Source organism: Bartonella florencae, from assembly GCF_000312525.1.
GTDB lineage: Bacteria > Pseudomonadota > Alphaproteobacteria > Rhizobiales > Rhizobiaceae > Bartonella > Bartonella florencae.
This window is the reverse complement of the sequence record NZ_HE997451.1, coordinates 468,999-584,341: the sequence shown is the minus strand read 5'-3', so window position 1 is coordinate 584,341 and position 115,343 is coordinate 468,999. Positions and strand designations below refer to the sequence as shown.

Below are 115,343 nucleotides of genomic sequence, written 5' to 3'. Positions count from 1 at the left end.
CACACTGTTAGAGCCAGAGGCAGCTGCACCAGCAGCTACACCGCTGCCATCATTCGTTGCTTTTAGAGTAACATTTGTGACCGTAATATGGCCACCTCTGTCTGCTTCTAAGGCCGTAGATTTTCCTGTCACGCTTCCTGTTGTCATTGTGATCTTGGATCCAGCACCTTCTGCATAGAGGCCTCCTTCATCATGGGATGTAATTTGAGCATTATCGGTTAAGATGATGCTACTGCCATTTTGAGCACATATTGTTGCATAGCTTGAATCAAATGATCCTCCAGAGACTGTTATCTTAGAATGATTATTTGCAATTATGCTGTTGCCTGTTTGAGTCACTTTTACATTTTTTAAAGTAATCCTACTTTCTTTTTCTAGAAATATCCCTTTGCCTGAATTTTTCTCTTTACCGGTCGATATTGTTACATTTTCCAGCTTATTTTCATCGCTTTTACTATTCACAAAGCCAACGCCAGTTGCGGAAGCCATAATGGTTCCTCCAACCATTTTAATTCTGCCACCATTAATTGCTATAAGCCCAACTTCAGTATTTTTAATCGTTGTGTTTCCATACAATTCAATCATACTATCAGAGATAACGGCTGCTGCACCGACCCCATGGCCATTTGTTGTTAGAGAAACATCCGTGACCTTAATGTATCCACCGTTTTCTGCAAGTAATGCTTCTTCTCCGGATACTTTTCCCCCCGTCATTGTGATGGTAGAATGTAAACCATTTGCATAGATTCCTTTGCCATTTGATGATGATGTAATTTGGGGAGCGCTTTCTTTACTGTTGATTAAAGTAATTTTGCTGCCGTTTTCAGCATATATCCCTACGTCTTTTCCCTCAAATGATCCTCCAGAGATCATTATTTGAGATTGATTATATGCAACTATGCCGTGTTTTGCTTGTGTAACGGTTACATTTTCTAAAGTGACGTTACTTTCTTTGTCAGTAGCTATTCCTGTAATAAGAGTTTTTTTATTTTTACTGCTTGATATTTTCACATTTCTTAGCTCGTTTTTATCACTCTTGCTGTTCGAGAAGTTAGCGCCTATGCGAGAAACTGTAACAGTCCCCCCGATCATTTTCAGTGTAGCACCCTCTTTTGCTTCAAGACCAAATAAAATGTCAGAAGCAGTTCCTTTAATTGTTGTGCCATCCAGCAATTCAATTGCAGTGTTAGAGCCTTCAGCTATTATAGCGTATGCATCGTTTGAGTGTGTTACTGTTAAATGCTTACCGATGATTTTACTGCCATTTTTTGCATGAAGTGCATCATAGGTATTTCCATGTATTGTTACGGTTTTTCCATCAAAAACTTTAAGAGACTTAGCATGTGCACTCAATTGAACATTAAACAGTATAATTGCTGCTGTTGCCATAGATGACAGAAGGGATTTTTTATACACGAATACTCTCCTTTTAATGCCCCTAATATTCACTTCCCCGCAGTCTTCAAAAGAAGAATAGAATATATATATATTGATTTTAATAATGCATAAATTTGATAGTTTATTTTGCTTTTTTTGTCAAAATTAAAGTTGAATTTATAGTTAAATACGCAATATTTAATTTAGCAAATAATGTATTTTTATTATAATTTAAAAATAAGTTTTTCATTTTTAGTGAAATATTATAAAGTGATGATATTTTTATTGATAGCAAGATATACTTTGATATCAATATTTGGTTTATGCTTAAAGAAATAGAAAAGAGCAGTATTTTAAAAGTTGTATATTTTCTAAAAAGGGAAGAGCTTCTATCGTTTTAAAGTCAATAAAGAATAATTTTTTGTGTGTAGTTTGACTTTATGTTTTATACTGGGTGAGAAAAGATGTGATTAAGGTGGAATCTGTGATGACTCATTGTTCTTATCTACATTTTTGATTGGGTAAACTATGTATCAAACGAGTCTTTGAAAGCAAAAATGAGAGAAGGCTTTGAGGTTTTTTAAAAAGAGCTTGGTGCATCCTTTGAAAGGAATTAATATAAAACTTAATGTTAAAATATATAAAACCTGCCGACAAGTTACAATTATCTTGAAAAATATGGCAGAACTTTGAGAAAGACGGTAGCGGAGGAGGGATTTGAACCCCCGACACAAGGATTATGATTCCTCTGCTCTAACCTACTGAGCTACTCCGCCGAATTTGATAAATAAGATTGCGATTTATCTCACCTTCTGCGGATATAAGAGGTAGAATAGTAAGATGTCAAGCATCGTTTTTAAGCTTTTTGCTTGTCATTCTATTTTATCCTCGATATGAAGTATAAGAAAATATAATTTTCATATGATGAGATGGGGTAAGGCATAAAAATGGTGCCACGTGTAGCGGTTTTAGGATGCGGTCATTGGGGTGAGAATCATATACGAACACTTCAAAGTCTCGGGGCTTTAGCAGCAGTTTCTGATATTGATAGTTCTCGTGCTGTAAGTTTTGCAAATATGTACAGCGTTGATGTTATTACGCTTGATGATCTTTTTACGCGTAATGATATTGATGCGCTAGTGGTGGCTTTGCCTCCACAATTTCATACAGAAAATGTTTTGCGTGCCGTCAAAAATGGTAAAGATGTATTGGTTGAAAAACCAATCGCTTTGAATGTTGCGGATGCTGAACAGCAAGTGCAAGTTGCTCGCCAATGTGAACGGATTTTAATGGTAGGGCATATTTTACGCTTTCATCCTGCTTTTGAAAAAATGTGCGAATTGGTGGAACAGGGAGAATTGGGGGAGGTGCGCTATATTTATTCTCATCGGTTAGGTTTTGGAAAATTTCATACACAAAGCGATGCTTTATGGGATCTCGCGCCTCATGATCTCTCAATGATTTTGGCTTTGACAGGATGTGAACCTTCTGAGATTCGGGGTGATGGGGCTGCTGTCATTGATCAGTGTTCTGATTTTGCCCATATTCATATGACTTTTCCCAATGGTATTCGTAGCCATCTTTTTACTTCGCGCTTATGTCCTTATCGTGAAAGGCGTTTAACGGTTGTTGGAACAAAAGCTATGCTGGTTTTTGATGATATGGAGCCATGGAACCGTAAATTGGCGGTGCACCGTTTTGCTGTTTGGAAGAAGAAACAACGGTGGGCTTTTAGTACTGATGCGCCAGATTACATTGATGTGTGTGAGGATTTGCCGCTTACTTGTGAATTACAGCATTTCTTTCATTGTATTAAAACACGTCAATTACCTCGTACAAGTGGTGATGATGCGGTTGCTGTTTTACGGATTTTAACTGCTGCTCATCTCGATTATCAAAAATAAAAGAGATAGGAAGCACTTTTACATTATTGTGATGACCAATGGAGTTAGTATGCAATTCATTGACCTTGGGGCGCAGCGTGCGCGTATTGAAGACAAAATTAATTCTGCAATTGCGCATGTGGTCGCGAGTGGTCAGTATATTTTGGGACCAAAAGTAACAGAATTTGAAGAGCGCTTAGCAGAATATCTTGGCGTTAAGCATGTGGTTGCTTGTGCTAATGGAACGGACGCTTTGAAGATGCCTCTCATGGCAAAAAATATTGGTCTAGGGGATGCTGTCTTTTGTCCTAGCTTCACGTTTTCTGCAACTGCTGAAGTTGTCGCTTTGGTGGGAGCGGAACCTGTTTTTGTAGATGTTTTGCCTGATACATTCAATATCGATGTTGAAAAACTTTGTGAAGCAATCGAAATGATTAAACAAGAGGGACGCCTTAAACCAAAGGCAATTATTGCTGTTGATTTGTTTGGACTTCCTGCTGATTACGCAAAAATTGCTCATGTGGCGGCAAAGGAAAATCTTTTTGTTATTGAAGATGCAGCTCAATCGATGGGGGGAAGAAGCGGTAATACTATGTGCGGCGCTTTTGGCGATGTGGCTGCGACAAGTTTTTATCCTGCAAAACCATTAGGTTGTTATGGTGATGGAGGCGCTATGATGACCAATGATGATCATTTGGCAGAACTTTTACGTTCAATCCTCTTTCATGGTAAAGGCGAAACGCAATATGATAATGTGCGTATTGGTATGAATTCACGTTTAGATACTATTCAAGCTGCAATTTTGTTAGAAAAGCTTGTTATCTTTGAAGAAGAGATGGAAAAACGGGTGAAGATTGCTCAATATTATTCCAACCATTTACGAGATGTTGTCGCAGTTCCAGAAGTGGGAGAGAATGTTCGTTGTGCTTATGCACAATATACGCTTAAAGTGAAAGATCGTGACAAATTAAAAGACTATTTACAGAAAAATTCTATTCCTACAATGATTTATTACAAAACTCCATTGCATCAACAGCCTGCTTATGAACATTTTCCTTATGTAAAAGGTTCTCTTTCTGTCTCGCGGTCTTTAGGTGATCATGTTTTAAGTTTGCCAATGCATCCTTATTTGACACAAAATGAGCAGGACATGATTATCGAGAAAATAAGAGATTTTTATCTTCAAAGCTATGAATGGGTTTAATTTTCTGATCTCTGGGAGAGATTTGGGGCTTGTAATAAAAAGATAAAGCCAAAGTTAGTAGCTATACTGTTAAGAAATCCTCTTATATCAATATAATAGCAACAAAATTTGTATTGTAGGAGATACAGTTGGCTTTTAACAATATGGATGTTCTTTTCAATCACTTTAAAAAACACTTAGGTAAGGGGTGCTTTTTTTGTAGAGGTGATTTTTTGGCAAATACGTGAAGCTAAATCGTTTTTGTTTTTGGAATTTTTGACCAATGCGTTGATAGGGGATGTGTCTCCTTCTTGTAGTGCTATTTGAGCAGCTAATGTTGCTGCTAATTCCTTTGTTTCTTCACGCAGTTCATCTAAGAGTTGTTGATTTTCCAAGGAGTTTAGATCATTGGTTGGAATTTTTTGTAAACGTTGCTGATAATGTGCAATTTTTTCACGCATAGTTTTAATTTCTCTGATGAAAGTGTTTGTTGCCACAAGACTCTGTTTGGTTGCAATAGCTTCTTTGGGCGAAGTGGCTGCGTTTTGCGGGGAGAGATATAAGCGATAAAGTTGTTCTGTTGCTTGACTCAGTTGTATTTTCTGTTGTGCGTATTTTTTTTGCAAAGATTCATATTTTTGTTCGTTCTGTGCAAGTTCTACAGCGTGTTGTGCACAAAGAAAATCATAGTTTGCTTGTATTTCAGTGAGTGATAAGGGAATTTGTGCAGAAACACCCTTATGCGCAAAATAAACAGCTCTACGCCAAATAAAAGGGGCAAAAAGCACCAGTAACCAAGAAACAAAAGCTACTCCAAGAATAAAAAAAAGCAATGATTGGATAAGCATAAATCCCCCTTTCAACTCCAATTAAAATGGATTCCATGTCGGTTTGGGTGTTAATTTTAAATATCCCACATTGATGCCAAGTCGTGCGCCAATACCGGTGCGTATCGGAATAAGCAGGACATTGTGGCGTCTTAGGACATGAAAACCAACACCTGCAATTAAATAGGCCGAACCTGAAAGACCAGCATAGCGTCCCCATAAATTATTTATATTATTAAGATCGTAAACTAAAATCATGAGACGAGAACCTTGGCCACCAAAGTCCCATCCTACAGAAGGACCTTGCCAAAAAACCTTATGTTGGCCGTAGACCTTTGTGAAAAGTGTTCCTTCGCCATAGGTTAATCCAGCAAAAAAGGCGCCAGAAGCTTCTTCCCCTAAAATATAGGCATTTGGATAACCATATCGTGAGAAGATATTTTGGATTGCTGATGCTACACCACTGGTCGTCTTTCCAAAAAAAATATGACCAGAATCGATAATTTCTTGCAGGGAATAATGGGGGCCGCTTTGTTCTACCGGCCGGAGTTTTGCATTTGCAGTGTTTATGGTGGCAAATAAAAGGAAGAGGAAAGCTATAATGTTTTTGTACCAACGTGTTAGATGAAAGAGAGCCATAAAAATTTTCCCTTTTATGAGTTACAAATGAAATTATAATATTAGCATTTTCATTCTATTCAGATAAAAAACAATATGTAAGATTTTTTAAATTCTCAAATCTTTTTTTGAAAATTTTTTAGCGTGATTATCAAAAACTTCTCTATCTATGCATGAGATGTTAAGAGTTTTGTTTTAAAAGGAAGTTTTTTCAATCTTAGGAGTTTTCAATAACTATGACATTAGCTCTCTCTTTGAAGCCTACAGATTTAGCTGCTTTGCTTTGTAGTCGTATTTGCCATGATTTGATTTCACCTGTTGGGGCTATTCAAAATGCTATGGAGCTCTATGATGAAGGAGGGGCTGAAGAAGATGCTTTGCAATTGGTTCGTTGGTCCGTGGCCAATGCTTCTGCGCGTTTACAATTTGCACGATTGGCATTTGGTTTTGCAGGAGCTAGCGGGGGACAAATAGATACACGTTTGGCTGAGCAAGTGGCCCAACAATATATGAAAGAAGAAAAAGCAATTTTAAAATGGCAAGTTCCCCCTCTGCTTTTACCAAAAAATGAAGTGAAGCTTTTGCTTAACTTGTTATTGATTGCAAACGCAACAGTCCCTCGTGGAGGAGAAATCGTTGTTATGATTGTGCAGGATGAAAATAAGCGTTCTTTTCAATTTGAAATCTGTGGTAAATCTCTCCGTATTCCTGCCCATTTTATTGCTTTATATAACGGAGATATTCAGGAAGAACTTATTGATGCGCACGTTATCCAATTTTATTATACTCTGTTACTTTCTCAGATGACAGAGATGAAAATAAATATCAAGGAAACTGATTGTTGTGTTATTTTGGAAAGTATCAAGGAATTTTGAATAAGATAAAAATGCTGAAGCTGCATTCGGAAAAGATGGCTGAGATCGTATCTGTAAGCGGTGAAAGTGTTATCCTTAACAGCGAGGGTTAAGTTTTTTAAGCTTTAAGCATTTTCTCTATATGAAGAGATTCTTAGTGTGCGAGCCTTTTTGCAACGGAAAAAATCTCGGCCCGCTATACTCCGAGATTTTACAATGTGGCATTTTCACTGCTTAAGCGGTCTTGCGTACGTCCTCTTCAATTGGATCACGTAATACATAACCACGTCCCCAAACTGTATCAATGTAGTTTACGCGAGAAGATACAGCTTCCAATTTCTTGCGTAGTTTGCAGATAAAGACATCAATAATTTTAAGTTCTGGCTCATCCATTCCACCATAGAGATGATTAAGGAACATTTCCTTGGTGAGTGTCGTGCCTTTGCGCAAAGAGAGAAGTTCTAGCATCTGATATTCTTTACCAGTTAAATGAACTGGACGCCCAGCAACTTCAACGGTTTTTGCGTCAAGATTAACGGTGAGATCACCGGTAACAATAACAGATTGTGCATGCCCTTTGGAGCGGCGAACAACTGCATGAATACGCGCAATGAGTTCATCCTTATGGAAGGGTTTTGTCATATAATCATCTGCACCAAAGCCAAAACCACGCACCTTATCTTCAACGGCATTCATACCCGAAAGGATAAGGACAGGAGTTTTTATTTTCGCCAATCTTAGGGTTCGCAGAACATCATAGCCTGACATATCGGGCAAATTTAAATCAAGCAAAATGATATCATAATCATAAAGCTTTCCTAAATCGACCCCTTCTTCACCTAGATCAGTGATATAAACGTTAAAATTTGCAGACTTAAGCATAAGCTCAATGCTTTGAGTCATCGCTTTATCATCTTCAATTAATAATACGCGCATTTTAGATCCCTCACTTTGCCCCTTGCGAATCAGAAGGGCACTCTACACTTTATAACAGCAGGTAAAACCACTGTTTATAAAATCCATTCATGAAATCAAACACTTCATAATGAAAGTGTTTATGAATATTTCAGTAGTACGCGTAACAATCACCACTGAATTCCCCACTATTCATGATAGTGGTTAACAAAATATTTTTATTTTTGAAAGAAGTTAAAAATTATTTTAGAAAAATAATATATTTTTTTAATTTCATAAAGAAATTAAAGTGCTTTTTCCACTAAATTTTAACTTTAAGAAGCTCTTATAACAGATTACTTTGATTGTTTTTTTAAAATTTCATTGTTTGTTTACTGAGCTTTAAATCTCTTTGCTTTATAGTAGAGGTAAAGAGTGAAGAAATGGTTATCTCTTTTTTTCAAGCATGTTTTGTTCGTAAGTGCTTTGAGGAAAGGCAGAAAATGGTGATGGCAAATTTAAAAATGGACTGTTTTCGTCAGAAAAAGTGTAGCTAACAGTATATGTATTAAGGTGTGAATGTAAATTTTGAGCCGGCGTAACCAAGGAGTAGAGAGTATGAAGCCACGAGAAAGTATGGTGCGATTGAGGATGTTTCAAGTACGTGGGAAACGTCGCGAAATTGCACAGCTTGAGATGATGATTGCAGAATTTGAGCGAATGGTGTTAGAGTTGGAAGCACAAATTATTCATGAAGAACGTAAATCTGGGAACAATGATGTTCACCATTTTGCTTATTCTGCTTTGGCTCGTGCAGCGCGGCAGAGACGCGATAATCTTGTAAATTCGATTCGTGATTTGCAGCTTCAAAAAACAAATGCTGAAATGATTCTCCATGAAATTAATGGAGAGTTGCAACGTGCACAGCTTCTGGTCGCACGGGAAAAGAAAGCGTTAACGGATGATGAGGATGTTTTTATTCAATCTAACTCAATGGTTGGATGATACTATTATGTAGAAATCAATATTTTGAAATGTTTATGGACTAAAATATAAAAAACAGCCAAACGCATGAAAGTTTGGCTGTTTTAAAAATGTTTTAAGCTGTTATCGAATCATTATCGCCGACAATTAGTGCCTGTAATTTTGGATTCTGGTGGTGCGTAATCCGGCTAAACCGTGTTCATCAATCAAACTTTGCCACGAAAGAAATTCTTCTACGGTCAAAGTGTAGCGTTGACACGCCTCATCAAGACTTAACAATCCACCTCTGACAGCTGCAACAACTTCAGCTTTGCGACGGATTACCCAACGCCTTGTTGTTTTTGGCGGTAGGTCAGCAATTGTAAGTGGACTTCCATCTGGCCCAATAACATATTTCATTTGTGCTTTTATTAGATTAGTCATTCTATCCTCTACCTTTAGTCAAGGATTTGATTCGTTTGTAAAACATGAGATTTAAAAAAGAGCTAAACGGGTTGAAAAAAAATTAATAAAATAAGCCTTCAGATAAAATATGCTTCAAAGTGATGCGTGTAGAATCGTTTTTTACAATATTTTTATCGGATTTTTTAAGAAAAAAGAATTTTGCTTATGCCTTATTTCTATCACTCTTTTTTTGTTTGCAGCCATTTTAAAGAAACTAATGCTATTGGTTGTGGAAAAGATAAAAAAACAATATAACAAAATAATGGATAGCATGCAGAAGGACAGCAACGAATAGTTGTCCACAAATAGAGAATGAATACATGTTTTTGAATAGTCTTGATTTGCCAGGACCACCTGAGGAATCCCGTATCGTTGTAGCAATGTCGGGAGGGGTCGATTCATCAGTTGTTGCAGGCCTTTTGAAAAAGGAAGGTTACAATGTCATTGGAATTACATTGCAGCTTTATGATCATGGGGCAGCAACACATCGGGTGGGAGCGTGTTGTGCTGGACAAGATATTGAAGATGCTCGCCGCGTTGCAGAGACATTGGAGATACCTCATTATGTTCTTGACTATGAAAAGCGATTTCGTGAAGCTGTGATTGATCCTTTTGCAGAAAGTTATGCACATGGTGAGACTCCTGTGCCATGTGTTGCCTGCAACCAGACTGTCAAGTTTGCTGATTTATTAGCAACTGCGCGTCAGTTAGGTGCGGACGCTTTGGCGACGGGGCATTATATTCGTTCGCGTTCTCATGGGAAGCACCGAGCACTTTTTCGTCCTTTGGATGCTGATCGTGATCAAAGTTATTTTCTTTTCGCAACGACACAAGAGCAGATTGATTATTTGCGTTTTCCCCTTGGAGATCTTCCAAAAGCGCGTGTGCGTGAAATAGCAGCAGAAATGGGCTTTGAGGTTGCCAATAAACATGACAGTCAGGATATTTGTTTTGTTCCACAAGGAAAATATTCGGATGTTATCACAAAACTGCGTCCAGAAGCAGCAAATCCTGGAGCTATTGTGCATATCGATGGACAGATTTTAGGAAAACATGCGGGAATTGTTAATTATACTGTTGGGCAACGTCGTGGTATTGGTGTTGCAACGGGAGAAGCGCTTTACGTGGTTTATCTCGATGTGGAGAATGCACGTGTTATTGTGGGACCACGTGAAATGTTAGAAACACATAAGCTCTTTTTGCGTGATGTAAATTGGCTGGGTGATCAGCCCTTGGACAGCTTTCCTTCCGATGGCGTTGAGGTGGCTGTAAAAGTTCGTTCAACACGTCCTCCTCATCTTGCTCGTTTGCATTATCAAGAAGGTGTTTTTTCCGTTGACTTGTTGGAACGTGAAAATGCTGTGGCTCCAGGGCAGGCTTGTGTTCTTTATGAGGGGAATCATGGTGCAGCACGGGTTCTTGGAGGAGGGTTTGTAACCCGTTCAGAACGTGCTGCTGATACTGAAGTGATGTTGAGGCGCTTGTTATGCAATCTGGAAATAAAAGCTGCACTTCCTTCCCAATTTACAACAACGGTTTCTTGTAAATAATAAACTGCATTCTGAAATTGTTTTACAATTTTGCAGGGTTATTTTCTTTAGAGAGTTTATCACAGTCGCTAAAATGGGCAAGTGCAATGCCTGAAGCTGTAGCAGCATTGAGGCTGTCAAAGCCATAAGCCATGAGAATGCGCAAGGTTTCTGGTTTTTGTAATACATGAGTTGGTAGTCCATCACCTTTTGTTCCTAAAATGAGCGCTATTCTTTTTGTTGGTTGTGCTTGCTTTATGTGTATGGGGCAGAAGGTGAAAGTGCATAGAGATGGAAATTTGCATCATTTAGAGTTGCTATAATGTCACCAATATCAGCACCTTGCGTGTAAGGTACCTTGAGAGTGGCACCAGTAGAAACTCTGATTGATTTGCGGTAGAGTGGATCACATGAAGTTTTGTCAACGATAATGCCATTACTCGCAAAGGCAGCTGCATTGCGAAAAATGCTCCATATATTGTCGTGATTTGAAATACCGCATAAAATCAAAATTAAAGCTTTTGTCGGAAAATCTTGTAAAAAATTTCGTAGTGGTGGAAGTTTGTTGCGTTTACCGATACCAAGCACACCACGATGAACATGAAAACTGGCGATATTGTCTATGATATTTTGCGAAACGCGATAAATAGGGCATGTAGGTTGTGTTTTTTCTAAAAGGGGCATAAGGTTGGCAAGGCGTTCTGCTGCTATAAGCAGTGAAAGGGCAGAAAATTCTTTTGAATTCAGCAATACTGATAATATAACCTTACCTTTAGCTATAAATTGATGCCGACGTCCAACAAGATCTTTTTCACAGATGTTGTGATAGTCTTTCAAACGTGGATCATCAGTTTCATAGATTGTTATGATATTTAAATCCATATGGGGGTTTTACTGCTCTTTTTTTAAAATTGCTAGATGTTCAATATTTGCTTTATTTTTTAAGAAAGATAAAAAATTTTATTATTTTAAAACTTAAAGTAGAATTGATGTTGACATTATGCAACCTATAGTATATGTTGAAGATACCGAGTGCGGTACAATGTAGTTGTTTTCGTGTCGGGTGCAGGGGCTTAGGTCCCCGCTATTTCCTAACCTCTGCATACCCTTAAGTTCTAAGGGAAAGGAATCTGGGTCCCCAATGCCCAGATTCTTTTTTTAGAAATAGTAGTCTTGCTTTTTCGTTTCTCAAAAATATTTTCAAGTTGTTTTAGCTATTGTATTTTTTAATACAGTTGAGGTGTGAGATTGCTGTAAAATACTCAAGCGTTCTTTATTGTATTGTGTACAGTGATACGGATATATTAAGTGGTTTAGTTTCCCAAAAGATGAATAACCGATATGTGCGTGTGGGTGTGCGTGCAATGTGTTTGGGAAAAATAGCTCTCAATTATAGGGTGCAAGCGGTATAAAGTTATTTAAAAATTGATGAGAGAGTATGTTTGATTTTTTAAAAAGTGCTTTTTTGTTATTGGGGCGATATTCACATTCTTTTATTTGTTGTGTTGTGTAACAGGGGAGTACTGAAATGACAAGGTGGGCTATAAGATTCGTTTATGATATTATAAAGCTTCTATGATGTTGTGGAATCATTGGTTGCATGTCAAAAATATCATAAGGACTATATTCCTTATTTCATAAAGAAGAATGGGCCTGGTTATGAATGCCAAAATCAATATACAAAGCTTAACTCTATACTCTATCTTCGTTGCATGTATTGTTTTTGCTTTGAAATATTGGGCATATGACATCACTGGTTCGGTTGCTCTTTATTCTGATGCATTGGAATCAATTGTTAATATCCTTGCTTCACTGGCAGCATGGTGGGCTGTTAAAGTCAGTATGAAACCGGCAGATCACAATCATCCTTTTGGGCATCATAAAGCGGAATATTTTTCTGCGATTCTTGAAGGAATTCTGATCATTATTGCAGCCATTATCATTTTAAGAGAAGCATGGATAGCTCTCTCAACCGTTAAACTCTTGCAAAAGCTAGGAATATGGCTCGTTATTCATCTTGTTGCCAGTGTCATAAATTGTGTATGGGGTTGGATTTTGATCCATCAGGGAAAAATGCATCATTCACCAGCTCTTAAAGCTGATGGAATGCATTTCATAACAGATGTTTTTACCTCACTTGCCATTTTAATTGGTTTGGTTGCTGGTTTCTTCAGTGGGTGGGAGATTTTAGATCCGATTTTAGCAATCATTGTTGCCGTTAATATTTTTTTGCAGGGTTGGAAAGTCATTAACAGTGCTATCCAAGGGCTAATGGATGTTGGAGTTGAATTGAATGAAACCATGCGGATTCGTGAGCTTATTTCTGCAAATGCACAGGGTGCACTTGAAGTTCATGATTTACTTACGCGTGTTGCTGGTAGAGTGACTTTTATAGAGTTTCATTTGGTTGTGCCAGCTGTAATGTCGGTCGGAGAAGCCCATAAGATTTGCGATAAAATTGAATCTGTCCTGCAAAAAGAATTTGATAATGTGCGTATTTCTATTCATGTCGAGCCTGAAGAAGAGGCAAAATTACCCCTAGGTACAACGGTGGTTCCTTTTATATGAAAGAATTTTCTTGAGTTACCTGTAGGTACATAAATATTAAACCTTGAGAGAGTAAGATATATTGATGTGTCTTTCAAATATAATGGTTTTCTCTCTTGGTTTTGCGTTTTCTTTTGTATAAATGAGGACGAAAGCGTAAAGTTAAAAAATATTCAGAGTAGAATTTACCAAGTAAGTTTGTAAAATCGCATAAGTGATGCGTGGGGAGAGTTTTCTTGAAGAAACTCAATCTGTCATCAGTTTTGTGGTTAAGGATCTTTGCTCTCATGGGTGAGGTGAAAGCAAGATATACCATTGTTTTGGTTAGCTTTACAATTTATGGGTTGTGTTGATGAAGTGTTTAAAGATCAAGTGTTTCAGTACAAGCTATCTCATTTTTTTGATTGATAAGGCTGTAGCGTTGCAGTTGGCAATGCCATTGAGAGCTTTCACCATCAATGGCAAATAAGTTAAAGCTTGCGGGTGGTTGTTTAGCACCAAAAGCTTGTGATGCCGATGAAACACCAATAATGGGAATATCTCTCGTGGTTCCTTGAATGGTGTTCAAGGTGGGGAGATGGGTATGGCCGTGAAGAACGAGTTCACAGCCGTGATTTCTAATAACGTTTAGAAAACGCTCAATACCCCATAGTTTCTTATGCCAAGAGGTTGCATGATGAAAGGGGGGATGATGGATCATGACGACACGAAAAAGATTGCGCGTTGCAGCTTCATTTAAAAGTTTCGATAAAGCTTGCGCTTGCCTTTTGCCAAAATAACCAGAAGCTTGAAAAGGTGGTGTCGCAATGGCTGAGGAAGCACCGATAATAGCGATATTGTCGCGAATACGCATATAGGGAAAGGGAAGGTCATGTTTTTGAGGGAAGTCACCTTCTATCCAAGGTTTAAAAAAACTACAGGCTTTTTTAAAGGCTCCACGTACATAGGCATCATGATTGCCAAATGTTAAAGAAATATTTTGTGGTTCTCCTTGGTTACGTAACCAATAACCTGCTTGCTCAAATTCTTTATCAAGAGCAAGATTAACAAGATCACCAGAGATAACTAAGTGATCTGGATTTGTTTTTTTCAAACCGTCTATTAAGATTTCTAGGACATTTGTTGCCATTTGGTTCTTACGTTTTTTTTGCCAATTAAGATAGCCGGTAAGGCGTTTGCCACAAAGCTCAAGGAAAGAAGGTTGTGGTAGTGGTGCAAGATGCACATCCGATATATGGGCAAGGTAAAACATAGTTGTTAGCATAGCGTTGAAAATAATTTAGGCAATCAAAAAGCGTATAGGATAAGTGGAAGTATTTTTAGGGCAAGAGAATTGTAAAATGCAAAAAATTGGTCAAAAACAGAAAGCTTTTGGGAAATTCATGCTTCATGGGTTTTTGCATGATAAAAAAATAGCATGGTATTCCACGTTATTCTTTATCTTATTGGTATATATTTTGTAGAATATACCGCACTTTAAAACTGTGAGAATAAATTCTCAAAATTATTTAACGGCTTTCACGATACCACATGCTGTTTAGCAGCAAAAGACAAGTAAGAAGTGCAAAGAAACCAGAAAAGATCGAAAAAGAGGAAGTATTGATTAAACGGGTTTCTGTTGCATCTTTCAGAACAATTGCATGAGGGGGGGAAGATATTGTGTTTGTTTGTGAGCGAATTAGCGTAAGTGGAGGAAGGTGAATGCCTTCTTTTCCTTTGGTGTGTAAACGTGTGATATATCCACCAGTATGTTTAATGATAGGGGTTAGTTTTTCTTTCGTTGAAATGAGGTCAAACAATTCGAGATTGTTATGCATCCCTACAGAAGAAAGCGTTGTTAAATCGCCGTTTTTGATGGTAAAAATTCCTGTCTCATCAGTGTTAATCGTTGCTGTAAAGACACCTTCTTGCTCTTTTGTAAGAGTAACATTTTCTTTTTTCTTTGAAGGAAAAGTTATTTCTGCTAGTTCTGGATGCTCTTTGAGTGTTTGGCGACGAATGGTTAAATGATGATGGTCGCTGGTGGCAGTTAATTTTTCTTCTTCAAGTTCTGGTTCTTTCATAAGCCAATGAGCAATGCGACGATAAAGAGCCGCATAAGGGCCTCCACCTTCAAAACCTCTTGCCCAAAGCCAACTTTCATCGGAAAGCAACATACCTACACGTCCTTTACCTGCGTGGGAAAGAAGTAAAAGTGGTTGTTCATCAGCACCTTTCATGAGAGCTGTACCTTTGTGTGCATCTTGAATGGCAATTTGTCGTAGCCATCGCCCCCACTGAGAGGCTGGATAAGATGTTGCAAGACCTTTTGTGACAGGATGACGTTCACCTTCTTTGGTTAACTGGGGGCGAAAAGGCTTTTGAATGATAGCACCACTGGGCAATGCAGGTAGGATGCTTATTAAAGGGGTTCTTGCCAGTGAGTTTTGCTGGGTAAATTCAGGTCCTGTTACCATCAGCAATGCACCACCCTTTTGTACATATTGAGCGATATAATCGTAATAGATTAATGGAAGAACTGCAGAATGTTGATAGCCATCAAGGATGATGAGATCAAAATTATCAATTTCTTCAACAAAGAGCTTTCTTGTAGGAAAAACCACAAGTGACAATTGGCTTAAGGGCGTATTATCTGCTTTGTTGGGAGGACGCAGAATCGTAAAGTGAACAAGATCAATATTGGAGTCCCCTTTTAAAAGGTCACGCCATGTTCGCTCCCCATTATAGGGTGCGCCTGAAATAAGGAGAACACGTAAATTTTCTCTAATACCTTCAATAAAAGCTATGGCGCGGTTATTTTTAGAGCTTAATTCTTCCTTATAAGAATCTGTGGCGACTTGGAGGATATTTTTTTCAGCATGGGGAAGCGTGATTTCAGTTTGAAAAATAATGCCAGGGGTAACAGAATAATGACCAACTTCTTGTCCATTAACGCTTACAGTAATATTTGCTTGCGGTGGTATGGCTTCTGGGCGTTGTCCTTTATCTTCTACCAAGATGGAGAGCATTTGTGGCTTGTTGACAAGGGCAAAGCGAGGAGGAGAAACAAATTTAATTCTGCGGTCAAATTCATCTGGTTTGCCTGTTATAAGCGCATTGAGTGGTGCTTTATGGTGCAGCGCTGAAATTTCAGGAATATCATGCACTTGTCCATCAGTGATAAAAATTGTGCCAGCATAGCGAGACGGTGGAATATCAGAGGTAGCTTGTGTTAAAGCGTGAAACAAATTTGTTGAAGGTGCATATTGATTATCAGTAAGTTTTCCAGCATCAATAAAACGTGGTTCAAATTGTGGGTAATCTGCCAATGTCTTTATAAGTTGTGCGCTTGCCTCATCACTGTCGTTAGTGCGTGTGCCAAATGTTTGGCTTTGGCTGCGATCAAGGACAATACCTAGCGTGCTTTTAAGTGGTTCACGTTGCTCTTTTATGAGCATTGGATTAAGCAATGTAAGGATAAGTGAGATCAATGCTATAAGGCGCCATAAAGATCCTTGACGCTGCATAACGAGGCCGATTATGATAAAAAGGAGAGATATCCCCCCTAAGAAGAGAAGCCAAGAAAGAGGCAAAAAAGGCTGAAAAGTCAAGGATGGTATCATTGCTTTCTTTCTCTTTTAAAGCGTTCTAAAAGTGCAGGAACATGCACCTGATCTGCTTTATAGTTTCCTGTAAGCACATACATAACTATATTTAATCCTGCACGAAATGCCCATAGGCGCTGCATAGGATCATTGGGAATAAGTGGATATTTCCACATGCCTTTTTCATCTAATGACCAAGCACCAGCAAAGTTGTTACCTGTGATCAGGAGAGAACTTACATTATCACCAGACTCAAGAGAATTTTTGTTGTTTTTATTGTTTGATGATGCTGCAACCCACAAAGGTGAACCACGATAAAGACCAGGAAAATCTGGCATAATATAAAAAGAACGAGCAACCACATGATCCGTTGATGCTGGTTCAATGGCTGGAATGTTTAATCCTTTTAAGATAGTTCGTAGCCTTTGCGTTTCAGGCGTTGCATCTCCTTCAAGATGAAGGTTGGTGTTTATCTGATCGCGTGTGTCAAATAAAATCGTGCCTCCATGTTTCATAAAGTTATTTATTTTTTCAAGACTTTTTTGTGATGGTACAGGACTGTTCGCATCAATAGGCCAATAAATGAGAGGATAGAAGGCAAGCTCATCTTTATCAGGATCAAGTGCTATCACAGAGCTTGGTGCAAGCATTGTACGTTCTGCGATAAATTGACTTAAGGCCTTGAGACCACTTTTACTCGTTGAATCAATTTCATGATTATTCGTTATAATGTAAGCAAGGTGTGTTGCCCCTGCTGCTTGTACCATGTTTTCATTAGAGATTTCTATGTTTTGTGCGTGAAGGGGGGGGGGCTGTGAAAAGAAGCTCATGAGAGCTATTGTAAGAGGGAGGAAAAGAAGCATATTGCTGCGTCGATTAAGAAAAAGAGCGCCCCTCATCCATAAAGTTAAAAAATTGTCGAAAGCGAAAAGTAACATGGCTAGCCCTAAAAGTGGACCAATAAGATGTTTTTCTTTTGTTTCATAAGATAAAGGATTTTTGCTTAAAGAGTGTGACAGCGATTGTTTTATTAAGTGTGATGAAGAGTTTAGCAAATTAAGTGCATACAAATTATTTTTTACACCATAAAGTCCAGGAGGTGTACGATAGGAAGGAAAAATTGCGTGCTTTGTATCAAGAACCAGTGGAACAACATAAGAGGGAGGTATTTGTAATTGTCCATCAGCGGTTATTGTTCGCCAAGGATTTTGTATGGTCGTTTCTTTTTTTATCTGTGTTGGGTTTGTGTTTTCATAGGCACTTACTGTGATTAATTTTTGCAACATTTGTGCAAAAAAGCCAGAAAGAGGAAGATTGGACCAGGTAGGATCGGGGGCAATGTGAATCAGAATGATTGTTCCTTTGCCTCGTCCTGATGCTGTAATAAGGGGTGTTCCATCAGAGAGACTAAGCCATGTTTTTTCAAAAAGATCTGGATTTGGTTCCGCTAAGATTTGGCGTGAAACAGTAATGTCTTCTGGAAAGAGGAGATCGAAAAAGAGACTATTTTTTGCAAATGGTGCAAGTTTTTGCGGTTTCGTCCAAGACATAATACTGCCAAGCGAGCGTTTCCCAGGACGCAAGTTCACTGGCAGTAGGCTATCATAATGTTCTGCACTACTCAGATTTTTTCCCGCAAAGCGGATTAGTGTTCCTCCTTTATTGACGAAGTCAGACAGCTTTTTTTCTGCTGCTTCTGATATATTCACAATATCACCCATAATAAAAACAGAAGGATTTTGTTTGAGTAAGTGATCAATATCCGTTGAAAGCTCTCTTCCACCAGCTGTGATAAGCTGTGTATGATCCTGTAAGGCTTTGATAATGTAGTAAAATGGAGAGAGTAAAGGTTGAGCCATTTCATTGGTATTTGGTGAAAGAAGGGCAACACGGTTTACTCTCTTATGATTGTCCACTAAGAAGGTCGCTGCAGCATGGGCTTGGTTGCTTATTTTTATCCAAGCGATATCATTGCGCAGTTCAAGTGGTACATTAAAAGGAACAAGTATTGCCCTCTCTCCTGCTTGGAAGTTTGTGGTAAATTGACCAAGAAGGTGGTTGTTTGCGTCGTAAAGTTCCAGTGTGGTTGGGGTTTCCCCCTGTGTTGTTGAACGGATAACGCGTGCTGCCATATTGCCATTGTTATTTTCTATGGACGTTATGCCGGTTAGAGTGGAAATATCAGCTGTGTACCATAGGAAGGTTTCGGGCTTTAATTGTTCAAGAAGAATGCGTGTTTGATCATCTTCACGCGTTTGTAATCCATCGCTTAAGTAAGCAATATCGAGAGGTTTTCCTTTTGTTTTTTCAAGGAGTTTTTTGAGTGTATGCACACGATTGACAGGCCAAGGGCGGGGTTGCAAATGCTCTAAATGTTGTTTTATAACTCTTGCAGAAAGAGGGCCTTGGGAGACATCATTTTCAGCTGTGGCAAGAAAATAAATGTCTTTCTGGTGTTCTTCTGCTTGTGCAAGAAGGGTTTTTGCAATGGAAATGCGCTTCTGCCATTCTTTTGCTGATGCCCATCCATTATCGATAATGAGAGCAAGTGGTTGAGAGCCGGAAAGTAGAATGGGCTGTTGATTCCAAGTGGGGCGTGCTAAAGCAATAATAATGAGCGCTGCTATGGTTAAGCGTAACAACAGTAACCACCAAGGTGTATGTTTTGCTGTTTCTTGTTGGTTGGTTGCTTTGGGAAGAAGGCGCAAAGGGGGAAAGAGCTCTTTACGTGGGGAAGGAGGCGTTATCCGCAACAACCACCAAATGACTGGCAGGGACAAAAGTCCTAATAACAAAAAGGGATCGGCAAAACTCAAAGCGGCCTCCTGATGTGTGATGAAGAGTCTCCTATTTTGTTTGCAAGATGCAAAATGGTTTCTGTGAAAGGTTGGTTGGTTGTACTCACATGATAGGTCCATCCTTGGCGCAAACAAAAATTTGCTAATTCTTGCCGCCTTGCTTGATAAAGCTTGCAATAGTGTTCACGAAGATTTTCTGCTTTTCCCAAAATGAGTTTTTCTTTTGTTTCGGGATCAAAAAATTCTGTACAACCTTTATAAGGAAAGTTTTCTTCTGCTGGATCAGCAATTTCAATTAAATGTGCAGTAACCTGTTTTGTCGACAAAATAGTTAAATGTTGGATAATCTTTTCAGGATGATCAAGAAAGTCGCTTATTATGATGGCATGTGAAAAACGCGTAATCGTTGAAAAATTTGGCAATGAATTTTCACTTTGAGGATGTGCTAAAGCGAGCGCCATGCGTTCTATGACGTTGGATGCTATGGTAGGGGGCATCAGGTTAGGAATAGCAATATGTTCGCCACTTTGTGCAAGAAGTAATCCCAATGCAAGGGTAAGAATAAGAGCATAATCACCCTTAGAGATTTTAGAAAAGCGTGAACAATACTGCATAGATGCACTTTGATCAGGCCAAAGCCAAATCGTTTGTGTCATTTGCCATTCATGTTCGCGTAGGTAAGTATGTTCATCACGTGCCGAGCGACGCCAGTCAATGCGCGTAACGGATTCTCCTTCAATATAAGGGCGGAATTGCCAAAAATTTTCTCCGCTTCCACGTTTGCGTTGCCCATGCCACCCAGTTATCAGTGTATTGGCAATCCGGTGCGCTTGTAGAAGAAAATATGGCATCTTTGCAGTATCTTCATGCAATTTTCTCGCAAGCGATATGGGGGGAGTTTTTGAAACTTTTTTGCCAATGGCCATTTCTAAAGAGCGTCTTTCACGAGATTATTGATAATATCTTTTACGGTTATATTTTCAGCACGGGCAGAAAAATTGAGTGCCATACGGTGTTGTAATACAGGGTGGGCCAATGCTTCAACATCATCAAGTGAGGGCGCTAAGCGCCCATAATAAAGGGCACGGGCACGAGCACAAAGAGAAAGTGCTTGTGATGCTCGTGGACCAGGACCCCAAGCAACATAAGTGTTGGCAAGGCTATTGTCTTTATGAGGGCGCGCTGAACGGACGATTTTTAAAATAGCTTCTACAACATTTTCCGAGATTGGCATTTTCCGAACGATATTTTGAATTTTTTGCAGTTTTTGTGCTGATAAAATTGGTTTTGCATTTTGTTGCTTTTCTCTCGTTGTTTCTAAAATGATACGGCGTTCTGTTGTGAGATCAGGATAGTCAATATCAATTTGCATTAAAAAGCGATCCAATTGTGCTTCAGGAAGTGGGTAGGTTCCTTCTTGCTCGAGAGGATTTTGGGTTGCAAGTACATGAAAAGGTTGTGGTAAATCATAACGGGTACCAGCAACGGTGACATGATATTCTTGCATGGCTTGTAAAAGAGCTGATTGCGTGCGTGGAGAGGCACGATTAATTTCATCCGCCATGAGAAGTTGAGTAAAAATAGGTCCTTGAAGGTAGCGGAAAGAACGTTTCCCACTTTTATCGGAATCCATAATTTCAGAACCGATAATATCTGATGGCATGAGATCTGGAGTAAATTGGATGCGTTTTTCATCTAATCCCAATACTGTTCCTAAAGTTTCCACAAGACGCGTTTTCGCTAATCCTGGAGCACCGACAAGAAGCGCATGCCCACCAGAAAAAATCGTTATTAAAGCATATTCAATCACATGATTTTGCCCAAAAATAACTTTGTCAATTTCTTGTTGCAAAATATCCAATTCTTTATACGCGCTATCAATATCATCAATGATCGCTTGAGCGTCATTGTTGCTATTGGACTTTTTCATAGAATTGGATGATATATCAGCTTGATTCATATTTTTTCCTTAAGACATTTATAGCAAAATCAACAATTTTCTCTGCATGATAGTGGATATTTTATGATTTGTAGCAGAAAATGAGCAGAAAAGAAGCGTCATATGTTGTTTTTTTATATTCGCATACTCGCAGAGTATTCTATTTGGAACAAACAGATGTATTGTGTAAAGAATGTATGGGACATACTATCCTCATGAAAATATCTATTAAAGGCGAAGAAGACGATTTTTGAAAGGTTAAAGGGGTGAGCATAAGACAAAATTTCAAACAGGTTGCGTGGTTGCAACATGATGATCTTCAAACACTGCTTCACATTTTGTCTTTGGATGGTGAAGAGGCGCGTGTTGTAGGGGGGGCGGTGCGCAATCAGCTGTTAGGGCAGCCTATTCGCGATATCGATATTGCGACAACTTGTTTGCCGCAGCAGATTATAGCACGTGTAGAAGAGGCAGGATTTAAAGCTATACCTACAGGTCTTGCATTTGGTACAGTCACGGTGGTTTCTGTGTCATGTTCTTATGAAGTAACAACGCTCCGCTCTGATGTAGAAACAGATGGTCGCCATGCAAAAGTGGCATTTGGTCGTGATTGGCAAAAAGATGCAGAACGGCGAGATTTTACCATTAATGCGCTTTATTGTGATGCTGCTGGACGTCTTTATGATGACGTGGGAGGTTTGAAGGATATTGCTAGCCGTACAGTTCGTTTTATTGGTATTGCAGAAAATCGTATTCAAGAGGATTATTTGCGTATTTTGCGTTTTTTTCGCTTTTTTGCTTGGTATGGTGCGGGGCGGCCTGATCCACAAGGATTGAAAGCGTGCGTTTGTTTAAAAGATGGTTTGCAAAAACTTTCTTCTGAGCGCATTTGGGCAGAGATGAAAAAACTTCTCGCAGCTGTGGATCCAATACGTGCTCTTTTGTGGATGCGACAAAGTGGAGTTTTGACACGCATCTTTCCTGAAACAGAGAAGTGGGGCATTGATGCAATTCACTCTTTGGTCAAAACAGAACAGGTTCTTGGTTGGGAAGCTGATCCGTTGTTACGGCTAGAAAGTCTTTTCCCTCCCGATCCTGTTCGTCTTCATGAAATGGCGCGGCGTTTGCGTTTATCTCATAAAGAAACAACACGGTTAAAGGAATGGGTAGAGTTGGAAATGATTCACCAAGATTGTTCAGATGGTTTTGTGCAGAAACTGATTTATTTTCATGGACGACAACCGGTTTTAGATCAATTATCCTTGTCTGTGGCGGTTGCACGTGGTGCTGTTTTGGAGGAAAGTGAGGCTTTACAAAAAGCAGCAAATTATATCAGGCTTTACCAGCTTGCTCAAAAATGGCAGATTCCGACGTTTCCTGTTAATGGCAAGGATTTGATCCAGAAAGGTTTTTCTAAAGGAGTACAGTTGGGAGAAAAGCTTAAAGAGCTAGAGACGATGTGGATTGAAAGCGGATTTCTTATAGATCGTCACACGTTATTAGAAAAAGTCAATTCGTTATAGAGTTTTTTTCCCCCAAGATGCTTTTGTTCTTTTTGAGTATGATTTTTTACCATTTGGTTATTGGTAGTAAAAACGATGCGGTGAGGTGTTATTGGTCTTAACACTCATTCAATTGTGCATCGTTTTTTTCTGATGATTTGTAAAATTGTTTTGTAGCTTATTTCAGAAGTATCATTGAGAAGTGTCTGAACCTTAGAGAGATGTGATGATTTTATTTGAAAATCGTTGGCTCTGTATAGAATATTGGCACTTTAATCAATATATTGAATCCCTTAAAGGGATTTTCTTATTTTATATATAAAGTTTTATTTATTTTCATAATAACCAATTTGGCGCAGTGCTTCTCCTGTTGTTATGGCTACACTCATGGCAAGATTTAGAGAGCGTGCGTGTGCTTGCATGGGAATTTTCAATGCGCAATCAACGGCTTCATGAACATAATCGGGAACCCCTGCCGATTCACGACCAAAAAGTAAGACATCACCTTTTTGATAGCATATCCGCGTATAGCATTTTTCTGCTTTAGTGCTTAAAAGCAAAAGACGACGGTTCAAATTTCTCATGGTGTTGATAAAATGTTGCCAATCTATATGTCTCTCTAGCGAAGCATGTTCAAGATAATCCAACCCTGCTCGCTTAAGATTGCGATCTGACAGATTAAAGCCGGCTGGTTCAATAATATGAACATGTAAACCAAAACAGGCGCTAAGACGTAAAATCGTTCCAGTATTACCAGCAATATCAGGTTGAAAAAGTGCAATGTGAAGTGTCATATTTTATGTAGTATGATTTTTTCTTTGTCTTTGTAAAGAAGCTCTGTTGTTTATTCAAAAAATATCATTGAAAAGCATGTATTTTTTACATTTTGCTCTTATTTGTTTTCGACTTTCAAAGAGAAGTTATATCTTTATATAAGATGAGTAAAATATGAACCATGAAAGATGATCATAGTTCATGCATTTAGAGATAGCTGTTTATCATTACGAGAACAGATTTTATAAAAAGATTATTTGGGATTATTTTGTTTGTGAAGTTTTGTTGTCTCAATATTTTGTTGGGGATGGGATAAAGCAAATTAAATGCAAAATTGAATTTTTTTGTAAAGCTTAGCTACGGAAGGGCTTTGTGTCGATCATTTCTTAAATGACTTTGATGGTGCGTGTATTGGTGAGACAGTGAAATATTTGAATATTGTTTGAGTTCAATAAATTAGCTGTCTTTGCGATAAGCGGGAAGCAAGGGAAAAGAATAATTTTGGTGATGTATTCGTATTTTGAAGCTATTGAAGTTGTACTTGAAGGCTTGAACAGAAAATTTCAATTTTAGAATGCAAAAAGTAAAAAGAAGTAAAAAGAAAGAGTATCGAAAAGAACAGAGAGTGGGGGGAATTCTATTGGTTGTTGTCATAAAGTTTAGTGAAGAAAGAGAAGAAGAGAGAAAATTCCACAGATAATAAGATGTTTTTTATGGTTTAAGGATTTGAATGACTGTGGGTTGTATCATAGAAGATGGTATGGTAAAAATTATTTTAATGAATGGGCTCTCTAGTTAAGATAATGAGTGAGAAGACGAGGCGGGATTTTCTGTTTTTGCTGACAGGTCTGACAGGTCTGACAGGGGCTGCTGGGATGGGGATTGTTGCATGGCCTTTTATTCGTCAGTTGCGTCCAGATGAGGCTGTTTTGGCAGCTTCTTCTGTTGAAGTGGATCTTTCTGGTATTGAAGAGGGGATGTCGGTAACGGTTAAGTGGCGGGGACAGCCTGTTGTTATTCGTAATCGCACTGCAAAAGAAATTGCTGAGGCGCGTGCTACAAATTTGAGTGTTTTGAGAGATCGTCAGGCACGCAATCCTAATCTTGAAAGTGAAGAAGAAGCGACAGATCTTGCCCGTTCAGCTGGGAACGGGCGTGAAAATTGGCTTATTCTCATTAATCTTTGTACGCATCTGGGTTGTGTGACACTTGGCCAATCAGGGAAATTTGGTGGGTGGTTGTGTCCATGCCATGGGTCTGTTTATGATACAGCTGGAAGAGTGCGCTCGGGACCTGCTAACTATAATCTCGCTATTCCACCTTATCAATTTCTTTCTGATACTTTGCTGAAAATAGGATAAAGTCATGGCAAAATTTCCTCCCTATTTTCCAAAAAGTGCTCTTGCTCGTTGGTTCGATAAGCGTTTACCTTTGCCCCGCTTTCTTTACAATGCATTTGTTATTTTTCCTGTTCCACGTAATTTGAATTATTTTTATACATTTGGCGGCATTTTGACCGTTATGCTTTTATCGCAGCTTTTGACCGGAATTGTCTTATCACTGCATTATGTGCCAGATGTTCATTTGGCTTTTGAAACAGGTGAACGATTTAGACGCGAAGGGCAGTTTGGTTGGCTCTTTCGTCCATGGCATTGTGTTGGATCGTCGTTCTTTTTTATCGCTGTTTATATTCATTTCGCGCGCGGACTTTATTATGGCTCTTATAAAAATATGCGAGAAATGGTTTGGGTTACCGGTATTTTCATCTATATACTCATGATGGCAATAGCATTTTTTGGTTATGTGCTGGTTTGGGGGATGATGTCTGTTTCTGCTGCTTCAGTGGTTGCTGGTCTTTTGAAAGCAGTTCCTTTGGTAGGGACATGGTTGCATGAAACACTTCTTGGTGGTTATAGTGTTGGGCAACCAACCTTGAATCGTTTTTATGTTTTCCATTATTTGTTGTCCTTTGTTTTGCTTTTTTTTGTAGGGATTCATATCTTCGCAATCCACCAAGTTGGGCAGGGCAATCCAACTGGTCTTACAATACAATCGAATGAGGAAACAGTTCCTTTTACTCCCTATGCACTTATCAAAGATATTTTTGCCATTACTGTTTTTCTCATCTTTTTTGCTTGGTTTTTGTTTTATATGCCTGATTATATGGGGCAGGCTGAAAATTATACCGTTGCAGATCCTCTAAAGGCCCCCCTTCGTGTGGTGCCAGAATGGTATTTTTTGCCTTTTTATGCCATGCTGCGTGCCATAACTTTTAATATTGGTGTTTTGTCATCTACTTTTTTAGGAGTTGTTATCTTAGCAGGTTCTCTTTTCATTTTATTTTTTGTTCCATGGTTAGATCGCTCTAAAATATGTTCTGCAAGATATCGGCCTATTTATAAAATTTTCTTTTGGGTATTTATTGCAGATGTTGTTTTTCTTGGCTATCTTGGTTCAAGAGAAATCAGTGAGGGTATTCTTTTATGGACTCAATTGGCTACGGCTTATTATTTTATATTTTTTCTCATTATTTTGCCTGTTCTCCCTACTTTTGAAAAGAGTCGCCCTTTGCCTTCTTCAATTACTGAAGATATGAAACAGAAAAAAAAGAGACTATGGTAAATACTTTTATCAGATTGATGGTTATGGCTTTGATAGGCTTTCCTTTTCATAGTAGGGCCGCTAGTGTCTCTGATAAAGAGGAGGCGTTTGTTTCTTTCCCCTTATATGTTCCTAAAAAACAAGAATGGAGCTTTTCAGGGCCGTTTGGAGTTTATGATAAAGCGCAATTGCGGCGCGGATTAAAGGTTTATAAACAGGTTTGTTCTAGTTGCCACGGGTTAAAATATGTCGCTTTTCGCGATTTGAAAGCTCTTGGCTATGATCAAGAACAGATTAAGGCTTTGGCAGGGCAATATGAAGTGCGTGATGGTCCTAATCGAGAAGGGCAGTTTTTTAAGCGTGCTGGGGTTGCAACAGATTATTTTCCTTCTCCTTTTGCTCATGAAGAAGAAACAAGACTCATTTTTAATGGTGCTTATCCTCCAGATTTATCTTTAATGGCACGCGCGCGCGCTGTATCTTTGCCGTTTCCTGCTGTTATTTCTGATGTGTTGACTCATTATAATACTGCTGGTCCAGATTATATTACAGCTCTTTTGACAGGATATCAGAAGGCTCCAGAGAATATAAAGATTGCCGATGGTTCTTGGTATAATCCTTATTTTATTGCCGGTAATTCTTTAACTATGGCACCTCCTTTGAGTGATGGTATTGTGTCTTATGAAGATGAAACTCCTGAGACAGTTGAGCATTATGCGCGTGATGTTTCTGCTTTTTTGATGTGGGCTGCTGATCCTCATATGGAAATTCGTAAAAAAACCGGTTTTCGTGTTATTTTATTTTTAATCATTTTTGGAGGGTTTGTTTATATTTTAAAAGCCCATATCTGGCGTGGTTTAGAAGAAAAATTGGAGGAGAAGGCAAAAGACTAAAAGAAAAAAAGTTATGGCCACTTGTCTTGAGAGAATATAAAGAGTTTAGGGAACAATTCTGATTATGATGCATTGACACTTTATAAAGTAAAAGCAAAGTAAAAACGGAGATGTTAAAATGAAGAAAATTGCCTATACTATTCTTATATCATTTTTTATGATTTCTAGTATTTATGCTCAGTCTTTCAAAGTGCCTTCTAACTCTGAAATGATTTCTTCGACCGGTGTTGTTCAGGTGGGATCAGATATGTCTGTGCGTTACGTTACACCTTTAGCAACGGATTTTGTTGCTTCAAGTCTTATTGGGGCAAATGTCTACAATATAGAAAATGAAAATATTGGTGAAGTAAAAGATATTATCCTGCGTGAAAATAACATTGCTGGATTTGTTGTTGCTGTCGGTGGTTTCCTTGGTATAGGGGAGAGTTATGTAGTTGTTTCTCCAGAAGCAATACAGATGACAAATGATTATGGTAAGTGGAAACTTATTACAAATGCAACAAAGGATTCTTTAAAAGAAGCTCCAACATTTAAATATGAAGGACATTGGGCACGCTAATTTCCTATTGTCATTTTTGAATAAAGAGAACAGTCGCTGTCATAATATAGGATGGCGCTGTTTTTTTATATAAGGCATTTTACGAAAACTTTAGGCAAGCAGCTCCTTTCTTTTTACAATTCAAAGGAAAATGGAGCTTCAATCGTAATAATTTCAATTTGTTTGAAAGAAAAATACCCTACATATTTTGTGCTGCTAAAAAGACTTCAAATAGAATATTTAATTCTTAAAACTCTATAGAGGGATCTTTGCAAATCTTATCCCTGCTATTTATTTGCTTAAAAGATGTAAAATATTAAGAGAGAGCTGATATTTAAGTATTATGTTTAAACAACATGATATCGCCGTCTTGCACAATATATTCTTTACCTTCATCACGGGCTTTGCCTGCTTCTTTAGCGCCGTTTTCTCCCCCTAAGGCAATATAATCCTCGTAGCTTATGGTTTGGGCACGAATGAAACCACGTTCAAAGTCTGAATGGATAACACCAGCTGCTTGGGGAGCTTTTGTGCCACGTATGACTGTCCATGCGCGTGTTTCTTTAGGACCACAGGTAAAATAAGTAATGAGATCCAGCAAAGAGTAGCCAGCACGAATGAGGCGGTTTAGACTTGGTTCAAAGAGCTCTAAGGCATTAAGATACTCTAAAGCTTCTGCATCACTAAGTTGTGTGATTTCAGCTTCGATAGAAGCAGAAATGATAATGCTTTGAGCATTTTGCTCTGTTGCCATTTTTTCGACCGTTTGGGTAAAGCTATTTCCATGAGCAGCATCATTTTCGCTCACATTACACACATAAAGAACAGGCTTGGAAGTGAGAAGATTTAAACTCTCAAGAGTACGACGTTCATCGGAAGAGAGATCTTTAAGCAACAATCGAACAGGATTTCCTTTCTGTAATAAATTTAATGCTGCTTCCATAATGGGCAGAATTGTAAGAGCTTCTTTGTCTTTTCCAGTGGCACGTTTACGGATTTGTACGATACGCCGCTCCAAACTTTCAAGATCAGCAAGCATAAGTTCTGTTTCAACAGTTGCTGCGTCAGAAAGAGGATCAATGCGTCCTTCTACATGGGTAATATCATCATCTTGGAAACAGCGTAAAACGTGAATAATGGCATCAACCTCACGGATATTGGCTAAAAATTTATTGCCTAAACCTTCGCCTTTTGAAGCTCCACGCACAAGCCCAGCAATATCAACAAAACTGATGCGCGTAGGAATGATTTCTTTTGAACCCGCGATGGAGGCAATTTTCTCCATCCGTAAATCTGGGACAGCAACTTCACCGGTATTGGGCTCGATTGTGCAAAAAGGATAATTAGCAGCTTGAGCTGTAGCCGTTTTTGTTAATGCATTAAAAAGGGTGGATTTACCAACATTAGGTAATCCCACAATACCGCATTTAAAACCCATGAACCTCTTCTTTTCTATTAACTTTATAATTAAAATAACGCGTTTTCGGCGTTTTTATAGCATATTTTGAGAAGAGTGATAGTCTTCTATTGCTGTAGAGAAGAAAAAAACTATTTGGAGAAAATGATTGTCTCTTTTTTGTCAAATTTTAAAATTTTTTGCTTTCATGGCAAAGGAATTTCAAATTAACGTTAATAATGTGCTAAGTTTTTCATAGTATGCAAATCTGCATGAAAATTAATCGGAGAAAATAGAAGCGTGTTATCTCGTCGTGCCTTTTTAATTGCAGCACCTTTGGCTTTGGTTGGATGTGCTACGCGCCATTCAGATATGTTGTCTGTTGCGTCTCAACAAGTTCTACATATTCCAGCAGAAATGCAGGCCTTATATGGCCCTGTAACAAATGAGCCTTATTTATTGCCTGCTATTGATCTTGCAACAATTGACCCCAAATTTTGGCGTCAAAGAGTCATTTATTATACGTCTTATCCACCTGGAACACTGGTTGTCGATACGCAGGAATGTTTTCTTTATCTTATTGGCGAAAATGGAAGCGCTTTGCGTTATGGTATTGGAGTTGGTAAGGAGGGGCTAGCATTTGAAGGTGAGGGAATTATACAGCGCAAGCGCCGATGGCCAAGTTGGGTTCCTACGGCGGCAATGATGGCTAGAGAACCAGAACGTTATGGGCACCTAGGCAAAGGAATGCCACCAGGAGCTGATAATCCATTGGGAGCTCGCGCACTTTATCTTTTCAAAAATGGGCAGGATACGCTCTTCCGCATTCATGGCTCTCATGAATCGTGGTCGATTGGTCGTGCTATTTCAAGTGGGTGCATTCGTTTGCTGAATCAAGATATTATTGACCTTTATGATCGTGTTCCTGTTGGTTCGCGTGTGGTGGTGTTGCAGAACAATGCAAGTGCACCTCGTGTATTAAGTCAGCAATCCAATGTTTATGATCCCCTAGAATCCACCATTCATCCCAGTGATTTGTTTTAATTCTCAGAAGGCTATTTTAATTAAGAGGTGATTTAATCATTTATGATTGTGTTTCTATTGGCTTGCATGTCGTGGTGTTGCAAAGCTATGGGAGAACTTTTAAAGTTTTGAGTTAATTTAAGTATTGTGTAACAAAGTTAACTTTTAAGCCAATGGATCTTTTTAAATGCTAAAGAGAATGGTGTTGGCTTTTCTATTCGCTCATTTACCTCTTTCTTTTTGAAGTGAGGGAATTCACAAGAATTGTACAGAACAATGTTGATTTATTCTGTCTTAAGGATAAAGAGCTGTTATGATAGGCTTTTGTTGCTCATTATTTGTGCGATTTCATTTATAAAGACGCTTTTGTCACCTTTTATAAGGAGAGCAATGTTTTTTGCAATTGCCTGTAAAAGAACAGGTAACCATTCTTGATCAGATTTTGTAAAATTTCCTAAGACATATTGGTGAACAAGCTCTTTGGAATGAGGGCGTCCAATTCCTAAACGCACACGGCAGTAGTCAATACCACAATGGGCATCAATAGATTTTACGCCATTATGCCCATTATTGCCTCCCCCAGTTTTTACACGAACTTCTCCTGGTAGTAAGTCTAATTCATCATAAATGATAATCAAATTTTTCACATCTAATTTATAAAACCGTAAGGCTTCGCTAATGGATTGGCCGGAAAGATTCATGAAAGTTTGAGGTTTTATCAAAAAAGCTTTTTTACCATTTATGAGACCATTGGATATTTCAGCTTGAAATTTTTTTGACCACGGGGAAAAAGGCAAGGACTGATAAATGGCATCAATAGCCATGAAACCGATATTATGACGGTTGTTTTGGTATTGTGAACCAGGATTACCAAGACCAGCAATAAGCCACATGTGCACCTTCAGTAAAGTGTGAGAGGTTTATTAAATATCCCCCCATAGATTAAGGCGGGAAAAACTCCCGCCTGCTGAAATTTATCAACTTTTTGTGTTGTCTTCACTGCTTTCTTGTTCGGAAGTTTCATCACTGATATCCATGCCAGCAGGAGCTGCAATGGTTGCAATGGTAAAGTCTCGATCTTGAATGACTGGCGTCACATCCTTTGGTAGTTGTACTGCTGAAATATGGATAGAATCACCAATAGAATAGTTAGAAAGGTCAATTTCAATTGCTTCAGGGATAGCATTTGCTGGAGCGGTACATTCAATTTCGTGGCGAACAATATTGAGAACCCCACCTTTTTTAAGTCCGAGAGCTGTATCTTCATTGAGAAAGTGTACGGGGATATTTACTTCCACAACCGATTTTGCTGAAATACGTAAAAAATCTACATGTAAGGGGAAATCACGCACAGGGTCTAATTGGTAATCTTTGGGGAGAACCATGATTTTTTCTTTACCAATTGCAATTGTTGCAACAGTGGTACGAAAACCACCAGCGTGAATTTTATAGAAAATTTCTTTATAGGGAACTGTGATTGCCAAAGGTGGTTGCTTTTCACCATAAATGACAGCAGGTATAAGACCGTTGCGGCGAAGTCCACGGGAGGACCCCTTACCAACCCGCTCGCGTTTTTCGGCCTTAATAGTGTAGCTTTTACTCATAATTTAAGTCCTTTTACATGATTGGAGATCCATCAAAAACCAAAAACAGTTTTTGTATGAATATGAAGATATGCGCTACGCAGCAGCGATTGCTCCATTCTGCGTTGCCTCCAAGGGTGTCTACGCAGAAGCTTATTCTATAATTCAAACTCTTCACAGATGCAAGAGTTGTGGGAAAAATCGATGATTTCTACCGTTGAGAGAGAGGAAATGTTACAAGCATGCTTTATTGGGAGAAGAATAAAATGAAGAGCCAATATATTCAAAATGAAATACTGGAGATGTTATGAAAGTTGAGATCGCCTTGGGTGAGATGGCAGAATGTAATGCTTTGCGTAAATCCATACCAGCATGCATTGATTTGGAAGAATTATTGGCGACACGTCTTCTTGTGCAGGGCAATTCTGGTTCAGGAAAATCACATCTTCTTCGACGCCTTCTTGAACAAAGTGCTTCATGGGTGCAACATTGTGTGATTGATCCAGAAGGTGATTTTGTTACTTTGGCAGATAAATTTGGTCATGTCATTGTTGAGGCTCAACACAGCGAACTAGAACTGACGCGTATTGCTCAGCGTATTCGCCAACATAGGGTTTCGGTGGTGTTCAATCTTGAGGGGTTGGATACAGAACAACAGATGCGTGCTGTGGGCGCCTTTCTTGGCGCGTTGTTTGATGTGGAACGTGATTATTGGTATCCCATGCTTGTGGTGGTTGATGAAGCACAATTGTTTGCTCCAGCTGCGGCGGGAGAAGTTTCTGATGAAGCGCGTAAAATTTCTCTTAGTGCTATGACAAATCTTATGTGTCGAGGGCGTAAACGTGGTCTTGCGGGTGTTATTGCGACACAGCGTTTGGCTAAGCTTGCCAAAAATGTTGCTGCTGAAGCATCAAATTTTTTAATGGGGCGGACTTTTTTAGATATTGATATGATGCGTGCTGCTGATTTGTTGGGAATGGAACGTCGCCAAGCAGAAATGTTTAGAGATCTTGAACGGGGGCATTTTATAGCTTTAGGCCCCGCTTTATCAAGGCGTTCTTTACGGATTGTTATTGGTCCCGTTGAAACATTGGCACGTTCTTCTAGTCCAAAATTAATGCCTTTGCCAACAGAGCGAATGGATGCAAAAGAACTTGTTTTTACTGCTTCACCGGAGGAAATTTTGATTCCATTTAAACAATCACGAGAGCCGGTGCGAGAAAAATCAATTCATGAGATGTTAGAAGAGGTTGTGCATAAAAAACAAGAATTATTGCAAGAAAATCCGAGTTTATTTCCTGAACTTTCTGTTGTTGAACGTGATAGCCAAGTAGAACCCGTTATTCGGGAAATTCTTGATGATCCTGAAGCTTGTTATCGCTCTACAGCGGTACTTTATCAAGATTTCTTGGTGCGTTGCCGTATTCATGGTTTTTCGGGAGATCCTTTGAATCTTTCGCAATTTCGACGTAAATTAGCTATTGCGCAAGCTTGTGTTGATGAAAAAACTGCTGTGAGTGAAAACTGGAAACGCCTTTTGCAAATATCAGAAAGTTTAGAAGATGAGGTTCAAGGTGTTTTTTTAAATGTGGCACAGGCTGCTTTGAGCGGAAAACCTTGCCCATCGGATGCATTTTTGGCACGTCTTTATGGAAGCCATTCCCTAAGTCGTGCACGCAGACTTTTAAGCTATTTTGAAGAGCGCGGCTTTCTTGTTATCCATACACATTTTAATGGTCAACGCATTATAGCTTTCCCTGATCTTGGTGTGGAAACAGCACCAGGAGATCCCAAGCAACCCGTTTAACCAAATAAGCTTGAGACAGATTGTTCTGCTGCTGTTCTAGCGATTGCTTCGCCAATCAGGTCAGCGATTGGTAAAACACGAATATTATGAGCCTTTTCAATAGCCCTTGTTGGCATAATTGAATCGGTAATAACCAATTCTTTCATCTCTGAGTTGGTAATACGTTCAATAGCATTTCCAGAAAGAACACCATGTGTAATGTAAGCTGTGACACTATTGGCACCGTGTTTCAGGAGAGCACTTGCTGCATTGCATAGTGTTCCACCGGAATCGACAATATCATCAAGCAAAAGACAGTCTTTTCCAGAGACATCTCCAATGATATTCATAACCTCTGATTCACCAGGGCGTTCGCGACGTTTATCAACAATAGCCAGTAAACTATTCAAGCGCTTGGCCAACGAACGGGCACGTACCACACCACCTACATCAGGTGAAACAACAATAACATTTTCAAGAGAATAATGCATTTTGACGTCGCGAGAAATGACCGGAACAGCATAAAGATTATCCGTGGGAATATCAAAAAATCCTTGAATCTGTCCAGCATGAAGATCTAATGTTAAAACGCGATGGGCGCCTGCTTCAGTAACCAGGTTGGCAACAAGTTTTGCAGAAATGGGAGTCCGTGGTCCAGGTTTACGATCTTGGCGAGCGTAACCAAAATAGGGGATGACAGCTGTTATACGACGCGCAGAAGAGCGGCGAAGAGCATCAATCATGATGAGCAATTCCATCAAATGATCGTTTGCAGGATAGGATGTAGATTGCAAAACAAACACATCTTGTCCCCGTACATTTTCATGTAATTCTACGAAAATCTCTTGATCGGCAAAACGTTTTACGGTTGCTTTCCCTAAAGGAATATTTAAATAATTTGTAACATCTTCAGCAAGGCGTGGATTAGAATTGCCGCAGAAAAGCTTCATAGTGGAACCTCTGAGTCGTCACGGTAGAATATAATAAGTTTTTAACTTCTTATTATCAGATTGCAAGGAAACAATCACAGAAGTATTGTAATTTTCTCTCTCATTGTTAAAGAACTATGTGTTTTGTTTTTCTTTTTCCAAAATTTTATTGTTTGGAAAGCTCAGTTTTTTATCCATGTGGTAAAGAAATATAGTCATTAAACTTTTTTCTCTTCCTCTATAAAATAGTGTTGGTATGGTTTTCTGTATAAAGGAATAAAGCAAAGTCCATGTTAAAAAATTGTTTTAAATTTAACTATTATAGGAAAAGCTTTGAGACAATAATAGTTAGCCTCTTCGTATTTTACCTGTTAAGAAAACATTTTTTATAAAAAGCACAATATTTAAGAGCTATTGTTGTTTTATTGAGAGCAAAAATTTTATTTTGCAGTTTTGCTATTCTCTTTAGGTAAAAAAGTCTCTTTTTATTTTGTCAGAATAATAGCAGAGAATTGTCGCCCATCATCCGGTTCGTTGCGGTGTATCGCACGCCGATGGGAAAAAAAGCGCTGTTCATCTTGGTAGGTGCAAAGCTCCAAACAAGAAGCATTAACTCCTGCTTCTTTTAGTTGATTGAGAATGAATGCCCACAGGTTAAAGTGAAAATGATTTATTTTATCTGTTTTTAAAAAATATTTTCGAAATTTGCTATGGCAATCGATAAATTGATTATAAAACTCGCCTGTCACTTCATAGTGGCAAGGACCAATACAAGGGCCAAGAACTGCTGTTATTGATTGCCTTTTGGCTCCTTGCTCTTCCATAACAGTAATTGTTTTCTCGATAATTCCCTTTAAGCTTCCTCGCCAGCCAGCATGGGCAGCGGCAATGACACCTGCTTGTGGATCAGCAAACAAAACTGGTCCGCAATCTGCTGTAAGAATGCCGATTACAAGTCCTGGTGTGGTGGTAACAAGAGCATCTGCTTTGGGAGGTTCGCCAATAAAAGCTTGATTTACTACGACAACGTCAGAAGAATGTATTTGCTTGATGGTGATGAAATTTTGCACCTCAACAGCAAAATAATCGGCGATCAAAATGCGATTTTGTGCGATATGTTCAGCTGAGTTCTTTGAGTTTTGACCAATATAAAGGTTTTGAGAGAGGTTTTTTACAACACTCTCTTGGCGTGTGAAAAAACCATGTTTTATCCCGTGTAAGGCAGAAAGCTCTTTTGCAAGGATGGGGAACGAGACACAATTCATAAAGGTTCCTTATAGAGATGGTTGTTTTCAAAGGCAGAATGGTGGGTGACAGGCACGGATTTGTCAATATTTATGGTTATCAAAATTGAGGAGGTACAGATATATTTTTATTACTCATGTGCAAGACTTTAAACAATTTGCCCATTTGATCTGGACCAGCTAATCGCTCGATATCTTGGTGGATTTTGTTTTGCAGTGTAGCATTTTGATTTGATCCAAGCTGTTTTGCGCGTTCTAGCAGCCCCATTTTTAAAAGAAAGTCTCCTTGTTCTAAGGTTTCAGCAAAACAGCCTTGTTCAAGGGCTATATTTTTTAAAAAGGAAAAACCAACATGCGATGTTAAATCATGTTGACCTGGAGCATCAAAAATATCACAGAATTTATGTTTTGAGATTGCTTGCAGTGTATCGCCAAAGGCAAGATCACAAGCACCATAATCAATAAGCAAAGCAGAACCTGTTACTTGTACTAAGTGGTTGCTGAGTTGTTGTATGAATTGATGCCGTGAAGGCGCATGTTCAAAAATTGTTCCATCAGGCATTTGAGAACAATAGGATTGTAAACAAGAAGAGGGAAGTTTACGCGAGTCAGCAATAAAGATAAAATCTCCATCTTGATTGATTGTAATACGGCGTTCTTTCCATTCACCACCGATTTTAATATATTGGTTGATGGGGAGGGTATCTAAAAACTCATTGGCAATGAAAAAGAGAGGTTTTGCAGGGATTTGATCAAAGTTTTTAATAGTGTGGATTTGTTTCTGATAAGGAGCAAGAGTTTTTTTTTGTTCTCTTGCCAGCTTTTCACTTATTTCAATAAGAAAAATTTCAGAAGTATTAAATGCTGTTGTGGATAATTTTTGTATGGTGCGCAAAATATCATCCATCAAAGTTCCACGTCCTGGTCCTATTTCGACGAGAATAAAAGGCTGAGGGCAACCATGGGCTTTCCAATTTGCAAGAAGCCAAATGCCAATCATTTCTCCAAATAATTGGCTTACCTCGGGGGCTGTTATGAAATCACCAGTGCGCCCAAAAGGCGTTTGTGTTTGATAATAGCCAAATTGAGGGTCTGTGAGCGCCATTGTCATATATTCACTGACCGTAATGGGGCCATGAGATGCGATGATTTCTTTAATTTTTTCTTTGAGAGCTGCCATTTTTGGTAGATTTGTCTTTAAATGCTTGAAGAAGGAGATAAAATCCTAAAAGAAGCATGGGAAGAGATAAAGCCATGCCATAGGTAAAGCCTGTAGAATGGAAAAGAGTAGAGAACCATTCTGGATCTTCTTGAGGAGCACGGTAAACTTCTGAGGTACTGCGTGCTATTGCGTAACCTATAATAAATATTCCTGCCACGAAACCTTGGCGTTTTAATGCTTTGAAAGCAAAAATGAAAATGAGTAAGATGATAAAGAGAAGGAATCCTTCCATAAATGCTTCGTAGAGTTGGCTTGGATGGCGTGGTAAATAGTAAGGATCTAGGGGAAAGCAAACTGCCCAAGGTTGTGTGGTAACGTTGCCCCATAATTCTTGATTGATGAAATTGCAGATTCGTACAATGCCGATACCGATAGGTGCACCCGCAGCAATGATATCAAACATGGCTCGTGTGTTGATATTATTTTTACGAGCGAACAAAATCATTGCAATGATAACGCCAATGAGACCACCGTGAAAAGACATCCCTCCATCCCACACTGCGATGATAGCACTGGGATGGCTAAAATAATAAATTGGATCCCATACAAGGACTTGCCCTAAACGACCACCAACAACAACACTTATGGCAGACCAAACAACAAAATCCCCTATTTTTTCCTTATCCATGGGAGGGTGGTTTTTATGCCATAGAGATGATTTTTTTAATAGTTTTTGTGCATACCACCAAGCAAAAAGAATGCCTATTACGTAACCAAGTCCGTACCAATGGAGGGATAGGGGACCTAAACGGACGATTACCGGATCGAGAAAAGATGGAAAAGCAATGGCTGGACAGACAAGATTGTTCATGAGTTAAGCATTTTACATTTTAGGTTACATGATGATCAGGAATGACAGATGAATGTACAATGGTCAAGCGGGGAGAGTGGTAGCTTTCCACTGGATTCTTATACTAAAATTTTATGATGGTAAAAAGAGTGTAAAGGACTTAAAATAAAATCTATATAGTAGAATTTATAGAGGCAGGTAAAATCTATAAGACAGAGGAACAAATACAGTATCTAAATGTTATGAAAAGACGCTATAATGCGTGCGTCAATAATTAAAATTAAGGAAAAACATTATGCGTAATGGATCAAACCGTATTTTTGATGAATTGGCAAAATTAGCAACAGATGCTGCTGATTTTGCCCAAGGTATACGACGTGAAGCTGGAACAGCTTTTCGTTTGCAGGCTGAAAAGATAGCAAATAAACTTGATCTTGTTTCACGCGAAGAATTTGAAACCTTTAAGGAAATGGTAGTGAAAGCGCATGCTGACAATACTGATTTTAAAAGGCGCCTTGATGATTTGGAAAAAAATACAGACACGAAAGAAAAGAAATAATCTCTATAAAAAAATATCCCCAATTTTTCAATGGCGTGCATACAGCTAAAAAATGCTTAATCTTGAGTCTGTTAGAGAAAAAAGTTCTTTTATTTTTTATTTATTTTTTGTAAAAGAAACATTTTTTTAAAGCGAGGGGCTGGTGCTGTGAAATTGTATCAATACACTGAAAAAACTTGATGATTCGTTTTATGATATCAGGTTGCTCTTGGGAGCATAATTGTGTCCTGGGTACTGTGTGTACTGTTGATGTTTTATGTGTATTTGTTTGGTGTAAAGGCTTTGATTGTAGCAAAATGTTGTTACAGTTGAGGTGGTTTATATGCTGTTGACAACATTTTTAAGATGATTGAGGATTATAATGAGGCTTGCATTTTGCGCCACAGAAAGAGAAGAGCATCCTGTTGATTTTATCGAACAGATTGCGTGTAAGTATGATTGGTCGTTTGAGCGGGATGCACAAGATGAAATTCGTGTTTGTGTAGAAGGAAAACGAGCAAATTATAGCCTTGCTTTTTCATGGATGGAAGAGCAGGAGGCGCTTCATTTAGCTTGCGCCTTTGATCTTTCTATTGAAAATGCTCGAACCGCAGAAGTGCATCGCTTGTTGCTGGCAATTAATGAAAAATTGTTGCTAGGACATTTTGATTATTGGCAAGGAAATAATTCTGTTATTTATAGACAAGGGCTTCTTTTGGCGGGTGGAGCACATCCCTCTCATATACAAGTTGAAACATTGTTGATACACGCACTAAAAGTTTGTGAAAGTCATTATGTTGCATTTCAAATGGTCGCTTGGCGTGGGGAAAGTGCTTATAAGGCACTCCAATATACTTTGTTTGAAACTGTAGGGAATGCTTGAATTTACAAAGTTTTTTGTGTTTTTTTAAAAGGCGGGTTGAGAGATCTAGCTCATAGAGGGATGTCAATAATAGCGCGCAAGCCTCCTAGAGGGCTGTCATCTAATTGAATGTTGCCTCCATGGCTACGCGCTATGTCTTGTGCAATAGAAAGGCCTAGTCCTGTTCCACTTGCATCTTGATTGCGTGCTTTATCGAGTCTAAAGAATGGTTTAAAGACTTCTGTACGCATATTTTTATGAATTCCAGGTCCGTCATCATCAATCGTCAAGATAAAGGATTCTTGTTGGGATATGGCTGTGAGTTTGATAGTTTTAGCATAATAAAATGCGTTTAATACAAGATTACTGACTAGGCGCGTAAAGGCGCGTGGCCGCACTTGTATTTGTGTACGACCTTTGATGATGTAGGAAAACTGACGTTTGTGAAGGTTGGCATCGGTAGAGAATTTTTGCATAAGAGCATTGAGGTCAAAGGCCCTAACACTTTCACTTCCTTCACCACGGGCAAAAGCAAGATAGTCTTCTAACATATTTTGCATATCGCTGACATCTTGTTCAAGCGGTTTAATATCAAAGTTAGTAGTTGCTAATGCTAGCTGAAGTTTAAAACGGGTAAGAATCGTTCTTAAATCATGGCTTACACCTGAAAGCATCATGGTACGTTGTTCGATTTGCCGTTCAATCCGTTCACGCATGCGTAAAAAAGCAATGCCAGCACGGCGGACTTCATCAGCTCCTTGTGGTTGAAATCCTTTTGGTAAAGGGCGTCCGCATCCAAAACTTTCTGCTGCTTCAGCCAATTGTTGAATTGGTTTAATTTGATTGCGCAAGAAATAAATTGCTATTAGCAATAAAACAAGAGCTGTTCCCACCATCCAGCTTAAAAAAATTGCGGTATTGGAAGCGTAGGCTTGGCTACGTGGTGCAAAGACGCGTAAGATAGCGTGACCCAAGTGGATACGGATTTCCACAAGATCTGAATCTCCTACTGTATCAATCCAAAAGGGGCGATTAATTTGGCGGGTGATTTCTTCACTGAGAAAATAATCAAGAATTGCAAAAAATGGTTTAGGTCCTAGAGGAGGAAGATGAGCGGGTGGTAGAATGGCGATGTTTAATCCCATACGTTGTTGTGCAATACGCTTGATATCTTCATAGTTATCTTGTTGTGGGTATGTTTCAATGATGTCAATAATCGCTGAAATATCATGGACAATAGCGGTGGAAAGACGTTCAGTTACCATTTGCCAGTGGCGTTCCATAAAGGTGTACGCAATCACTGTTTGCAGGAGAACCATAGGCGCTATAATGATGATTAAAGAACGCGCATAAAGCCGTTTAGGCATCTGCTTTGTTAACCATTGAACAAATTTTTTTGAGGATTTGATCATATTATTGCTTGTTCAATTGAAAGTTTATAACCTATTCCTCGCACGGTTTGGAGCCATATAGGGAGTGCTGGATTTTTTTCGATTTTGCGACGAAGGCGATTGATTTGTACATCAATGGCACGTTCATTGATAATTTTATCATCCATTGCAAATTTATGGCGGGGAATAATATCACCGGCATTTTCGGCAAAAATAACCATCATTTTTTGTTCACGATCTGTTAATTTAATCATTTCTCCTTCTTTTTTGAGTTCACGCCGTGCAATGGAAAAAATATATGGTCCAAAAACAACCTGCTCAATTTTAGGTTGATTTAGAGGGAAACCACGTCGTAAAATGGCGTGAATGCGAAGGAGAAGTTCACGAGGGTCAAATGGTTTGGCCAGATAGTCATCAGCACCTGCTTCTAAGCCATGAATGCGATTGTCTATTTCTGACAAAGCTGTCAGCATGAGGATGGGAACATCCCGTGTTTGGCGAAGTGAGGTGGTGAAATGAATGCCGTTTTGTCCAGGCATCATGACGTCAACTATAAGAAGATCAAATTCTAAACTTGCAAGCTGTCGTTTTGCTTCATCAGCATTTGCTGAAACGGAAACACGAAATCCGTTTTTAATGAGAAATTGAAATAAGAGATTGCGGATACGGGTGTCGTCATCAATCACAAGAAGATGAGGGGCATCGTCACACAAAACTTGAACATGATCGGTCATTCTTTAAAACCTTGAAAAAAATTTCATTTTTACAAAATTCAAGTTTACATAAGTTGCATAAAACTGTCGAGCAGGCTATTTTATTCCATAAAGCAGAAAATTCTTCTTTATAGACGTGGGAAATTTTCCTTTGAAAAGGATATCATGAGTCATTTTAGTGCACATATTATTCCTGTTACAGCTTTTCAACAAAATTGCACTTTGCTTTTTGATAATGAACAAAAAGTCGGGGTTCTCGTTGATCCTGGAGGTGATTGGTCTCAAATTCAAGCAGAGATCCAAAAGATGGGTGTTATTGTTGAAGCTATTTGGATAACACATGGTCATTTTGATCATGTGGGAGCGGCAATGCAAGTAAAAGAAGCCCTTGATGTTAAAATTATTGGTTCACATCGTCATGATAAACCAGTGATGGATACAGTGGTTGAGAGTGCAAAAAGCTATGGCATCACTGATGTGCGCAATTGTGTTCCTGATCAATGGTTAGAAGATGGCGATAGTGTTCATTTTGCTGGGCATGTCTTCAATGTTTTTCATACACCAGGACATTCTCCTGGTCATGTGATTTATTTTAATGAAAAACAACGTTTTGCCTTATTGGGTGATGTACTGTTTCGTGGTTCTATTGGACGTACGGACTTTCCTTTTTGTTCTCATAAAGAATTAATGAAATCGCTTCGAGAAAAGGTTTTGCCCTTAGGCGATGATGTTCGTTTTATTTGTGGGCATGGTTCTGGAAGTTCTTTAGGCTATGAGCGCCAGTGGAACCCTTTTCTTCAAGAGCTTGATATGTAACCGAAAAAACACTTTAAAAGCATTTTTTCGGTTACTTAAAACTTCTTTAGTAGAATATAATAGAAGTTAGTTCAATGGAGCATAGCAAAAGTGATCCAGTCCATCATTACCTCGAAAAGTACCGGTTTTTGGATTGAATGAACGGTATTTTTTCTTGCAATATTGGAGCCAATTATGGTGTGACGTTTGCTGAAGCGGTTGATATGTTTCTATCGACGGAACTTCATAAACAACTTGCTTTTGTGGTGCTTGTTGATACACGACTTGGTGCTGTGGTGCTTGTTGATAGATAATTTGCGGTTGTTCTGCTTTTTGGAAAGCCTTACCAAGAATTGCACCGGCAGCAAGGCCAAGAATACCCGCTGCTAAAGCATCTCCTGAGTTATCGCGCGTTCCAAGGTTTGTGTGTATATGATGGTGTGTTGTTTTTTTGCGTTCGACATAATTATATGTTTTGTGTTCAATATGTTGCTTGCTTTGTTCTTTCCTTCTGTGATCAACTTGATAACCAGAATGATTATAAGAAAGATGAGAAGAGTGATGCTTTTCAATATGTTGCTTGCTTTGTTCTGGCTTTGTATGGTTAATAAGATGATGGTGATGATGATGTTGTTGTTGGGGGTGATGATAGTAGTGATGATGATGGTGATGATGATGTTGTTGGGGATGTTTAGGAGTTGGGGGACTCTTTTTAGGAGCAGAAGGTTTTGTAAAATCAAAAGAAGCGAAATGCTCATCCATTTTTTTTCTTATATCATTCATGTGCTTATCAATATAATTTTTACCATCCATCCATCCCATATCCGCAAGTGCTGTGCTTAATGGTGCAAAAACAGTTACATTTGATATTCCCAATAATACCGCCAATTTGATCGTTTTTTTCATAGTGATGCTCCTTCGTATAATTCGCATTTTTTCACATTCTACACGTATCAAACTGAACACAGTCTGAACGGTTTTTGATTTCATTAACAAATGCATAAAAAACCATTTGGTTGAGTATCAGTACAAATTATATATAAAATCGTGACAAAATTTTGTTTTGCAAAAATATAATATTTTTCGTCTGATTTATAATGTTGTATTGAGAATTTTTATTTTTGATTATGGTAATATAACTTGATGTAAAATAATGTTTTATCTTTATTTTATTTTATAATAATTTAAAATAAACGATAGAAATATGAAATACAAATATTGCTCTTATTATTATAGATTTATATGAGCACGATAAATTCTGTCTTTACTTGCATAACTTATAAAGAATATTGTCTTATTTAATGGCTTTGTAAGAGGCTGATAATAAAAATTAGGCTCTATGTTTTTTTGCGCTATATAGGGCAGTTTTGAGATATGAAAATATATCCTTTTATTTGGTTGCTGTCGCTTTAGAGTTGAGAGACGTTTTAAAGTCGTTTTCACGTTTGATAGATATTTAAAGCAAGCTGAATTAGTTTGCGAAGACAGTGAAAAAAAGCGTTTTCTGAGATTGCTTATTTACTCAATTATAGCGGTATTGACGTTTAGGGTATTTATTTGCGGGGTAGTGCTTTTTCCTGTGATCTTATTAAGATTTTAGAGGGATAAGATTTACTGTAAATGCTTTGAAGAGTTTTAGATTATTGATTGGGTGGATTTTTTTTGTTTTTTTGTTGTTATCTTAAGAGCGTTTTGGTGAGATCTGCTTTTACTCTTTCGATTTTTTAAAATACCAGTATCCATTGTTGGCCCCATATGATCAAGATCCGGCTTTGTGAAAAGATTTGGTTGTATCATGGGGGCATGGGTAGATTGTTCATTATGATCTGGTAAGGGATCATCCGCAATTTCTAGTTCTATTTTTTGGAGCTGTTTGATTTCATCACGAAGTCTTGCAGCTTCTTCAAAGTTGAGATCAGCAGCTGCTGCATGCATTGATTTTTCTAGAGATTGAATATGAGTTGTCAAATTATTGCCAACCATATTGTTTTGCCTGATAAAATCGGGAATATTTTTGGAAGTATGATGATTTTCACCTCCTGCATTGAGAATATCGTCGATATTTTTTTTGATACTGGTTGGTGTAATATTATGTTCTTCATTGTAGGCTATTTGTTTTTGTCGACGCCTTTGTGTTTCTTGCAGAGCTCGTTCTATAGAGCCAGTAATGGAATCTGCATAAAGAATCACGTGACCATCTACGTTGCGTGCAGCACGTCCAATTGTTTGCACGAGTGAGGTTTCGGAGCGCAAAAAACCCTCTTTATCGGCATCTAGAATGGCAACAAAACCACATTCTGGAATATCCAAGCCTTCTCGCAGTAGATTGATCCCAATGAGGACATCAAAAGTACCAAGCCGCAAATCACGAAGAATTTCAATACGCTCTAATGTATCAATGTCAGAATGCATATAGCGTACCCGAATGCCTTGTTCGTGGAGATATTCTGTCAAATCTTCGGCCATACGCTTGGTCAGCACGGTTACTAAGGTACGGTAGCCTTTTTGAATTGTTTTACGAATTTCACTCACAACATCATCAACTTGGGTTGAGGCTGGACGTACTTGTGTTGGTGGATCAACAAGCCCTGTTGGGCGAATAATTTGTTCAGCAAAAATGCCGTGAGACTGTTCTATTTCCCAGCGTCCAGGTGTCGCTGATACAGCAATAGTTTGTGGACGCATGGCATCCCATTCTTCAAAGCGTAAAGGACGATTATCCATACAAGAAGGCAGACGAAATCCATATTCCGCTAGGGTTGCTTTTCTTCTAAAGTCACCCCGATACATGCCACCAATTTGAGGAATCGTGACATGGCTTTCATCGATAAAAACGAGAGCATTATTTGGAATATATTCAAATAAAGTTGGTGGTGGTTCACCGGGCTTTCGTCCTGTTAAATAGCGTGAGTAATTTTCGACTCCAGCACATGTACCAGTTGTTTCTAACATTTCTAAATCAAACATTGTGCGCTGTTCTAAACGCTGTGCCTCTAAAAGGCGTCCGGCTGCATTCAATTCATCGAGACGTTGAATCAGTTCTATTTTAATAGCTTTCATAGCTTGATTTAACGTTGGCCTTGGTATTACATAGTGCGAGTTGGCATAAATTTTAATGGATTGAAGGTCACCTGTTTTTTGTCCGGTGAGAGGATCAAATTCAGTAATTGTCTCTACTTCATCGCCAAAGAGCGAAATACGCCAAGCACGATCTTCAAGATGGGCAGGAAAAATTTCAATTGTGTCTCCTCGAACACGAAAAGAACCGCGAATAAAGTTTATATCTTGTCGATAATAATGTTGAGAAACTAAATCAGCTAAGAATTGTCGTTGATTGAGTTTGTCTCCTTCTTTTATTTGCAAGGTCATGGCAGTATAGGTTTCTACCGAACCAATCCCATAGATACAGGATACGGATGCCACGATAATAACGTCATCACGCTCTAGGATAGCGCGTGTGGCAGCATGGCGCATACGGTCTATTTGTTCATTAATAGAAGATTCTTTTTCGATATAAGTGTCAGAGCGTGCAACATAGGCTTCTGGTTGATAATAGTCGTAATAAGAAACAAAATATTCAACGGCATTATGAGGAAAAAAATTTTTAAATTCTCCGTAAAGTTGTGCAGCAAGCGTTTTATTTGGTGCTAAAATGAGAGCTGGGCGTTGGGTTTTTTCAATGATTTTCGCCATCGTATAGGTTTTTCCTGATCCAGTAACACCCAAAAGCACTTGTGTATGTTCATTCTTTTCAATCCCCTCAACCAGAGTTTTTATTGCGTGAGGTTGATCTCCTGCTGCTTCAAAGGAGGTTTCGAGTTGAAAGGGAATCCCACCTTCCGATTTTTCAGGACAAATAGGGCGATGAGGTGTCCATAATGCGCCATTCTTAAAAAGAGGATTACCTGAAGCAATGAGGGCAGAAAGAGCTTCTACCGTTGCTGTGACACCATTTTTCATTGCGATATCCTTTTACAGAAGTGTTTGTAGTTTTACAAGGAAATGCTAAATTCTACAACTATATCGCAATAACGGCAAAACATTATTGAAAAACTTTGTTTTAGAGTACTGAATATTTTATCTAATCATCTAAGTTTTGAATAGAGAATGCTCTTTTTGAGTATGCTGACCTCTGTAGCTTTTGCTGTACAGTCTTTCTTTTTCATTATGATGATGTTTCATAGAAAATTGGTTATAGTGTTCAACATGATTTTTATGGAGGATAACTGTATATCTTGTGATTTGTTCCTGAAGATACAGTGCCTGAAAATACAGTGTATGTGTGATAAAGAGCATTGCCATCTTTAAATGCGAGATAACGAGATGATACCCAACCTGTTTGGGTTTTATATTTGATATGGCACCATGTTCCTTTACAGCTCTGAACAAATATCGTTTCTCCTGCGGGGATTAAACCACAGAGTGCGTGTTTGGTGCTTGGTCCTGTTCTCATATTAAGGTTTCTTGTGACAAAGGCATCCGCAGCTCCGGATACTGTTGTGGCTAAAAAGAGAGGGACAAACACAAAAAAAATTATTAAATTTTTCATTTTTCTCCAGAGGGTTCCTTTAGAGATTTTTCTTTTTTCTCTCTTCATATAAATCCTCCTTTTCTAAGTTATGATAAAATAGAAAGAAATACAATTCTTTCTTCTTTGGTTGCTTAATGACAGGAGAGAAGTTTGACATGAGTGAGCGCTAAAATATCAGATAGTTTAAAATATAATCGGTGAATGCTTTGTTTTCTTTTTTATTTTTATATGGAAAACAGCGCTGCTGTACTATATAATAGAAAACATTGTGGTTTTCGGATTCCAAAAGTTATTTTGGAAGCCGTTTTTTATATTTTATTGAACCTTCCGTGTAACAGAAAGGGACGGATTATGGAAAAAGTTCCGATGACTACAGCTGGTTTTGAGAGTCTTAAAGAAGAGTTACGTTGGCGTCAACAACACGAACGTCCACGGATTATTGAAGCAATTTCTGAGGCGCGTGCTCATGGTGATTTGTCAGAAAATGCTGAGTATCACGCTGCGAAAGAGGCACAAAGTCATAATGAGGGGCGTATAAATGAGCTTGAGGATTATATTGCGCGAGCAGAAGTAATTAATGTCTCCCGTCTTTCAGGTGACAAAATTAAATTTGGAGCTACTATCAAACTTTTGGATGAAGATACTGAAGAAAAAAAGGTTTATCAGATTGTTGGTGATCAAGAAGCTGATGTAAAGACTGGTAAAATCTCTATTTCCTCACCTATTGCGCGTGCCCTCATTGGCAAGCAAGAAGGGGATGTCATTGAAGTAAATGCACCAGGGGGTGCGCATAATTACGAAATTATTGAAATTCAATATATCTAAATTATTATGCGTGTATCTTTGCAAGAAACGGAAATTATTGCTCCGCACTTTAAAAAGCGTTTGTCCGGAGTAACATCTACAGTTGTCCAGCTTGTTCCATTACAGCAAGAACGAGGGATGCGTATATCTACTTTTGGATTTGGACTTCCAAAGAACTTGCCTGCTCTTGCCTTTAGAGATCTTTTTGGGCTTTGGAAAAGCCCAAAGGGTAAGCCATTTCGTATTTGGCATGCGCGGCGCAATATTGAGATGTTTTGTGGTATCCTTTTGCGTGATGTCTTGCGTATGAAGCTTAAACTTATCTTTACGTCTGCTTCTCAACGTCATCATAAGTCTTTTACCAAATGGTTGCTTCGGCGTATGGATAGGGTAATTGCTACCAGTTTACAGACGGGATCTTATCTAGAAGTACCTCATAAAGTTATTATGCATGGCATCGATGTTAAGCGTTTTTCACCACCTAAAACTCTCGATGATGGCTTTTCTTCGTCAGGACTTCTAGGAAAATATGCGGTTGGGTGTTTTGGACGTGTGCGCCCTTCCAAGGGCACTGATTTGTTTGTGGAGGCAATGATAGTATTGTTGCCACGTTATCCTGACTGGACAGCACTTATTGCTGGTCGGACGACAGAACAATATTATAAATTCGAAAAAAAATTACGCCCCAAAATTGTAGAAGCGGGTTTAGAAAAGCGTATTATTTTTCTTGGTGAGTTGCACAACACACCTTTATGGTACCGTCGCCTGACGCTTTATGTCGCACCTTCACGTACAGAAGGTTTTGGTTTGACGCCCTTGGAGGCAATGGCATCACAGACAGCTGTCGTTGCAAGTGATGCGGGAGCTTATAAAGAATTGGTGGTGGAGGGAACAGGTACGGTTGTTAAAGCAGGAGATGGAGGGGCTTTAACGGCAGCGATTGAACCTTATTTTGCTAATTTAGAAAAAACAATAGCAGCAGGAAAAAAAGCTTTAGAGCACGTTCGTACCAACTTTCCTTTGGAAAAAGAAGTGGTAGAAATTGAGAGCGTTTATGAAGAAGTGTTTGCTGAGAAAGCACTCTAACTGTATCGGAAATTTTTTGATAAGTAAAATGAATGCATTTCCTTTAAAAGTTTTTTCTAATACTCAAGATAACAGCAATAATACAATAATAAATGTTATTTCATAAAAGGTATTGATTGTATCCTTGATACATCACAATCATAAACTTTTAAAGTTTTTGATAAAAGATTTGGAAATTTATATCTTTTAGAGGAATATAAAGCTGATAATAAAAATACAGGAACGGTTTTTTCTTTTTGATTCTATGAATGTTTGTGAATCAAAAAAACAATACTTTAATCCTTAATCAATTTTAAAAATTGTAGATGTATCTTGCTGCGATAGGTATTAGAATTTGTAGTATGCTTTTATGATAATAAGTATACGATAAAAGATTCTTTTTTTGAAAAGATTATGAGCTATTCTGTTTAGGGTAGAAGATGCTTGAAGCTATTTTCATTCGCTCAGAGATAAGGCTACTTATGCGTTAAGAAAAGTTTCTCAAGGATTCTTATTTTGTATTAGTTTTATACTGCTTGTGTGGTTGCGTATTTAAAGCTCTTTAAAGTTTTTTCAATAAATTGAATTGCAAGTAGATTTTATAACCTATGTCACTTACATCCTAAATTTTTGATCGTTGGCAAATGAATGCTATTCATTAAAATTGTTCACGCCAAAAAGCAGGGATAAAAAGTACAAATATCGTTATAATTTCAAGACGTCCAGCCAGCATAAGAAAACTCAAAATCCATAAAGCATTATCATTGATTGTAGAAAAATTGCCAGCAGGACCGATAATGTTTCCAAAACCTGGGCCGATGTTAGAAAGGGCGGTTAGGACGCCGGTAAAGGCAGAAGTAAAGTCAAGTCCAGTTGTGAGCAAAAGTGCAGTGCCAATAAGTAGACAAAACATGTAAAGACAGACAAAAAATAAAACTGCTTTTGCAACATCATTTGAGATATTGGCCTGATCATAGTGTGCTTTTACAATGACATTAGGAAAAAGAAGTTTTTCTATATTTGTTTGTGTAATGCGCCAAAGGATAATAAGGCGATTGATTTTTATTCCACCAGAAGTAGAACCAGCACATCCACCTGTAAATGAAACAATGAAAAAGACGCCAAGTGCAAAGGGTCCCCAAAGTTGGTAATCTTCGGCGCTATAACCGGTGGTGCTAATAATAGAGGTGAGGTGAAAAATGACATCAAGAAAAATGAGGTGGAAAGGGCGATGGTCATGAAATTTGAGCCATGCTGCTAAAGCAAAGCTGAAAAGAAAAACAATATAGAGAAAAACAATAACTTGTGAATCAATAAAGCGTTTGGAGCGTCCAGGAAGTACTAATTTAACATAAAGCACGAAGGGTAATGCAGAAAGCAACATGAAGAATGTTGAAATGATGAAGATGGCTGGTTTATCAGAAAAATAGCCAAAAGAGGCGTCGTGGGTCGAGAAACCAGCTGTTGCGATGGTGCTCATTGCATGATTAATCGCATCAAATAAACTCATACCTGAAGCAAAATAAGAGAGCATGCAAGCTAGTGTTAGTCCAATATAAGCTATGATAATGCCGTTGGCAATCTGGTTGATGCGAGGCAATATTTTTTCAGATTTATCTGACGATTCCATATGAAAAAGTTGTACGCCACCAACACGTAAAGAAGGCAAAAGTAATAAGGCTAAACCAATAAAGCCAATCCCTCCAATCCAGCATATGAGAGAGCGCCATAACAAAATGCTTCGTGATAAATTATCAAGACCGTTAAGTACTGTGGAACCTGTGGTGGTAATTCCAGAGACTGATTCAAAGATTGCTCCGGCTAGGGAAATTGGAAGAGGAGAAAGATAAAGGGGAAGGGCACCAACAATGCTTCCTGTTAGCCAAAGACAAACAGTAAGCATAAAACCAAGCCGTGCTGAAAAACGACAGGTTGCTCCCTTTGTTGCTAAAAGTATTAGTGTTGCTAATACAGTTGTTATGGCGCAGGAGTAGAGAAAGGTTATCCAATGGTGGTTGTGGTCATGCAAATCAACCAAAATTGGCAAAAGCATTGCTCCTCCCATGATTAAAGCAAAACGTGCACAGACATTGATAATAAATTGAAAAATGATCGTTCCCTACCTTTTGATCTTTTTTTGTTACAATTTTACGCTTATTAAGAGTTTACGTTTTTTTTAAATACGATAAAAATCAAACTCTGTATTAAGCGTATTTTGGTAAATTTTTCATCAAACCGTTTCATTCAACTTGAAAAAAGATACGTATACACCATAATTTAGGCCGTTGAAAAATATTTTTTTAAAGGCTGCATTTTATTATAATTTATAGAATAGTTAAGTAAGAAAAAGAAGGGGACTCTATGCTAGAATCGCGTATTCGCCTGCTTATTATTGGCTCCGGTCCAGCTGGTTATACAGCGGCGATCTATGCGGCAAGAGCAATGCTAAAGCCAGTTATGATTACTGGTTTGCAACAGGGGGGACAGTTGACAATTACGACTGATGTTGAAAACTATCCAGGTTTTGCTGATCCAATTCAAGGGCCATGGTTAATGGAACAAATGGCAAAACAAGCTAAAAATATGGGGACAAGAATTGTCTATGATACTATTATAAAAGCTGATTTATTAAAGTATCCTTTTGTCTTACATGGAGATTCTGGAACACAATATTGTTGTGATGCCCTTATTATTGCAACGGGAGCGCAGGCACGTTGGCTTGGTTTGGAAAGTGAACAGACCTTTATGGGAGGGGGCGTCTCTGCTTGTGCTACATGTGATGGCTTTTTTTATCGTGGGAAGGATGTCATTGTGGTGGGAGGAGGAAATACAGCCGTTGAAGAAGCTCTTTATCTCTCGAATTTGGCCAAGAGTGTTAGCGTGGTTCATCGACGAGATTATTTTCGAGCGGAGAAAATTTTGCAAGAGAGATTGCTTGCCCGTGATAATGTGCGTGTTCTTTGGGATCATGTGGTAGAGGAAATTGTTGGTTTGCCAGCGCAGGATTCAAGGGGAGCTGTTGTAACGGGTGCGCGTCTTAAAAATATTATAACGGGTCAGGAAATGAAGATAAATGTGGAGGGAGTCTTTATTGCCATTGGGCATGATCCCGCTGTTTCTCTGTTTGCAGGGCAATTGAAACAAAAACTAGGTGGTTATTTGTGGACAGAGCCAGATTCAACGGCAACAAGCATTGCTGGTGTTTTTGCTGCAGGTGATGTAACCGATGATACATTTCGCCAAGCTATAACCGCGGCGGGAAGAGGATGTATGGCCGCATTGGAAGCAGAGCATTTTTTAGAATTGCAAGCGTAAAGTTAATCGGAAAAGTAAAAAAATTAGAGGTAAAATTGTGACATCGCCGTTAGATTGGGATAAATTGAGAGTTTTTCATGCTGCGGCAGAGGCAGGATCTTTTACGCATGCAGCACAAAAGCTTCATTTATCCCAATCAGCCATTTCACGACAGGTTTCAGCTTTAGAACAAGAAGTTGGTGTCTCTCTCTTTCAGCGGCATGCGCGTGGTTTGGTTCTAACAGAGCAGGGTGAAACTCTTTATCATACAACGCATGATGTTTTAATGAAGCTCGAAAATGTACGCTTACAATTAAGTGAAGGCTGTAAAAAACCAACAGGGCATTTGCGTATTACATCAACTTTCGGAATGGGGGCTGGGTGGATTGCAGAACGTATGCCAGAATTTTTAAGTCTTTATCCTGATATGCAGATTCAGCTTTTGCTTTCTGATGAAGAACTTGATTTGACAATGTGTCGTGCAGATTGTGCTGTGCGTCTCCATCAACCTCAACAGCCTGACCTTATACAAAGAAAACTCTTTACAATTCATATGCATGTTTATGCTTCAGAAAACTATATTGCAAATTATGGAAAACCAGAAAAACTGTCTGAACTTGATGCTCACCGTATTATTTCATTTGGTGAACCTGTTCCGCATTATTTGTCTGGTTTAAATTGGTTGGAAAAAGCTGGTAGAAGTGATGGTTCCTTACGCACTTCAGTATTGCGAATCAATAATATTATTTCAATTAAGAATGCACTTATGCGTGATCTTGGTATCGCTGTGCTACCTGATTATATCGTGAATAATGATGAGCGTCTTGTGCGTCTTTTTCCTGATATGGTTGATATTCCTTCTTTTGATACCTTCTTTTGTTATCCTTATGCTTTAAAGAATTTGGTAAAGCTGAATGCTTTTCGAGATTATATTTTTTTAAAAGCCCGCCAATGGTCTTTTTAGCCAATGGTCTTTATTAATTGAAGAGCTATGTGTTTACTGCATAGCAGATACGCGTAAGTCTTTATTGTGCTTTTTCTCATAAAATGAGATAGAAAATTATCTCTTGATTATGTTGCCTCCCATTGCATTTTCTTGAGTGTTCCCTTACGAAGATCTGTCAGATTGATTTTATCTCTGGGGATTTTCTAGACTCGCCGGACATTTGTCCGGCTTTTTTTTCGAGTTTTTTGTATTGTCTCTTAAAATGCAAATTTCTTAGAAGATGGTAAAAAAAATTGATGTTTTATGGATGTCTAACAATTTTTAGCTCCTTCAAGCTATGATGAGAAGCTTTTTTAAAATTACTGGTATTTTATTGCTGGAATAAGACAGTTGATGTTTTGATTCTGTTTCCCGTATATGTTGCTATGCAATTTTATCTTTCAACGTTTTCTGTAGAATCTCTATTTGTGCGATAATCCAACAATCAAAAGTCTCTCAAATAGATGGAGGCGGAAAATTGTAAACATAAGTAGATATAGCACTTTAACATAAATTATTACAAAAACGTTGAATACGTGCACAAGCTTCTTCAAGTAGTTTTTCTGATGCTGCGTAGGAAATGCGAAAAGCTGGCCCCAGTCCAAAAGCAGATCCATGAACGACAGCAATTGATTCTGCTTCCAAAAGCGCCATTACAAAGTCTTCATCGTTCGCAATAACTTTGCCTTCCGGTGTCTTTTTTCCAATCAGTTCTGCACAGGAAGGATAAACATAGAAAGCCCCTTCTGGCGTGGGACAGTTAATGCCAAGCGCTTGGTTTAATTTGGAAACAACAAGATCACGGCGTGTTTGGAAAATAGTTTTATTTCGAGCAATAAAATCTTGTGGGCCATTGAGTGCTTCGACAGCAGCCCATTGAGAGATAGAGCTTGTACCAGATGTTTGTTGTCCTTGAATGGTATCCATAGCTTTAATCAATTCTTTTGGTCCGCCGGCATAACCAATTCTCCACCCTGTCATGGCATAGGCTTTGGAAACACCGTTCATTGTAAGTGTACGGCCATAAAGCTGTGGCTCTACCTCTGCTGGGGTGACAAAAGCAAAGTTTTCATATGTTAAATGTTCATAGATATCATCGGTAAGGATATAAACATGAGGATACTTTACTAAAACATCTGTTAGCTTTTTTAATTCGTCACGCGTATAAGCGGCGCCTGATGGATTTGAAGGAGAGTTAAAGAGGAACCATTTGGTTTTTGGGGTAATAGCAGCTTCTAGTTCTTCGGGTTGAAGTTTATAAGCAACTTCAATTTTTGTTTCTACGAAAACAGGTGTGCCACCGTTGAGGGTAACCATTTCTGGATAACTGACCCAATAAGGAGATGGAATGATAACTTCATCTCCTTTATTTAAAGTTGCCATAAATGCATTAAAAAGGATTTGTTTGCCACCAGTCCCAACAATAATTTGCTCTTGTTGATAGGTGAGATTGTTTTCTCTTTTAAACTTTGCTGCAATTGCTTGACGCAATTCTGGAATACCAGATATGGGAGTGTATTTTGTTTCTCCGCGGCGAAGAGCTTCAATGGCCGCATTTTTAATATTGTCGGGTGTGTCAAAATCTGGCTCTCCAGCACTCAACGCAATAACATCACGACCTAGTGCTTTTAAATTACGTGCTTTTTGGGAAGCTGCAATTGTTGCAGAAGGTTTTATATGAGAAAGCCGCTCGGCAATAAAAGCCATAATTTGAATCCTTATATGATATAAGCAAATGATTGTTCATCTCAAAGTATTCTATAAGAGATTACGTTCTATGCAATAAAAAATTGTTAGGTTCTGTATAGTTAAGTAAAATTTAAGCTTAGGATGGGGAGGTTGAAGTGTCACATTTGTTATTAATACAGAGAGAGTTTACATTAAGAAGCATTTTTACTACTTTCTTAAACAGTTTTGTATATACGCTAACCCATTTGTGCTGTGTAAGGAAATGGTTTTAATTGTTGCAATATAAGAGGTTTTGAACTGAAAGAAGTTACGATATTTGGCTTTATAATATAAATATATTCATCGAGTGCTTTTTCAATATAATCAATAGCCTAGATATATTTTAATCGCGCTTCAAAAAATTCTCTCTTATAGAATTTCTAAAATATATTGCAATTCTCTTTTGGCTTAAGGTGCTAGGCGTACAGAGCTTAAAAGATTTCGTTATAAATCTGTAAACTTTTTGTCTTTTGAGGTTTTACAGAAAAAGATAGTGCGCAGTCATTGTGAAAGGTTTTAGCAGATTTTTTGGATTATTGTACAAAGTAGCAAGTTAGTGCTTTTTTGTAAAAATTTGTTATATCTGCTTCAATAAAAAAACTCGCCTGTAGAGGCGAGTTTTTTATAGAAATGTAGTAGAGTTTAAAACATTAAAGCGCGGCAAGATTTCCAGCAGCAAATTTTCCAGAACGACGATCTTGAAGAACGTCATAAGAGATTTTTTGTCCTTCATTAAGATTGCTTAAACCAGAACGTTCAACGGCGGAAATATGTACAAAAACATCCGCACTTCCATCACTAGGCTGAATGAAGCCAAAACCTTTTGTTGTATTAAACCACTTAACTATTCCTGTAGACATAGGAAACTCCTTAGAAGACATATTATATTATGTACCGAAGTCATAAAAACCCTCAGTACGGTTTTAGATCGAAATTAGGTGGGAGAAGTTTCGTCAAAAGTGCAGGCCGCACAGGAAAGAAAGTCACATAACCGAAAGTTCGATAGAGCACAATATAAAAGTCTTTAGAAAAAAAAGCAAGCCTCAATCGGTATTTTATACAGATAAAAGACTTGAGAGTGCATACGAGGGGATATATTTTGTACCATATTGAAAAATTCAAGTGAAATAACTTTGCAGTGAGCGTACTTCAAGGCAGTTATTTTTGAGTGCTTTAATAGCTTCCACTGCAGCTTGTGCCCCAGCGATTGTTGTATAATAGGGAACTTTCTGCATGAGTGCTGCATGGCGTAATGATTTGGAGTCTGAAATAGCGCTGGGGGTGCTGGTTGTATTGAAAATTAATTGAATTTGTCGATTACGAATGGCATCTTCAATGTGAGGATGTCCTTCTAGAACTTTGTTAATTTTTTTTGCTTCAATATCATGTTCGGCAAGAAATTTTTGTGTTCCACTTGTAGCAAGAACAGAAAAGCCAAGTTGCATTAAAAGTTTTACAGGATTTAAGATACGGTTTTTATCTTCATCTCTCACAGAAACGAACAAAGTTCCTTCCTTTGGAAGCTCCACACCAGCTCCAAGTTGAGCTTTAGCAAAAGCAAGAGCAAATTCATAATCAAGTCCCATAACTTCACCTGTTGAGCGCATTTCTGGACCAAGAAGCGTGTCTACACCTGAAAAACGGGCAAAAGGAAAAACAGCTTCTTTGACAGCAATATGTTGTTTTTTCTGCTGCGAAGGTAAGCCACCATACGCTTGAAGTGATTTTGGGAGTGTTTCTCCTGCCATAATACGTGCGGCTATTTTAGCAACAGGAAGACCAATTGTTTTGGCGACAAAGGGGACAGTACGTGAAGCGCGAGGATTGACTTCTAGAACATAAATCGTGTTGTCTTTAATGGCATATTGTACATTCATTAAACCACGAACATGAAGTGCTTGGGCTAATGCTTTGGTTTGGCGCTCTAATTCAACAACTATTTTATTTGAGAGCGTATGTACTGGTAGGGAACACGCTGAATCCCCCGAATGGATACCGGCTTCTTCAATATGTTCCATAATGCCAACAACAAGTGTTTCTTCTCCATCGCATAGACAATCAACATCAACTTCAATAGCTTCGGTGAGATAAGTATCAAATAACAATGGATTCTTATCAAGCAATATATCGACCTGTTCCATTTTATCGTGGGAAAAACGGGCTTTGATATCTTCTGGAATCAATTCTGTCACATTTTCAAGCAAATAATTTTGCAAACTGCGTTCATCACGAATAATTTGCATAGCACGGCCTCCCAAAACATAAGAAGGGCGTACAACCAATGGAAAACCTAATTCATGCGCGATGCGCCGTGCTTGTTCGATTGAATGGGCGATACCATTTTTAGGCTGTGTTAAGTTGAGTTTGAATAATAATTTTTGAAAGCGGTCTCTATCTTCTGCTAAATCGATGGCATCAGGTGAGGTACCTAAGATGGGGATGTTATGTTTTTCTAATGCACTTGCCAATTTTAGAGGTGTTTGTCCACCAAATTGGACAATAACTCCAACCAATTCGCCTTTTTTCTGTTCTGTTTCTAGAATACCAATAACATCTTCTGTTGTTAAAGCTTCAAAATAAAGACGATCAGAGGTATCGTAGTCTGTTGAGACAGTTTCGGGATTGCAATTAATCATAATAGCTTCAAACCCTGCATCACGAAGTGCAAAAGCAGCGTGGCAACAACAATAGTCAAATTCAATGCCTTGTCCAATACGATTGGGGCCCCCGCCTAAAATAGCAATCTTTTTGCGTTCAGAAACTTGTGCTTCTGAGTGTTCTACGCCTGCAAAGGGAATTTCATATGTTGAATACATATAGGCTGTAGGTGAAGAAAATTCAGCTGCACAAGTGTCAATCCGTTTGAAAACATGCTGAACATTAAGCAATTTGCGCAAAGCAGCAACGTCATCGGGTTCTTTTCCTGTCAGGGTGGCTAAACGCGCATCCGAAAAGCCCATCGCTTTTAGCATGCGTAGATTGTCTGAATCTTGGGGCAATCCATAGGTGCGGATGCGCTGTTCCATTTCAATAATGGAGGCTATTTGCTCTAAAAACCATGGATCAATTTTGCTAATTTGATGAATTTCATTTAAAGGTAAGCCCCAACGTATTGCTTGGGCAATGTAGCGCAGACGATCAGGACTTGGTATTGCAATCGCAGAACGTATAGAACTTTTTTCATCACCTTCCGCATGTTCAGGGATGGCAATTTCATCAAGACCAGTAAGCCCCGTTTCAAGTCCACGGAGCGCTTTTTGCAGAGATTCCTGAAAAGTGCGTCCGATTGCCATAACTTCTCCTACAGATTTCATTGCAGTCGTTAAGACAGGTGATGAACTAGGAAATTTTTCAAAGGCAAAACGAGGAATCTTGGTAACAATATAGTCAATAGAAGGTTCAAATGATGCTGGTGTTGCACCGCCTGTGATATCATTTTTTAATTCGTCAAGCGTGTAACCAACGGCTAGTTTCGCCGCTACCTTGGCAATTGGAAATCCTGTTGCTTTTGAGGCAAGCGCTGAAGAGCGGGAAACACGCGGATTCATTTCAATAACAATAAGGCGTCCATTTTCAGGATTAACAGCAAATTGTACATTGGATCCACCTGTTTCAACACCAATTTCACGCAGAACAGCAATGGAGGCATTGCGCATAGATTGGTATTCTTTATCTGTTAAAGTAAGAGCAGGAGCTACGGTGATTGAATCACCTGTATGAATCCCCATAGGGTCAATATTTTCAATGGAACAAACAATGATACAGTTGTCGTTTTTATCGCGGACAACTTCCATCTCATATTCTTTCCATCCCAAAACACTTTCTTCAATCAAAACTTCTGTTGTAGGTGAAGCCTCAAGCCCGCGTTCAATAATTTCATAAAATTCAGAGCGGTTGTAAGCGATACCACCGCCAGTACCACCAAGGGTGAAGGAAGGACGAATAATTGCTGGAAGACCAATGGTATCCAGAGCTTGAACTGCTTTTGCTGTTGCATGTGCGATATAATGTTGTTTACGATCGGTTTCTGTTTGTCGCCAATCACGCTCAAGCTCTTCTAGGGCTTGGTCAAGCGCATCACCGGAAAGTCTTGCTTTAAGTTCATCGCGTGTTTTTGTATGCAGTTGGCGATTTTCTTCTTTGAGTTCTGTTGCGTTCGCTAACATAGAACGCGGTGTTTCCAAACCGATGTTTGCCATCGCTTTGCGAAATAAAGCACGATCTTCAGCCTTATCAATCGCATCGGCGTTTGCACCTATCATTTCAACATGATAGCGGTCTAAGACACCCATGCGCTTTAATGATAAAGCAGTATTAAGGGCTGTTTGTCCTCCCATAGTTGGCAAAAGGGCATCGGGACGCTCATGAGCGATAATTTGTGCGACTATTTCAGGGGTAATAGGCTCAATATAAGTTGCATCAGCTAAATCTGGATCTGTCATAATGGTGGCAGGATTAGAGTTGACCAAAATAATGCGATAACCTTCTTCTTTTAAGGCTTTACAAGCTTGTGTGCCTGAATAGTCAAATTCGCATGCTTGACCAATAACAATAGGTCCTGCTCCAATGATAAGAATAGATTTTATATCTGTGCGTTTAGGCATGATTTTTTCCTATAACAAACATTCGTACACGATTGCGGTAGACAGAATTAAATTTTGAAGTCAAAATGATTTTATAGGTTAAGTGACAAAGAAAGTAAGCACTAAAATGCCTTTTCCATGCTTTTTTTCATAGAATGGAAGTAAATATCTTCTTTGCTATGTGAAAATATGGCTTTTGATAAAAAACAGTAATGCATGGCAAAGCCAAAATATTTAAGGCAACCGTGGGAAATAAAACATAAGCTATTATTTATAGGGCAAGAAAAATTTGCAAAACGAAATGATCAAGTTATATAAAATGATAAATATAACTTGTTTATCTCATTGCTATGTCTGGCATTATAAATTTTAAAAACTGTAATTCTTTGTAATTTAGTTCACAATAATATTTAAGTTCAATGAAGCTTTGACCGTAAATTGATATAAAAGTTACGAACAGAGTTTTAAAATTTTGATTTAAAATTAATAATTATTCATATTGAATACATTACCGTATCAAGATACGAAGTTAGATTAAAAATATTTTGTTCTGTTATTAAAATTATAAACAAAGATATTGTATCTGTATAGATTACACAAATTTGAATGTTGAGCTTAATAACTTCAGTACATATATTGATAATATGGGGGGTATCTTCATAGACTATGGGAGAGGTCTTAAAACAATAATTCCTGGTGTTTTTGCTACATAATCCATAAAAGAAGAGTCTATGACTTTCTTATTCTCTTTTCGTGAAGAAGCATTCCGTAACATGGGACCATGATTTGTCATGATAAAGAAACCAACGTGAGTTACATCCAGTCCAGCAAGTTTAGTATAAATACCAATTAAATCACCTGTTTTTAAATGACTTATAACCTTTTCATTAATAAATTCACTTGGAATATACGTTATATGACGTTTAACAACTGGTAGTCCCGGAAGGTAGTTTTCACCATTGGCTTTTTTATTAAGATATTTTTCAATGTTTACTGCGTTAGGACTTATTTGGGCGGTAATATCAGTGGCAAGTTTATATTTTCTATAAGCCCAGTCAGTAAAAAAGTGTTTTCGATTTAAAAAACTAATGTTACCACCAACATAACGCGTTCGTATGACGTTATTTATAAATTCTGTTTGTGATGTTGATTTTGATAACGCCTCAACATAATCTAGATAAGTGAAGCAATCTAAACCTCTAAAATCAATGATCAGTTTTTCTGGTTTATTTTCTGAGCCATGTAACATATTTGCTTGGTAAGGTGTCTCTAAAAAAGCTTCAGAAAGTAAACCAATCATTTCTCCTCTATCATAGTGATTAGCTTTTGAGCGCTTTTTTAGAAGATCATTCAGTTTATGTAAAGTATACGGATCTACGTTTACTTTATTTGTTCGTTGTATTGCTTTTTTGTTTTCTGAAATATCTTTGTTTGTATCAGAATTCTGAAGTCCACATCCTGTGGCTAACGTTGAGATTAAAATTAATTGAAATATTTTTCGCATTTCATACCTATTTTGAATTAATAGTTCATAGGCTCATCACTCTTGAAAGTAGTGCTTTTTCCGTACTTATTAGATTTGTTTTGAGTTAATGATAGCATAGAATGAATCATTCTCTAAATAAATATATCATAGTTTTTAACATTGTATAAATTCATATTTTGTATTATATTAAGAACGTTATGAGTTTTTGAGCAAGGGTTTTTAATGGTATTCTTTTTACTTTATAGTATATAAATATGAAGACGCAGAAAAATTGCTAAGGTTTTTTAAAAAAATATTTTTTTATTGTACATGATCGCTCATCTTTTAGCTGTGCTTTTTGAAAGTAGTGACATTAGAAGTAATAATAATAACCCATCATAATATTTATAAATACTGTAATTTATTTAATTTTTAAAGAAGTATAGTGTATTATTTTTTATCTATTATTATATTTTTACTTTACGATAATTTTATATAGAAATAATTTATGGTAAATAACTTTGCACTTAGGAGAAATCTAGAAGATAACGGAGAAGAAATGTGTGCTATACAAGATGACAAACTTAATTCAAAGTTTGTTCGGCGTGGGCTTGTTTTGGTTTTCATTATTTTGTTGTTTGATATTATTGCTATTGCAGTTGTTAGTCCTGTTTTGCCTGAATATTTTGCTCAGTTGACTGGAAAAAATATAAGTGCTTCGTTTATAGAAAGAGGAAGATTGCTTGTGGCTTATTCAGCCATGCAATTTTTGTTTGCTCCTATCATTGGTAATCTTTCTGATCATTATGGTCGCCGTCCTATTTTGCTTATCTCTATTATGAGTCTAGCTTTTGATAATATCATATGTGCTATCGCGTGGAACTATCCTATGTTGTTCATCGGACGCCTTTTTTCAGGAATGAGTGGTGTTAGCTTTGTAACCTGTACGGCTTATCTTGCTGATATATCTAATGATAAGACGCGTACACGCAATTTTGGTTTGTTGGGAATCGCATCCGGATTGGGATTTGTTTTAGGTTCATTTTTGGGTGGTTTTTTAAGTCAATTTGGTCTACGTGTTCCATTTTATTTTGCTGTTGGTTTTTCAGTCGTTAATTTTATTTTTGCGTGGATCATGCTCCCAGAAACGCTTCCTATGCGGAAACGACGCTCTTTTGATATGAAGCGCGCTAATCCTTTAGGAACATTTTTGCAACTGAAGCAATATCCAACAGTTCTCTGGATATTATTGGTCTTTTTTCTTTATTGGTTTGCAGAATCTGTATGGCTCAGCACTTGGGCTTTTATTGCTAAAGAACGCTATAATTGGAATTCTTTTTCTATTGGGATTTCTTATAGTGTCTTTGGTATAGGTCAGATTATAGTGGTTGCTCTTATTTTTCCGTATTTTTCTAAGCGATGGAGCAATTGGCATATTGTCATGCTGGGGTTTTTTTTGCATCGGTTGCTATGCTTGGCTACACATTTGCAACGCAAGGGTGGATGGTTTATGTGGTTTTTGCATGTACAATGTTTGAATATCTTATTCATGCACCTATGCGTGCTATCGCTTCAGAACAGGTGCCGGAAAATGTACAAGGAGAACTGCAGGGTGCAATGATTTCTGTCACTTCATTAAGTTTGATATTTGGCTCAATTTTTTATGTATTTCTCTTCGAGTGCTTTATACATCCGGATGCAGTGTTTTATTTTTCTGGTGCTCCTTTTTTGGGCGGCTTTTGTGTACTTGTCATCGCGATGATCATCTTTTCCTTACGAGTACGTTAAGCTTTTGAGATTCTCGTTGGTAGAAGTATTTTTCCAAAATCATACACTTATAAACCTTCAGAAGCTTTCACTTTTTTTGTCTTTCAACAAAGCGGTTTTATAGAGGGAGGATTACCATTTTTTATAGTGGAAATCCGTTTTGTTTGTAGGCAACAAGGGGATAAAATTGAAGGAAAGCCCCCACTTTCATTAAGCTATTTTTTTATAGTCCATAATAAGATCGCAGAAATGGCGAAAGAGATAGTGGCTATCTTGAGGACCTGGGGAAGCTTCGGGGTGATATTGAACAGAAAAAATTGGTTTTCCAATGATTCGAATGCCACAATTTGAACCATCAAAAAGAGAAATATGTGTTTCTTGCACATGTTGTGGTAGAGATTTCGCATCTACCGCAAAACCATGGTTCATCGATACAATTTCGACTTTTCCAGTATTAAGATCTTTAACTGGATGATTGGCACCATGATGCCCTTGATGCATTTTGATGGTTTTTGCACCAACTGTGAGAGCAAGAAGCTGATGACCAAGACATATGCCGAAAAGCGGTAAATTATGGTCAATCAATGTCTTAATCGTTGGAAGAGCGTATTGCGCTGTAGCAGCTGGATCGCCTGGTCCATTGGAAAGAAAAATGCCATCAGGTTTCATTGCTAGAATTTCTTCTGCATTGGTGTGGGCTGGCACAACAGTAATGCGTGCATTTTGTATTGCTATAAGACGAAGAATATTGCGCTTAATACCATAATCAATTGCAATGATATGAAGATCGTGAACAGTATTTGTACTATATCCTTTATTCCATATCCATGGCTTTTCATCCCATTGCCTTGATGATGTAGAGGTAACTTCTTTTGTCAGGTCGAGATTAACAAGACCTGACCATTTTTGTGCACGTTTCTTCAAAGAAGGGATATCGAAATCGCCCTGCGGGTTGTGGGTAATAACAGCATTTTGCGCACCTTTTTCACGAATAAGAATGGTAAGGGCACGTGTATCAATACCACAAAGTGCAATAATTTTACGTGCTTTGAGCCATTTATTAAAATTTTCATTGGCACGGTAGTTAGAAGGTTGGCTAATATCTGCCTTAAAAATGGCACCCACTGCACCATGACAGTTGATGGGAGTGAGATCTTCAATATCTTCGCTATTGGTACCCACATTTCCTATATGAGGAAATGTAAAATTAATGATTTGTTGGGTATATGATGGATCTGTGAGGATTTCCTCATAACCTGTTATAGCGGTATTGAAGCATATTTCCGCTTCAGCAATACCCGTTGCACCTGCTCCTTTACCTTCAATAACTGTTCCATCGGCTAATACTAAGAGAGCTGTAGCTTTGCTTACACTCCAAGGATCAAGAGATGGGATAGTCTGTGTCATAGTGTGCATCCACAATTTATTTTCTAAACAGTATAAAGCAAAATCTTAACAGATATTGCGCATTTTGTTTCTACAATGTTTTGCTTAAAGAAGGGAGTATAGGTATATTGTATGAAGAGGTAAAGTGCTGTTTTGAGATTTTCCAAGATATATGTGTTGCTTATTTTTTATCGTGCATTCTAAGGCATATAAAGATTGGTGAGACGCCACTTTTCTATTCGAACAAAATTGGCAAAATTTATGTTGCTTAGCCATATTAAGATAGCATCTACAATGCTTTGAAGGGGTAGGTAGTGTGGGTCTTTTTTTCGTTGTTTCCTCTATGTTATGGTGAGAAATTGCGATGTTTTCCATCTTGATAAAGACTTTTTAGGCGTTGATGGAAATTCGATAAAGTTTGCTTTTATGAAAATGCTTCAATACGATGAGCTAGTAAGGCGCGCTAATCAAGAAGCTTATCGCATAAGAATTGGCAGAGAAAAACGATAGAAATTATATGCGCATTCTTTTTTATTTGCTTGATATAAAGAGGAATTATATGGGTGCTTTGTAAAGTTTTGTGATAAAAATAGCTGGAAGACTGCGTGATATCGGTAGAGTTATAGCATGATTTAAGGAATGTTTTGCAGTAAACAAGTTCATGTTTTTTGTTGAGGAGGACGCAACGTTGTTCCTTTTGTATATATTCTGCTTTCCTTCATGGCGTTTACGTTATTAAAAGGATGACAGGTGCTTTAATTTTTCTACAAAAGTTGTATGTCCTTCAATACAGAAAAGTTTTTATATCTCATAAGGTTTTTGAGAAAAAAGTTGGCACATACATATTTGTTTTTTTCTGGAGGAATGTATTGTAGCCTTTGGGGATGTATGCGAGCAGTTTTTTATTAAGAGCTGTTCTATTTTAAAAGGGAATGATTATTTTTTAGGTCATTTAAATAGAAGGTAATTTTTATATGCTGCACATCTTCAAAGTTGAACAAGGATAAGTTTTAATAATGCTTTTATCGTTATTATGAAGTGAGAGGAATATTTAAACTGTTTTTCTAAAAGTGAAAATATTTCGAGTTAGAATGATTCAAAAAGTATTTCGATAAGAGGTCTTCATTCGTAAGATGTTCTTGAAAAAGATGAAAGACACATTTTTCTTGCTTGTTAATTTGAAAAAGCTCTTTAAACTTCATAAGTTGAGCATGATAAAAGGGTGTAATATCTTCCATTTATGTGCGATTTGTTGTATAAAGTGGTGAAGCTGTTAAAAACAGTTCGGTTAATAATAATGGTTTGTCTGTTAATCGTAAACGAGAGCGACGTGCCCAGAGGGCACCTTTTTGGCCGATGTGGATGTAATCGCGGGTTAATTTGCCACTGTTAAAGAGATAATGTCCCAATGGGGTTGTCCCCAAATGCATCAATGTTTGATTTTGTTCGAGAAGGGTTTCTTGTGGGATTACAGTGCGTCCAAGAAGCCAAGGCTGCTTATCTCCCATTAGGATAACTTCGCGCAACCAGTAACGTGAACTCTCAGGCAAATGCTCTGCTTCATCTTGCAATTTATCTCGCGTAATAAAACATTCACGCTGTGGTTCAACATGTATATGCGCACAATGTTTTTTTAATCGGAGTGTCATTGAACCCGACTCCATGAGCCAATCACGGATGTTTTCTGGTACAAAAGGAACTTTATCAGAGAACCATTTTAGAGGCGGTATGATAGAATTTCTGAGACCAGATGTCATTTTACTTCACATCTAAAACGGCATTTCATATACTATGTTAGGTTATGCAAAAAGATATCTCTCATTATAATACGGAAATATCAAGGTAGCAAGATTTTAAACAGGAAGATATTAGCTGGAAAATGGAATGGAGGATTATTTTAAAAGCTATTAGGAAAGTATGTTATGGATGGAAATTTAATATCTCCCATTTATAAAATTGAAAAGATTAAGAAATGTAAAGTAAAAAAATATCATTTTTGTGAGAATCTTTTTACTTTCATGAATATTAGATTAGAGAAAACTCTCATTGTTATCGACGAGATTCAGGGTGGTTATTTAAGTTTTTTAGAAAAATGATTTTGTTGGAAAAGTATGTGAGAATTTTAGCCCTACGCGCTAGAGTTTTGCAACATCATTATTATTTATATTATAACATGCAGATGAGTAAGATTTAAGATTGGTGTTTTTACTAAACAGAATTGTGAGTATTGCTAAAATGCTAAAGCAATAAAGTATTAAAAACAGTGATATTGAGATATGAACTGTAAATAAGCTATGGCAATATGATATGAGAATAATGCAGTTGTTTCTGATGCTATAAATAGGTTACAGTATAGTGGTTAGCTATGGTCCGTTGAGCCTTTGCTGTTTCTTCTTATGATATCATGATGGTGATGCAAAAATATTACAATTTAAGCATCTAACCATCATCATCCCCCCCTCGCTGTAACTTTTAAAGTTATTGCGGAAATATTTCAATTGTTCATTTAGCGCCAAGAGGTGCTACATGCTTTATGAGCGGATTTTTCGTCCTATCCATATAAGAATGCAAGCACCTATAAAACCTGAAATAAGATAGCCAAACCAACCAGCAAAGCTTACGCCGAGAAGGCTAAAAAGAAAACTGGCTAATACAGCCCCAATAATTCCCAAAATAATGTTTAGAAAAAGTCCCGTTTGGCTTTTCATAAGATAGTGCGCAGCCCACCCTGCAAGCCCGCCAATAATAATGGCTGCAATCCAACCGATATTTGCGTCTTCCATTCTATTCTCCTTTGCCACTGTTAGTTTTAACTAGGGTAAGCTTTATAAAGGTCAAGGTTCATTTTTAGCCCGAAGAGAGGATATTATTGGTAGAAATTTTGCTACAGTTTTCTTTTGCTATTTTTCAATTCATGCAAATATCTCATGTGTGCAATGTTGTATCTTTATAAGGAACAAAGACATATAATACCAAAAAATAATGTAGTTATCAATTTTTATGTAAAAATAATATTTATAAAAGTATTTTTTGCATAACTAAAATGTTTATTTATTAATCTATTTCTTATAAAATGATTTTAATATATTTACAAAAATTAAATTTATCTAGTTTAGTGAACAAAAAACAGAAATAAAGAGAATATAAATTGAAAATAAGTTTGCCAATATGGGCACAATGATGCTTCAAATTATTAGAAATATTTATTTTTTATTATTTTACAAAATAGTGTGTAGGATAAATTTTCCAAAACATTCATATCATCGTGATAATTCTATAGATATGTGTGTTTTTTATGATAATCGTGCTGCCTTTTTTACAAGAGTATTTGATTTAACTAAGATATTTGAATGTCCGCAATTTAATAGTCAATGAGGCTTGCTTATTGTTTAGATATTTTCAAAGCTTAAGGGTTTATTGTTCAGCAGGATTGCGTAGGCGCGAACTTTGGAGGAGGCCTTGTGCTTCTAAAATTGGGTAGATCATTGAGGTTAAAAGCGAATTGATTTGTTTTAGGTCGCGTACTGTATCAAGATGAAGGCTGGATGACTCTATATTTTTAAGGTCACCTTCACGAAGACGTTTAAAATGTTTTAAACTCATCTCTTTTTCTAAATTTCTCAGTTGATCTTTTTTCTGCACCAGTAAATGCGCAGTGTGTGTGTCACGTGAGACAAGAACATTAAATGCAATATGCGCATTTGCTAAAACAATGGCGTGAAAACGAAGAAGATCGTTCCATCCATCGCTGCTAAATTGTAAACCTTTTTGTTGTTTCTTTTTAACCAGCATAAGCATATTATGAATAATAATATCTCCTGCTTGATCTAATTTTATACAAGCTCCTAGAAGTTCTTGTGTTTGAAGGGCTTCTTCATCCGACAATTTCTGTCCAGCTAAACGTGCGAGATAAAGTTTGATTGCGATATGCTTTTTGTCCAATATGGTGTTTAATTGGTTGAGCTCATGGATGATGTCGGGATCGGGTTTTTCATAAAGTCCCATAATTTTTTCTAGCATGATATCGACAAGATCACAAATATGGATGACTTCACGCATGACATTAGAAAGAGCTAAAGTTGGACGTTCAAGGACACTATCATCAAGAGCTGTTTGATTAGATAAATTAAGCATTTTATCAGCGCCCGTTTTTTTTGTACTTAGATGAACAATTTTTGTGGTCAGTTTTAAAGTCCATTTCGAGAGAGGTATCCCAGCAAGAAGGATAAAAATATTGAAAATAATATGGGCATTGATCACTTGAGTAGAGGCATTATTCCCAAGCCATGTGATGGGTGGTTGAAAGAAGAGAAAGAAGATAAGGACAAGAATTGAACCAGCTCCACGCATGAGTAAATTTCCCAAGGGAACAAGACGGGTATTAGGGGAGGCACCGCGTGTTAAAAGTGGTGCTATAAGAGAAGAGCCAAAATTAACACCAAGGACCATAATAACACAGAGTTGTGCATGGATAAGATTATAATTAGCAAAATTGATTAGCAAAATGATACCTGCAATGGATGAATGCAAAAGATAAGTCAATGTAGCTGCTAATAAAAATGTGGAAACAGGATCTGTTGAAAGATAACCGATAATGCTGGGCAGAATTGCACTTTCACGTAAAGGTTCTGTGGCTGTGCTTATCATTTGTAAAGACAAAATCAAAAGGCCTATGCCGATAACAATACGTCCTATTTGACGCCAATCACGTTTTTGTGTTGTCATAAAGATAAAAGTGCCGATTAAAAGACACAAAGGTACAATGATTGTGAGATCATAGGAGAGAATCTTGACAACTAATGCTGATCCTAATTCTCCACCACGTACAGCCATAAGTCCTGCTAATCCAGAAACAAAACCAGATTCAACAAAAGAACCAACAAGCAGCGTTATTGCTGTAGAGCTTTGTAAAATCATTGCTGCAAAAAGTCCAAAACTTACAGCAAATAAGGGTTTGGAAATGACATGGCGCATTTTGTATTTAAGTTTGTCGCCATAGGCCCGTTCAACCCCTGTGCGCACCATGCGTGTTGCCCAGAGAAGTAAAGAAACAGCGCCTGCAAGATGAAGGAGTACCAATGAACCATTCATGATACTTTTTTCTTTCTTTGTTGTTATAAATATGGTTAATCTAAAAAATTAATGAATTGTGTTTTATCGTCTTACTTTTCTCTCGCTTCTAATACATGACGAAAATCATAGCCACTTGGGTTTTGATAAATCTTTAGACCAAAACTAGGAAGAATGGAGTAAAGGTGATCAAAAATATCAGCTTGGATTTGTTCATATTCTAGCCAAACGGTTGTATTGGTAAAGCAATAGATTTCTAAGGGTAAACCATTTGGTGTAGGAGGTAATTGCCGTGCCATGAGCGTCATGTTTTGTTCGATATTAAGATGTTTTCTTAAATAAGCAAAAACATAAGCACGAAAGGTTCCAATATTGGTTAAACGGCGGGTATTGGCTAACACGTCGTGGTTTTTATCTAATTGTGAGTTCCATTCATTGATTTCTGGTATTTTTTTGGTGAAATAGCTTTCTAACAAATTAAATCGTGAAAGATGTTTTTGTTCTTCTTCGGTATGAAAACGGATACTTGATTGGTCAATGAAGAGAGAGCGTTTAATGCGTCGCCCACCGGCTTCTTCCATGCCACGCCAATTTTTAAAAGGATCCGTCACCAATTTACGGATAGGCACAGTCGTAATTGTTTTATCGAAGTTTTGTACTTTAACGGTATGAAGTGCGATTTCAAGAACATCACCATCTACATTAAGAGTGGGGATTTCAATCCAATCACCAACACGAACCATATCGGTAGATGAAATTTGGATACCTGCAATGAGAGAAAGCAATGTATCTTGAAAAATCAACATGAGGACGGCGGCCATTGCACCAAGACCAGATAAAAGAATAAGAGGCGAGCGGTCAATTAATGTGGCAACCATTAGAATTGCAGCTACAGCAAAAAGCGCAATTTTAGCGATTTGAATATAACCTTTTATTGGTTTTAACCGTGCTGTGGGCCGTTGTTCATAAAGGATATTAATAACATTCAGAAAGGAAGAAATGACTAAAACAACCATAAAAATAATGAAGGCATTTGCAACATTACTGATAATAGTGCTTAGTGTATCTGGGAGTGTTGGGATAAAGTTAATACCGATGGAGAGCGTAAAGGCTGCAACAATATTCGCGATATAATGATTGGTGTTTTCAATATCAATGGTTGTTTCGTTAGGCAAAAAAGAAGAAAGCCGTTTTGCTCCGTGAAAGAAAAGACTTCGGGCTAACAAATTGCATAGAAAAGCAATGATAATAAGGATAATGAGCCAAGCAATAGATTCTAGCAGTGGATATTGAACAAGAAATTTGATCACTTTTTCATTCTCCATTTCTGAAAAATATGTGGTTGAGGCTTTAATTTTTTTAACCGCTTTAAGAGGAAGTATTGGAATTATGCTCTAAAGTCGTTAAATATGCAAAAAAGAATTTTAAACCTCTGTGAGAGATAATGCGCTTTCCTCCTGATTTCCTTGATGAGCTTCGTACAAGGTTGCCAATTTCAACAGTTATTGGACAAAGGGTGGTGTTTGATCCTCAAAAAAGCAAGCCTTCACGAGGAGATTTTTGGTGCTGTTGTCCATTTCATGGGGAAAAAACGCCAAGTTTTCATTGTGATGATCGTAAAGGTCGCTATTACTGTTTTGGTTGTGGGGTGAGTGGTGATATTTTTACCTTTCTTTGTGAGCTTGATGGATTGCACTTTTCAGAAAGTGTAGAGCGTTTGGCTGATTTTGCAGGGGTAAAACTTCCCCTTTTTGATCCGCAAAGTCATAAACGTCAAATGGAAAAGGCTGATCTTTATGAAATTATGAGAATCGCTACAGATTTTTTTCAATATAGTTTACGCGATAAAGAAGGTGTGCAGGCGCGTCGTTATCTTGATGCGCGTGGTGTAACGCCAAAACTCGCAAAGCGTTTTCAGATTGGTTTTGCTCCCATGAGGCGTACCGCTTTAAAAGAAGCTTTAAGCGCGCGGGGTATTTCTGTCAAACAAATGGAGGATTGTGGGCTTCTTAAGTGGAGTGAAGATAATACGACTTCCTATGATCGATTTAGAAATCGTATTATGTTTCCTATTGAAGATTTACGTGGACGTGTGGTGGCTTTTGGGGGGCGTGCATTAGAGAAAGATACGCCGGCAAAATATCTCAATAGTCCAGAAACAGTGCTATTTCATAAAGGAAATATGCTTTACAATGCAGCTGCTGCTCGTAAAAATAGCCGCTCTGCTGGTGATGAAAAAGTTCGCTCTCTCCTTGTCGTTGAAGGGTATATGGATGTGATTGCGCTGGCCAAGGCTGGTTTTGAGAGAGCGGTAGCACCTTTGGGCACAGCATTAACGGAAGCGCAAATTGGACTTTTATGGCAGATGGGCTCTGATCCCATTTTGTGTTTTGATGGAGATGAGGCTGGTTTAAAAGCTGCTTTTCGTGCTGCTGATCGCGTGTTACCTCTTTTAAAGTCGGGGGTATCTGTACGCTTTGTTTTGTTGCCACAAGGCCAAGATCCCGATGAAATTATTGCTGCTGGTGGGGCAGAACTTTTTTCTACTTTTTTGCAAAAGGCCATTCCGTTGATTGAGCTTTTGTGGTGGCGTTCTACTTATGGGAAGAATTTTGAAACCCCAGAGGCACGAGCAGCATTAGAAAAACAACTGAAACAGCAAATTTTTACCATTAAAGATGAAGATATACGTCGTTATTATTTACAGGATATAAAAAAGCGGCTTTTTGATTTTTTTGGTTCTTTTTTTTCGAAAAAAAAATCCACAGGGCGTTATCATCAGTCCTCCCAAAATAAAATATTTAGAGATCAGTCTTTTTTTGCTTTGGCAAATTCCGATATCGTGCGCAATTCTTCGCAATCTATTCCTTTGCGTGAGGCTGTTATTTTATTAATTTTGGCTTATTATCCTGAGTTATGGTATGAAAATTTTGAAGTTTTAGCTGAGTTGGAATTACAAAACACACAATTGATATGTTTTCATCAATCCATGTTGGAAATTCTTGGCAATCAGCAGCTGCATGATAAGGAAACAATGGTTGCTCTCTTAGAAGAAAGAGGACAAAAAGCTTTGTTAGAGCGAATGAAACATCTTGTACAAAATATTGGTATGCGTACTGTTTTTGTGAGAGCTTCCATTGAAGATGCTCGTACTATATTAAAACAGGCTGTCTACTTGCATCTTCAAGAATACCACCTACATAAGAGACTACAAGATATTGAAGAGCAACTCGTAGAAAATCCTAAGAGTGAGGTTTTTGATCTGCTGCGTGAGATAAAAAATGAGATAGAGCAAATGCAAGCAACAGACGCATTAATTGAAGGATTTGGAAGTTGGTTGGATGAAAAAATAGACGGGAATAAGCAAGATACGATAAAATGATTCGCTTTTTTGATGCGAATCAGTCACCTAAGGCTCAGTATGAAGAAGTTATGTAGAATGGCATTTTTATAAAGAATGACGACTAAATTTTAGGAAAAGCGGGAAGTTGGTTCTTAACTATAGGGTACAGAGATTATCTCAGAACGGCTGAGAGGTGTCGGGGAAACTTCTGGAGTTTTCCCGCGTTTTCGTGTGAATGAAGGGTGTATACAATGTAGTCTCTCAAATAGTAATCTCCTCTAAGAGGAAGTATATTATGGGGAATTGTTAATAGGGTTTTAAGTGAGAACACAAAAAACTGGTCACATGAGAGCTGTGGAGTGATCAAGTGGAGTTATGGTATGGCAACAAAGGTTAAACAGAAAGATAATATAGAAGTAACAAGCCAAGCGAGTTTGGATAGTCCTCTTCTTGATTTTTCTGATGATGCCATCAAGAAAATGGTTAAACTTGCCAAAAAAAATGGCTATGTGACAATGGATGAATTGAATGCAGTTCTTCCTTCTGATGAAGTTACATCCGAACAAATTGAAGATATCTTAGCTATGTTCTCCGAGATGGGCATTAATGTTGTGGATGATGAAGATGAAGTCGATTCTGAACGGTATGACGAAGAAGTGGCCGTGGAGGGGGGAGATTTAGTAGAGGCTTCTAGTCATGCAGTTGCAACAACAACAAATAAACGTGAGCTAACAGATCGTACTGATGATCCTGTACGTATGTATTTGCGTGAGATGGGAGCTGTTGAACTGCTTTCGCGGGAAGGCGAAATTGCCATTGCTAAACGTATTGAGGCAGGACGTGAAACAATGATTGCAGGGCTTTGTGAGAGTCCTTTAACTTTTCAAGCTCTCATTATTTGGCGCGAGGAATTGAAAGAACAGCGTATTCTTCTTCGTGAAATTATTGATCTTGAAATGACTTACGCTGGTCCAGAAGCGAAGCAAGCGCCACTTGTTGAACAAAGTGAAATTGATAAGATAAAAGAGGATAAAATAGCTGCTGCTACGCGTAATATCCATGGAATCGCTGGTGAAAGAGGCATTGAAGATGATGAAGAAGACGAAGATGATGTTAACTTGTCTCTTGCTGCAATGGAGAATGAACTTTGTCCTCAAGTCATGGAAACATTGGATTTTATTGCACAAACCTATGTAAAATTGCGAAAACTACAAGATCAGCATGTGGAGAGTAGTTTAGCAGAACGGAAAGAGGGAGCTCTTTCATCTTCTCAGAAGAAAAAATACATCCAATTAAAGAGTGAGTTGATTCAAGCAGTGAAATCTCTCTCTTTGAATCAAAATCGTATCGAGTCTTTGGTTGAGCAGCTTTATGATATCAATAAAAGACTGATTCATAATGAAGGTAAGCTAAAACGAATTGCTAACAGTTATGGTATCGGTCATGAGGACTTTTTAAAGGAATACCAAGGGCGTGAATTGGATGCTGATTGGGTGAATTATATTGCCACTTTGCCAAGACCTGGTTGGCAAGAGTTCTCAATGCGTGAAGCGAAGGAAATTCAAAATTTGCGTAGCGAAATACAGAATCTTGCCCAAGAAACAGCTATTTCTATTAGTGAGTTTCGTCGGATTGTTACGCAGGTGCAAAAAGGTGAACGCGAATCAACCATCGCTAAAAAAGAAATGGTGGAAGCAAATTTGCGTCTCGTAATTTCAATTGCAAAAAAATATACGAATCGTGGTTTGCAGTTCCTTGATCTTATTCAAGAAGGCAATATTGGCTTGATGAAGGCGGTGGATAAATTTGAATATCGGCGTGGCTATAAGTTCTCAACCTATGCAACGTGGTGGATTCGTCAGGCAATTACTCGTTCAATTGCTGATCAGGCACGTACTATTCGTATCCCTGTTCATATGATTGAAACAATTAACAAAATTGTACGTACATCACGCCAGATTCTCCATGAAATTGGACGTGAGCCCACACCAGAAGAATTGTCTAGTAAGCTTTCTATGCCGTTAGAAAAGGTACGGAAAGTGCTTAAAATTGCAAAAGAGCCCATTTCACTTGAAACACCTGTTGGTGATGAGGATGATTCTCATTTGGGTGATTTTATTGAGGATAGAAATGCGTTATTGCCAATTGATGCAGCTATTCAGGCTAATTTACGGGATACGACAACGCGTGTCCTTGCTTCCCTCACGCCACGTGAAGAACGTGTTCTACGGATGCGTTTTGGTATTGGAATGAATACCGATCATACGTTGGAAGAAGTTGGTCAACAATTTTCAGTAACCCGAGAGCGTATCCGTCAGATTGAGGCAAAGGCACTTCGTAAATTGAAACATCCTAGCCGTTCACGCAAATTACGTAGTTTCCTTGATTCTTAAATAGAGAAGTTTTTGCGTTTTCAACATTGTTTTCTTTTTTGATAAATGTGGATGAAAAAGGCAGCCTGCTTTTTTGTAAGGTTTTTCTTTTGAAAAAGGAGCAGGGTGGAGCAATTCATGCAAAATTTGCGGTAGGTCTAACATTTTTTGTGGATTTGCTCTTTGCGTAACTGTTATAAAAATAACGAGGATTCCATAGAGCTATAGGCTGAGTTCTCAAAAGAATGTATGATGTCTAAAGTATTATTTTGCCTGTAGCAGTCAATCTATTCAGAGATATGATTTAAGCATAGCTGGTGTTGTGCGAAGATATAAACTCTTTTATGATGAAGGTGCTTTTCTTTCGTACTACAAAAAACATTCACATAAGTAATTTATTTAAATATGGGGCATTTAAAGATTTATTTAGGTCATATGATTCTAGATTATGAAATATTTTAAATTTGTATGTTTTGAGGTATTATTTTTCTGCATATCAGATGTTTGCTAACTAAATAGAGTCCATCTTTTATTAAATTTCTAAAAAAGCTTAACTTCAAGATAATGTAGAAAATTTTATTTACTTTGCTTTTTAGTAAGTTTTTTATCAAAAAGATATGGCTGAGTTTATGAGTAAAAAAACTCCCTTTTGGAAAGTAAAAAAACTAGAAGAAATTTCACTTCTTGAGTGGGAAAGTCTTTGTGACGGGTGTGGGCGTTGTTGTTTGCACAAAGTAGAAGATGAGGATACAGGTGATATTTATGCAACCAATGTTGCCTGTCGTCTTTTAGATCGAGAAACTTGTCAGTGCAAAAACTATGTTCATCGTCAATCAATTGTTTCCAATTGTATAGCGCTGGATGTTGCGACAGTTAAAACAGCCCGTTGGTTACCAGAAACTTGTGCTTATAGATTAATGAACGAGGGAAAAGACCTTCAATGGTGGCATCCTTTGGTATCAGGAGATTGTCAGACCGTGCATCAAACACAATTTTCTGCGCGTGGGCAGATAGAAATTTACGAAGATGAATTATCGTCTGAAGAAGCCTATCTCCACCATATCACTGGTCTTCTTTGTGAAGGCCAGTGATGAATTTTTCATGTAATAAGCGATGACAGTATATGGCTTAATCTATAGAAAATACCATAGTCACACTGACACTATAGCTTAATTCACCCGCTGAAAAATTTGTATCTTCATAGCTCGTATCTGCTGCTCGTCTCATAAGACGTGGCATTGGATAATGGTGATCATTATTTTCATTAATCTCAATGATTCTTCCTAATTTTACATCTGCTGCTTGTGCTATCGTTTTCGCTTTTTCAATGGCTTCAGCAATAGCTTTTTTACGTGCTTCTTGATAAAATGACTTTGTTTCAGCATTGGTAAAGGTAATATCATTTACTGAATTAACACCCAGCATCATTGCTTGATCAAATATTTTACCAGCATTGGCAATATCACGAATACGTACTGTTAAAGAATTTGAAACATGGTATAGTTTTTCATTATTCTTTTTCTCGTGATGTTTCTCAGGATGAGATTGGTAAATAGATAAGCCCGATGTTTGTAAATCATTTGCGTGGATACCATTGCTTTTAAAGGCATTTATAATATCATTCATAGATTTATTATTGGCTGCTAATGCCTTTTGAGCAGTTTTATCATCAGTAACAACGGCGAGATTGATAATTGCCATATCCGGTATGGCTTGGCTTTCGCCAGTTGCAGTAACTGTGATCGTCGCATTTCTCATTTTGCTTGCTTCAGCGTGCAGGGGGAGTGAACTGACGAGGAGTGCGAGTGTCATCATCGCTATTTTGATTCTATAGCGATTCAATGCATGGAAAACTGTTTTTGTCATATCTATTCCTTTAATAATTATCAGTTTATTACTTTCTCATTTCTAGGAGTTCTTGTAAAGAAATTAGAGCATTAGAAAAAAAACCAATAGAAAAGAGAAAAAGATGGGTTATAATTTAGCTAGGCTCTTGTATCATGGGGCGTTTTAGTTTAGAGAGAAGCAACCTATGTGGGGCCTGTAGCTCAATTGGTTAGAGCCAGCGGCTCATAACCGCTTGGTTGGGGGTTCGAGTCCCTCCGGGCCCACCACTCGTAAAATAAATGATTATATAGAAGTTTTTAGGGTTAAGTATTCTCTAATTCTTCAGGTATTTTGCTGTTAATTGCGAAATCTTTTTGTTTTTGATAATTCTCTTGCAAGTGTTCTTCTATTTATAATTTTTATATGAAGGGTAGTGACACTCTCTTTTGTTTAGCCAAAAAGGCTTTTATTGACAACAGCGATTCACCCCTATGAATCGATATAAATTATTGTGCATTTTATATTCTTCATGAGACAGGGGAAAAGTATCTTTGATAAGTTTATTGCGGCTTTTCTTGCAAATGTAATATTTTTTCAATAAGCTGAATTTAAAGGTTTTTAGGTAAAATCGGAACAGAGCTTTTATTTTAGATTGGTTTCAATAAATGATATAATCTACAATCTCTTTCCGGTTGTTCAAAATTATGTCATTATCGTTCAAGCTTGTATAAAAGAACGTAGTTGATAGAGATTTCTAGGCACTGCGCGAACAGAAATGATGACATCTGTCGCTGTTTTTTTCTTATGCTAGAGAATCTGTTGTTCTTTTGGTAAATGTTTGTGCAATGTATGTGAAGGTATCATTAGGGCTTGACCCGTTGTCCCTTTTTAAGTATTGCCATTTTTGTTTATGATAGATCGCTGTGTCAATATTTCAAAAGGGTTTTCAGAGAGAAAGTGCCTTTTTGAAGTGCATGTTGTGAAGTTGTAGGTAGCATTGCTGTTTATAAGAGCTGTACGTATTGTTATGTTCTTGCTTTGCAATATCGTTTAAAAAACATAGATAGTGCTGTGTAAAATAAAATTGTGATATATTTTTCTTTCAAAACAGGCTTTTTGTATCCTTTCATGTGGAGATCAGCAGCGACTTTAGAGATATTTTGGCATCAATTCGTTGTTGGTTCGAATCGCAAGATTTGCGTAACATTATCAACGTTGTTGATAAAAGTGATGATATCAATTTTTTCATAAAAAAGTCTGGACCTTGCAATGTTTTCTGTTTCATCATGGTACATAAGCAACAGAATTCCATCTGATTTTATCTTTTTGTACACAACTGCTTCCGTACTGCCAATTGCAAATATTTTTTTCTAAAGTATGGGATATGTATAAACGCTTTCGCGTTATCTAGTTTGACTACATGGAGTATAGCTATGAAGAATGATGAAAAATTTGATTCAGCTTTATCTGATATCATTGTGAAATGGGAGGCTTTGTCTACGGCTCAAAAGCAAGAGATATTGAAAATAGTGGAAAATTCTACAACTTCTGCTCAGTCAACAGAACATTTAAAGCTTCAATCTTCTTTTTATCTCCAGAAGAAATCAAAGCGATAAGTTTTAAATCTTCATCGGAGATGTTAAAACCAGTTATCACATATATGGCGCTAGCATTTCCGAGTGTGTTAAGAATAGCCATAAGCTTATCTACAGAGGGTCTTTTTCCTCCCTTTATCATTTGTTGTACGTAGTTTTGCCCACAGCCTGCTGCTTTACTTATTTGAATCATTGTGCGTCCGTCACTTTCTATTAATTCAATTAAGCGTTGGAACCAATCTTTTTCAGTCTTTTTCATTTTTAGACCTTTACACATTTACGCTATAGCGTTAATATCACACTACGAATCTAGAATACATGAAACAAGGAACGTGAAAATATCCATGCGTAGCTTTTCGTTTATGAAGGATACAGAGTTGTTTTTAATTAACAAAATGTCCCCATATACTTTTAGATTCGAAACAATAAAAAATGCTTGCTTAGTTTCACGATTGTGACAGAGCGGGCGCGTATAACCAGAAATGGAAATACACTTGGTGTGTTTATGAAATATTACTGATAGTATACGCAGCATCATTATAAATCAAGATATACTCCAACATTGGCTTTTATAAGAAATTTCTGCATTTGGTATGTGGATATAATGAAGCTGTATGGTTCTAAGAAAAAACATCATTGCTGTAGAAAAATAGAAGTTCATGGCTATGGGGCACTCGTTTTCCTTTTGTTTTTAAGAGATTAGATTGCTGTCAAATGGTATATCGCATGGGTGGGTTAAGAGAGTTTAGAAACATCAAAAAAAGTAATTTTGGTGATTTTTTAAAACACGAAGGTATTTTCAATCATGAAGGTGGTTATTGGGGAAAATATCATATAAGTGGTAGATGCTTTATCGAAAATGAACGCATTTTTATTGACTCTATATTTTTTCATGATGTTTTTGTTTCCACAAAAAGCTGTGTTTATGAAGGTAGACAGACATATTCTATATTATCTTTTTTCAGCATTATCCCTGTTTATAGTAGTGCACAAGTATATGATAGTAGAGAGACTTGCATTAGATTGTATGTTTGTAACAGGGTAAAGATTTATTGTAATTTTAAGCTCCCTAGCAATTTATATATCGACTCTTTAATTTGTGTTTATGCAAAGATTTGTGAGAAAGCAAAGCTTTATTGTCATACTGAAGATTATGACTATAAAGATTTTCGCAATGAAAAAGGAGTCTTCATAGAGAGCAGCATTCCGCATGCTACAAGAAATCTAGATAAAAATGATACAGAAGAGATATCTGTTGAACAAAGCGCATCATTAGCATTGTTTGAGAATATTTGTGTTCTTGTGTTTTGTGTAAATAAGTATGCTGTAAATAGTTGGTATGAGAGGAAGGATTTAGGCAGTTTTTGGCTGTTTTTGGTTGGTTTTTGCGTGTTTTGATGAAGAAAATAAGGATACCTAAACGCAATTTTTGCATCGGGTATATGGCAATTTTGCATTCTTTTTTGATAAAGACTGCAACGAAATAAACTGATTAAGATGATAAGTTTAATGACGATAAAAGGAGATCAAAGTGAGTTTACATGACATTTTATTAGGAATGGTGATTGTTGTTTTGCTTTTTAGTGGCGTTATGTTTCAGTTTGCCCTTTATTATCGTGATCAGGTTAAATCTTTTAAAGAACAGGCAAGAAAGATCAAGCATGAGTTTTTAAGAGATTCTATGAAGATGACTGAAGAACGAGAGAGGGCGATTAGAGAGCAGAATATGATGATTAAAAGACGCAATCAAGCAATTGAAAAACTGAAAAAACAAATTAAGCAGTACGAGGAAATTATAAAGCAATATCAGGAAAAGCAATGAAATCTAAAAATGATGCGAAAAAGTGATTGTATGTATTTTTTGCATTGAATCTGTGTATGCAAAATTTTGAGAGCGTTAAGAAAGTAAAGCAAGAAGTTAGCGATAGACGAGAGAGATAAATCTTGTCGAACTGTATGCTAGGATTATTAAGAATTGTATATGGTTCCACAACTTTTTATGAAAATGTCACTATTCTTCATGTTATCTATTGCTGAAAATAATATTAGAGGTGATGTGTTTGGTTAGGAAACAAACTATATCATAAAAAAATAGCTTCAATAAAAAGGTGCAAAAGAGATAATAGAAGATGCCAAAAAGAAAGTTAGTTTTTTGTAGAAAATAATAATTGCTGTTTTAAACATAGTCTATGGTATTTGTTAATTTTATAAAAAGACACAATCTTTTAAAGAGTTTTTGCTTATGGCTTCAATAGTCGTTTGATTATTTTTAAAAGGCACAGCATTTGCCAAAAGCTCTATATTATTTTCTGTATGTTAGAGACTCTATAAAAAACTATCCTTTTGAGGGAAGATTAGTCGCTTTTCTGTCCCTCATAAAAATGTGATATAGAGTTTTAAATAATCAATTAAAATCTTTGTTTTAAATAATTAAGGAGCGTTAGGATTGTAGTTCTCTAATAAGAGCCTTATGCGTAATTTCTTTTATCTGTTCAATATTTATCAGAATATCTTGTTTCGTTGGATAACCCTTGCTAGAAAAAGCGATTTTTTGTTCATCTCCTGAGATTAAACGCCAATACCATTGATTATGAACACCTTGAAACACCTCAAAATACATGCTTCTCACCTTATAAAATAGTCAATAATTTGCAGGATGAATATTCAAACACTCTGACTATGAGTATTAAGGTATGTCTCTATAATAAGTAGTCAATGTATTTCCCTTCATTTTTTTGTCTTAAACAATAATTTCTATGAGGGTCATATATGTGTAACAGGAAAATATTTATTGTCAATAATTTATAAATAGCTATTTTATACTATAGAAATCATTTTTTAAATTCTAATGACTTTATAGACCTTCTTAGAATAGAAAAAAATTCTTTTTATTATCATTAAAGTTAATATATGAAATTCTTTTACTATAAAAGCAACACACTAAACTTTATAAGCATGGAAAATTAAGAATAATTCTCTCCGTGCTGATAAAGTTTATCTGTATTTTATTGTTTTTTTATGACAAAAATATTTATTGATTAGCTATCATTTCTTTTTGTGATGTACTTCGAATAAGTAGATCAATAAACAAGCTAAGGGTATAAGAATTAGCCATTTTTGCTTTTACATCAATAAGAGAGCTTGCGGATTTTGGATTAAGAGCATTCGATAAGCCTTGTTTTGACAAGTATTGCTGCAATTTTTCGTAAGAGTTATCAATTTTTTCTTGATTTAGGTTTTCAATACGATCATTGTTGGCAAGAATTTCTTCAAGCCCTTCAATTTTTTTTATAAAATAGTTCCAATCGAAGTCACCTTTCGTATACTCATTGTCAAACATTTTTCCTTGTCCGGTTAAAAGCCAATTAATATTGACACCGTATAATGTGCGGTATGTTTGTAAAACACTAAGGTTGGGTTCTCTTTCTCCACGTTCATAAAAAGCGATAGAGTTTTTTGTCATACTAAAACTTTTAGCTAAAGTTTCACGTGATGGATCCCCTAAAGCAAGACGTACATAACGTAAACGTTTGCCAAATATAGTTTTTGATTCAGTTTCAGGACGTGCCACGAATTATCTCCCTCAGTAAATCATCATGGTATAGTTTGACCAATAAAGGCACACTATGTATTAATATCTCATGATGTAATGTCAATATTTATAGTTTTATTTTTTTTGATTTTAGTGGCTAGAAAGTGGTTTTTCAATTATTATGTTGCATATTAATCTAAAATATTTTCCTGTTTTTTAAAAAGATAGCACAATTACTGATTATTTTCTTGTTTTTTCTAAAGAGAATTCCATATAAGGCTGCCGTGTAGATTTTATCTGTTTTTCATTAACAGATGTCATCTTTTGGTTTGTGCTACAGATAAATTAAAGAATAAATTTTGAGGAATGATCATGGCCTTATTAGGCTATTTTAAGTGGGCTTTTTTTTTCACAGTTGTTGGTGTCTTTATGGGAGGCACTCTTGGTTGGTTTGAAACGGGGAGTGTTAGTGGTTTTCTTAAATATTTTTTTATTTGCTGTGTTCTTGGTATTTTAGAAATTTCCTTATCTTTTGATAACTCTATTATAAATGCTCGTGTTCTTAGAACAATGAATCCCTTATGGCGTCGCCGTTTTTTGGTATGGGGTATTTTAGTGGCTGTGTTTGGGATGCGGATTATTTTTCCACTACTAGTAGTGGCTATTGCTGCTTGGATTAATCCAATTGCGGCAGTGAAATTAGCAATATGGGAGCCACATCGCTATGCTGCAATCTTAACAGATGCGCATGTAGGGATTGCGGCTTTTGGGGGAACTTTCCTCATGATGGTCGGTTTGAAATATTTTTTCGACTCTGAAAAAAAGCTGCATTGGCTTGCGTTTATAGAAAAACCTGCTCAAAAGTTTGGAACGCTTGTTGGCATTGATATTGCAATCGTTTTGACTTTGATATTATTTTTTTCAACACAGATTATCACAGAAGATAAAATGACTTTTTGTCTTTTCTGCTCTTTATGGACTTTTGATATTTATAGGGATTGAAGCTGTCAGCTCGCTTTTAGATGCTCCAAAAACAACTCTTACATCCGTTGCCAGAGGAGGGGCAGGGGCTTTTCTTTATCTAGAGATTTTAGATGCGAGTTTTTCTTTTGATGGAGTTGTTGGTGCTTTTGCTTTTTCTCACAATCTTTTTATTATTGCCATTGGTCTTGGTATCGGAGCGTTTTATGTTCGTTCTATGACGATTATGTTGGTCGAATCAGGGGTATTGTTGCATTATCGTTATTTGGAACACGGCGCTTTTTATGCGATTTTGCTACTCGCAGTAATTATGTATTTGCAAACTGTTATAGAGGTTCCTGAAGTCTTAACAGGGATGGTTGGGGTTTGTATTATTGGAATGGCATTTTATTCTTCTCTTCGTTTTAAGAGTCATCAACTCAATAAAGAGATTGATTCAAGGTAAATTGAGAGTTTTTTGTGTGTTTTAATAACAAAAAAGAACAAGAGATTTTAAGAGACCATTAAGAGTTCTATACCTGATTTGTTCATAAGTTTAAGCATCGTGTTGAGAGAACCGTTAAGATCAATCCCAGCGCAGGCATTTAATGAAACGCTGACTTTAAAGCCACACTGTATGGCGTCAAGAGCAGAAAACCCTACACAAAAATCCGTTGCCAAGCCACATATGGCAAGTTTTGTAAAACCATGCTCTTTGAGGTAAACTTGTAAGCCTGTTGGTGTTTTTTTGTCATTTTCCAAAAAGGCAGAATAGCTATCCATGTTCGGATTATAGCCTTTTCGAAGGATAAGTTGTGCTTTCTCAACTTTGAGAGATGCATGCAAGTCCGCCCCTTTTGTTCCTTGTATGCAATGATCTGGCCAAAGTATCTGAGGTCCATAGTCAAGATCAACGGTATCATAGGGCTTTTTATCAGGATAGGACGAAGCAAAACTGCAATGGTTTCTTGGGTGCCAGTCTTGGGTTAAAATAACATGCTCAAAGTTGTCTATGAGATTATTGACAGCTGGTAAAATGATATCGCCTTGTGGTACTGCAAGTGCTCCACTTGGTAAAAAGTCATTTTGAATATCAATGACGATTAAGGCTTTTTTTTCCATGGATATACTCCTGTCGGAGGCTTAACTTTTATGCTCTCTTTAAAAGATCATATTTTATTTTGAAGTTTTAAAACAATTTCGTGGATGTCGGTGTTATTTTTATAATTATCAAGCCAAAAAAGAGGAATAGAGAGGCTTTTACAATTCATTTTATAGGCTTTTACGAATTGTAGCCATTGTCCAATGGGGAGTGCACTATAGTGACTCATCGCCACATGTTGGTGCAAAGCTTTCATGATCATCAGACTTGGAACGTCAGATCCCATAAGGCGGCGATCGTTTTGTAAACGCAGTTTAAGCCATGTCAAGGCAAGGGAGGACATGCATTCTTTTCCATAACATAAAATTGATGAAAAAAGGGAAGGATTTTGTACTGCGTAATGTAAAGCCCATAGGGCAAAAAAAGAGGGGGCATAGAGAATTGGTTTTTGGGGTGGTACCAGATTGCATTTATATGTTGGTTTAATACGGTAAAAACACAATGTTGTGTCTGGCATAGAAAAGATAGGTGATGTTTGATGACACGTTTCCGGTACAGCTAAAAAAATTTGCTCTTTGTTTTTCAAAGGGGTGTTTTTTTGCATTTAAAATCGTTGTAGGGCTTGTGAGATTAAAAAAAATATATCAATATAAAGTGAAGAGCTTTTGGTACAATGCACGCACTCTTCGACTGTGTAGCTTAAGAAAAGCGAAAGCAATTTTTCAAAGTCCTAACCTTTAATACCGCGCAATATAAAGGGAAATTTATGGCACGTCAATTTATCTATCACATGGCTGGGCTTAGCAAGGCTTACGGCAATAAAAAAATTTTAGAAAATATTCATCTGTCTTTTTATCCAGATGCAAAGATTGGTATTTTAGGACCAAATGGTGCGGGTAAATCAACCATTTTACGTATTATGGCTGGGCTTGATAAGGAATATACAGGAGAAGCATGGCTTTCGGAAGGTGCACGTTGTGGTTATCTGCCGCAAGAACCTCTTCTTGATACAAGCAAAGATGTGCGCGGCAATGTGATGGAAGGGGTTGCAGATAAGCAGGCAATTGTCGAGCGTTATAACGAATTGATGATGAATTATAGCGAAAAAACGGCCGATGAAAGTGCACGGCTTCAAGATATTATTGATAGCCAAAATCTTTGGGATTTAGAAAGTCAAGTGGAAATGGCTATGGCTGCTCTTGGTTGTCCCCCCGCCAATGAGAGTGTTGTAAAGCTTTCAGGAGGTGAAAAGCGACGCGTTGCTCTTTGTAAATTGCTGTTGTCAAAACCTGATTTATTGCTTTTGGATGAACCGACAAACCATTTGGATGCAGAAACGACAGCTTGGCTTGAAAGGCATCTGCGTGAATATCCTGGTGCGGTGCTTTTGGTGACTCATGATCGTTATTTTCTTGATAATGTAACGGGTTGGATTTTAGAAGTAGATCGCGGTAAAGGCATTCCTTATGAGGGGAATTATTCTGCTTATTTGGCGGCGAAAGCCAAGCGTCTGGCGCAGGAAGGGCGTGAAGAGGCTGCACGTCAGCGGGCATTATCCCGTGAGCAAGAGTGGATAGCTTCTAGCCCAAAAGGGCGTCAAGCAAAATCAAAAGCTCGGATTAAAGCCTATGATGAATTAGTTCAAGCTGCACGTGAGCGCCGTCTTGGAGAGGCACAAATCATTATTCCTATTGGGGAAAGATTGGGGCAGGTGGTGATTGAAGTTAATAATCTCTCTAAAGCATATGGTGAGCGTGTCTTAATTGATGATCTCTCTTTTAAACTTCCTGCTGGTGGTATTGTGGGAGTTATTGGTGCCAATGGTATGGGAAAATCTACTTTGTTTAAAATGTTGACGGGGCAGGAACAGCAAGATTCAGGTCAAATACGTATTGGAGAAACGGTTCATATGAGTTACGTTGATCAGAGTCGTGATGCGTTGGCGGGCGATAAAACCGTTTGGGAAGAGGTTTCTGGTGGAAATGACATTATTAAATTAGGCAAATATGAGATGAATAGTCGCGCTTATTGCGGTGCCTTTAATTTCAAGGGGACAGATCAGCAGCAAAAGGTGGCAAATTTATCCGGAGGGCAGCGTAATCGAGTCCATTTAGCTAAACTTTTAAAGGAAGGAGGCAATGTTCTTCTTCTTGATGAACCAACGAATGACCTTGATACTGAAACATTAGCAGCATTGGAAGATGCATTGGAAAATTTTGCTGGTTGTGCTGTTATTATATCACATGATCGGATGTTTCTTGATCGATTGGCCACGCATATTTTAGCCTTTGAAGGTGATGGCCATGTGGAATGGTTTGAAGGCAATTTTGCCGAATATGAGGCTGATAAGATACGCCGTTTTGGTGCAGAATCTCTCAATTTTAAGCGTGTTAATTACAAGCTACTTACACGCTAGAATTGTGTGTTTTTATTAAGCTTAGTCTTTAAAAATGGTAATTGGTGTTGCTGTGCCTCTGCCAATATTGCGATAGTTCTTCATTAGGACGATTCTAAAAGGCGTTTTTGCGCCTTTTAAAACAGACTTTATCAAATGCTCATCTTGATTGTAATATGGCGAGTGAATGTTTTTTTGATGCTTCATAAGAGGGATGTAATAAGGTAATCTTGTCATATTTGCGGACTCATTCTCATTAAAAATGGTAAATGATCATTTTAATTAATGTATTGTTTTATTTTTAACAGTGTATGCCATGGTGTGCGGTTTTTGTTCATCGCATCTAACATCGAAATAACGTAGAATTTTGATTATATTCTTTACGGAGTAAGTCTATCATATTTGATTGCTGGTAACGTGTATCAATATCGCATACGTATCAAGTTATAGTAGAGCGTTATAAGTTTTTGTATATGGTTTTGCGATTGGGGAAATAGTGGGGCAGAAAGCTCTTCGTTTTTTAGAAATCTCTCATTTTTATATTATCAGAAAACAATATGAACAACAGTTATGCAACTCTATGCCTTCTGTTTGATTTTCTATTATTCGGAATAAACATTTACCTAGGTTAAGGAATATTGATGAAAAAAGTAGAAAATTTGGATGCAATGGTTCGTTTTCTGAAAACGATGACAAAAACGAATCATTTACGTATTTTGGCACTATTGTATCACGAAGATTTAACCACCTCCGATCTTAGTTTTATCCTCGGTCAGTCGCAATCGCATGTTTTGCAGTATTTACATTTATTGTGTGAGGCATGCTTGATTACTTCCTATCAGAAGGGGGCAGAGAATTATTTTAAGTTTTGTCATAATTGTTGGAGAAAAGACATTATGATGGCTGTTATTGGGGCTTTGCCAGAGCATGAGGTCATATTAGCACATGATTTAGAACGTTTGTTGGATGTAAAAAAACAGTGCAAAAGAATGAGGAGGGAGTTTTTTTTACGAAATGCAGTGCAGTGGGAGGCATTTCGATTATCCTCTATTGCAGATCATGTTGTGGATAGTGCTTTACTTAAAATTATTGGCGATAACCCATTTGAAACTATGCTAAGTATTGGTATAAATACAGCTTCTGTTTTGGAATTATTTTCAGGTCTTTATAGGCGTTCCATTGAAATTACGCTTGAGAGTGATGTTTTGCAGCTTTCTGTTGGAGAAGAAACTTTTGATTTGATTCTTCTTCATTGGGCTCTTCATTTTCTTAAGAATCCTGAGAGAGTTCTTCATGAGGTGGCGCGTGTTTTACGTCCTCAGGGACGTTTGCTGATTGTGGATTTTATTGCACATGATGTTGATTCTTTACATGTCTGTTATGCTGATATGCAGCGTGGGTTCTTAGGCCTACAAATGGAATTATGGCTTAAAAATGCAGGACTTGTTCTGGAACAAAAGCGTTGTTTTACCTCTATGCAAAATGAAAATAATGAGGGATTCATGGTTGCAGTTTGGCTTGCACGTGATCCGCGTGTCTTGGTAGATGATATCAAGGATAAAAAGGTGGATTTTGCGTAGTCCTATTTGTGAACCTGCTTTATTCTCTGTCTTTTTTATTACAAGAAGTAGAAATGTCATTTGAGTCAGTCTTTAAAAAGTTATTTTTTACATGCGCATTGTGTTTTCTTGTAAGATTTACTTGTGCTTTAATAGGATGGGCTTATGAGCTGTATCATTAAAATTTCTATAGAGATGAAAAACTCTTAGGGTCATTATCAATGTGTGTTGATACAGTATTAAGGAGCAATATATTCATTATTTTCCAACATGCATGAGAATTCCCAATATAGGATATTTTCATTCTAAGCCTTTGATTTCAAAAACTATTTGTTTGTGTGTTATTAAGAAAAAATCATCTATGGAAAAAAACTTTTTGAGAAAGAAGTTAATACGCTTCTTAATGAAATATTGGAATGCAAACACATCTGCAATATTGAAAACAGGTCAATATGTGATACTGGCTTGTTGCTCTCTTAAGTATAAAAATGGTTTTTTCAATGGATCTTGTGTTCTATGATTTACGCATAGAGATGAGGAAGAAAGCAAGCAAGCAAGATGAAATATCTCTTTAAGAAAATGAATGAAAGTGCCATTTTTTACGAGAGATATGATTTCATAAAAAGGGAATCAGTAAAAAAGACGTTATTGGTAAATTTTTTCTAGATAACAGAATACAGCAATTTTTTGTGTACAGTAAACTCTATTGTATCATTTTGTAAGAGAAATTAAGCCCAGTATAAGAAGGCAAATGATCACTATTCATTATTATCTTTTACAGTAATATATTGAAATTTGCTGGTTGAAAAAGAAATTGTAGCAATCTTGCGTTGAGGTGGTAAACGATTCGATATGATTGGCTAAAGAGCTCATGTTTTGCTTGTTATATTGGAAAGCTATCGAAAACGTATTTGTTGTTTTTATATGTTTTGCCTTTTATTTATAATAATATCCAAGCAAAACGCTTATGCTTTTAAATTTTTATGATTACTGAAGTTTTTGAAAAACAACTGTGAAATTATAATGATCCTAGATCATTATTGATTCTCCTTGAAATAAAATTGCTTCAAATTGGATCATTTTGAATGTTTTTTGCCTAAATTTTTCCATTTTTAAACGGCTTATAATTTTTTTTGTGTTTTTTTGTATAGAAGGTGATAAGAATTTCTTGTTGTTTAGGACATTTTATTCCATAGCAAGAGTATTGCATCGGTTATCTTAGTGGTCGATGCGAGAAGACGATCGGGGAACCTCCTCCCCCCCCCCGCGTGGATCCCCTAGATTGTCTGGCTTGGCTGGGAAAATTCTCAGCCAAGCTTTTGGGAAATTGATCTTGAGGGTTTTATAAAATATTATGAAAGTGGTTGGGTATACGGTGTTTCTGGGCGTGTCAGTGGTGTCTCACATAATTTTGACTGCTTATGTTTTCTGTATTTCAATAATTAGAAGGTTGTTTTCATTAAAGGTTTAGCGCTTTATGGCTATTCATTTTGTGTGTTGTGATCTTTAGGTAAGAGATGATGGAGTCTAGTGGGCGTCGTGTTTTTTTCATTTTATTAGTTTTTTTTGCTTTTTTTGCTAGCCTTTTTGCTTCTCGAAATGTTGCGGTTCGTCATTTTTTGTTTAATCGCTCTTTTTCTTCTTCATTTGAGCATATTTTTTCTTCATCCCAGATTAATATTACAGAGGAAGCGTTTTTAGAGAGATTGGCAGTGTTTTTTCCAGATATTATTGTACGTCTTTCTAAGCTGAGTTCTGAGCAACAAAAAAAAATTATTGAGCAAGTGCGCTGTGACATGATTGCTTTTGCTTTTGCGAATGGTCACAACAGTGAACAGGCTCAGAAATTGGGTAGAATTGTTGCTGTGGTTTTATCAAAAGCGATTTCTCATCCTTCTGTCTCTGGAAGTTATTTTTAGTTATTTCTTTTAAAAATTATGCGTTTATAGTTTTTCCTAAAGTTGTAAAAGGTCTGTAGAGGATTTATATCATGTATTTTTATATTGAGGGAAAAGGCGATAAAATGCTTGCTTTCCTTTTTTTTACAGATCTTGCAATGTTTATTCACTAGATGATTTTTAAAGGTAGCGAAGTGATATCTAAGGGTGAATGGAGTTATAATAGGGGGGTAAGATGGGTATTTTTAAATACTATATTTTATCAAACTTTTAAAAAAGATAGAAATAATTGTTAACTGTGCTAAGCGACCTAAAAGCGAGCATTTTGATACATATTTATTTGCATTCCATTGGAATGATTTATTTTGGTAAATAGCTTTTCTCGGATCATTTTTTACAGATGTTTTTTGTTTATTGCCCATAGGGAAGTTGGTGTAGATTCCTTTTCTTTATTAGGTGTTTTGCAGTATCCAGAGTGTTTGCTAAGAGAGCTTTAGTGTGTGTCGCTTTTGTGGCGATTGGGGAATTGATTTCAATAAAAGGTTTTAAAAATTCTCTATAAGAAATGGCAGTGGTATTTTTGATGCTGTTTTTGCTATAAATAAATAATGTAGTAGTTTTATTCAGAAAATAGAAAAATATATCGCCTTTTTAGTAGATTTAAATTTCCGTTATAGTTTCTTTATGTTTCTATATTTTACGAGATAAAGAGACATATATTTTATAATGTAAGAATTTTTTTCTATTGCAAAAAAATAACTTGAAATTGTCTTAATATTTTCATTTTTGAGCCGCTCTTTAGCTTTTTTTTTCTGTAGAATGCGTCTGCAAAGTCATTGCGGCTAGGGTTTGAAAATGTCTTAAATGAAGAGAAGGAAAATGCAATTTTTGAAAGTTCTTTTAAGTACAGCATTTGCTGTATTTTTTACGTTGGATATAAATTTTGCTCATATCGTCTTAAATGTTGCAGGATCAACTGAAAATTCAGGGAATATTTCTGATAAGATTTCTGTTCGTCCTTATGAGAATCTTATTCAGAAATTTGCAAATAAATACAATGTTCCTGTTAATTTAGCACATGCTGTTGTAAAAATTGAAAGTAATTATAAAGCACGTACAAAGGGAGCTGCTGGTGAAATAGGTTTGATGCAAATTAAACCTTCTACGGCACGAGGGTTAGGATTTAATGGCTCTGTACAAGATCTTTACGATCCTGCAACAAATCTTGAATATGGTATGCGTTATTTGGCACGGGCATATAAACTCAGTGGCGGCAAAACCTGTGGCACAATTCTTAAATATAATGCAGGTCATGCGGCAAAAAAAATGAATTCCGTTTCGGCAAAATATTGTTCAAGAGTAAAAACTTATTTGGCTTCATTAAAATAAAAATGAGTTTGAAGGTAATGTATTTGCTATAAAATCTCTTGAGTATACTATTTTCACTTGATGAAAAATGTTTTATAAATAGCTTGTCAGTCGGCTGGGCAGCCGCGCTTGTCCAATATTGAAATGTGGCAGGTGAGGAAAGTCCGGGCTCCGCGGAAAAACGGTGCCGGGTAACGCCCGGCGGGGGCGACCCTAGGGAAAGTGCCACAGAAAGTAAACCGCCTATTTTTATAGGTAAGGGTGAAAGGGTGGGGTAAGAGCCCACCGCGCATTCAGTAATGAATGTGGCAAGGTAAACCCCACTGGGAGCAAGACCAAATAGAAATGACGCGCAAGATTTAAGCTTGCAGCTGGTTTCCGAGCGAGTCATTCGGGTAGGTTGCATGAGGCGGATGGTAACATCCGTCCTAGATGAATGGTTGCCATATAAAGTGTAAACTTTATTATACAGAACCCGGCTTATAGGCCGACTGATCTTTTATTACTGAATGCATTTTGTGCATTGTATATTGTCAACTTTATACAGAGGTTTTTTCTATAAAAACGGTGCTTTTGAAAGATGCATTTAAACAAAAAGCTTTTTAAAAATCATAACATTTCTTTAATTATAATGCGTTAGAATATGCGTTGGTTTAACTTGAGCTTTATTTTCTTTCATTGTGAGATGTGGAAGATAACGCTTTGGTTATGTCTTATATCAGTTACTATCAGAGAACTGTTGATTTTAAACAACATAAATCAAGACGGATTATTTTGACAGAACAAGGTCACAGAGCTGAACGCCATATTCCAGTGTTGTTACAGCCGGTTTTAGCTGGGCTTGCGCCATTGGCTGGGGCAAAAGTGATTGATGGTACCTTTGGTGCTGGTGGTTATACGCGTGCTTTGTTAAATGCAGGTGCCCAAGTTATTGCTCTTGATCGCGATCCTTACGCTATTTCTGCGGGACAGTCGCTTGTTGATGAATTCTTTCCACGACTTCGTTTGGTGCAGATGGAGTTTTCAAAATTGGAGTGTGTGGTTGAAGAGAAGGTAGATGCAGTTATTTTGGATATTGGTGTCTCTTCAATGCAGCTTGATGAAGCTAAGAGGGGATTTTCTTTTCAAAGAGATGGCCCCTTAGATATGCGAATGGCTCAGACAGGTTTTACTGCCAGTGATGTTGTAAATCATTTAAAAAGTAGTGAGTTAGCAAGAATCTTTAAAATCTTAGGAGAAGAACGCTATGCAGGCCGAATTGCACGAATGATTGAAAAACGCCGCTCTGTTCAACCTTTTTTGCGTACAAGTGATCTTGCACATGCCATTGAGGTGTTGGTGGGGCATAAAAGCAGTGAGCGTATTCATCCTGCAACGCGTGTATTTCAAGCTCTTCGTATTTATGTGAATGATGAAATGGGTGAACTTGCACGCGGTTTATTTGCTGCTGAACGTATTTTGAAACCAGGAGGTCGTTTGGGAGTTGTGAGTTTTCATTCTCTTGAAGATCGCATGGTCAAAAGATTTTTTTCTGCACGTTCAGGAGAGCATGTAAGATCGCGCTATCTGCCTGAAATAAAGAAAGTTCCAGCAATATTTTCTCCTTTGTTCAAAGGTGTGATCACTGCAAATCAAGAAGAACTCCAACAAAATCCTCGTTCACGTTCTGCAAAGTTGCGGATTGGTGTACGCACACAGGCGAAGAGTCCTGCTGCAGATATGAAATTATTTAGTTTAGCAGAAATTCCTCGTTTTGAAGGCAGCAAGAAATGACAGTTTTTCGTACATTTGATATGATTTTAGTGATGATTATGATTTGTATGGCAGGTCTTACTTATAAGGTAAAGTATGATGTCCAAAGGCGAATGAGCGAAATCCGTCGTCTTGAATATGAAATTGCTGCAGCAAAAAATACGGTGAGTTTACTTCATGCTGAATGGGCTGTGATGATAGAGCCTTCACGCATGCAAAAACTTGCAAAACGTTATCAAGAAGAGCTCGGGTTAGAGACTATACAGCCTCATCAAGTTGTGGAGTTTAAGGATATTCCAGTACGTGTACATGATTCCATTGAAGAAGTGATTAAACAAAATATTTTGGAGGAGGGGCAAGATATTTTGGCAAATAACCGTGCTTCTCAGGGAAAGCGCGTTGTGCAAAAAGGCGTGCGGTGATGACATCATACTTTCTATTTTCGCAAAAGAAAAAGTGCTTAGATAACCAGTACGATATTCATAACTTTCCCGTTCGTCGCCCCTTTTCTGGTCGTTCACGCTTGCTTTTTTCGTTGTTCTGTTTTTTAGCCTTATATGGTGTTATGGGAGCGTGTCTTATTTCTTATGGGCTTGAAGGTGGGCAGATTGAAGAAGCAAAAGGGCCAAGCGTGCTTCAATTGACTGCTCGACCTGATATTGTTGATCGTAATAACCGTTTATTGGCAACGGATATTAAAACTTATTCGCTTTTTGCTGAACCACGACGTATTATTGATGTGGATGAAACGATTGAATTGCTCTCAACAGTTTTGCCTCATCTCAATTGGCAGGAGACTTATAAACGTCTTAAAAAAAAGTCTAGCTTTTCTTGGATTCAGCGTGGATTAACGCCAAAGCAAAAAACAAGGATTATGGCTCTTGGTATTCCAGGTATTGGTTTTCGTACGGAAATTCGTCGTTTTTATCCAAGTGGATCTGTCGTTTCACATATTCTTGGCATGGTGAATGTTGATAATCAAGGCATAGCTGGTATGGAAAAATATATTGATGATGCTGGCTTGAGTGCTTTGCGTGCTGCTGGTCTTGCAACAGAAGAATCATTAAATCCAGTGCAGCTTTCAATTGATGTGCGACTTCAGACCATTGTGCATGATGAACTTATACAAGCAATGAAGCGTTATAAAGCAATTGCTGCGGGAGCTGTTATTTTAAATATCCACACTGGTGAAGTTTTGGCTTTGGCATCACTACCAGATTTTGATCCTGGAAATCCTGTTGATGCTTTAAAAAGTGATCGCTTTAATAGAATGACCGCTGGAACTTTTGAAATGGGATCGATCATTAAGAGTTTTACAACTGCAATGGCACTTGATTCAGGTCTTTTTCATTTAAATAGCGTCATTGATGCTTCACAGCCTATTCAGGCAAGTAAAAATTATTTTATTCGTGATTTTCATGGAAAAAATCGTCCTTTAACATTGCAGGAGGTTTTTATTTATTCCTCCAATATTGGTTCTGCTAAAGAGGCTTTGGCGATAGGAATTGATGGACATCGTGATTTCTTAAAACGGCTCGGTTTACTTGATCGATTGACGATAGAATTGCCTGAGGTTGCTCATCCTGTAGTTCCACACCATTGGAAGGATATTCATTCTATGACGATTTCTTTTGGACATGGTATGGCAACAACACCTTTGCAAACAGCAGTAGGTGCTGCTGCTCTCATGAATGATGGTTGGTGGATTGTTCCTACCCTTTTAAAACGTACAAAAGAACAAGCTTTGCAACAAGCAAAAAAAGTTTTACAAACCAAGACGAGTCAAAATATGCGTTATCTTTATAAGTTAAACAGTGATATTGGTTCTGGGCGCAATGCAAAAGTAGAAGGGTATCGCATTGGTGGTAAAACTGGAACTGCCGAAAAAGTTGAAAATGGAAAATATTCGAAAACAAAAAATTTTAATAGTTTTCTTGCTGCTTTTCCTATTGAGAATCCTTCTTATGTTGTTTTAACAATTATCGATGAACCGCAGCCTGAAAATGGGCAGCGTTCGGCAACAGCAGCAATGAATGCAGGACCAATGCTTGCTAATATTATTCGACGTTCAGCAAGTTTTTTGGGAGTAAAACCAGATTTTGAAAAAGAATACGAACCTATTTTGACGACAAAAAACAGTTCAAGATTTGTAAAGCAACGGTAAAATTAATATAAAGGTGCGTTATTATGTTGTTTGGAACAGTTTTTACAGAGTGTCTTGAAGATCAAAATCTTTCTTCAATGGAAATAACAGGAATAACTGCAGATTCTCGGCAAGTTTTGCCAGGCTATGTTTTTGTCGCTATTAAAGGAAATCAAGGTGATGGCAAACACTATATCAATGATGCACTAAAACGTGGTGCAAGAGCAATCGTTACAGATTATAGTGTTGTTGTTGAAAATTTATCTGTTCCCCTTTTACGTGTCGATAATGTTCGCCACAGTTTAGCGATTGCTGCTGCACGTTTTTACGGTTCTCAACCTGAAACAATCGTTGCTGTGACAGGGACAAGCGGAAAAACATCTGTTGTTTCTTTTCTCCGGCAAATTTGGAATCATGCTGGATTATGTGCCGCCAGTATAGGGACGGTGGGTGTGGTTTCTCCCCACCGGAATGATTATGGTTCCCTCACAACACCTGATCCAGTCATTTTACAGCGTCTCCTTTCTGAAATTGCCCGTGAAGGTGTTACACATGTCGCTCTTGAAGCGTCTTCGCATGGACTTGATCAAAGCCGACTTGATGGGGTTCATTTAACAGCTGGCGCCTTTACCAATTTAGGACGTGATCATATGGATTATCACAGGTGCGTAGAAGATTATTTACGTGCTAAAATGAGATTATTTGAGGCGCTTTTGCCGCAAGATGCTCCTGCTGTGATTTTTGCCGATGATGTTTATTCGCAAAGGGTTATTGATTTTGTCACAAAAGCACGCCGTCGTGTTTTAACAATTGGGCGTAAAGGGCAGTTTATCACCATTAATCGGGTTGAGCATCAGCGTTCAAAACAATGTGTTGAATGTCGGATGGAAAACGATATTTATACGTTTGATTTGCCTTTAGCTGGAGATTTTCAAGTTACCAATGCCCTTATGGCGGCGGGACTGGCAATTACAACAGGTCTTTCTCCTGATAAGGTCTTTGCTTCTTTGGAAAGTTTGCAGGGGGCGCCTGGTCGGTTAGAATTGGTGGGAAAAACGGAAAATAATGCTCCTGTTTACATTGATTATGCACATAAACCAGAAGCTTTAGAGCAGGTATTGCTCTCTGTTCGTCCCTTTACGCAAGGACGTTTGATTCTTGTTTTTGGTTGTGGAGGGGATCGCGATAAAGGAAAAAGACCTTTGATGGGAAAAATTGCAGAAAATAAAGCTGATATTGTTATTGTAACGGATGATAATCCTCGCACAGAAATACCAGAAAAAATTCGTCAGGATATTTTACAAGCAGTACCAAAAGCCATAGAAATAGCGGATCGTGGTGAAGCTATTACTTATGCGGTTGGACTTTTAAGAGCAGGGGATACATTAATTATTGCCGGAAAAGGTCATGAAAATGGCCAGATTATAGGACAAAAGACACATCCTTTTTCAGATCGGTTGAAAGCAATTCATGCTTTACAGGAACGGATTACATGACAGCTTTATGGGATAAAAAAGCACTTGTGGCTGCAATGGGGGGCTTTGTAGTGGGGGATCTGCCAGAAACTTTTTCTGGGGTTTCTATTGATAGTCGTACTTTAGAAGAAGGCGATATTTTTTTCTGTATTAAAGGTCATAATCTTGATGGTCATGATTTTGCTAAGCAAGCTTATGAATGCGGTGCAGGCGTTCTTATTGTTGCGGAAAATCGTTTGGCTGATATGGAAGCAATCTCCGCTCCACTGATTGTTGTTCCTGATGTTTTACAAGCTTTAGAAAAACTTGGGAAGGCTGCACGTAAACGCTCAAAGGCTAAAATTATTGCAGTAACAGGATCGGTAGGGAAAACAACAATAAAAGAAGCCCTCAAACAAGTGCTGACAACTGTTGGAAGGGTTCATGCTAATTCTGCTTCTTTGAATAATCACTGGGGCGTGCCCCTTACCTTGGCGCGAATGCCTGCCGAGAGTGATTATGGTATTTTTGAAATTGGTATGAATCATAAGGACGAAATTCGCCCTTTGGTTAAGTTGGTTCATCCGCATGTTGTTCTCATTACGCGTATTTCTGCTGCACATATGGGATTCTTTAAGAGCCTTGAGGAAATTGCAGAGGCAAAAGCTGAAATTTTTGAAGGCTTAGATAAGGATGGTATTGCTGTTTTAAATGCAGATGATGATTTTTTTGCTTATTTGGTGCAAAAAGCACAGCAATGGGGCGTGAAAAAAATCTTAAGCTTTGGTGAGACTGAAAATTCTGATTATCAGGTCAAAGATATACGTCTTCTAACGGATTCCTCCTCTATGGTCGTTCGTATTTTGGGTCAAGATAAAGCAATTAAAATTGGAGCTCCTGGACGGCATATTGTACAAAATAGTTTAGCTGTTCTGGCTGTTTGTGATGCCGTTGGTGCTGATTTGGAGCCTGTTTTACTTTCTTTAAGCTATTTTTCTCTTCAAAAGGGGCGTGGTGTTCGTTATCGATTGTCTTTGCCAAATGGGGGCGAGTTTTCTTTAATTGATGAAAGCTATAATGCCAATCCTGCATCTATGCGTGCTGCTCTTGATTTGCTTGCAACAGGCCCAGTAGGGGGGAATGGTCGGCGAATTGCTATTTTAGGTGATATGCTAGAATTAGGCGTTTATACTGAAAAGCTTCATCGTGATTTAGTAAAGCCAGTACGTCTTTCTGGTGCTAATCCCGTTTTTTTATTTGGTGAGGCAATGAAGTTTTTAGCCACGGATCTTTCTGCATATGTAAAGGTTTATTATACTGAAAATGTTGAAAAAATTTTACCGCTTATTTTGGCAGAAATTTCCGTTGGAGATCTGCTTATGGTTAAGTCATCTAATAGTCTTTATTCATCAGATATCGTGAGGGCACTGCTTGATCGCTATAAAGTGGTTTCTCTATAATTTTTATATAGGTTTTTTTATATCATGATGCTGTTTTTGTCTTCGTTTAGTGACTGGCTTCCAGGAGTTAGTGTTTTTCGTTATATTACTTTTCGCACGATAGCAGCGATGCTCACATCGGGGCTCATTGTGTTTTTGTTTGGTCCTAGCATTATTGCTTCTCTTAAATTGCGGCAGGGAAAAGGGCAGCCCATTCGCGCTGATGGTCCCCAGACACATTTTAAAAAGGCGGGAACGCCTACCATGGGTGGATTGATGATCTTAACCGGTACTGTAGTCTCAGCGCTTTTGTGGTGTAATTTATCGAATATTTATTTTTGGGTATCGCTGCTTGTTATGCTTTCTTTTGGGGCTATTGGTTTTTATGATGACTATCTTAAGGTTACAAAACAAACCCATAAAGGATTTTCAGGTAAGGCGCGGTTAAGTTTAGAGTTTTTGGTTGCGGCAATTGCTGCTTTTACACTCTTACAAGTTGGCTCGCCTGGATTAGCTTTGCCCTTTCTAAAAGAGTATTTTATCAATTTGAGCTGGTTTTTTATTCCTTTTTCTGCTTTTGTTATTGTGGCAACGGGTAATGCAGTTAATTTAACCGATGGTCTTGATGGTCTTGCTATTGTTCCTGTGATGGTTGCGGCCTTGTCTTTTGCCTTAATTGCTTATCTATCTGGCAATATCAATTTTGCTGATTATCTACAAATTCATTATGTGTCGGGGACAGGGGAATTGGCTGTTTTATTGGGAGCTGTTGTTGGTGCAGGCCTTGGCTTTTTATGGTTTAATGCACCGCCAGCAGCTATTTTTATGGGAGATACGGGTTCATTGGCTCTTGGAGGACTTTTGGGTGTTGTTGCTGTCGCCACCAAGCACGAAATTGTTTTGGCTCTTATTGGTGGGCTTTTTGCTCTGGAAGGGTTTTCTGTTGTTATCCAAGTTGCTTATTTCAAATTAACAAAAAAACGTGTGTTCCTTATGGCGCCTATACACCATCATTTCGAGAAAAAAGGCTGGACTGAAAGCCAAATCGTGATACGCTTTTGGATTATTTCGATTGTTCTTGCTTTGATTGGTCTTTCAACACTTAAATTGCGGTAAAGTTTTGATTTCTGTTGCTTGTTATAAAGGTCAAAAATTTGCCCTGTTTGGGTTAGGGCGATCAGGGTTGGCTACTGCCCAAGCTTTGATGCGTGGTGGTGCAGAAGTGGTTGCTTGGGATGATAATCCTTCCAGTGTACAAGAAGCATTCCAGCAAAATATTCCAACAAGAGATCTTCGTCATGAGAATTGGTCAGAGTTCTTTGCATTGATTTTAGCTCCTGGCGTTCCTCTCATGTATCCAAAGCCTCATTGGGTTGTTGAAAAAGCACGTAAAGCGAATATAGAAATTATTGGTGATATTGAATTATTTGTACGTGCACGGAATCATTTTTTACAGCATTGTGGTTTTTGTGATAGGGACGTTCCTTTCATTGCTATTACCGGCACGAATGGGAAGTCGACAACAACAGCTCTGCTTGCTCATTTGTTAGAAAAAATGGGCTATGATGTGCAGATGGGCGGAAATATTGGAACGGCAATATTGATGCTTAAGCCATTTATTAAAAAACGTATTTATCTGATTGAGTGTTCATCTTTTCAAATTGATCTTACCCCCTCTCTTCAGCCAACTGTTGGTCTTTTATTGAATTTAACACCTGATCATATTGACCGTCATGGTAGTTTTGCAAATTATGTGCAAGCCAAAAAGCCTCTCGTTTTTGGAGCTGCCCATGCTGTTATTTCACTGGATGATGCGGCTTGTCAGGATTTGTATCAACAACTGCTTGATGAGGGGCATTCCGTTGAGGCAGTCTCTAAGGAACATTTTGTTGAAAATGGTTTTTGTGCAGACGGAACGAAGCTCTTTTTTGTTTGTCAAGGACAGCGTTATATGCTTGCAGATCTTGCGTCTATGACTGCATTGCGCGGTCGTCATAATGTGCAAAATGCTCTTATGGCATTAGCAACATTGCAGGCTTTAAAAATAACCGATCCACATATGGAAGAGCATTTAGCAAGTTATCAAGGGTTGGCGCATCGTATGCAGCAAGTGCACAAAATTGGATCAGTTTTGTTTATTAATGATAGCAAGGCTACCAATGCAGATGCAACAGCTCCTGCTCTTTCTACTTTTCATGATATTTTTTGGATTGTTGGGGGGCAGGCAAAAGAAGGTGGCATTGATTCTCTTAGAGGATTTTTTCACAAAATTCACAAAGCCTATTTGATTGGAAGTGCAGCAGAAGAATTTGCTGGTGTTATTGGTTCTTCTTTTCCTTTTTCGATGAGTTTAACTTTGGAAAATGCAGTGCACGAAGCCTTTGTTGATGCAATGCGTTGCAGGGCAAAAGAAGTTGCTTTGCTTTTTTCACCTGCTTGTGCAAGCTATGACCAATTTAAAAATTATGAAGAGCGTGGAGAAGCATTTATTTCTTTGGTTATGCAGTTAAAAGCAACATAAATTTTAAAAAAGCTTTTTCACGTTAATATTCCAGAATCTTTTTTCGTGTAATTCAGTCTTTGAAGTGTTTTGCTAAAAGAGTGGGAAACCATATCACTTTGCTTGGAATTATGAGAAAATAAGGTGGATATAATGGTTACGCGTGCAGATAGAGATCCAATTGCGAATTGGTGGTGGACAATTGATCGCTCTATCTTCGCGTCTTGTTTGATTCTCATGGGGATTGGTATTATGCTGTCTTTTGCTGCTAGCCCCACCATTGCAAAAAAAATTGGAATGGCTGATAGTTTTTATTTTGTTCGCTGGCATATTATTTTTAGTATTCCGGCGTTTTTTACAATGGTGACTATTTCTTTTTTCTCTCTCCGTAATATTCGCCGTTTATGTGCCCTTTTACTCGTTGTAACGCTTGTTCTTATGGTTGCAACCTTGTTCTTTGGTCCAGAATTAAAAGGAGCACGGCGCTGGATCCCTCTCTTTGGTTTTTCTGTACAAGCTTCAGAGTTTATGAAACCAGCTTTTGTGGTGATGTCTGCTTGGCTTTTTTCCGAGCAGATAGGAGGTAGAGCTATTCTTGGCTACACACTTGCTACTGTACTTTATGCTTTTTGTTGTGTGCTTCTCGTTTTACAACCTGATATTGGTCAGACAGTTTTAATAAGTGCTACATGGGGCGGTCTGTTTTTTGTTGCTGGTGTCCCTCTTACGGCTATTTTCTTCTTTATCATGTTAGGTATTGGAGGAATTGTTTTTGCCTATTTTTCTCTTCACCATGTGCGAGAACGTATTAATGGTTTTTTGACAGGTGAAGGTGATACCTTTCAAGTGGATGTGGGGCGTGAGGCTATTTTGAATGGCGGGTGGTTTGGCCAAGGTCCTGGAGAAGGAACCGTGAAACGTATCATTCCAGATAGCCATACAGATTTTGTGTTTTCCGTTGCTGCTGAAGAATATGGTATTATCCTTTGTTTCTTTATTATGATGCTTTTTGCCTTTATTGTTATGCGTTCCTTATACATAGCGTCGAATACACGTGATTCATTTATACGTCTTGGGATTACTGGCATAGCAATGATGATTGGTTTTCAATCAGCGATCAATATGGCAGTGAATCTTCATTTGATTCCTCCAAAGGGTATGACATTGCCATTTATTTCTTATGGTGGTTCATCTATGGTGGCAATTGCATTTTCAATGGGAATTTTGCTTAGTTTAACACGTCGCTGGCCAGAGGCTCGCCTTTCCGCTTTTTCTTCTCCTTCTATCTTGGATACTTCTTATGACTGATAAAAAAGTTATTGTTTTAGTGGCTGGTGGTACCGGTGGACACCTTTTTCCTGCTGAAGCCCTTGCTGTTGAATTAAGGGGGCGAGGATATGATGTTCATTTGGCAACAGATGAAAGGGCTCAATGTTATGTACGCAGCTTTGATAAAGAGCACACACATATTATTTCATCGGCAACATTTACACGACGTCATCCTTTTGCATTGATAAAAACATTTTTGGCCTTGTTAAGGGGAATGTGGCAATCATTGACACTTTTTTATAAACTGCGTCCTGTTCTTGTGGGGGGGTTTGGTGGTTATCCTAGCTTTCCTCCTCTTGTTGCTGCTGCTTTAATGCGGCGCGTAACATTTATTCATGAACAAAATGCCGTTATGGGACGTGCTAATCGGCTATTGGCACGTTTTGTCCATGCCATAGCAGGTGGTTTGTTATCACAAGATAAGAGTTACGCGCATAAAATATTTTTGACCGGAAATCCTGTGCGTGAGACTGTTCTCAAAGCAGCAGAAATTCCTTATCATCCTTCTAAAGGTGGTGAGCCATTTCATTTTTTGGTCTTTGGTGGTAGCCAAGGGGCTTCTGCTTTTTCACGAATTGTTCCTGAAGCAATTGCTTTGTTGGATGATGAGATACGTAAACGTTTACGAATTGTTCAGCAAGTTCGAGGTGAGGCTGAAGAATTGATAAAAACTTATCATCAGATGGGGGTGCAAGCAGAAGTTGCCTCTTTTTTTGATAATATGGCTGAGCGTATGGCCTGGTCTCATTTCATTTTATCACGTGCTGGTGCTTCATCTGTTTGTGAAATCGCTGTGATTGGTCGGCCTGCTTTGCTTATTCCTTACCCTCATGCTTTAGATCATGATCAGGCAGAAAATGCAGCACTGCTCGCTCGTGGGGGAGGTGCAAAAATTGTGTCAGAAAAAGATTTAAGTGCACAAAAACTCGCTGCTCTTTTAACACAAGCTTGTTGTATGCCGCACTTATTGGAAAAACAAGCACTTTCTGCAAAAAAAGTTGGACAACCTCATGCAACCAGACGGCTTGCTGATATGGCTCAAGCCCTGATTGAGGGACAATCGTTGTCAGATATAAAGGAGGAGTTTTTTGATGAAAATGCCGCTTAATATAGGCGTTATCCATTTTGTGGGAATCGGGGGGATCGGTATGAGTGGAATTGCTGAGGTTTTTCATAATTTTGGCTATAAAGTTCAAGGATCAGATCAAGTTGATAGTGCAAATGTTGAACGTTTAAGAAAAAAAGGAATTAACATTTTTATAGGTCATAATCCTCAAAATTTAGGGGAGGCAGAGGTTGTTGTTTTTTCTACTGCCATTAAAAAAACAAACCCTGAATATATTGCTGCAAAAGAGCGGCATTTGCCGCTTGTAAGGCGTGCGGAAATGCTAGCGGAGCTCATGCGATTTCGTCGGGCAATTGCTGTTGGTGGTACGCATGGTAAGACGACAACTACATCAATGATAGCTGCACTGCTTGATGCAGGTCATTTTGATCCGGTGGTGATTAACGGCGGTATTATCAATGCTTACGGTACGAATGCTCGTATGGGTGAGGGTGATTGGATGGTTGTTGAAGCCGATGAAAGTGATGGCACGTTTTTAAAGTTGCCTGCTGATATTGCCGTTGTTACCAATATTGATGCTGAACATTTGGATCATTACGGGAGCTTTGATGCTGTGCGTCAGGCTTTTCGAAAATTTATAGAGAATGTGCCTTTTTATGGTTTTGCGGTTTTATGCCTCGATCATCCAGAAGTTCAGTCGTTGGCAACCCGTATTGATGATCGATGGGTGATCACTTATGGGGTAAATCCACAAGCGGATGTTCGCTTTCTTAATCTTTCAATGGATGGTCAAAAAACGCATTTTGATGTTCTGATTCGTTCGCGGAAAACAGGGAAAAAGACTGAATTAAAAAATTTGCTTTTGCCAATGTCTGGGACGCATAATGTTTCTAATGCGACGGCGGCGATTGCTATTGCCCATGAACTCGGCATCTCAAATGAATCTATAAAAAAAGGCTTAGCAAAATTTGCTGGAGTAAAACGACGTTTTACCCAAACGGGCAGTTGGCATGGCATTGTAATATTTGATGATTATGGGCATCATCCTGTTGAAATAAAGGCTGTTTTATGTGCAGCACGGGAGAGTGCAAAAGGGCGCGTGATTGCGATTGCACAACCACATCGTTATTCACGGTTGCGTAATTTATTTGATGACTTTGCTGCTTGTTTTAATGATGCAGATACAGTGTTGATTACGCCTGTTTATGCCGCTGGGGAAGAACCAGTTGCTGGTTTTGGGGCTAAAGAATTGGTAGAACATATTAAAATGGCAGGTCATCGTGATGTGCGTTTGATTCATTGTCTTGAAGATGTTGTATCAATTGTTTCTACTTTTGCTAAGGCAGGAGATTATGTTGTTTTTCTTGGTGCTGGCAATATCACACAGTGGGCTTGTGCATTGTCTCATCAGTTAGCGGTATTGGATAGTAATGATTAATTTTCAACGCGTTGATGGTAAATCCCTGTTAGCACGGTTACAACCGCTGCTTTGCGAAATAAAAGGTAAACTTACGCCGAATGTTGAGATGCGTAAGGTGACGTGGTTTCGCACAGGTGGGTTGGCGGAGCTCTTTTACCAGCCTGCTGATGAAGCTGATTTAGCTCTCTTTTTGAAAAATTTACCTGAGTTTGTGCCGGTAACAATTGTCGGAATCGGTTCTAACCTTCTCGTACGCGATGGGGGGGTTCCTGGCGTTGTTATTCGTCTTTCGCCAAAAGGTTTTGGACAAGTGCAGCAAGTTTCTGCAAAGCGTTTTTTGGTTGGTGCTGCTACGGCGGATAAACATTTAGCAACGGCAGCGTTAGAAGCCGAAGTTGCAGGTTTTCATTTTTATTATGGTATTCCTGGTAGTCTTGGAGGAGCACTCAAAATGAATGCAGGTGCTAATGGTGTTGAAACAGCAGCGCGTGTTGTTGAGGTTTATGCACTTGATCGTCAAGGACAGCGCCATACCTTGAGTTTAAAGGATATGCATTATTCCTATCGTCATTGTGATCTTCCTGAAGATCTTATTTTCACGGCCGCTTTGTTGGAAGGTGAAGGAGGAAAGCAAGACAATATTCGTGCTGCTATGGATGAAGTTGCACTTCATCGGGAAACGGTACAGCCTATTCGTGAAAAAACAGGTGGATCAACTTTCAAAAATCCTGAAGGTACATCTGCATGGCGTGTTATTGATGAAGCAGGATGCCGTGGTTTGCAGATTGGTGGAGCGCAAATGAGTGAAATGCACTGTAATTTTATGGTCAATACAGGGCAAGCAACAGGCTATGATCTTGAAGCTTTGGGGGAAACAGTACGTGCACGTGTTTTTGCGCATTCGGCACATCTTTTACAGTGGGAAATACAACGCATTGGTCAATTTGAACAAGGCCGTATTGTTCCTTCTTTTGATCCCTTTCATTGATTGATTCAGAGATATAAAAAAGCACAAATAAAAAATTGAGTCATTTCAAAGAGATAATGAAAAAATCCATTAAGAATCAATAAATTAACAAAGAAACTCTTGCATCATACGCTTGAGTCTGATTCATTATGAAAAATGCTAGGTTATTGATTCGTAAGGATAAAACTTAGTGTTTTCCGTATATGGTGTTTGTCGATTCTATGTAATCTATATATAGTATGCATAAGGGGATAAGTTATTATGAAAGATAAGCATATAGCTGTCTTAATGGGGGGATTCTCTTCTGAGCGGTCTGTAAGTTTATCTTCAGGTGCTGCGTGTGCTGATGTTCTTGAAGCGCAGGGGTATTGTATAAGCCGTGTGGATGTTGATGGTCATATCGCTTCTGTTCTTGAACGATTGCAGCCTGATATCGCTTTTAATGCATTGCATGGGCCATTTGGTGAAGATGGTCGTATTCAAGGAATTCTTGAATATTTGAAAATTCCTTATACTCATTCTGGAGTGATGGCATCAGCGTTGGCGATGGATAAGGGGCGTGCAAAAATTATTGTTGCAAGTGTTGGGGTTTTTGTTGCGCCTTCTTGTATTATGAGCCGCTTTGCTGTTGGGAGGGCGCATCCTATGGAGCCTCCTTATGTTATTAAGCCTGTGTGTGAAGGGTCGAGTTTTGGTGTTGTGATTGTAAAAGAAAATGAATCTGCGCCGCCACACAATATCGTGGGAGATGAGTGGGTTTATACGGATGAAGTTATGGTTGAAAAATATATTCCTGGTCGCGAACTTACTTGTGCGGTTTTAGGAAATGAAGTGCTGGATGTTTGTGAAATTATCCCTGATCCACACTTTCAGTTTTATAATTATGACTCAAAATATAAAACTGGTGGCTCTCTTCACGTTTGTCCTGCAAAACTTTCACTAAATATTTACCAAAAGGTGCAAAGAATGTCTTTAGCTGCACATCAGGCGATAGGTTGTCGAGGTGTTAGCCGTTCTGATTTTCGTTTTGATGAGGAAACGGGGGAATTGGTTTGGCTTGAAATTAATACACAACCCGGTATGACACCTACCTCTCTTGTTCCTGATATTGCAAAGGCAAGTGGTCGTAGTTATGGCGATCTTGTTCAGTGGATGGTGGAGGACGCGTCGTGTATGCGTTGAATGTTAATAAGACAAATGTTTTGATGGAGGTGCCGTTCGTGCCAACTTTGCCACGACTTTATCGTCGCTTTCTTCGGTTTATGTTTGAATTTTTCTTTATAAGTGTTCATGTTCCACGCCATTTGGGCTCTTTTTCTGTTGTATTATTTTTCTTTGTTATAGTTTTTTATGGGCTTTCATCAAGTGGTCAGATGGGAATGATGATGAAGGCAGCAGTGTCTGATATTGGTTTTGTGGTTACTGATGTTGAAATTAGCGGTAATAAACGCTTGCTAAAACAGGAAGTTTTAAAAGAATTAGGATTTGAGAAAGATCAATCTATTTTCACTTTTCATGTTGATAATGCGCGTTCCCTTTTAGAAAAACAGGCTTGGGTTCAATCGGCTAATATTCAAAAGATTTATCCCAATAAAGTGCGTATTTCAGTTGTGGAGCGTGAACCCTATGCAATTTGGCAACATGATGGTGTGATGGATATTGTTGATAGTACAGGTCGTATCATTGTGCCCTTTAAAGGAGGGGGTACTCAGGGGCTGCCTCTTATCGTTGGGAAGGGGGCGCAAAATTCTGCCAAAATGTTTCTTCAAGCGCTATCAGTATACCCAGAACTGTACAACCGTGTCCGTGCTTTTGTACGTGTAGGTGATCGGCGTTGGGATCTTGTCTTGGATAGTGGTGTGCGTGTTATGTTGCCTGAACAGGGGGCGCTTGAAAGGCTTGCTTCTTTGATCGAGATAAATACAGCGCAAGATCTTTTTGCTCGCGATATTCTTAGTATTGATTTGCGTCTTTCTGATCGCATTACTGTTTCTTTGTCAGATGAGGCGTTGGAGCTTCGTGGTGTTGCTGTGGCAGAAAAAGAGCGCATTTTAAAAGCGCGAAAGGCAGGCAGCCTATGATGCTATTCAGATCACCTCATGTGGGGGGACGTAAAACACGTTTTTTGACGGTGCTTGATGTTGGCTCAAGTAAGATTGTTTGTCTTATTGCTTGTTTGCGTCCTTTGAAGCATGCGCACTATTTACATGGTCGTACGCATTCTATGGAAATTTTAGGCTTTGGAGTACAACGTTCTCGGGGCATTAAATCTGGTGTTGTGATGGATATGTTTGCTGCAGAGCAATCCATAAGATTGGCTGTTGATGCGGCAGAAAAAATGGCAGGTTTGGTGGTGGATTCGGTGATTGTGAATTTTTCTTCAAGCCGATTACAAAGTGAGCTTATCAATAGCGTGGTACGTTTGAATGGTCGTGAAGTAACCAAGCGTGATGTACGGGTGGTGTTTTCAGATGTCTCGCGCAAAGCTTTTGATGCTGAACGTCATGTTATGCATTCAGTTCCGGTCTCTTATGTACTGGATGGGGATAGGGGAATTTCTGATCCAATTGGAATGACTGGGGAATTGTTTGGTGTCGATGTGCATGTGGTAACAGCAGAGACTGCAGCTTTGCGTAATTTAGAAACTTGTATTAATCGGGCACATTTGAGTGTTGAAGCAATGGTGGCAACTCCTTTTGCAAGTGGTCTTGCTGTTTTGATGAATGAGGAAGCGCATTTAGGTGCGGCATGTATTGATTTTGGTGGTGGAATAACAACCTTTTCAGTGTTTTTTGAGGGGAAATTTGTTCATGCCGATGCTTTGGCAGTTGGTGGGCAACATGTGACGCTTGATGTTGCGCGCGGATTCTCTATGTCTCTTACTGAGGCAGAACGTTTAAAAGTTGTCTATGGCTCAGCACTTCCTTCAAGTGCTGATGAGAGGCATATGATTAGTGTGGCGGAGATTGGTAGTGAACAGCGTGAAACGCAATATCCTCGTGCTGTTCTTGGTCGTATTATTCGTGCACGTGTTGAAGAAATCTTAGAAATGGTACGTGATTGTTTAAATCGTTCTGGTTTTGGTCACATTATTGGTAAACGTGTTATTTTGACTGGGGGAGCAAGCCAGTTAACAGGATTGCCAGAAATGGCACGTACTATATTGGGAAGAAATGTTCGTATAGGGCGGCCTTTAGGTATTTCGAGGCTTCCTTCTCTTGCAAAAGGGGCGGCGTTTACATCTGCTGTTGGATTGTTAATTTATCCGCAATTGGTTGGCTTTGAAGAAAAAACAATGCAGGCGGCAGTGAATCATTTATCGACAGGCACGCGAGGGTATTTTCAGCGTGTTGGTCAGTGGTTGCGTGAGAGTTTTTAGTTAAGTCTATTGAGGTTAAGTTAAATTGCATCGCTTGGGCTTGCGATGTCTTATGAGAAGGAAAAGAAAATGACGATTAATCTGCATCGGCCAGATATCGCGGAATTGAAGCCACGTATTACCGTTTTTGGTGTTGGCGGTGGTGGTGGGAATGCCGTGAATAATATGATTAATGCTGGTCTTCAGGGAGTTGATTTTGTTGTTGCAAATACAGATGCACAGGCTTTGGCTATGTCAAAGGCTGAACGTGTTATTCAACTTGGTGCAGCCGTTACTGAAGGTCTAGGTGCTGGCGCTTTGCCAGAAGTTGGACAAGCAGCTGCAGAAGAATGTATCGATGAAATTATTGATCATCTAGCAGATTCCCATATGGTTTTCATTACTGCTGGTATGGGAGGAGGTACTGGAACCGGAGCCGCACCTGTAGTGGCTCGTGCTGCGCGTGAAAAAGGTATTTTGACCGTTGGTGTGGTAACAAAACCATTTCAGTTTGAAGGGGCACGCCGTATGAAAACGGCAGAGGCTGGTATTGAGGAGTTACAAAAGTCTGTTGATACATTAATTGTTATTCCTAATCAGAATCTTTTCCGTATTGCCGATGAAAAGACGACTTTTGCGGATGCTTTCGCTATGGCTGATCAAGTGCTTTATTCTGGTGTTGCTTCCATTACGGATCTCATGATTAAAGAGGGGCTTATTAACCTTGATTTTGCTGATGTTCGTTCTGTTATGCATGAAATGGGGCGCGCAATGATGGGGACTGGTGAAGCATCTGGTGAAGGTCGTGCTTTAAATGCTGCTGAGGCTGCTATTGCAAACCCGCTCTTAGATGATACTTCTATGCGTGGTGCTCGTGGCTTGCTCATTTCTATTACGGGTGGTCGTGATATGACTCTCTTTGAAGTAGATGAAGCTGCTAATCGTATTCGCGAAGAAGTGGATGCAGATGCGAATGTTATCTTTGGTGCCATTGATGATGAGTCACTAGAGGGGGTTATTCGTGTATCTGTGGTTGCAACGGGTATTGATCGTGAGGTGAATGAGGTGATCCAGCCTTCTCATCCTCAAATGCAAAGACCTGCAGCTTCGATGCGTAAAAGCGATTCTGGAATGCCACAAAGCTCTTTTCATGTTCAGTCGTCTCCTTTGCGTTCTGAGTCAATGGTAGAAGTGATTGAAGCTCTTGAAATAGAAAAAAGCAAATCGACGGGAGAACAGTTTCGTCCTAAAAGTCAAATTTTTCCACAGCCTGCGGATGCTGCTGTTGCGCGAAATAGCAATACCTCTCCTTATGGATCAAATGCTGTGCATGGGCAAATGTCAAATGCGCCACGTATGCAAGTAGGTCGTGGTTCGCAGTCCTCTATGGTTGCACCAGTCAGTATGGAGGCAACGGCCCATATTCTTGACGAGATGGCAGAAGTTGTGCAGCAGAAAGAAGAAAAGCAACTACAACAAAGACAAACGCAAGCGCGTTCTCCTATGCGTATGCCTGAGTTAAAGGATTTCCCTCCTGTTGCACAGAGCCAACGGGAGAGGTTAATGGCTAGCGAACAGGGGCCTCGTAATCTTTGGCAGCGTTTGAAACAGAGTTTGACACATCGTGAAGAAGCTGAGCCAGAAGCCAGACTAGAGCCTGCTGTAAAACCTTCTCAGCAGCAGGAAATGCATGGCTATAATAAAAAGTCTCAGGCACTTTCTCAAGATGCTTCTGTGTATGTTCCTCGTCGTTCTGGTGAGTTACATCCTCACGTACCGCAAGATCAGCGTACTTTTATAAGTGAAGAAGATCAATTAGAAATACCAGCGTTTTTGCGTCGTCAAGTAAATTAATTGCTGAAAAGTGAGGGAAAGAAAAATTTGAGTGTCTCTTGACATATTGCGTAAAAGCTTTGGTGAGTGAAGTATAATGCGCTTGTGAGAAAAATATTCTGCTTTTTATAAACCCGCTTAGTAATAAGCGGGTTTATTATTTGCTATGAATCTCATTTTTATGGTTTTATAATTGTTTTAAAGACGTAAAAATAGTTTAGTGAAGTGACGTGATGACGTTGGGGCAAAAATATCAGTCTACTCTTAAAAAAGCTGTGACATTTGAGGGATATGGTGTTCACAGTGGGTGTTTTTCTGTGGTGAAGGTTTGCCCAGCTGAGGTAGGTCATGGTATTGTTTTTAAGCGTTGTGCACTGAATGGAACAGAACAGAGATTTCAAGCGCATGCATCGCAAATAGGAGCCACTGAATTGTCAACAGTGCTTGGGCATGGCGAGTTCAGAATTGAAACAATAGAACATTTGATGGCTGCAATTGCTGCTTATAATTTGGACAATCTTATTATTGAAGTGTCGAGCCATGAGATCCCTATTTTGGATGGTTCTGCTTGGCCGTATTGTCAAGCTTTTGAGGAAGTTGGCATTATACAGCAAAATGCTTTGCGTTCTTATTTCATTATAAAAAAGCCTCTACGGATTGAAGGAGCCCATGGTATGGTAGAGTTTTTGCCGTTTGATGGACGTCGTTTTGATATCACGATCTCTTTTTCTTCTGCTGTTATTGGTAAACAACATTTTAATTTTGATCTCACTCCAAAGGGATTTCGAGATGATTTGTCGCGTGCACGTACTTTTGGTTTTGTTAAAGATGTAGAAAAATTATGGGTTTCCGGAAAGGGGATAGGTGCCTCTTTGGAAAATTCTCTTATTATTGGTGTTGATGACAAAGTCATGAATTCACAGGGGCTTTATTGGAAAAATGAATTTGTTCGGCATAAAATGTTGGATGCGATTGGTGATACCACTTTGCTTGGTAGCCCTTTTATTGGATTATTCCGTTCCTATTGCAGTGGGCATAGAATGAATTCGCAATTGGTAAAAGCCATTTTAGCAGATGAATCATGTTATGAAGAAAGCTTTTTATAGGGGGATAGAAAAAATTGAAAAGATTTTCTTAAGAATCTGCTTGATTTTTAAGGGGATGATTGATCTTAAGTTACTAAATTGGTTAGTGGATTTTAAAGTGATATGGTATAAAAACTTTTAATAAATGATTTTTGCTATAAGGTGACATTCTCTGGAGGCCCGAAGGACTATGACAAAATCTCATGTATGTATTGAAAAGCTTGCATATAGGAAATCTAACATTGTACGTAAGATATTGGGGGTGGCGCTTTTAGGTAGTACCTGCATGTTAGCGGGATGTCTCTTTAAAGAGAAAAATACCCTCAATCCATCTGCTTATGTTTTAAAAATGGATCCACCAGATGTTCTCTATAATCAAGCACTGGCTAGCTTTGAGAGCGGACGGCTTGGAGATGCTGCGAAGAAATTTCTTATGATTGAAAAACAGTATGCTTATACTGATTGGGGATCTAAGTCTTTAGTGATGGGGGCTTTTACAAATTATCGACTGGGCAAATATGATGATTCAATTAGTATGGCACAGCGCTATATTACTCTTTATCCAGGGGCAGATGATTCGGCTTATGCCTATTATATTATTGGTCTTTCTTCTTTTCGCCGGATTCCTGATGTTACACGCGATCAGCATGATACGAAACGTGCTATTGCTGCTATGCAGCTTCTTATAGAGCGCTATCCAAATTCTGAGTATGTCAAGGATGCAAAAGATAAAATACGTTTTGGCCGAGAACAGCTCGCTGGTAAAGAGATGCAGATTGGCCGTTATTACGAAGAAGGGCGGCGTTATCTTGCTGCAAGTAGAAGGTTTCGTACAGTTGTTGAAGAGTATTCCGATACAAATCAGGTTGAAGAAGCGCTTTTCCGCTTAACAGAGGTTAATCTTGCTCTTGGCTTAACAGCAGAAGCGCAGACGGCAGCAGCTATTTTAGGACGTAATTATCCCAAAAGTGAATGGTATAAGTTTTCTTATAATTTATTACAAAAGAATAGAATATCGCCACAGGAGCATAAATCTTCTTGGATCTCACATGCTTTAAGTGGTGAGAAGAATAGGGCACGTTGATTTTCTCATGCTGGTACAGCTTTCGATTCATAATATTGTTTTGATCGAAACGCTTGATATTCATTTTACAGCGGGATTATCAATTTTAACTGGTGAAACGGGGGCTGGGAAGTCTATTTTACTTGATGCTTTATCGTTGGCTCTTGGTGGGCGTGGTGATGCTTCGCTTGTGCGTCATGGTGCTGATCGTGGACAGGTGACAGCTGTCTTTGATGTTCCTGTTTCACATCCTGTGCGTCAGCTTATTCGTGAGAATGGTTTTGATGATGAAGGCGATATCATTTTACGGCGTGTGCAATCGAGCGATGGGCGGAGTCGTGTTTTTATTAATGATCAGGTGGCTAGCGTTTCCTTAATGCGTCATGTTGGCCGTCAGTTGGTTGAAATCCATGGCCAGCATGATGATCGTGCACTTGTTGATGTTGCTACACATCGTCAGTTATTAGATGCTTTTGGGGATCTTGAAGTTGACGTGGAAAATTTACGTCAATGTTATCGGGTATGGCATGAATGCGAAGAGCGTTTGCAACAACAGCGTCTTAAAGTAGAGAATGCAATGCGCGAGATGGATTATCTTCGAGCGTGTGTGGAAGAACTTGAAAAGCTTGATTTTCAAGTTGGTGAGGAGGAGGCTCTTTCTCTTCGTCGTGCGGATATGCTTAAATTAGAAAAAATAGCGACGGATATTAAGGAAGCTGATGATCTTTTAAGTGGTCAAAAATCGCCAATTCCAGTGCTTTCCAATTTGGTGAGGCGTTTGGAGCGGAAAATTCCTGAGGCAGAAGAGCTTATTGCGCCTGTGGTAAAATCTATTGACGATGCGTTGCATGCACTTGCAATAGCACAGGAAGGGATTGAAGCGGCAATGCGGGCATTGGATTTTGAACCTGATGAGTTGGAACGGATAGAAGAACGCCTTTTTATGCTTCGTGGTTTTGCTCGTAAATATCAAGTCTCTGCGGATGAATTGGTTCAGTTGCGCGATAAAATGGATGCTGAACTTACTGATTTTGAAGAGGCTCAGAACACATTAACGCGTTTTGAAGATGAAGCAGGGCAGGCAAAGAAAAATTATGATACATTAGCGCAGGCCTTAACAATAAAGCGTCGAGAGACAGCAAAGCATTTATCGGAAAGTGTTATGGTTGAATTGCCGGCATTGAAATTGGAAAAGGCAGAATTTATTGTTGAAATGCAGACTGATGTTGAAAGACGTAGTGCAGAGGGGTGTGATCGTATCGAATATTGGGTGCGGACCAACCCTAGAACTCGGGCTGGCCCTATGCTGAGTGTTGCTTCTGGTGGTGAATTGTCTCGTTTTTTATTGGCATTAAAGGTTGTGTTATCTGATCGCGGATCAGCTCCTACACTGATTTTTGATGAAATTGATACAGGTGTTGGTGGAGCTGTTGCTGCTGCCATTGGGCGGCGCTTGCAGCGTTTGTCGGAAAAGATTCAGGTTTTTGCTATTACACATGCGCCCCAAGTCGCGTCAAAAGCACATAGTCATTTCCTTATTTCAAAGATTGAAAGTGATGATAAGGGGCGCTTTATCACGGCTATTCATAAAATGGAAAAGCAGGAGCGTGCAGAAGAAATTGCTCGTATGTTGGCAGGAGAGCAGATTACTGAGGAGGCGCGAGCTGCTGCTCAAAAGCTTCTTGCATAAAGGTTAAGTGATTTAACGATAAAATATTGCTTATCAATTATTTTACTGACGAGTGTGTGCTCATTTAAATTCACTTCATGATAAAGAGTTGAGATTTTTATAGCTATAGCCCATCATTTGGAATAGATTTTATGAACAAGGACGGAATTAAAAACCTCACTGCTCTTGAAGCAGAAAGTGAATTAGAGTGGTTAGCAAAAGAAATTGCACGTCATGATGTGCTTTATAATCGTGACGACCAACCTGAAATTTCTGATGCAGAATATGATGCTTTGCGCCGTCGTAACGCAGAAATTGAAACTCTTTTTCCTGAACTCATTCGTGCTGATTCTCCTTCATATAAAATTGGAGCACCGGTTTCAGAAAAATTTGAAAAATCTGTTCATGCACAGCCCATGCTTTCACTTGATAATGCCTTTAATTCTGAAGATGTCACTGAATTTGTTGAACGTGTGCGTCGCTTTTTACGGCTTCCCGAAACACAATTATTGGAAATAACAGCGGAGCCAAAAATTGATGGTTTATCTTTGTCTTTACGCTATGAAAAAGGGCAGCTTGTGCGTGCCACAACGCGTGGTGATGGAACTGTCGGGGAAAATGTTACGGTAAATGCACGAACAATTTCTGATATTCCAAAAGTTTTACAAGGCAAATTTCCTGATATTCTTGAGGTTCGTGGTGAAGTTTATATGGGACGAGAAGATTTCCAAGCTTTGAATAGCAATCAACAGAAAAAAGGCAAATTAATCTTTGCCAATCCTCGAAATGCGGCCGCTGGTTCACTCCGTCAACTAGATTCACGGATAACTGCTCGTAGAAAGCTGCAATTTTTTGCTTATGCTTGTGGTGAAGTGAGTGAAATATTTGCAGAAAGTCAAATGGAAATGATGAAAAAACTCAAAGAATGTGGCTTTGTTATCAATCCATTGACAAAAGTTTTTCAGACAGTAGAGGAGATCATTTCCTATTATCATGATATTGAAGAACGCCGTCATACCTTAAGCTATGATATTGATGGCACTGTTTATAAGGTTAACGATTTGATGCTGCAAAAGCGTTTGGGATTCGTTTCTCGTTCGCCACGTTGGGCTATTGCACATAAATTTCCAGCAGAAAAGGCTATGGCATTTTTGGAAGCTATTGATATTCAAGTGGGGCGCACTGGAGCATTAACCCCTGTTGCGCGTCTTACTCCTATTACTGTTGGTGGGGTGGTGGTTACCAATGCCAGTTTGCATAATGAGGATTATATTAAGGGCATTGGCCATAAAGGGGAGCCCATTCGTGAGGGGCGTGATATTCGTATAGGCGATACGGTAATTATACAACGTGCTGGTGATGTAATTCCTCAAGTTGTTGATATTGTTGAGGAGAAACGACAAAAAGATTCTTCTGCTTTTGTTTTTCCTCATCTCTGCCCTGCTTGTGGGAGTCATGCTGTTCGTGAAGATGGAGAAGCTGTGCGTCGATGTACTGGTGGGCTTATTTGTCCTGCACAAGCGATTGAGCGTATTCGTCATTTTGTGGCACGCAATGCCTTTGATATTGAAGGCTTGGGAAAAAACNGGTAGAGT

Annotated in this window: 87 protein-coding genes, 2 tRNA genes, 1 other RNA gene and 4 pseudogenes (1 of these 94 only partly in view); 53 read left to right on the top strand and 41 right to left on the bottom strand. The window is 38.2% G+C overall.

The window, feature by feature from the left end; all coding sequences use genetic code 11:
• Positions 1-1,389 (bottom strand): annotated as a pseudogene (locus BN202_RS02620) (autotransporter outer membrane beta-barrel domain-containing protein) (it extends 2,378 nt beyond the left edge of the window).
• Between the two features lie 690 nt (positions 1,390-2,079).
• A tRNA-Met gene (locus BN202_RS02615) sits at positions 2,080-2,153 on the bottom strand.
• Positions 2,154-2,324: 171 nt separating this feature from the next.
• Here BN202_RS02615 and BN202_RS02610 point away from each other — a divergent pair.
• Both BN202_RS02610 and BN202_RS02605 read left to right on the top strand, forming a co-directional pair.
• Complete coding sequence (locus BN202_RS02610) at positions 2,325-3,281, top strand: Gfo/Idh/MocA family protein (RefSeq protein WP_019218971.1); 957 nt, start codon at positions 2,325-2,327, stop codon at positions 3,279-3,281.
• Between the two features lie 49 nt (positions 3,282-3,330).
• The gene (locus tag BN202_RS02605) at positions 3,331-4,464 is read left to right on the top strand and encodes a DegT/DnrJ/EryC1/StrS family aminotransferase (RefSeq protein WP_019218970.1); all 1,134 of its coding nucleotides are present in this window, start codon (positions 3,331-3,333) and stop codon (positions 4,462-4,464) included.
• A gap of 176 nt (positions 4,465-4,640) precedes the next feature.
• Here BN202_RS02605 and BN202_RS02600 read toward each other — a convergent pair whose 3' ends face one another.
• On the bottom strand, positions 4,641-5,291 hold the full coding sequence (locus BN202_RS02600; RefSeq protein WP_019218969.1) for a coiled-coil domain-containing protein: 651 nt from the start codon (positions 5,289-5,291) through the stop codon (positions 4,641-4,643).
• A gap of 21 nt (positions 5,292-5,312) precedes the next feature.
• Positions 5,313-5,909: a DUF1134 domain-containing protein gene (locus tag BN202_RS02595; protein ID WP_019218968.1), complete on the bottom strand. Its 597-nt coding sequence runs from the start codon at positions 5,907-5,909 to the stop codon at positions 5,313-5,315.
• 215 nt (positions 5,910-6,124) lie between these two features.
• On the opposite strand from BN202_RS02595, the gene chpT reads away from it, so the two are divergent.
• On the top strand, positions 6,125-6,763 hold the full coding sequence (chpT, locus tag BN202_RS02590; protein ID WP_019218967.1) for a histidine phosphotransferase ChpT: 639 nt from the start codon (positions 6,125-6,127) through the stop codon (positions 6,761-6,763).
• Positions 6,764-6,976: 213 nt separating this feature from the next.
• Here chpT and ctrA read toward each other — a convergent pair whose 3' ends face one another.
• A complete protein-coding gene (gene ctrA, locus BN202_RS02585; protein ID WP_019218966.1) occupies positions 6,977-7,678 on the bottom strand; it encodes a response regulator transcription factor CtrA in 702 nt (233 codons plus the stop codon).
• 576 nt (positions 7,679-8,254) lie between these two features.
• Between ctrA and BN202_RS02580 the strand changes: the two genes are divergently transcribed.
• Positions 8,255-8,641: a hypothetical protein gene (locus BN202_RS02580; RefSeq protein WP_019218965.1), complete on the top strand. Its 387-nt coding sequence runs from the start codon at positions 8,255-8,257 to the stop codon at positions 8,639-8,641.
• Between the two features lie 126 nt (positions 8,642-8,767).
• Here BN202_RS02580 and sciP read toward each other — a convergent pair whose 3' ends face one another.
• Complete coding sequence (gene sciP, locus BN202_RS02575) at positions 8,768-9,043, bottom strand: CtrA inhibitor SciP (RefSeq protein WP_019218964.1); 276 nt, start codon at positions 9,041-9,043, stop codon at positions 8,768-8,770.
• A gap of 341 nt (positions 9,044-9,384) precedes the next feature.
• Between sciP and mnmA the strand changes: the two genes are divergently transcribed.
• Positions 9,385-10,614, top strand: a complete 1,230-nt coding sequence (gene mnmA / locus BN202_RS02565; protein WP_019218962.1) for a tRNA 2-thiouridine(34) synthase MnmA — start codon at positions 9,385-9,387, stop codon at positions 10,612-10,614.
• Positions 10,615-10,636: 22 nt separating this feature from the next.
• On the opposite strand, the pseudogene BN202_RS02560 reads toward mnmA, so the two are convergent.
• Positions 10,637-11,475 (bottom strand): annotated as a pseudogene (locus BN202_RS02560) (TrmH family RNA methyltransferase).
• Between the two features lie 777 nt (positions 11,476-12,252).
• On the opposite strand from BN202_RS02560, the gene BN202_RS02555 reads away from it, so the two are divergent.
• The gene (locus tag BN202_RS02555) at positions 12,253-13,161 is read left to right on the top strand and encodes a cation diffusion facilitator family transporter (RefSeq protein WP_019218961.1); all 909 of its coding nucleotides are present in this window, start codon (positions 12,253-12,255) and stop codon (positions 13,159-13,161) included.
• 340 nt (positions 13,162-13,501) lie between these two features.
• Here BN202_RS02555 and BN202_RS02550 read toward each other — a convergent pair whose 3' ends face one another.
• From BN202_RS02550 to BN202_RS02530, 5 genes are all read right to left on the bottom strand, one after another.
• Positions 13,502-14,404 (bottom strand): metallophosphoesterase family protein, encoded by a 903-nt coding sequence (locus tag BN202_RS02550; RefSeq protein WP_034986976.1) that lies wholly within the window; start codon positions 14,402-14,404, stop codon positions 13,502-13,504.
• 244 nt (positions 14,405-14,648) lie between these two features.
• The gene (locus BN202_RS02545; RefSeq protein ID WP_019218958.1) at positions 14,649-16,742 is read right to left on the bottom strand and encodes a glutamine amidotransferase; all 2,094 of its coding nucleotides are present in this window, start codon (positions 16,740-16,742) and stop codon (positions 14,649-14,651) included.
• The gene (locus BN202_RS02540; RefSeq protein ID WP_019218957.1) at positions 16,739-19,540 is read right to left on the bottom strand and encodes a DUF4159 domain-containing protein; all 2,802 of its coding nucleotides are present in this window, start codon (positions 19,538-19,540) and stop codon (positions 16,739-16,741) included. The genes BN202_RS02545 and BN202_RS02540 overlap by 4 nt, the downstream gene beginning before the upstream one ends.
• Positions 19,537-20,448: a DUF58 domain-containing protein gene (locus BN202_RS02535; RefSeq protein ID WP_019218956.1), complete on the bottom strand. Its 912-nt coding sequence runs from the start codon at positions 20,446-20,448 to the stop codon at positions 19,537-19,539. Before BN202_RS02535 ends, BN202_RS02540 begins: the two co-directional genes overlap by 4 nt.
• A 2-nt stretch (positions 20,449-20,450) precedes the next feature.
• Positions 20,451-21,482, bottom strand: coding sequence for an AAA family ATPase (locus BN202_RS02530; protein WP_019218955.1), 1,032 nt, complete (start codon positions 21,480-21,482; stop codon positions 20,451-20,453).
• A 245-nt stretch (positions 21,483-21,727) separates the two neighbouring features.
• Here BN202_RS02530 and BN202_RS02525 point away from each other — a divergent pair, with 245 nt between their 5' ends.
• Entirely contained in the window at positions 21,728-22,984 is a 1,257-nt protein-coding gene (locus tag BN202_RS02525; protein WP_019218954.1) for a CCA tRNA nucleotidyltransferase, read from the top strand.
• A 305-nt stretch (positions 22,985-23,289) separates the two neighbouring features.
• Here BN202_RS02525 and BN202_RS02520 read toward each other — a convergent pair whose 3' ends face one another.
• The gene (locus BN202_RS02520; RefSeq protein WP_019218953.1) at positions 23,290-23,757 is read right to left on the bottom strand and encodes a tRNA (cytidine(34)-2'-O)-methyltransferase; all 468 of its coding nucleotides are present in this window, start codon (positions 23,755-23,757) and stop codon (positions 23,290-23,292) included.
• Between the two features lie 783 nt (positions 23,758-24,540).
• Between BN202_RS02520 and petA the strand changes: the two genes are divergently transcribed.
• The 4 genes from petA (at position 24,541) to BN202_RS02500 (ending at position 27,790) form a co-directional block, all read left to right on the top strand.
• Positions 24,541-25,098 carry a ubiquinol-cytochrome c reductase iron-sulfur subunit gene (gene petA / locus BN202_RS02515; protein WP_034986973.1) on the top strand — a complete coding sequence of 186 codons (558 nt, stop codon included), beginning with the start codon at positions 24,541-24,543 and terminating at the stop codon, positions 25,096-25,098.
• 4 nt (positions 25,099-25,102) lie between these two features.
• Positions 25,103-26,359 (top strand): cytochrome b, encoded by a 1,257-nt coding sequence (locus tag BN202_RS02510; protein WP_019218949.1) that lies wholly within the window; start codon positions 25,103-25,105, stop codon positions 26,357-26,359.
• Positions 26,353-27,231, top strand: coding sequence for a cytochrome c1 (locus BN202_RS02505; RefSeq protein WP_019218948.1), 879 nt, complete (start codon positions 26,353-26,355; stop codon positions 27,229-27,231). The genes BN202_RS02510 and BN202_RS02505 overlap by 7 nt, the downstream gene beginning before the upstream one ends.
• Before the next feature lie 118 nt (positions 27,232-27,349).
• Positions 27,350-27,790, top strand: coding sequence for a PRC-barrel domain-containing protein (locus BN202_RS02500; protein WP_019218947.1), 441 nt, complete (start codon positions 27,350-27,352; stop codon positions 27,788-27,790).
• A gap of 313 nt (positions 27,791-28,103) precedes the next feature.
• Here BN202_RS02500 and ychF read toward each other — a convergent pair whose 3' ends face one another.
• Entirely contained in the window at positions 28,104-29,207 is a 1,104-nt protein-coding gene (gene ychF / locus BN202_RS02495) for a redox-regulated ATPase YchF (RefSeq protein ID WP_019218946.1), read from the bottom strand.
• Between the two features lie 258 nt (positions 29,208-29,465).
• Between ychF and BN202_RS02490 the strand changes: the two genes are divergently transcribed.
• The gene (locus tag BN202_RS02490) at positions 29,466-30,209 is read left to right on the top strand and encodes a L,D-transpeptidase (RefSeq protein WP_019218945.1); all 744 of its coding nucleotides are present in this window, start codon (positions 29,466-29,468) and stop codon (positions 30,207-30,209) included.
• Positions 30,210-30,499: 290 nt separating this feature from the next.
• On the opposite strand, the gene pth is transcribed toward BN202_RS02490, so the two are convergent.
• Positions 30,500-31,081, bottom strand: coding sequence for an aminoacyl-tRNA hydrolase (pth, locus tag BN202_RS02485; protein ID WP_019218944.1), 582 nt, complete (start codon positions 31,079-31,081; stop codon positions 30,500-30,502).
• 84 nt (positions 31,082-31,165) lie between these two features.
• A complete protein-coding gene (locus BN202_RS02480) occupies positions 31,166-31,792 on the bottom strand; it encodes a 50S ribosomal protein L25/general stress protein Ctc (RefSeq protein ID WP_019218943.1) in 627 nt (208 codons plus the stop codon).
• A 286-nt stretch (positions 31,793-32,078) separates the two neighbouring features.
• On the opposite strand from BN202_RS02480, the gene BN202_RS02475 reads away from it, so the two are divergent.
• A complete protein-coding gene (locus tag BN202_RS02475; protein ID WP_019218942.1) occupies positions 32,079-33,578 on the top strand; it encodes a helicase HerA domain-containing protein in 1,500 nt (499 codons plus the stop codon).
• On the opposite strand, the gene BN202_RS02470 is transcribed toward BN202_RS02475, so the two are convergent.
• From BN202_RS02470 to lgt, 4 genes are all read right to left on the bottom strand, one after another.
• Positions 33,575-34,507: a ribose-phosphate pyrophosphokinase gene (locus tag BN202_RS02470; RefSeq protein ID WP_019218941.1), complete on the bottom strand. Its 933-nt coding sequence runs from the start codon at positions 34,505-34,507 to the stop codon at positions 33,575-33,577. The genes BN202_RS02475 and BN202_RS02470 overlap by 4 nt on opposite strands.
• Positions 34,508-34,971: 464 nt before the next feature.
• Positions 34,972-35,751 (bottom strand): peptidoglycan editing factor PgeF, encoded by a 780-nt coding sequence (pgeF, locus tag BN202_RS02465; protein WP_019218940.1) that lies wholly within the window; start codon positions 35,749-35,751, stop codon positions 34,972-34,974.
• A gap of 79 nt (positions 35,752-35,830) precedes the next feature.
• Positions 35,831-36,910, bottom strand: coding sequence for a class I SAM-dependent methyltransferase (locus BN202_RS02460; protein ID WP_019218939.1), 1,080 nt, complete (start codon positions 36,908-36,910; stop codon positions 35,831-35,833).
• On the bottom strand, positions 36,885-37,763 hold the full coding sequence (gene lgt / locus BN202_RS02455) for a prolipoprotein diacylglyceryl transferase (protein ID WP_019218938.1): 879 nt from the start codon (positions 37,761-37,763) through the stop codon (positions 36,885-36,887). Before lgt ends, BN202_RS02460 begins: the two co-directional genes overlap by 26 nt.
• Before the next feature lie 274 nt (positions 37,764-38,037).
• Here lgt and BN202_RS02450 point away from each other — a divergent pair, with 274 nt between their 5' ends.
• Both BN202_RS02450 and BN202_RS02445 read left to right on the top strand, forming a co-directional pair.
• On the top strand, positions 38,038-38,301 hold the full coding sequence (locus BN202_RS02450) for an accessory factor UbiK family protein (RefSeq protein WP_019218937.1): 264 nt from the start codon (positions 38,038-38,040) through the stop codon (positions 38,299-38,301).
• Positions 38,302-38,662: 361 nt separating this feature from the next.
• Entirely contained in the window at positions 38,663-39,163 is a 501-nt protein-coding gene (locus tag BN202_RS02445; protein WP_019218936.1) for a type III secretion system chaperone family protein, read from the top strand.
• Positions 39,164-39,213: 50 nt separating this feature from the next.
• Here BN202_RS02445 and BN202_RS02440 read toward each other — a convergent pair whose 3' ends face one another.
• Together BN202_RS02440 and BN202_RS02435 are read right to left on the bottom strand one after the other, a co-directional pair.
• Positions 39,214-40,554, bottom strand: a complete 1,341-nt coding sequence (locus BN202_RS02440) for a sensor histidine kinase (RefSeq protein ID WP_019218935.1) — start codon at positions 40,552-40,554, stop codon at positions 39,214-39,216.
• Positions 40,551-41,267: a response regulator gene (locus BN202_RS02435; protein ID WP_019218934.1), complete on the bottom strand. Its 717-nt coding sequence runs from the start codon at positions 41,265-41,267 to the stop codon at positions 40,551-40,553. Before BN202_RS02435 ends, BN202_RS02440 begins: the two co-directional genes overlap by 4 nt.
• A gap of 144 nt (positions 41,268-41,411) precedes the next feature.
• Between BN202_RS02435 and BN202_RS02430 the strand changes: the two genes are divergently transcribed.
• On the top strand, positions 41,412-42,062 hold the full coding sequence (locus BN202_RS02430; protein WP_019218933.1) for an MBL fold metallo-hydrolase: 651 nt from the start codon (positions 41,412-41,414) through the stop codon (positions 42,060-42,062).
• A gap of 66 nt (positions 42,063-42,128) precedes the next feature.
• Here BN202_RS02430 and BN202_RS02425 read toward each other — a convergent pair whose 3' ends face one another.
• The 3 genes from BN202_RS02425 to BN202_RS02415 all read right to left on the bottom strand — a co-directional run bounded on the left by BN202_RS02425 (position 42,129) and on the right by BN202_RS02415 (position 46,590).
• A complete protein-coding gene (locus BN202_RS02425) occupies positions 42,129-42,947 on the bottom strand; it encodes a BA14K family protein (protein WP_019218932.1) in 819 nt (272 codons plus the stop codon).
• A gap of 729 nt (positions 42,948-43,676) precedes the next feature.
• Positions 43,677-46,001, bottom strand: a complete 2,325-nt coding sequence (gene uvrB / locus BN202_RS02420; protein ID WP_019218931.1) for an excinuclease ABC subunit UvrB — start codon at positions 45,999-46,001, stop codon at positions 43,677-43,679.
• Between the two features lie 253 nt (positions 46,002-46,254).
• Positions 46,255-46,590, bottom strand: coding sequence for an SH3 domain-containing protein (locus tag BN202_RS02415; RefSeq protein ID WP_083859152.1), 336 nt, complete (start codon positions 46,588-46,590; stop codon positions 46,255-46,257).
• A gap of 333 nt (positions 46,591-46,923) precedes the next feature.
• Between BN202_RS02415 and greA the strand changes: the two genes are divergently transcribed.
• Entirely contained in the window at positions 46,924-47,397 is a 474-nt protein-coding gene (gene greA / locus BN202_RS02410; RefSeq protein ID WP_019218929.1) for a transcription elongation factor GreA, read from the top strand.
• Positions 47,398-47,403: 6 nt separating this feature from the next.
• Positions 47,404-48,462, top strand: a complete 1,059-nt coding sequence (locus tag BN202_RS02405) for a glycosyltransferase family 4 protein (RefSeq protein WP_019218928.1) — start codon at positions 47,404-47,406, stop codon at positions 48,460-48,462.
• A gap of 637 nt (positions 48,463-49,099) precedes the next feature.
• On the opposite strand, the gene BN202_RS02400 is transcribed toward BN202_RS02405, so the two are convergent.
• Entirely contained in the window at positions 49,100-50,494 is a 1,395-nt protein-coding gene (locus BN202_RS02400; RefSeq protein ID WP_019218927.1) for a TrkH family potassium uptake protein, read from the bottom strand.
• Positions 50,495-50,802: 308 nt separating this feature from the next.
• Between BN202_RS02400 and trxB the strand changes: the two genes are divergently transcribed.
• Both trxB and BN202_RS02390 read left to right on the top strand, forming a co-directional pair.
• A complete protein-coding gene (gene trxB / locus BN202_RS02395; RefSeq protein ID WP_019218926.1) occupies positions 50,803-51,756 on the top strand; it encodes a thioredoxin-disulfide reductase in 954 nt (317 codons plus the stop codon).
• Between the two features lie 37 nt (positions 51,757-51,793).
• On the top strand, positions 51,794-52,699 hold the full coding sequence (locus BN202_RS02390; protein WP_019218925.1) for a LysR family transcriptional regulator: 906 nt from the start codon (positions 51,794-51,796) through the stop codon (positions 52,697-52,699).
• A gap of 525 nt (positions 52,700-53,224) precedes the next feature.
• Here BN202_RS02390 and BN202_RS02385 read toward each other — a convergent pair.
• From BN202_RS02385 to BN202_RS02370, 4 genes are all read right to left on the bottom strand, one after another.
• Positions 53,225-54,427 (bottom strand): pyridoxal phosphate-dependent aminotransferase, encoded by a 1,203-nt coding sequence (locus BN202_RS02385; protein WP_019218924.1) that lies wholly within the window; start codon positions 54,425-54,427, stop codon positions 53,225-53,227.
• 671 nt (positions 54,428-55,098) lie between these two features.
• On the bottom strand, positions 55,099-55,308 hold the full coding sequence (locus BN202_RS02380) for a cold-shock protein (RefSeq protein ID WP_019218923.1): 210 nt from the start codon (positions 55,306-55,308) through the stop codon (positions 55,099-55,101).
• 258 nt (positions 55,309-55,566) lie between these two features.
• Positions 55,567-59,052, bottom strand: a complete 3,486-nt coding sequence (gene carB, locus BN202_RS02375; RefSeq protein ID WP_019218922.1) for a carbamoyl-phosphate synthase large subunit — start codon at positions 59,050-59,052, stop codon at positions 55,567-55,569.
• A gap of 643 nt (positions 59,053-59,695) precedes the next feature.
• On the bottom strand, positions 59,696-60,535 hold the full coding sequence (locus tag BN202_RS02370; protein ID WP_019218920.1) for a DUF1460 domain-containing protein: 840 nt from the start codon (positions 60,533-60,535) through the stop codon (positions 59,696-59,698).
• Positions 60,536-61,055: 520 nt separating this feature from the next.
• Here BN202_RS02370 and BN202_RS02365 point away from each other — a divergent pair.
• Positions 61,056-62,117, top strand: a complete 1,062-nt coding sequence (locus tag BN202_RS02365; protein ID WP_341871759.1) for an MFS transporter — start codon at positions 61,056-61,058, stop codon at positions 62,115-62,117.
• Positions 62,118-62,473: 356 nt separating this feature from the next.
• On the opposite strand, the gene carA is transcribed toward BN202_RS02365, so the two are convergent.
• The 5 genes from carA to BN202_RS02340 form a co-directional block, all read right to left on the bottom strand.
• Positions 62,474-63,670, bottom strand: a complete 1,197-nt coding sequence (gene carA, locus BN202_RS02360; protein ID WP_019218919.1) for a glutamine-hydrolyzing carbamoyl-phosphate synthase small subunit — start codon at positions 63,668-63,670, stop codon at positions 62,474-62,476.
• A gap of 1,217 nt (positions 63,671-64,887) precedes the next feature.
• Positions 64,888-65,406, bottom strand: coding sequence for a chorismate lyase (gene ubiC / locus BN202_RS02355; protein ID WP_019218918.1), 519 nt, complete (start codon positions 65,404-65,406; stop codon positions 64,888-64,890).
• 774 nt (positions 65,407-66,180) lie between these two features.
• Positions 66,181-66,432: a GlsB/YeaQ/YmgE family stress response membrane protein gene (locus BN202_RS02350; RefSeq protein ID WP_019218916.1), complete on the bottom strand. Its 252-nt coding sequence runs from the start codon at positions 66,430-66,432 to the stop codon at positions 66,181-66,183.
• Positions 66,433-67,063: 631 nt separating this feature from the next.
• Positions 67,064-68,740: a Na/Pi cotransporter family protein gene (locus BN202_RS02345; RefSeq protein ID WP_019218915.1), complete on the bottom strand. Its 1,677-nt coding sequence runs from the start codon at positions 68,738-68,740 to the stop codon at positions 67,064-67,066.
• Positions 68,741-68,811: 71 nt separating this feature from the next.
• Positions 68,812-70,029, bottom strand: a complete 1,218-nt coding sequence (locus BN202_RS02340) for a mechanosensitive ion channel family protein (protein WP_019218914.1) — start codon at positions 70,027-70,029, stop codon at positions 68,812-68,814.
• A gap of 134 nt (positions 70,030-70,163) precedes the next feature.
• Between BN202_RS02340 and dnaG the strand changes: the two genes are divergently transcribed.
• From dnaG to BN202_RS02325, 3 genes are all read left to right on the top strand, one after another.
• Positions 70,164-72,101, top strand: a complete 1,938-nt coding sequence (gene dnaG / locus BN202_RS02335; RefSeq protein ID WP_019218913.1) for a DNA primase — start codon at positions 70,164-70,166, stop codon at positions 72,099-72,101.
• Between the two features lie 341 nt (positions 72,102-72,442).
• Positions 72,443-74,455, top strand: a complete 2,013-nt coding sequence (gene rpoD, locus BN202_RS02330) for an RNA polymerase sigma factor RpoD (RefSeq protein ID WP_019218912.1) — start codon at positions 72,443-72,445, stop codon at positions 74,453-74,455.
• Between the two features lie 608 nt (positions 74,456-75,063).
• Positions 75,064-75,525, top strand: coding sequence for a YcgN family cysteine cluster protein (locus BN202_RS02325; RefSeq protein ID WP_034987081.1), 462 nt, complete (start codon positions 75,064-75,066; stop codon positions 75,523-75,525).
• 37 nt (positions 75,526-75,562) lie between these two features.
• On the opposite strand, the gene BN202_RS02320 is transcribed toward BN202_RS02325, so the two are convergent.
• Positions 75,563-76,300, bottom strand: a complete 738-nt coding sequence (locus BN202_RS02320) for an SIMPL domain-containing protein (protein ID WP_019218909.1) — start codon at positions 76,298-76,300, stop codon at positions 75,563-75,565.
• 171 nt (positions 76,301-76,471) lie between these two features.
• Here BN202_RS02320 and BN202_RS02315 point away from each other — a divergent pair.
• Both BN202_RS02315 and BN202_RS10230 read left to right on the top strand, forming a co-directional pair.
• Positions 76,472-76,548: transfer RNA gene (locus BN202_RS02315), tRNA-Ile, on the top strand.
• A 1,146-nt stretch (positions 76,549-77,694) separates the two neighbouring features.
• Positions 77,695-77,877: a hypothetical protein gene (locus tag BN202_RS10230; protein WP_083859150.1), complete on the top strand. Its 183-nt coding sequence runs from the start codon at positions 77,695-77,697 to the stop codon at positions 77,875-77,877.
• Here the strand turns inward: BN202_RS10230 and BN202_RS02305 are convergent.
• Positions 77,801-78,115, bottom strand: a complete 315-nt coding sequence (locus tag BN202_RS02305) for a helix-turn-helix domain-containing protein (protein WP_006590216.1) — start codon at positions 78,113-78,115, stop codon at positions 77,801-77,803. The genes BN202_RS10230 and BN202_RS02305 overlap by 77 nt on opposite strands.
• Before the next feature lie 467 nt (positions 78,116-78,582).
• On the opposite strand from BN202_RS02305, the gene BN202_RS02300 reads away from it, so the two are divergent.
• Positions 78,583-79,254, top strand: coding sequence for a hypothetical protein (locus BN202_RS02300; protein ID WP_019218907.1), 672 nt, complete (start codon positions 78,583-78,585; stop codon positions 79,252-79,254).
• Positions 79,255-79,387: 133 nt separating this feature from the next.
• Positions 79,388-79,704, top strand: a pseudogene (locus BN202_RS02295) (hypothetical protein).
• Positions 79,705-80,296: 592 nt separating this feature from the next.
• Here the strand turns inward: BN202_RS02295 and BN202_RS02290 are convergent.
• A complete protein-coding gene (locus BN202_RS02290; RefSeq protein ID WP_019218905.1) occupies positions 80,297-80,476 on the bottom strand; it encodes a YegP family protein in 180 nt (59 codons plus the stop codon).
• 411 nt (positions 80,477-80,887) lie between these two features.
• Positions 80,888-81,427 (bottom strand): helix-turn-helix domain-containing protein, encoded by a 540-nt coding sequence (locus BN202_RS02285; protein WP_019218904.1) that lies wholly within the window; start codon positions 81,425-81,427, stop codon positions 80,888-80,890.
• 333 nt (positions 81,428-81,760) lie between these two features.
• On the opposite strand from BN202_RS02285, the pseudogene BN202_RS02280 reads away from it, so the two are divergent.
• Positions 81,761-82,814, top strand: a pseudogene (locus BN202_RS02280) (DUF475 domain-containing protein).
• 47 nt (positions 82,815-82,861) lie between these two features.
• Here BN202_RS02280 and pncA read toward each other — a convergent pair.
• Positions 82,862-83,470, bottom strand: a complete 609-nt coding sequence (gene pncA, locus BN202_RS02275) for a bifunctional nicotinamidase/pyrazinamidase (RefSeq protein WP_019218903.1) — start codon at positions 83,468-83,470, stop codon at positions 82,862-82,864.
• Between the two features lie 47 nt (positions 83,471-83,517).
• The gene (locus BN202_RS02270; RefSeq protein WP_019218902.1) at positions 83,518-84,054 is read right to left on the bottom strand and encodes a hypothetical protein; all 537 of its coding nucleotides are present in this window, start codon (positions 84,052-84,054) and stop codon (positions 83,518-83,520) included.
• 162 nt (positions 84,055-84,216) lie between these two features.
• On the opposite strand from BN202_RS02270, the gene ettA reads away from it, so the two are divergent.
• The 24 genes from ettA to ligA all read left to right on the top strand — a co-directional run bounded on the left by ettA (position 84,217) and on the right by ligA (position 115,340).
• Positions 84,217-85,866: an energy-dependent translational throttle protein EttA gene (gene ettA, locus BN202_RS02265; RefSeq protein ID WP_019218901.1), complete on the top strand. Its 1,650-nt coding sequence runs from the start codon at positions 84,217-84,219 to the stop codon at positions 85,864-85,866.
• 620 nt (positions 85,867-86,486) lie between these two features.
• Positions 86,487-87,425 carry an ArsR/SmtB family transcription factor gene (locus tag BN202_RS02260; RefSeq protein WP_019218900.1) on the top strand — a complete coding sequence of 313 codons (939 nt, stop codon included), beginning with the start codon at positions 86,487-86,489 and terminating at the stop codon, positions 87,423-87,425.
• Between the two features lie 1,496 nt (positions 87,426-88,921).
• Entirely contained in the window at positions 88,922-89,323 is a 402-nt protein-coding gene (locus tag BN202_RS02250; RefSeq protein WP_051013492.1) for a hypothetical protein, read from the top strand.
• Between the two features lie 858 nt (positions 89,324-90,181).
• Entirely contained in the window at positions 90,182-90,691 is a 510-nt protein-coding gene (locus BN202_RS02245; RefSeq protein WP_019218897.1) for a lytic transglycosylase domain-containing protein, read from the top strand.
• A gap of 86 nt (positions 90,692-90,777) precedes the next feature.
• An RNA gene (rnpB, locus tag BN202_RS09240) (RNase P RNA component class A) lies at positions 90,778-91,169 on the top strand.
• 275 nt (positions 91,170-91,444) lie between these two features.
• Positions 91,445-92,443 (top strand): 16S rRNA (cytosine(1402)-N(4))-methyltransferase RsmH, encoded by a 999-nt coding sequence (gene rsmH, locus BN202_RS02240; RefSeq protein ID WP_034987076.1) that lies wholly within the window; start codon positions 91,445-91,447, stop codon positions 92,441-92,443.
• Positions 92,440-92,844, top strand: a complete 405-nt coding sequence (gene ftsL / locus BN202_RS02235; RefSeq protein WP_019218895.1) for a cell division protein FtsL — start codon at positions 92,440-92,442, stop codon at positions 92,842-92,844. Before rsmH ends, ftsL begins: the two co-directional genes overlap by 4 nt.
• Positions 92,844-94,586, top strand: a complete 1,743-nt coding sequence (locus BN202_RS02230) for a peptidoglycan D,D-transpeptidase FtsI family protein (RefSeq protein ID WP_019218894.1) — start codon at positions 92,844-92,846, stop codon at positions 94,584-94,586. The genes ftsL and BN202_RS02230 overlap by 1 nt, the downstream gene beginning before the upstream one ends.
• Before the next feature lie 23 nt (positions 94,587-94,609).
• A complete protein-coding gene (locus BN202_RS02225) occupies positions 94,610-96,061 on the top strand; it encodes a UDP-N-acetylmuramoyl-L-alanyl-D-glutamate--2,6-diaminopimelate ligase (protein ID WP_019218893.1) in 1,452 nt (483 codons plus the stop codon).
• The gene (locus tag BN202_RS02220) at positions 96,058-97,479 is read left to right on the top strand and encodes a UDP-N-acetylmuramoylalanyl-D-glutamyl-2,6-diaminopimelate--D-alanyl-D-alanine ligase (RefSeq protein WP_019218892.1); all 1,422 of its coding nucleotides are present in this window, start codon (positions 96,058-96,060) and stop codon (positions 97,477-97,479) included. Before BN202_RS02225 ends, BN202_RS02220 begins: the two co-directional genes overlap by 4 nt.
• A 24-nt stretch (positions 97,480-97,503) precedes the next feature.
• A complete protein-coding gene (gene mraY, locus BN202_RS02215; RefSeq protein ID WP_019218891.1) occupies positions 97,504-98,574 on the top strand; it encodes a phospho-N-acetylmuramoyl-pentapeptide-transferase in 1,071 nt (356 codons plus the stop codon).
• Positions 98,575-98,578: 4 nt separating this feature from the next.
• The gene (murD, locus tag BN202_RS02210) at positions 98,579-99,979 is read left to right on the top strand and encodes a UDP-N-acetylmuramoyl-L-alanine--D-glutamate ligase (protein WP_019218890.1); all 1,401 of its coding nucleotides are present in this window, start codon (positions 98,579-98,581) and stop codon (positions 99,977-99,979) included.
• A 132-nt stretch (positions 99,980-100,111) separates the two neighbouring features.
• On the top strand, positions 100,112-101,266 hold the full coding sequence (locus BN202_RS02205) for an FtsW/RodA/SpoVE family cell cycle protein (RefSeq protein WP_019218889.1): 1,155 nt from the start codon (positions 100,112-100,114) through the stop codon (positions 101,264-101,266).
• The gene (murG, locus tag BN202_RS02200; protein WP_019218888.1) at positions 101,259-102,395 is read left to right on the top strand and encodes an undecaprenyldiphospho-muramoylpentapeptide beta-N-acetylglucosaminyltransferase; all 1,137 of its coding nucleotides are present in this window, start codon (positions 101,259-101,261) and stop codon (positions 102,393-102,395) included. The genes BN202_RS02205 and murG overlap by 8 nt, the downstream gene beginning before the upstream one ends.
• Entirely contained in the window at positions 102,379-103,791 is a 1,413-nt protein-coding gene (gene murC, locus BN202_RS02195) for a UDP-N-acetylmuramate--L-alanine ligase (protein WP_019218887.1), read from the top strand. The genes murG and murC overlap by 17 nt, the downstream gene beginning before the upstream one ends.
• A complete protein-coding gene (gene murB / locus BN202_RS02190) occupies positions 103,784-104,761 on the top strand; it encodes a UDP-N-acetylmuramate dehydrogenase (RefSeq protein WP_019218886.1) in 978 nt (325 codons plus the stop codon). Before murC ends, murB begins: the two co-directional genes overlap by 8 nt.
• 240 nt (positions 104,762-105,001) lie before the next feature.
• Positions 105,002-105,922 (top strand): D-alanine--D-alanine ligase, encoded by a 921-nt coding sequence (locus BN202_RS02185; RefSeq protein ID WP_019218885.1) that lies wholly within the window; start codon positions 105,002-105,004, stop codon positions 105,920-105,922.
• A complete protein-coding gene (locus BN202_RS02180; protein WP_019218884.1) occupies positions 105,910-106,821 on the top strand; it encodes a cell division protein FtsQ/DivIB in 912 nt (303 codons plus the stop codon). Before BN202_RS02185 ends, BN202_RS02180 begins: the two co-directional genes overlap by 13 nt.
• Positions 106,818-108,119, top strand: a complete 1,302-nt coding sequence (ftsA, locus tag BN202_RS02175; RefSeq protein ID WP_019218883.1) for a cell division protein FtsA — start codon at positions 106,818-106,820, stop codon at positions 108,117-108,119. Before BN202_RS02180 ends, ftsA begins: the two co-directional genes overlap by 4 nt.
• A 69-nt stretch (positions 108,120-108,188) precedes the next feature.
• Positions 108,189-109,952 (top strand): cell division protein FtsZ, encoded by a 1,764-nt coding sequence (gene ftsZ, locus BN202_RS02170; protein WP_019218882.1) that lies wholly within the window; start codon positions 108,189-108,191, stop codon positions 109,950-109,952.
• Between the two features lie 212 nt (positions 109,953-110,164).
• Complete coding sequence (gene lpxC / locus BN202_RS02165; RefSeq protein WP_019218881.1) at positions 110,165-111,037, top strand: UDP-3-O-acyl-N-acetylglucosamine deacetylase; 873 nt, start codon at positions 110,165-110,167, stop codon at positions 111,035-111,037.
• Between the two features lie 169 nt (positions 111,038-111,206).
• Positions 111,207-112,100, top strand: a complete 894-nt coding sequence (locus BN202_RS02160; protein ID WP_019218879.1) for an outer membrane protein assembly factor BamD — start codon at positions 111,207-111,209, stop codon at positions 112,098-112,100.
• A gap of 7 nt (positions 112,101-112,107) precedes the next feature.
• Entirely contained in the window at positions 112,108-113,769 is a 1,662-nt protein-coding gene (gene recN / locus BN202_RS02155) for a DNA repair protein RecN (RefSeq protein ID WP_019218878.1), read from the top strand.
• Positions 113,770-113,900: 131 nt separating this feature from the next.
• Positions 113,901-115,340, top strand: a complete 1,440-nt coding sequence (gene ligA, locus BN202_RS02150; RefSeq protein WP_019218877.1) for an NAD-dependent DNA ligase LigA — start codon at positions 113,901-113,903, stop codon at positions 115,338-115,340.
• Positions 115,341-115,343 lie beyond the last annotated feature (3 nt).

What these genes read in the sequence shown, in the direction of transcription:
- rpoD (WP_019218912.1), top strand. Translation starts at nt 72,443, where the DNA reads ATGGCAACAAAGGTTAAACAGAAAGATAATATAGAAGTAACAAGCCAA.
- BN202_RS02380 (WP_019218923.1), bottom strand. Translation starts at nt 55,308, where the DNA reads ATGTCTACAGGAATAGTTAAGTGGTTTAATACAACAAAAGGTTTTGGC.
- mraY (WP_019218891.1), top strand. Translation starts at nt 97,504, where the DNA reads ATGATGCTGTTTTTGTCTTCGTTTAGTGACTGGCTTCCAGGAGTTAGT.
- BN202_RS02450 (WP_019218937.1), top strand. Translation starts at nt 38,038, where the DNA reads ATGCGTAATGGATCAAACCGTATTTTTGATGAATTGGCAAAATTAGCA.
- ychF (WP_019218946.1), bottom strand. Translation starts at nt 29,207, where the DNA reads ATGGGTTTTAAATGCGGTATTGTGGGATTACCTAATGTTGGTAAATCC.
- murG (WP_019218888.1), top strand. Translation starts at nt 101,259, where the DNA reads ATGACTGATAAAAAAGTTATTGTTTTAGTGGCTGGTGGTACCGGTGGA.
- greA (WP_019218929.1), top strand. Translation starts at nt 46,924, where the DNA reads ATGGAAAAAGTTCCGATGACTACAGCTGGTTTTGAGAGTCTTAAAGAA.
- ctrA (WP_019218966.1), bottom strand. Translation starts at nt 7,678, where the DNA reads ATGCGCGTATTATTAATTGAAGATGATAAAGCGATGACTCAAAGCATT.
- BN202_RS02225 (WP_019218893.1), top strand. Translation starts at nt 94,610, where the DNA reads ATGTTGTTTGGAACAGTTTTTACAGAGTGTCTTGAAGATCAAAATCTT.
- lgt (WP_019218938.1), bottom strand. Translation starts at nt 37,763, where the DNA reads ATGAACAATCTTGTCTGTCCAGCCATTGCTTTTCCATCTTTTCTCGAT.
- BN202_RS02505 (WP_019218948.1), top strand. Translation starts at nt 26,353, where the DNA reads ATGGTAAATACTTTTATCAGATTGATGGTTATGGCTTTGATAGGCTTT.
- pncA (WP_019218903.1), bottom strand. Translation starts at nt 83,470, where the DNA reads ATGGAAAAAAAAGCCTTAATCGTCATTGATATTCAAAATGACTTTTTA.
- ubiC (WP_019218918.1), bottom strand. Translation starts at nt 65,406, where the DNA reads ATGACATCTGGTCTCAGAAATTCTATCATACCGCCTCTAAAATGGTTC.
- BN202_RS02610 (WP_019218971.1), top strand. Translation starts at nt 2,325, where the DNA reads ATGGTGCCACGTGTAGCGGTTTTAGGATGCGGTCATTGGGGTGAGAAT.
- BN202_RS02595 (WP_019218968.1), bottom strand. Translation starts at nt 5,909, where the DNA reads ATGGCTCTCTTTCATCTAACACGTTGGTACAAAAACATTATAGCTTTC.
- BN202_RS02430 (WP_019218933.1), top strand. Translation starts at nt 41,412, where the DNA reads ATGAGTCATTTTAGTGCACATATTATTCCTGTTACAGCTTTTCAACAA.
- BN202_RS02245 (WP_019218897.1), top strand. Translation starts at nt 90,182, where the DNA reads ATGCAATTTTTGAAAGTTCTTTTAAGTACAGCATTTGCTGTATTTTTT.
- BN202_RS02500 (WP_019218947.1), top strand. Translation starts at nt 27,350, where the DNA reads ATGAAGAAAATTGCCTATACTATTCTTATATCATTTTTTATGATTTCT.
- BN202_RS02520 (WP_019218953.1), bottom strand. Translation starts at nt 23,757, where the DNA reads ATGACACTTCACATTGCACTTTTTCAACCTGATATTGCTGGTAATACT.
- BN202_RS02425 (WP_019218932.1), bottom strand. Translation starts at nt 42,947, where the DNA reads ATGAAAAAAACGATCAAATTGGCGGTATTATTGGGAATATCAAATGTA.
- BN202_RS02325 (WP_034987081.1), top strand. Translation starts at nt 75,064, where the DNA reads ATGAGTAAAAAAACTCCCTTTTGGAAAGTAAAAAAACTAGAAGAAATT.
- ftsZ (WP_019218882.1), top strand. Translation starts at nt 108,189, where the DNA reads ATGACGATTAATCTGCATCGGCCAGATATCGCGGAATTGAAGCCACGT.
- BN202_RS02300 (WP_019218907.1), top strand. Translation starts at nt 78,583, where the DNA reads ATGGGTGGGTTAAGAGAGTTTAGAAACATCAAAAAAAGTAATTTTGGT.
- BN202_RS02445 (WP_019218936.1), top strand. Translation starts at nt 38,663, where the DNA reads ATGAGGCTTGCATTTTGCGCCACAGAAAGAGAAGAGCATCCTGTTGAT.
- lpxC (WP_019218881.1), top strand. Translation starts at nt 110,165, where the DNA reads ATGACGTTGGGGCAAAAATATCAGTCTACTCTTAAAAAAGCTGTGACA.
- uvrB (WP_019218931.1), bottom strand. Translation starts at nt 46,001, where the DNA reads ATGAAAAATGGTGTCACAGCAACGGTAGAAGCTCTTTCTGCCCTCATT.
- sciP (WP_019218964.1), bottom strand. Translation starts at nt 9,043, where the DNA reads ATGACTAATCTAATAAAAGCACAAATGAAATATGTTATTGGGCCAGAT.
- BN202_RS02435 (WP_019218934.1), bottom strand. Translation starts at nt 41,267, where the DNA reads ATGACCGATCATGTTCAAGTTTTGTGTGACGATGCCCCTCATCTTCTT.
- pth (WP_019218944.1), bottom strand. Translation starts at nt 31,081, where the DNA reads ATGTGGCTTATTGCTGGTCTTGGTAATCCTGGTTCACAATACCAAAAC.
- BN202_RS02440 (WP_019218935.1), bottom strand. Translation starts at nt 40,554, where the DNA reads ATGATCAAATCCTCAAAAAAATTTGTTCAATGGTTAACAAAGCAGATG.
- BN202_RS02290 (WP_019218905.1), bottom strand. Translation starts at nt 80,476, where the DNA reads ATGTATTTTGAGGTGTTTCAAGGTGTTCATAATCAATGGTATTGGCGT.
- pgeF (WP_019218940.1), bottom strand. Translation starts at nt 35,751, where the DNA reads ATGAATTGTGTCTCGTTCCCCATCCTTGCAAAAGAGCTTTCTGCCTTA.
- BN202_RS02580 (WP_019218965.1), top strand. Translation starts at nt 8,255, where the DNA reads ATGAAGCCACGAGAAAGTATGGTGCGATTGAGGATGTTTCAAGTACGT.
- BN202_RS02600 (WP_019218969.1), bottom strand. Translation starts at nt 5,291, where the DNA reads ATGCTTATCCAATCATTGCTTTTTTTTATTCTTGGAGTAGCTTTTGTT.
- BN202_RS02535 (WP_019218956.1), bottom strand. Translation starts at nt 20,448, where the DNA reads ATGGCCATTGGCAAAAAAGTTTCAAAAACTCCCCCCATATCGCTTGCG.
- murB (WP_019218886.1), top strand. Translation starts at nt 103,784, where the DNA reads ATGATTAATTTTCAACGCGTTGATGGTAAATCCCTGTTAGCACGGTTA.
- BN202_RS02545 (WP_019218958.1), bottom strand. Translation starts at nt 16,742, where the DNA reads ATGATACCATCCTTGACTTTTCAGCCTTTTTTGCCTCTTTCTTGGCTT.
- ettA (WP_019218901.1), top strand. Translation starts at nt 84,217, where the DNA reads ATGGCACGTCAATTTATCTATCACATGGCTGGGCTTAGCAAGGCTTAC.
- BN202_RS02160 (WP_019218879.1), top strand. Translation starts at nt 111,207, where the DNA reads ATGACAAAATCTCATGTATGTATTGAAAAGCTTGCATATAGGAAATCT.
- BN202_RS10230 (WP_083859150.1), top strand. Translation starts at nt 77,695, where the DNA reads ATGAAGAATGATGAAAAATTTGATTCAGCTTTATCTGATATCATTGTG.
- ftsL (WP_019218895.1), top strand. Translation starts at nt 92,440, where the DNA reads ATGACAGTTTTTCGTACATTTGATATGATTTTAGTGATGATTATGATT.
- trxB (WP_019218926.1), top strand. Translation starts at nt 50,803, where the DNA reads ATGCTAGAATCGCGTATTCGCCTGCTTATTATTGGCTCCGGTCCAGCT.
- BN202_RS02370 (WP_019218920.1), bottom strand. Translation starts at nt 60,535, where the DNA reads ATGCGAAAAATATTTCAATTAATTTTAATCTCAACGTTAGCCACAGGA.
- dnaG (WP_019218913.1), top strand. Translation starts at nt 70,164, where the DNA reads ATGCGCTTTCCTCCTGATTTCCTTGATGAGCTTCGTACAAGGTTGCCA.
- BN202_RS02345 (WP_019218915.1), bottom strand. Translation starts at nt 68,740, where the DNA reads ATGAATGGTTCATTGGTACTCCTTCATCTTGCAGGCGCTGTTTCTTTA.
- BN202_RS02480 (WP_019218943.1), bottom strand. Translation starts at nt 31,792, where the DNA reads ATGAGTAAAAGCTACACTATTAAGGCCGAAAAACGCGAGCGGGTTGGT.
- BN202_RS02530 (WP_019218955.1), bottom strand. Translation starts at nt 21,482, where the DNA reads ATGAATCAAGCTGATATATCATCCAATTCTATGAAAAAGTCCAATAGC.
- BN202_RS02305 (WP_006590216.1), bottom strand. Translation starts at nt 78,115, where the DNA reads ATGAAAAAGACTGAAAAAGATTGGTTCCAACGCTTAATTGAATTAATA.
- petA (WP_034986973.1), top strand. Translation starts at nt 24,541, where the DNA reads ATGAGTGAGAAGACGAGGCGGGATTTTCTGTTTTTGCTGACAGGTCTG.
- murC (WP_019218887.1), top strand. Translation starts at nt 102,379, where the DNA reads ATGAAAATGCCGCTTAATATAGGCGTTATCCATTTTGTGGGAATCGGG.
- BN202_RS02470 (WP_019218941.1), bottom strand. Translation starts at nt 34,507, where the DNA reads ATGAAGCTTTTCTGCGGCAATTCTAATCCACGCCTTGCTGAAGATGTT.
- BN202_RS02205 (WP_019218889.1), top strand. Translation starts at nt 100,112, where the DNA reads ATGGTTACGCGTGCAGATAGAGATCCAATTGCGAATTGGTGGTGGACA.
- BN202_RS02405 (WP_019218928.1), top strand. Translation starts at nt 47,404, where the DNA reads ATGCGTGTATCTTTGCAAGAAACGGAAATTATTGCTCCGCACTTTAAA.
- BN202_RS02230 (WP_019218894.1), top strand. Translation starts at nt 92,844, where the DNA reads ATGACATCATACTTTCTATTTTCGCAAAAGAAAAAGTGCTTAGATAAC.
- BN202_RS02400 (WP_019218927.1), bottom strand. Translation starts at nt 50,494, where the DNA reads ATGCTTTTGCCAATTTTGGTTGATTTGCATGACCACAACCACCATTGG.
- ftsA (WP_019218883.1), top strand. Translation starts at nt 106,818, where the DNA reads ATGATGCTATTCAGATCACCTCATGTGGGGGGACGTAAAACACGTTTT.
- BN202_RS02605 (WP_019218970.1), top strand. Translation starts at nt 3,331, where the DNA reads ATGCAATTCATTGACCTTGGGGCGCAGCGTGCGCGTATTGAAGACAAA.
- BN202_RS02220 (WP_019218892.1), top strand. Translation starts at nt 96,058, where the DNA reads ATGACAGCTTTATGGGATAAAAAAGCACTTGTGGCTGCAATGGGGGGC.
- BN202_RS02250 (WP_051013492.1), top strand. Translation starts at nt 88,922, where the DNA reads ATGATGGAGTCTAGTGGGCGTCGTGTTTTTTTCATTTTATTAGTTTTT.
- recN (WP_019218878.1), top strand. Translation starts at nt 112,108, where the DNA reads ATGCTGGTACAGCTTTCGATTCATAATATTGTTTTGATCGAAACGCTT.
- BN202_RS02350 (WP_019218916.1), bottom strand. Translation starts at nt 66,432, where the DNA reads ATGGAAGACGCAAATATCGGTTGGATTGCAGCCATTATTATTGGCGGG.
- BN202_RS02475 (WP_019218942.1), top strand. Translation starts at nt 32,079, where the DNA reads ATGAAAGTTGAGATCGCCTTGGGTGAGATGGCAGAATGTAATGCTTTG.
- BN202_RS02260 (WP_019218900.1), top strand. Translation starts at nt 86,487, where the DNA reads ATGAAAAAAGTAGAAAATTTGGATGCAATGGTTCGTTTTCTGAAAACG.
- BN202_RS02365 (WP_341871759.1), top strand. Translation starts at nt 61,056, where the DNA reads ATGTGTGCTATACAAGATGACAAACTTAATTCAAAGTTTGTTCGGCGT.
- BN202_RS02550 (WP_034986976.1), bottom strand. Translation starts at nt 14,404, where the DNA reads ATGCTAACAACTATGTTTTACCTTGCCCATATATCGGATGTGCATCTT.
- carA (WP_019218919.1), bottom strand. Translation starts at nt 63,670, where the DNA reads ATGACACAGACTATCCCATCTCTTGATCCTTGGAGTGTAAGCAAAGCT.
- BN202_RS02510 (WP_019218949.1), top strand. Translation starts at nt 25,103, where the DNA reads ATGGCAAAATTTCCTCCCTATTTTCCAAAAAGTGCTCTTGCTCGTTGG.
- chpT (WP_019218967.1), top strand. Translation starts at nt 6,125, where the DNA reads ATGACATTAGCTCTCTCTTTGAAGCCTACAGATTTAGCTGCTTTGCTT.
- BN202_RS02320 (WP_019218909.1), bottom strand. Translation starts at nt 76,300, where the DNA reads ATGACAAAAACAGTTTTCCATGCATTGAATCGCTATAGAATCAAAATA.
- BN202_RS02385 (WP_019218924.1), bottom strand. Translation starts at nt 54,427, where the DNA reads ATGGCTTTTATTGCCGAGCGGCTTTCTCATATAAAACCTTCTGCAACA.
- carB (WP_019218922.1), bottom strand. Translation starts at nt 59,052, where the DNA reads ATGCCTAAACGCACAGATATAAAATCTATTCTTATCATTGGAGCAGGA.
- mnmA (WP_019218962.1), top strand. Translation starts at nt 9,385, where the DNA reads ATGTTTTTGAATAGTCTTGATTTGCCAGGACCACCTGAGGAATCCCGT.
- BN202_RS02185 (WP_019218885.1), top strand. Translation starts at nt 105,002, where the DNA reads ATGAAAGATAAGCATATAGCTGTCTTAATGGGGGGATTCTCTTCTGAG.
- BN202_RS02460 (WP_019218939.1), bottom strand. Translation starts at nt 36,910, where the DNA reads ATGGCAGCTCTCAAAGAAAAAATTAAAGAAATCATCGCATCTCATGGC.
- BN202_RS02415 (WP_083859152.1), bottom strand. Translation starts at nt 46,590, where the DNA reads ATGAAAAATTTAATAATTTTTTTTGTGTTTGTCCCTCTCTTTTTAGCC.
- BN202_RS02555 (WP_019218961.1), top strand. Translation starts at nt 12,253, where the DNA reads ATGAATGCCAAAATCAATATACAAAGCTTAACTCTATACTCTATCTTC.
- BN202_RS02270 (WP_019218902.1), bottom strand. Translation starts at nt 84,054, where the DNA reads ATGCAAAAAAACACCCCTTTGAAAAACAAAGAGCAAATTTTTTTAGCT.